This window comes from Variovorax sp. 3319, from assembly GCF_031456585.1.
Lineage (GTDB): Bacteria > Pseudomonadota > Gammaproteobacteria > Burkholderiales > Burkholderiaceae_C > Variovorax > Variovorax paradoxus_P.
Map to the genome: position 1 here is coordinate 113,858 of NZ_JAVDUZ010000013.1, position 100,202 is coordinate 214,059.

The window sequence follows — 100,202 nt, forward strand, 5'->3', positions numbered from 1 at the left end:
GGCTTCTACATCTCTTTTTCAGGCATCCTGACGTTCAAGAAAGCGCAAGACCTGCGCGACGTAGCGGCCTTTGTGCCGCTCGACCGGATGCTGATTGAAACCGACAGCCCGTATCTGGCACCCGTGCCGTACCGTGGCAAGACCAACAATCCGTCATACGTGCCGTATGTCGCAAAGCAGATCGCCGAACTGCGCAAGATGCCCGTCGAAGCAGTCGCTGAGGCCACCAGCGAGAACTTCGAAACGCTGTTCAAGGGAGTAAAAACCAAATGAAGAAATACATTAAAAAGTTCTTGTATCTTGCTGTCATTGCAGCAACTTTTTCTGCGCACGCGGGTTCGTTCGAAGACTTCTTCCGGGCCGTGCGCGGAGACAACGCCAGCGGTGTGCGCACCTTGCTGCAGCGCGGCTTCGACCCCAACACGCGCGATGAACACGGCCAGACCGGCCTGATCATCGCGTTGCGCGAACCGTCGCCCAAGGTGGTCCAGGTGCTGATCGAGTCGCCGCAAACCGATGTCGACATTGCCAATGCCAAGGACGAAACCCCGCTGATGCTGGCCGCCATCAAGGGCCAGCAAGACGTGGTTGCCCAATTGCTCAAGCGCGACGCCGCCGTCAACAAGACCGGCTGGACGCCGCTTCACTACGCCGCCAGCAGCGGCCAGTTGAGCATCATGAAAGTCCTGCTCGACAAATTTGCATTCATCGATGCGCAATCGCCCAACGGCACCACGCCGCTCATGATGGCGGCAATGTACGGCTCGACCGAAGCCGTGAAGCTGCTGCTGGCCGAGGGCGCCGACACGGCGATGAAGAACCAGCTCGGCATGACGGCGGTCGACTTCGCAACCAAGGCCAATCGGCCGGAAGCCGCGCAACTCATTGCTGCGGCTGCGGCCGGTGCAAAGGCGGCCCCCCAGGCGATTCCCAAAGACGGCAAGTGGTGAGTTCCGCAGCCCGGCTGTCTGCGGGCTGCGCACCTGGAACAACGCTGCTTTTCCTCGACGCACACGCCTGAAAAAGGCGCCCAGAAACACGTCCGGCAAAACACCAAAAGAGGCGTTCTCGCAGTCATGCGAGACTCTGCAGAGAAGGAGAAGCAGAGATGAATACGTTTCTATTCATGGTCTTTTTGTTGGCCATCGGGCTGCTGGTGTTCGTAGCGCTCGCAAGAAAAAAGGCTGCGCAAAGCAGCAGCGGCTTTGTAGACAAGCCCAAGGCACGACCGCCGCTTACGGCGCGCGAACAGGCCATGTACAACCGCCTGGTGCAAACGCTGCCAGACCTTGTGGTGCTGCCGCAGGTCAGCTTCGGCGCGTTGCTCACGGCCCGCACACGGGCTGCACGAAGCTCGTTCAGCCGAAAGATCGCAGACTTTGTCGTGTGCGACCGTTCATTCAAGGTGGTGGCCGTGGTTGCGCTTGGCGACAAGAACAGCAAGGGCAAGTCGCAGCGCGACCAGGACCGGGATGCGCTGCTCGTAGAGGCCGGGTACCGCGTGCTGCGATATCCGCGCGTGCCGGATGTGCACCGTGTAGAGGCCGATTTCGATCCGACGATGGCTTCTGTGAGTCCGATGGGGTCCTGAGCCGCTGGATTCGAGGGCTGGACCTGGATCGATCGGCCCTCGTATGAACAACACAATGTGCATTATGTTAAATCGCATAAGCCACGGTTATCCAGGCGGCCGAGCAGCCCGCCCCTAAATCCCGCGGGACAATCTTTTCCCGCAGTCGAGGCAATGGCCTCAATGCGCATGGGCTTGGGGCGCTGCAGCCGGCCGATCTGGAATAGTCATTGAAACGGTCTCGCTGGTCAGGATCTTGTGGGTCGGATCGGCGACCTCGATCAGCATCTTGTGCACGCCGGGTGCGAGCCCGACGACGATGATCGGGTCCGAGCTGGTGTGCGCCCAGGTGCCCGGCCGGTCATCGACCGTGATGTGAAGGTGGCCTACACGCGGCGACACGCTTCGAGCGCCCTCGCCGAAGACCGGGATCACGCGCACATTCTCGGTTCGGTACTGGATGATCACGACCCCGCGCGCCAGTGCCTCTGGCAACGGCGTGTACACGACCAGCTTGGGTTGCGATTCCGCCGCGATCGGCAAGATCGGCGCCGGCCGCCCGACCTCCACCGCGGCTTCGCCCGCCGCGTGGACGGAAGTCAAAACGAGCGAGGCAAGCGCGGCGGCGGCAACGAGGGACAGTTTTTTCATGAAGGTCGCTCGTGTTTGCCTATTTCGCCGGCACGAAGCCTGGCTTGTTTTTTTCAACGATGTAGGTGGCGAGCTCCGACGCGTTGCCGTCGCCTACGTTCCTGGCCGAGTGAATCGCGCCGTCCGGAATGAACAAGGCGTCGCCCTTCCTTAGCGTTACCGGTGGCTTGCCGTCGATCTGGTATTCGATCGTGCCTTCGAGGACATAGGCGACTTCCACGCCCGGATGCGAGTGCCTGGGCGCCAGCACCCCCGGCGCGAAGTCGACGCGTACCTGCGCGAACTCGCGTCCTGCGATGCCGAGATCGTGCTGCAGGATGTCGGTGCGTCCCAGTCCGGAGGGCTGGGCATAGGCCAGCGGTCCCATTCCGCCCAAAGTGGCGACGAGCAGCGCTGCGGCCATGAGTCGAGTTGTTTTCATCGGATGCTCAATGCTTGGTAGGAAGGCCGTGCATCAGGCGCCGCTGCGCACGGTGATGCGAGCGAAGCCGGTGGCTGAGCGGGATGGGACGCTGGTGGAAGCACCATCGCCATAGAGATTGCCAGCGTGGGCGGCAGCGACCGCCTCGGCGCGGATCGACGCGCGATCGGCCAGGCTTGCGACTGCAACTGGCACCCCGGCCGACGCGCCTTCGGCATATGGGTCGGCGCTCCGGGCGACGTCTGTTGCCTGCGCATGCACATCGGCACGACTCGCGGTGGAACTGAACTGCAGCACGCCCTGATATTCCTCGGCACTGGCGCCGGCGGAAACAAGCGAAGCGAGCGAGATGGCGGCGATGGCGGTCAGAAGCTTTCGGGTGTTCATCATGGATTCCTTCAACAACGGATTGAGCGGTACATCGGCTGAACCGGTATCACCCGGGTCTTGTCCGATGAATCGATTGAATCGATTGCTTGTATCTCCGATGTGTCGAGCCGCAGGAGTTTTGGACGCTCATGTATCGGAATCGCCATGCGACACATTGGCATACAAGAATCGTGAACTCGACCCGCCCAGCCCCTGAGCCAACGTCGGTCAACCCTGCGCGTCCCGCCGCAAACCCACAGGCATGACTCTCACTTGAGTTTGGTGCGTATCAAGCACCACTGTGCGTCCGTCTACGAGGCTACCGGCGCGCTCCCTCCCTACCTACGATCAACGGCAGACGGCCTTGTGCCGTGACCGCGCCCGACAACTCTTGGAAGTTGAACGGCAACCTGCTGCCAGCCCCCTGGCTGATTCGACCCGCGCAATCGGGTCGCCCCCTTTTGGAGATTCCGCCATGTTCCTCACAGATGAAATCGTGCAACCCACGAGCGAAAAGCCCAACGATCTGGTGCCCTCCCGCTACGCGCTACGCATCGGCGATATCGACGCAATGGTGGTCAGCGACGGCCCGATGCCGCTGCCAACGTCCACCATGGCCACCAACGCCGATCCGGCGGACCTGGCGAGTTGGCTGGACCAGATGTTCATGCCGCCCGACAAGTACGACTGGCCGCTGAACGTGATGGTGGCCCGCAGCGGCAACCAGACCATCCTCATCGACGCCGGCCTGGGTGGCCAGTTTCCGGGCTTCCCGCGCGCCGGGCAGTTCCCACAACGTCTGGCTGCTGCGGGTATCGAGCTCGAGTCCGTCACCGACGTGATCATTACCCACATGCACATGGACCACGTGGGCGGGCTTCTCGTTCCCGGGATCAAGGAACGCCTGCGTCCGGACGTGCGCATCCACGTGGCAAAGGCCGAAGTCGACTTCTGGACCTCGCCCGACTTCTCCCGGACAGTGATGCCGAAGCCGGTGCCGGACGTGCTCCGCTCCACCGCCAAGAGCTTCTACAACGAATACCGCGACCGGCTGCAGACTTTCGAGGAGCGACGCGAGGTAGCGCCGGGTGTGGTGGTCCGTCTCACCGGCGGCCACACACCTGGGCATAGCGTGGTCGACCTGGTGTCAGGCGGCGACCGCCTGATGTTCGCCGGCGACGCCATGTTCCCGGTCGCATTCGACCACCCCGACTGGCAAAACGGTTTCGAGCACGACCCGGAGAAAGCGACCGACGTGCGCATCGGACTCTTCCGCGAACTGGCGCAGACCCGCGGATTGCTGGTGGCTGCCCACCTGCCCTTCCCCTCCATCGGCCGTGTAGCCATCGACGGCGACATCTTTCGCTGGGTTCCGATCATCTGGGACTACTGAAACGAGCCGGCGGCGCACGAACTTTCTTTTCCCTCGCGGTCTTCGCGAACGGGTACCTCAGCCGCACTGGGGCCGGAGCACAACATGACCCACCGTCTCAACTACATCAAGCAATCGCCCGAACTCTTCAAGAAGCTGATCGAGTTCAGCACGCTCGTCGACAGCGGCACCATCGAGCAAACGATTCGGGACCTCGTCGCGATCCGTGCGTCGCAGCTCAATGGCTGCGCCTTCTGTCTCGACATGCACATCAAGGAGGCCAAGATCCATGGCGAGCGCGAGTTGCGCATTCACCATCTGGCTGCCTGGCGTGAATCGACACTGTTCGTGCCGCGCGAACGTGCCGCCCTGGCCTGGACCGAAGTGCTGACCAAGCTGCCCGAGCACGGCGTACCCGACGACATCTACGAGCGCGTGCGCACGCAGCTGACGGAAAAAGAGCTTTCGGACCTGACCTTCAGTGTCATGGCCATCAACGCGTGGAACCGCGTGAACGTCGCGTTCCAGACCGTGCCCGGATCGTCGGACAAGGCCTTCGGCCTGGACAAGGCGAACCTCTCCTGAGCCCCGAAGCAGCAAGCGCCACCGCCTCTGGCGGTGCCTGCGCCTGCTGTGTTCATCGGTTCGCTCAAAACTTCAGGAGTAGTTGATGGCAAAAAGAATCTTCTTTGCAGCACTGCTGGTCAGTCTCGCGGCCTCGGTCTCGATCTATGCGATCCAGCCGGCCGGTGCCGTCGCCATTCCCCAGGCAACGAGCGACGCCTCGGTTGCAGCCCCCTTCCCTTCGCTCGACCTCGCCTATCCGACGCCTCAAGAGCCGCTGGACCGCACGCCGATCACGCCGACCGAAACAGTAGGCGCCGCGAAGTACGAGCCCTTCTGATCGATGCGCTGAAACGCACGCGTTCTCTGCACAAACCTTTTCGCACGATTCCTGCCCCCTTCGAAGAAAGATCCCCATGTCCGTCAACGACCGAGAGCCGCCCGCGCGGCGCCTCTTCCTGCGCCAGATCGGTGGCGCGTCCGGTGCCGCAGCGCTCGCGGCGCCCGCACTGCTGGGTGGCCTGGCCAGCCCGCTTGCTTCGGCGCAGGACGCCGCATCCCGCGCCGCCGATAAGGCCCACTCTTCGGGTTACTTGTCGCTAGGCCCGCAAGAAGCCGCATGCGTCGAGGCTCTCGTCAACGTGATGTGCCCGGCCGATGCCATGACACCGAACGGTGTCGATTGCGGCTTGCACCTGTACCTCGATCGTCAGCTGGCCGGCGCCTGGGGGCGTGGCGACCAGCTCTATCGGCAGGGCCCCTGGCGCCCTGGCAAACCGCAACACGGCTACCAGTCGCCCCTCACGCCGGAGCAGCACTTCAAGGCCGGGCTCGCAGTGCTGCGCCGCGAGGCTCAACAGCGCACCGGCAAACCCATCGAGCAACTCGAGGCCGGTCCGCTCGACGCGCTGCTGCAGGAGGTCGCTGCCGGCCGGATCGACGACGAGCGCTATGCGCTCGGCGCGTGGTTCAACGATTTTTTCTATCCGCTGTTCGTGCAGGCCTGCTTTGCCGATCCGATGTACGGCGGCAATCGCGACAAGACCTTCTGGCGCGCCATAGGGTTCCCCGGCCTGCCCGCCTTTCACGGGCGCAACGTGGTTCAGTACCGCGGCCTGCCCTTCCCCGGCGCGGCCAAGCCGCAGTCGATCGAGGACTTCAGCTGAAAGCCCGACACCCATGACTCTCAAACTTCCCAAACGCTCTGTCGTCTTCGTTGGCGGCGGCCTTACCGCCGGCTTGGCTGCGCGACAGATGATGAGCTCCGGCATCGACGTGCTGGTGCTCGAACGCGGTGGCGATCTCGCCGGTAGCGCGGCCGCCACATTGCCCAACCAACGCGACGAATTGCGTTGGGGCGTGCGCAACAGCCTGGTGCAGAACTGGGCCAACGAAACGTACACGCTGCGCCATGCCGCCAACGAAAACGCGCTGCCCGTACGCCGGATGGAAGCCTTCCTTCCCGGCGAAGGCATGGGCGGCGCGGCCAATCACTGGAACGGCCAGACCTGGCGCTGGGCCGAGTACGACCCGGCTCTGCGCACACGCCTCGAGTCGCGCTACGGCAAGGCCGCCATCCCCCGCGAATTGACGGTGCAGGACTGGGGCATCAGCTACGCAGAAATGGAGCCGTACCACGACCTGTTCGAGCAGCTCTTCGGCATCGCGGGGCAGGCCGGCAATGTCGGCGGACAACTGATCGAAGGCGGCAATCCCTTCGAAGCGCCCCGAAAGCGCGGATTTCCACAGCCGCCGCTCGAAATTCTCGAATCGGGGCGGATCTTCAAGGCCGCCGCGCAAAGCCTCGGATACAAACCGTTCCCACTGCCCGCGGCCAACTCTCCGCGCGCCTACACCAACCCCGATGGTGCAAGCCTCGCGCCCTGCCAGTACTGTGGCCACTGCGAGCGCTTCATTTGCGAGGCCAATGCCAAGGCCAGTCCGGCGGTGCTGCTGTATCCCCAACTGCTGAAGCAGCGAAACTTCGAAATCCGTCTTCACTCGCAGGTGACCGGCCTCGTCTATGACAAGCGCGCGCGGCGCGTAACGGCTGTGCAGTTCATCGACCTGCAGACCGCGCAAACATACGAGCAACCGGCCGATGTCGTCGTGCTGTCCGGTTTCACCATGACCAACACCAAGCTGTTGCTCACGAGCGGCATCGGCCGCCCCTACGACCCGAAGACGGGCAAAGGCGTGGTCGGCAAGAACTTCTGCTACCAGGTGATGTCGTCGGTGCCGGTGTTTTTCAAAGACCGCTGGATCAACCCCTTCATGGCGTCCGGCGCCTCTCAGATGGTGGTGGACGAATTCAACGGCGACAACTTCGACCACGCAGGGCTAGGCTTTTTCGGCGGCGGCTACATCTACTCGAACGTGACGAACGGTCGCCCCATCAATGCCCGACTCCATCCGGCCGGAACGCCCCGCTGGGGATCCGCGTGGAAACAGGCCAACGCCGACTGGTATGCGCACGCCTTCAACGTCGCCGTGCATGGCAGCAACTATCCGCACAGCCAGAACTACCTCGACCTCGACCCGACGTACCGCGATGCCTACGGCTCGCCGCTGGTGCGCATGACGTTCAATTTTCATGAGAACGACCATCGGATGAGCGAGTACGTCACGAACAAGGCCGCCGGTATCGCGCGCGCCATGGGTGCCTCGACAGTCGGCGCACCGCAACCCCGGCGCGGCGACTTCGACGCGCGGCAGTACCAGACGACGCACACCACGGGCGGCACCGTCATGGGCGCCGACCCGTCGACGAGCGTGGTGTCGCCCCACCTGCAGCACTGGGATGCGCAGAACCTCTTCGTCGTCGGTGCATCCGTGTACGCGCACAACGCGGGCTACAACCCGACCGGTCCGCTCGCGGCATTGGCACTGCGCCTTGGCGACGACCTGGTGCGTTATGCCAAGCAACCGCGCATGCTTTGAGGAGCCTGACATGCGAACACTCCTTCTCTCCGCCTCCGCCGCGGCTTTCGTGAGCCTGGCACACGGCCAGGCGGCCGTGCAGCCACCCAAGACATGGACGACCTGCGCGGCATGCCACGCGGCGCAAGGCGCAGCCTCCATCGGGCCGCCGCTCGCCGGCGTCGTGGGCCGAAAGGCCGGCTCATCGCCGGGGTTTGGCTACAGCCGAGCCATGAAGAATGCACAGATCACCTGGGACGACAAATCCCTGGCCGCCTTCCTGAGCGATCCGCAGCAAGCCGTGCCGGGCAACAGGATGCCTTTTGCGGGCGTTACCGATCCCGGTGAAGTCGCGGAACTCGTCAAGTACCTGAAGACGTTGCGATAGCAAGCCACCTTCATTCACTGGTGGCTCCGGGCTGCATGCCCCTATGAGTTAGGGATTTCAGGGACTGGAGCCCGACGTTCGCGCGATGCCGCGCTACGATCTCGAACAAGAACTTGAGTCTCAGCGCATGGAAACCGCCCATCCGATCCACCTTCCCGGTCAACAGCCTTGCGTGGCCCGCACCCAGCTCGCGGCCACGTGAGACGGCCGGTAGACAGGCTCATCATGCAAGCGCAGTCCGAGGAATCACCTGCCCCAGCGTCGGCGGAAGTCCGGTGGTACTTCGGCGATTTCGTTGCCTGGGAGGCGCAGCGCCGGTTCGAGCGGTTCGGCGAAACCGTGCGGCTGGGGCCGCGCTCTTTCGATCTGCTGCTGCAACTGGTCAAGCGGGCCGGTGAATTCGTGAGCAAGAACGACCTGCTCGCAGCGGTTTGGGCTGGCGTCGTGGTTGAAGAGGCCAGCGTGCGCGTCCACATGTCGACGCTTCGCAAGGCACTGGGTGAGCCGGGCGAGAGCGACGAATGCAAGGAGTGGATCTCCAACGTTCCGTTGCGCGGCTACCGCTTCAACGGACGTGTCCGCCGCGAGTCGACCGGCATCCCTGCCAGGCCCTTGACACTGACACCGCTGCCGGACGCCGGCTTCACCCCGTTGCCTGTTCGGATGACAGAACTCGTCGGTCGCACCGCCGATGTAGCCAGCGTTCTCGAATCGCTCGAAAGCCACCGGCTGGTCACGATCGTAGGCACCGGTGGCATGGGCAAGACCCGTCTCGCGATCCACGCCGCCGAGAGCCATCATCAGGCGCACGGCACGGAAATCGCCTTTGTCGATCTGTCTTCGCTGATCTCCCAGGCTCACGTGCTCGGCACCCTGGCACGCGCCGTGGGGGTGCCGGCCGACATGCCCGACACGGTAGGGGCCATCACGCAACGCCTGATGGGGCGCGCCATGCTCTTGTTGATCGACAACTGCGAGCACGTGATCGATTCCCTGGCGCCACCGATCACCGGCTTGCTTTCAGTGCTGCCCGACCTGCGCATTCTGGCAACCAGCCGCGAGGCGCTGCGCGTGGCCGGCGAGTTTGTCTTCCGGTTGCCGGCGCTTGCCATCCCGCAGGCGGAGCAGCTCTCGCTCACGCAGGCGTTGCACTGGCCATCCGTGGAGTTGCTCGTCGAGCGGGCCAAGGCGGCAGGTGCGGGTGCGTTCGACGAATCGCATGGCGCCCTGCTGGCCCAGATCACCAGGCAGGTCGACGGCATCCCCTTGGCGATCGAACTGGTGGCCGCGCGCCTGGGCGTGCAGCCGGTCGTCGATCTGGCGCGCAGGCTGGACGACCACATGCGCCTCTACGCCTTCAGCCGCGCCGCGCTCGCACGGCACCGAACACTGGCCGCGGCGCTCGATTGGAGCATCGCGCTGCTGAGCGATACGGAGCTGCGGCTCTTTCGCTGGTTGTCGGTGTTTCGGGGGCGCTTCGATGTGGAATCCGCCTTGGGCGTGAGCGCGGGCAACATGGACAACGACGTAGCATTCGACGCGCTGATCTCGCTGGTCAACAAGTCGCTCGTCTTCTTCGACAGCAACGACGCTGTCGCGCCCTACCGGCTGCTGGACACAACGCGAAGCTATGCCGCTGCGCTTCTCGCACAAAGCGATGAACGCCTGGCATTGCTGCGGCGCCACGCAGTGCTCATGTGCGATCTCATGAAGGCAGCGGCAGCGGAACTCTCCGACCTGACCGAGCAGGCCTGGGCCGACCGTTACGCGCACCGCCTGGACGACGTGCGCTTTGCACTCGAAGTCTGCCTGACGCAACAGCCCGACGCGAAGATGGCCGCCTCGCTGCTGACGGCCTCGGCACCATTGTGGTTTCACCTGGCCCAGGTCGTCGAATACCGCGACCGGGTCTCCGCGGCGCTGGCGCTGGTCGACCGGCAACCCACGCGCGACACGGAAACGGCGACCTGGCTGAACACAGCGCTGGTCAGCGCCCTGCTCCACACCGGCAGGTCCACGCCCGAGTTGGGCGCCGCCGCGGACCAGGCCCTGGCAGGTGCGCTTGCCGTCAAGATTCCCGTGCTGGAACTGCAAGCCCGATGGGGGCGGTGCACGCACGACATGTTCCGGGGCGAGTATTCGGCGGCCTTGGATCAGGCGCAAACGCTGATGGCGGCCGCGCAATCCTGGTCCGACCCTGCCGCGCTCAATCTCGCTCACCGCGTGATGGCAATGGCCAATCACTTTTGCGGCCACTTCGATGTGGCGAGGGCGCACAGCGAAGCTTCAGTGCGCGTAGGCGGCGGCCTCGGCCATGCCCGGGCCAACATGGTGGGCGTCAACGCGATCGTCGCGGCCAAGGCCATGCTGAGCCGAACCCTCTGGGTGCAAGGTGAAACGGCCAGGGCACTGGAAGAGGCCAGCGATGCCGTGGGCCGAGCGCAAGCGGCCGGAAAATCGGTCTCGCTGTGCTCCGCGCTGTATGGCGCCTGCCCGGTCGCGCTGTGGGCCGGCGAGCTCGAGCTTGCCGCCCGATGGATCCACTTGATGACCGACGAAGCACAGCGCAAGGGACTCGTGGGCTGGCTCCGCTATGCGGAGTGGTTCTCCCAGGGCCTGCAATTGAGCATCGCGCCGGACCGGGACCGTTACGTCCGTGAAGTCGCGGGCCAGCTCTCGACCTATGACGCACCCCACAGGGAGATGCTCGCAACCTTTTGCACCGACTGGGTAGATGACGAGATGATCGAGCGGGTCTCGCGCGGAGACAGTCCGTGGGTCGCAGCCGAGGTCTGGCGCGCCGCCGGCTGGCGCGCAGAGCAAAACGCTGCAGCCGACGAGGCAGACGCCTTCTACCTCCGGGCAATCGAGATCGCCAGGCAGCAGGGGGCCGTTGCCTGGGAAAAGCGCGCAGTGCAGTCACTGGCACTGGGCCGCCACGCGGGCGCGCAGCCGGTTCATCGCTGAATCGCGTTGGCGCGCAATCCTTCCAGCGCACCCGCTGCACGCAGTTCCCAGGCAGTTGCGCCTTGCGAGCGCGCAAGGGCACGGGCCTGCATATAAAGCGTCTCGGCTTCCGCGTCGTCGCCCCGCAGCTCCTTGCGCCTCCCGGAAGCACGGCAAACCTCGGCGGCACTCCACTGCCCTTCGCCTCGCATCGCGCGGGCGAGCAGATCATCGTCCACCCACCGGTCGCAGAACGTGGCCATCATTTCCCTGCGTGGCTCATCCATGGCCAGGATCTTTGCCGAGAGGGCATCGATGTGCGCGCCGACGTCGTCCACCTCGCCTAGCTTCATGGCGTAGTCGTAGCAAACGGCCCATTCGTGCCAGTAGGCAAAGCCCTTGGACCGCGTCTGCTGCAGCATCGTGTCGACCCAGGCGCGGGCTGTCCTCCGTTCCCCGGCCCAGATGGCCATGGGACAGATCCAGAAAAGGGCAACGCAAAGGGACAACGCGTGCCCCAGCGCCTCGGCCTCCTCCATGCACTGGATGGCGGTGGCCATTGCAAGACGGCTCTCGCCCTGTATCCACAGCGTCCTGGCAAGAATGGCCATTGCGGTGGTTCGCGCGTCGGGCTGAAACGCGTTGGCATGATTGCGTCGCGTGGCCTCATCCACGTCCGCCGCCGCTTCGGCGTGCGCCCTGGCCTCGGTGAAAGCGCCGCAGAAGTGGCTGGCGAGCGCCAGCATCCGGTGCGACAGGTTGCGCGTTACGGCGCTGGTCGAGTGGCTCGCAAATTCGCTCAGGATCTCGGCATGCCGCAACGCCGACGTGTACGCGCCGCGCGTGATGTTCAGCGCGCAAAGGCCCCATCGAGCCTGGAATTCGAGCGTCTTCACCTTGAATTCCAGTGCGCAGGCCAATGCCCGCTCGCACGCCACTGTCATCTCCGGCACCGTGCCGCCCGTGTGCCACAACGCGTTGTAGAGAGCGATCTCCAGCCGTCCGGCCGTCAGGCGGTCGGGTACCTTCAGCGCGTCGATATGGTCCAGCGCCGCGCGAACGCGATCCCGGTATTCGCTGACTTCAGACAAGCGGAACCACAGCGGCGCCGATGCGACAGTGAGCGCGCCCGCGATGGTCATGTCCTCGTGGTGGTCGATACTGGCATCCAATGCCGCGCGAACGTCGTCCAGGTAGCCACGGTAGCGGTGCGTCCAGGCCTCGGCATCGAGCAAGGCCTGGTCCGCGGTGGCAATGCCCATGAGGTCCAGCATGAAAAGGGCATGGCTCTTCGAAACCGCGTCTCTCTCGCCTGCCTGCACGAGCAGGGCATGCGCATAGCTGCGGGTGGTATCGAGCAGGCGGTATGGCGATTCCGCGGCCCGAGCGGTGTCGTACACGACGAGCGACTTCCTGGCCAGATTGAGCAATGCGTCGGAGGCCACGTCCGGGTCCAGCGCGCTGGCTGCCACGCTGAGTGCCGCCTCGATGCCGAAGTAAGCGCGAAACACCGACAGCCTGCGAAACAGCAGCAACTCGGCGTCGTCCAGCAGCCCGATGCTCCAGTCCAGCGTCGCAGCCAGCGTGCGGTGTCTCGGCAACGCAACCCGCTCGGCGGTGGAATGGAGGCGCATGTGATCGTCCAGCCTGAAGGCCAGCTCGATCGCGGGTTGTGTCTCCAGGCGCGCCGCGACCAGCTCGATCGCAAGCGGGATCCCGTCCACCTGCTGGCAGATCCTGGTGAGTGGGCCGCTGCTCGCGTCGTCGAATGCGCTGGCGCCTGCGGCCTGGGCTCTCTCGACGAGCAGTTGCACCGCCGGCGAGCGCAACGCGTACGCCAGGGAGCCGGGCTGGGCCTGCTGAACCGCCAGGGGCGCCAGGCGAAAGACATGCTCGCCGCCCACGCGCAGCACCTCGCGGCTGGTTGCAAGGACCTGCAGGCTGGGCAACGCAGCAAGCAATCTGCCCAGGAGCGGCGAAAGCCTCTCGATCACATGCTCGCAGTTGTCGACGAGCAGCAGCATCGCCTGGCCCTCGAGGCGCTGGACGATGGCTTCTTCGAAGTCCGTTACGCCGCTTCGCACGCCGACGGCGCGCGCCATCGTCGTCAGCACGTGGTCTTGCGAGGTCAGGGGCGCGAGATCGATGAAGCAGACTTGTTGTGCGTGCGGCCGTGCGCAGTATCGCGCCGCGACGCAGATGGCCACGCTGGTCTTTCCCACGCCGCCAGGCCCCGCGACCGTGACCAGCCGGCTCTCCGCAAGCATGCCGAGCAGGCGCTCGACTTCCACCTCGCGCCCCACGAGACTGGAGAAGCGGGCGGGCAAGCCGGCGGGAGCATCCCGCCGCGACGCAGGCGCCGCTTGCGCCGCGACAGCGACTGACACGGATTCGCAGTGCACCCGCCCCAGAAAGCGATAGCCTCGCAGCGGTATGTTGGCGATCCATTCCAGGCATCCGTCCTGCGCTCGGGGCGGACCCAGGGCCTTGCGCAGAATCGACATATGGACCCGGACGCCCGCCTCCTCGACCGCCGTGTCCGGCCAGACCGCGGCGAGCAGTTCGTCCTTGCTGATCACTTCGCCAGCGCGGCCCACGAGCGCGACCAGCAGGCCGAGCGCACGCGAGCCGAGCCGTATCGGCTGCCCGTCGCGCTCCAGCCTGGGCCCGGCCTCCCACAGCGCGAACGCGCCGAAGCGCCACCGGCGAATCTCAGACACGGACGAGCCCTCGCTGCTTCGCCGTGACGGCTATTTGCGCCCTGGAGCCGACATGCAGCTTCTCGCATATGCTGGAGACGTGTGCCTTGACGGTGCTGGCGGAAATGTCCAGCTTGCGCGCGATTCCCTTGTTGCGATCGCCTTTCACCAGGAAGCGCAGCACGTCTTCCTCCCGGGGGGTAAAGCCTGCACGCTGCGTTCCGTGCCTGAAAAGCGCCTTGGCGCGCTTGCAGAGATAGAGAGAGCCTCCTTGCGCCACGTAGCGGATGGCGTCCATCAGTTCGGCCGGATTCGCGTCCTGGCACACATAGCCGCGCGCCCCACTGGAGATCGCCTGCATAAGTTCCCCCTCCTTGGCCCGCTTGGTTAGAACGATCACGCGCGGCACATGAAAGCCGCGTGCACCGCCCGGCTGGTCCAAAGCCGACGCCGAAGCGAGCAGGCTCAGCGCGCAGGCGTGGTCAGCCACCACCACATCCACGATGGCCTCATCGGGCCCGTCCTCAGGCTGCACGTGGAAGCCCGCTTCCCGGCCGATGAGCGAGACGAGACCGGCCATGGCGAGCCGATCGCCATGGCACACACGCACATGCAGATCGAGGGAACCGGTCATGGCGATGCTTCCTGAAGCAGGCCGCGGCGAAACGCTTCGCCGATCGCGGCAACCCGCGTCGGCTTCCGGAGCTTGCGCAGAATCGCTTTCACATGGGCCTTGACAGTGCCTTCGCCGATGTCGAGGCGCCGCCCGATGTCCTTGTTGGCCAAGCCCTCCGCCATGAGCTGGAGCACTTCGAATTCACGAGCGGTTGGCGCGGTAGACGAGAGGTTGTCCAGCAACTGGTCGGCCACCGGACAAGACAGGTACCTGCGGCCGTCTGCAACGCAACGCACCGCATCCGCAAGCTCCTCGGCCGAGCAATCGTGCAGAAGGTAGCCGCGCACGCCCGCGTCCACGGCACGCCGTATCTGCCACCCGGTGCTCCGGTCCGTGACCACGAGGAAATATCTCGATGCGCAGCCGCCCTGGCCGGGCGGGACATTCGTTGCCTTGTGAATGCCCGTTGCGTAGTCTGTGACGAGTACGTCGACGGTTTCGTCGCCGGCATCGATGTCTGCGTCGGTAAAACCGGATTGAACGACGAAGTCGGCGCGGGAGCGCAGCAGCGATGCGATGCCGGCGGCCACGTACGGGTCGCGGTGTGCGACCGCCACATGAATCTGCCTGGCCTGGGTCGGCGCGGTCATGGGCTCAAGTCCTTCTGGAAGTCATGGGTGAAAGTCTGCTCAATTGGCAAAACCGTTGCCAGTTAAGCTGTGTCAAGCCTTGTTAAGGGGCGGGGTGCGCCAGGTACTGCGCCATGGCTCCCTCGAGAGCGGGTGCCGCCGGCGTCATCGCGCCCCTGCCCCCCCCGACCGCGCCGCAGAGCACAACAATGGCGTTCCTGGGCACTGGCTGCTGAGACTCCGAAGCGGCAATCACTGCGCCGGCCCCCACTGAGGCCGTCACGGTCACGGCGCAGGCAACGTTCTTGATCCACTCCAGCCAGACGTGGCGTGGAGGCAGCGAGATCTTCATGGGGTGCGAGGCGTCGGACGCGAGAGGCGTCAAACTTCAGGGCTTTGCCGCCGCGACCGCGTCGGCGGCCTCCACGATCATCCGGGCCACCAATTTCGGCCGCGAGATCATGACCACGTGCGAGGCGCCCTTTACCGCGACCGTCTTCATCGACTTCGCACGCTCGGCCATGAATGCCAGCGCGGCAGGCGGGATGTTCTTGTCGCGGTCGCCGTAGATGAACCACGAAGGAACGTTCTTCCACGCGGCGGCAGGCGCCGGCTCGCCCAATGCGGCCTCAGTGATGGGGCGCTGCGACACGGCCATCAGGTGGGCAAGCGCCGGTGCAACATCTTCGGCAAATTGCTTGGCGAACTTGTCCTGCTGGATGTAAAGATCCTTGGCGCCGTCCGGAAGAAGCACCGGTGCGGCCAGCGTAGGGCCGAGCGTGCTGCCTGGAAACTTGCCCGACAGATCGGCCGCCGATTCGCCCACTTCAGGGGCGAACGCCGCAACGAAGACCAGCGCCTGGACGTTGGGCTTTCCAGCCGCCGCGGCGGAAATTACCGAGCCACCGTACGAATGCCCGACCAGCACGACCGGCCCCGGAATCGAATTCACGATGGCGGCCACATAGTCGGCGTCGGACTTCACGCCGCGCAGCGGATTGGCGGCCGCGACAACGGGAAAGCTGCGCGCACGAAGGTCGCGCGCCACGTCGTTCCAGCTGGCCGACTCGGCGAATGCGCCGTGAACGAGCACCACGGTAGGCTTTGCCGGCGGCTCACCCGAAGTGGCCGCGCTTGCAGGCGCCGAAAGGTGCAGCGCCACGATGCCGAGGGCGGTGAATGCGCGTACGCGACGATGGAGATTTTTCATGCTGATTTCCTTTGATGAATAAATGGTTTGACTTGAATATTTCGCATCCCATGCGGGATGCATCGCGCAAGGTTGCTCGCGCACCCCTGCGTCAACGTGCTGCCAAGCGGTGCTTTGCCTTCGGCGCAGATGTCCTGCAAGCGCGGCGTCGCACCGGTGGCCACAGCGGCAAAACGCAGCTCCGCGTTCGCGGCTTCACCGCCTGCAATCGCACCTGCCGCCGCAATCGCCAGCAGCGAGACGGTCATGTATCCCGCGCTCCACACGCGGTCCATCGCACCCCGCGGCGCGGCATCGGCGGCCGCTTGCAAGGCCTGCTCGCGTGCCTTGAGCGTGCGGCGTGGTGCGCCTGATTGCGCGGGGGAATGAATGCGCTGCGTCATGGTGAATCCTCCAGGGCGCCATGGCCCCGCCACAGGACGGCTGGGCTCCGGTTCGCGAACATCGCGGCACGGTTCAAATGCTAGGTTTCGCATCTCGGTTGCGGTAGCCATGCAGGAGGTACTGCCGTGTTGCCTGCCCGGCATCAATGCCGGCGCGCCCTCAGGCGCGTCGATGAAGAGGAAGCCACACGTTGAACTCGGCGCCGCGACCCGGTCCGGCGGAGGTCGCCTTTACGAAACCGCCGTGGGCAACCGCAAGACCGTGAACGAGCGCAAGGCCGATGCCCAGACCGCCGCGCGAACCGCCCTCCCCGGTGCCGGCCTGGCTGAACAACCCGAAAACATGCGGCAGAAATTCGTGCGCAATGCCGCAGCCGCTGTCCGCCACCGCAAGCCGGGCGAAGCCGTCCTCCGAGGAAAGGCGCACCTGAACCTCCGCGCCGGCGGGCGAGAACTTGATCGCGTTGTCCAGCAGGTTGCCGACGACCTGCTCAAGCCGCACCCGGTCGGCATGGCAGATCAACGGATCGGCCGCCTGCATCTGCGCACAGATGCGCCCCGAAGGCCAGCGCGCAGCGAACGCGGCGACAAGGCCTAGCGCGAGCGCGCCGAAGTCGATCTCTGCGCGGTGCAGCGCCAGCTTGCCGGTTCGTACGCGCGAGAAATCGAGCAGGTCGTCTATAAGCCGCTTCTGGCTCTCGATGGCGCGCTGCATCGCCTCGGCTATGCCTTGCAGTTGCAAGGGCGCTGCGGATGCGGGCAACCCCTGGAGCAGGCTGATGTTCATCTGAATGATGTTCAGCGGCTGCCTGAGTTCGTGCGAGATGACGGCCAGCGCCCGGTCTCGGGTCGCGCAGCGCAAGTTCGTTGCAGCGCGAAAGTCGCGCGGGGTCTGAAGGGCGGCTTGCGCGACCCCGGTGTGATAAAGCTCCACGAGGAATCTGTGCTTCTTGATGCGGCCACCCCGGATTCATCGCGACAGGGGGGCCGGTGATGAACGAAGTTGTTCTTTGGCTCTCGCGACGCAACCGATCGTAGGCAGCTGCATTCCCCGCCAGAAGTCCGCTGCGGCGGCGCACCGTGTTGCCGGCCAAACACCAATCGCCGAGGGCCGCCTGCGAAGCATCGTTCGCAATCTCCGGACTCTTCGTTCACACGAGCCGGGTTCCTGAATGGGCCCGCATCGCGTCCAATAGCCCGACATCGACAGCAGTGGCCGCCGCGCATGCAAGGCGCAGATCGCGATCCCTGTCACAAAACCCCAGCCCTGGCCGTCTTGCATCTCAAAGGGGCGAGTTCCCCCCGAACGGCGGGCATTTCTTTTTCCGCATCGTGCAACCCGATTGGTTGCGGCCTTCATTTTTTTACTGGACCGTCAAGTGGGTGACATGTACGACATCGCGGCTCGCTTTGCGCCACCGCATGCGCATGTCGGCGTCTCACAGGGATCGGGTGAGGTCCGCTGGCGATTCGGCGCATTCATCCTTTGGGAGGCCCAGCGCCGGCTCGAACGGCTCGGGCAGAGCGTGCGCCTGGGCTCCCGCTCGTTCGAGCTGCTGTTGCACCTGCTCAGGCGCGTGGGCGAAGTCGTCGGCAAGGACGAGCTGCTCGCCACGGTCTGGGCCGGCGTGGTGGTCGAGGAGTCCAGTGTCCGGGTCCACATCTCAGCGCTGCGCAAGGCCCTGGGCGAGCCGCAAGACGGGGACAACTGCAAGGAATGGATTTCGAACATCCCCCTGCGCGGCTACCGGTTCAATGGAACGGTTTTCCGCGAGCAGGTCGACATGCCGAGCGAAGACCGGCCTCTCGCGATGGCCCTGCCTGCGCCCTCTTTCGCCAGGCTGCCGGAGCGCCTGACCCGGCTCGTCGGCCGCGATGCCGATATGGAGCGCGTGATGGCGGCCCTCGCCACGCGCCGGCTGGTCACCATCGTCGGCACCGGCGGCATCGGGAAAACGCGTGCAGCCATCCGCGCGGCCGAATGCCATGCAGAACGCACGGCCATGCAGCTGGCCTTTGTCGACCTTTCGCCTCTGGTCTCGCAGGCCCATGTGGCGAGCACGGTCGCGCGGTCGCTCGGCGCACCGGCGGACACTGCCGACACGACGCGGGCCATCCTCCAGCGGCTGGCGGACCGCGATGTACTCCTGCTGATCGACAACTGCGAGCACATGCTGAACGCGCTGGCGCTGCTCGTCACCGATCTGCTCGCCGCCCTGCCCGGTTTGCGCATCCTGGCAACCAGCCGGGAGCCTATTCGAATCGAGGGCGAACACGTCGAGCGGTTGTCGCCGCTCCCGGTGCCCCGCGCGGATTGCGCCGACTTGGCCGAAGCCATGGCGTCGCCCGCGGTCGAACTCCTGGTCGAGCGTGCAAAGGCCGTGGGTGCTCGCGCGTTCGAAGACTCCGACGGCCCCTTGCTCGCAGCGATCACCCGGCAGGTGGACGGCATCCCGCTGGCCATCGAACTGGTGGCCGCACGCCTGGGTGTGCAGCCGATCGGTGATCTTGCGTTCCGGCTGAATGACCACATGCGGCTTTACTCCACAGGCAGCCGTGCCGTTCTGCCTCGGCACAGCACGCTCGCGGCAGCGCTGGACTGGAGCATCGCGCTGCTGGACGAGGCGGAACTGCGGCTCTTTCGCCGGCTCTCGGTCTTTCGCGGACGTTTCGATGTCGAGTCGGCGCTGAGCGTCACCCAGGCGGACATGGACCCCGAAGCGGCGTTCGACGCATTGATCTCGCTCGCGAACAAGTCGCTCGTGTCGTTCGACAACAGCGATGCCATCGCGCCCTACCGGCTGCTCGAAACGACGCGAAGCTACGCCGCCGCGCGCTTGGCACAAACCGATGAAGGCCCGGTGCTGCGGAAACGCCATGCGCATTTCATGCGCGAGGTGATGAGCACCGCGGCATCGGATTCAGGCGAACTCACCGTGCAGGCATGGAACGCGCGCTACGCGCACCGGTTGGACGACGTGCGCAGCGCGCTGGACGCCTGCCTGGCCCAGCAGGACGACTGGGAAACCGGCGCGGCGCTCACCATCGCCTCGGCGCCCTTGTGGTTTCACGTCTCGCAGGTCGAGGAGTACCGAGACCGGGTCATCGCCGTGCTCGCCTGTCTCGCGCAACCGCCGGGCACAGGTACAGATACAGAGACAGAGGCGTGGCTGCAAATCGCACTGGGCAACGCGCTGTGGCACACCCGGGGACCGGTACCCGAAATGGGCGCCGCCTACGACCGGGCGCTTGCTGTTGCCATTTCGGCCGGGTCGGTCGTGCTGGAGCTTCAGGCCCGCTGGGGCATATGCGTTCTGCATGCAATTCGCGGCGAATACGCGGCCGCGCTGCACCACTCGCAAGTGCTGTTCGAGTTTGCGCAATCGACGGCGGACCCCGCCGCGCTCAACCTGGCCTATCGAATGACCGCCCTGGCGAGCCACTTCTGCGGCGATTTTGCCGCGGCGAGTGCTGGCGCCCAAGCGGCAATACTTGTCGGCGGCAGCGTGCGCCAGACGCCCGTCAACTTGTTCCAGGTCGATGCCGGCGTCGCGTCGAACGCCTTGCTGGCCCGAACGCTGTGGCTCCAGGGCGACGCGGCGAAGGCGATGGCAACCGCCACCCGTGCGGTGGCTCTTGCCGAGGCAGGGGGCAATGCGTTGTCGCTGTGCTTCGCACTCTTCGGCGCATGCCCCGTCGCCCTATGGTCTGGCGAGCTCGAACTGGCACGCAAATGGGTTCGCATGCTGCTGGACGAGGCGCAGCGCCGAGGTCTGGTGTATTGGCATCAGTGGGCGCACTGCTACGCGCTCGGGATGCAGGCGCGCACCGCGGACGACCCGGAGCGCCATATCCGCGAGGTCGCAAAGCGGCTCGACGATTTCGACGCGCCACGCAAGGAAATGCTCGCGACCTTCTGCGCCGACTGGGTCGATGACGAGACGATCGCGCGGGCCGGCGCCGGACACGGCCAATGGAGCGCGGCGGAGACCTGGCGCGCTGCGGGCTGGCGTTGCGAGCAGCGCGGCCTCTACGATGAAGCCGAGGCGTTCTACAGGCGGGCCATCGGCACCGCCAGGCAGCAAGGCGCGCTGGGCTGGGAGTTTCGTGCGGCGGTCAGCACTGCCAGCCTGTGGGCCCGCCTGGGCAAGGCGAAGGACGCCGTCGAACTGCTGGACGATATCTGCGGCCGCGCGACCCCTCGCGGCGAGCATCCCGGCTTTGCGCAAGCCCGCGCGCTACGCAACGAACTCTCCCGGACCTGAAGGATTCGGCGCTGCATCACGCGCACCGTGCAGCGCCGGGGCGGGTCATAACAAACCTTGACAGGGCTTAACTGGCCTCGGCATGGCTTTGCGCGCAGAGTGGCCGCTTCGCTTTCATGGGGGATTTAGGACGCCTGATCCCTCGAACCGAGAAGCCGACTCATGACAACCTCCGCCCTTCCTTCGCCCTCTTCCACCCCCCTTGCGCCACGCGCGGACCCGCTGGCCTCCAGCTTTGCCACCAGTTATGCGGGGGTGGTCGCCTTCATTGCCGTCGTTGCGGAAGGCAGCTTCGCCCGGGCCGCCGATCGCCTGGGCATTGGCCGCTCCGCCGTGAGCCGCAGCGTCCAGAAGCTGGAAGACCAGCTGAACGTCCGGCTTTTCCTGCGCACTACGCGGAGCACCACGCTCACACGCGAAGGCGACCTCTTCTATGCCAACTGCCATACCGGGGTCGACCGGATCGTCCAGGCCGTGGAAGAAATGCGCGACCTGCGCCAGGGCCCACCGCGCGGGCATCTGCGCATCAGTGCGGCCGTCGGATTCGGCCGCCGGGTCGTCGCGCCCCTGCTCGGGGAATTTCGCGCCACTTACCCGGACGTCACCATCGACCTGCTGCTGAACGACAAGCCGACCGATTTCACCTCGGACCGTGTGGACATCGCGTTCCGCAATGGCCGCATGGAAGACGCGCAGATCATCGCCAAGCAGATCATCCCCATGCAGCTGCTGCTGTGCGCCTCCCCCGCCTACCAGGAAGCCCACGGGCTGCCCGCCACGGTGGAAGCGCTGGCCCGGCATGAGTGCATCAACTTCCGCTTTTCATCCGGCCGCATCTTCGAGTGGGAGTTCAAGGTCGCAGGTCAGCCACGCAAGCTCGTGCCACAGGCCAAGCTCACCTACAACGACGCGGACCTGGTACTGCAGGCCGTGCTCGACGGCCATGGCATCGCCCAGTTGCCGGGCTACATGGTCTGCGAGTCCCTGAGAACAGGTGCGCTGGTCCCATGCCTGACCCAGTACGCACCCGACGACAGCGGGCACTACATCTGCTACCTGAGCCGGCAGCACCTGCCATCGCGCATGCGGGTGTTCATCGACTTCATGACGCTGAAAATCCGGGCCGCCGACCTGGACTGCCTCTCCAATCTCGGCTCGAAGCTGCAGGCCGGCACCGGCATTGGTGCCGGCGCGACAACAGCGTGAGTCCTTGCGCGGGCCTACCCCCACGCCCTGGCCGAACCTAGCATCTCAACCGTTCCACGGCCTCTTTTGCAGCACTCGCGCGCCGTGGCCCGCCGCCTTAATTCAACCGCAAAAACCATGAACACCACACAGAACCCTTCGCGCCGACACCTGATTGCGACCGGCGCCGCCGTTGCCACCGGAATCCTCGCGTTCGGCATGCAAGAAGCTGCCGGCGCAGCAACCCGCAACCGTTCGACGGCATCGCGGAGCCCCTCCCTGACAAGCAGCACCGTCACCACCCCGGACGGCACGCAGATCTACTACAAGGACTGGGGCGACGGCCCCGTGGTCACCTTCTCCCACGGCTGGCCGCTCAACGCCGACGCATGGGACGGACAGATGCTCTTCCTGGCGCGCAACGGCTTTCGCGTCATTGCGCACGACCGGCGCGGACATGGCCGCTCGAGCCAGTCTTCGTCGGGCAACGACATGAACGGCTACGCCGATGACCTCGCGGTTCTCTTCGAGGCGCTCGACCTGAAGAAGGCCACGATGGTCGGCCACTCCACCGGCGGCGGCGAGGTGGCGCGCTACATCGGACGCCACGGCAGCAAGCGGGTGGCCAAGGCTGTGCTCATAGGCGCGGTGCCGCCGGTCATGCTGAAGTCCGCAGCAAATCCTGACGGCTTGCCGATCGAGGTATTCGACGGCCTTCGCGCCGGGGTTGCCGGCGACCGTTCGCAGTTCTACAAGGAGTTCGCCGTCCCGTTCTTCGGCGCCAACCGACCGGGCGCGAAAGTCTCGCAGGGCATCCTGGACCAGTTCTGGCTCTGGAGCATGCAATGCGGCCAGAAGAACTCCTACGAGTGCATCAAGGCCTTCTCGGAAACCGATTTCACCGAAGACCTGAAGAAAATCGATGTGCCCACGTTGATCATGCACGGCGAGGACGACCAGATCGTTCCCATCCACGATTCGGCGAAAAAATCCGTGCAGCTCGTCAAGGGCGCCAAGGCAATCTACTACCCCGGCGCACCGCACGGGCTCACCGCCACGATGCAAGACAAGATCAATGCGGACCTGCTCGCATTCCTGAAAAGCTGAACCGCCGACAGGACCGACCGACCGCGACCTTGCACCATGCTGAATCTATTGCTGCAAACCACAATCGAAGGAGACCCGGACGACTGGAACATTTCGCGCTTCAGTCAGCTCGGTTCGTTTCTCTCGCAGCTGCAGGACGACGAGGGTCGGCCTGCCTTCCGCGTCACGGCGCGCAACCGCGCGCCGCGCTCGAACCCCGACCCCGTGCTGTCGACGCTGGACGAATCGCACTTCGACCAGCTCTGGCTCTTTGCCGTGGACACCGGCGATGGCCTCACACCGGAGGATTGCGCCAGCATCAGCCGGTTCCGGCATCGCGGCGGCGGCCTCATGGTCACGCGCGACCACATGGACCTGGGCAGCTCGATCTGCAACCTGAGCGGCATCGGCGCCGCGCACAACTTCCACAGCCGCAACTGCGAGCCCGATGCAGGGCGCCAGTGCGTGGACAACCCGTTCTCGGGTCACATCTCGTGGCCCAACTACCACTCGGGCGCCAACGGCGACTACCAGCGCATCCGCTCGGTCGGCAGCATCCACCCGGTGATGCGCGACAGGCGCTCGGCAACCGGCGTCATCCAGTACCTGCCCGCGCATCCGCATGAAGGCACGGTCAGCGTACCCCCCGGAGATTCGAACTGCCGCGTCGTCATGGAAGGACAGAGCTCGATCTCCGGCAGGCGCTACAACATCGCGGTTGCGTTCGAGCGCTCCGAACAGGGCGGCAGGGCCATTGCGCAGTCGACCTTTCATCACTTCGCGGACTACAACTGGGATCCCTCGGCGGGCTGCCCCTCGTTCGTGACCGAGCCAGCCGGGGACGGAATCGTCCGATTTTCGGAGGCACTTCGCTCGACCAAACAGTATGTTCGCAACATTGCCTTCTGGCTCAACGCCTGAGCAGGCCCTCAAAGGAAAATCAATGCACGACCCACTGCAAATCACGACCTCCGACGGAACCTTTCCCGCATACGTGGCCCGTCCGCACAAGCTCCCCGCGCCGGCCGTCGTCGTCGTGCATGAAGTCTTCGGCGTCAACGCCGACATGCGCCAGTCGTGCGATGAACTCGCTGCGCAGGGCTACCTGGCCGTTTGTCCCGACCTGTTCTGGCGGATCGCCCCCGGCCTCGAACTCTCCGACCGGACCGAGGCGGAACGCGCGCGCGCTTTGACGCTGTACAACGCCTTCGACATCGATGCGGGTGTGAACGATATTGCCGCCGCCGTGCACGCCGCCCGCGGCATGCCGGGTGCCACGGGCAGGGTCGGCGTCGTCGGCTATTGCCTCGGTGGCCTGCTGGCCTTCCTCACCGCCGCTCGTACAGGCGCCGACGCGGTGGTTGCCTACTACCCAGGCAACGCGGACAAGTACGCCGAGGAAGCGAGCCGCATTGCAAGCCCGGTCATCGTTCATCTCGCGGAAAAAGACGAATACATCCCGCTCGAAGCGCAGCGGACAATTTCGTCCGCCCTGGCGAACCATCCGCAGGTGCAGGCCTACAGCTATCCCGGTTGCGGCCACGCCTTTGCACGCCACGGCGGCATGAGCTACGACGCCAAAGCAGCCGTGCTGGCCAACGGCAGGACCGACGACTTCCTGGCACGACATCTGCAAGGCGGTTAACAAGGCGGTTAAGGAACCGGCGAGCCGTCGACAGCAACTGCTTTCTACGGAGAAAATCGGCGGACGGTCCGGGACGGCATCGCTGCGTCTGCGAGTCTGCAGAGACGGAGCCGGCGTTCCGGTCCCGCGGGCATCACTTGATGGAGTCAACCATGCTGCGTCTCTATGACAGTCGTCTATCGGGCAACTCATGGAAGATCCGCATCCTCCTGAGCCAGTTGGGATTGGCCTACGAACGCATCACGCTGGACCTGCAGAAAGGCGAGACCCGCGAAGCTGCATTTCTCCAGATCAGCCGATTCGCGCGCGTGCCGGTTCTCGTGCTTGAAGACGGTCGCCCGATTGTCGAGTCTGGCGCAATCCTGCTGCACTTGACTCAGGGCACGCCCTACCTGCCCGACGACCCGTACCTCCGGGCCGAAGTCATGGGCTGGCTTTTCTTCGAGCAGGCCGATCTCCAGAAAGCCATCGCCATCCCGCGCGTGCTGCACCTGCGCGGCCTTGCACAGGCAAAGAAGCAAGACATCGAACGGCTCCATGCCGAGGGGTACCCGAGCCTCGACAAGCTGGAGCAATGGCTGCTCTCGCGCACATGGCTGGTAGGCGAGCACTACACCATCGCCGATCTCGCAGTCTCTGCCTATGTTGCGTTGGCCGCGCAAGGCGGCTACGACATGGCGCGCTTCGCCGGTATCCGCAATTGGCTGGCGCGCGTGCAAGGGCAGCGCGGCTGGGTGCGCCTGATTCCTGAAGACGGCCCCGCGGCCGAGGCCTGACCCGAACCTGCATCGAGCTTGGAGTGTGACGACCGTGGCAGCGGCCGTGGCGTGGCCGTGGCCGCGGCGCCCGCGCTCGTTATGCATCGATCGTTCGAAATTTCGGGATCGTGCGTACAAGCTCCGACTCCTTCTCAACCCCCGGTGGGCTCCCTACGATTTGCCTGCGTTCATCCTCAACCGGATCGGACGCAAACCCGCTCATTGATTGTTGGTTGGTGTGCCTGCCGTGCAGGCAGATGAGGAATGTGATGACCAGTCGTGCCTCCCTGATCGAAATGACCGCCGCCGCGCGCTCCTCCATTGCGGACCCTGCCCGCATCGCCATCGTGGGCGGACGGGAGGAACCCAGGTTCGAACTCTTCCATGCGGCGAGCTCGCTGTGCTCGCAAAAGGTGCGCACGGTGCTGCACGAGAAAGCGTTTTCGTATCGCTCCAACGAGATGCTGATCCTGAGCACCATGGGGAGCGAAGGGTTGATTCCGGCCGAACATTACAGCCCCGCGTACATCCGCCTGCGCCTGATCGCCGCGCGCGAGTTGAACCGGGAATTCGTCAGCGGCTACAGCGGACGGACCTCGGTCGAGACGGAAGGCTTCGACCCTTGCGTCGTGCCACTGCTGGTCGACCACGAAGTCGGCCGCGTGATTGCCGACTCCAAGCGCATCTGCCTCTACCTCGATGGCCTGTCGCGCGAGCCGGTCCAGCTTGTTCCCGATGCGCCCGATGCGCGCGCCGAGGTGATGCGCCAGGTCGACATCGTCGACAGGATCCCCAATGGCGCCCTGCTCTACGGCTTTCATCCGGATGCAGACCTGCGGCCCGAAGCGCTCAAGGCAGCGATGCAGACCGTCTATGACTACAAGGTCATGGCGCTCGAGCGCCTGGTGGCCGACAACGCGGGGGAGCCCGAGCTGGTGGCAGCCTGCCGCGCCAAGATCGTGAAGGAAAGCCGCGGCAAGAACGTGTGCCGCGATGCGGATTTCCAGCGTGCTGCGCGCCAGAAGACCGGGAAACTGCTGAACGAGCTGGAGCGCGACCTGGCCGCGGGTTCGTTCGCCTGCACGAACGGACACGCCTTCTCGCTCGCGGATGCGCTCTGGGGCGTGAACCTCGTGCGCCTGAACTATCTCGGGCTGGCGTCGATGTGGGACGCGCTGCCCCGCGTCTCACGCTATTTCGACGTGCTGGCGAGGCGTCCTTCCTTGTGCAAGGAAGCCATCCAGGCGTCGCTCGATTCGATGCCGCACTCCCGCTACATGGACGCCGTGGCGAACTGCCCTTGAACGCCGTGCACCATCCAGCCAACGCGGTTCCTCGCGCACCCGGTCTTCGCCTCGCGCGCGAAGCCCTTGCCGAGGGGCGCATCACGGCCTCCGGCCTGATCGGGCAGGCGCTCGACGCGGCAGAAGCCGGCAAGCGAGAGTTGCACGCGTTTTCCACCATCGATCGGAATGGTGCGCTCAGCGCCGCGGCGGAAAGCGAAAGGCGCTATGCGCAGGGCCGGCAACGCCCACTGGAGGGGCTGGCCATCGGCGTCAAGGACCTGATCGACACCCGAGGCATCGAGACCAGCTACGGTTCGGCCGCCTACCTGGGGCATCTTCCGGCCGTCGATGCCGACATCGTGAGTGCATTGATCGAGCAAGGCGCCATTCCTGTCGGCAAGACGGCCACGCACGAATTCGCGTGGGGCGTGACCACGGGCAGCGCCACCTTCGGCGACGCGCTGAACCCGCTGGACCGCACGCGCATTCCCGGCGGCTCCAGCGGCGGGGCCGCCGCGGCCATAGCCTGCGGCGCCGTGGCGGCCGGCCTCGGCACAGACACGGGCGGATCGGTGCGGATACCGGCCGCGCTGTGCGGAGTCGTCGGATTCAAGCCGACCTTCGGCGCATTGCCCACGCGCGGCATCTTTCCGCTGGCGCCGACGCTGGACCATCCCGGCTTTCTTGGCGCAACGGTGGATGACGTTGCGATGCTCGCGGGCGCCTTTCGCATCGAGGTGCCGCAAGGCAGTGCGCTTCCGCGCGCGCGCCTGGGCGTCATCCGCGAGATTGCGCCCGTACCGTTGGACGCGGACGTCGCAGCCGCGTTCGACGCCGCCGTCGCCGCACTCGCAGCAGCCTTTGCCTGCACGGCGCTCGATGAGCCAGGGCTGTTCAATGGCGTCTTCGAGGCCTTTGCGCACATCGTCCTCACCGAAGGCGGCGTCGAGCACTTCCGGCGCAACGACGCCGATCACATCGCGGCCCACTACGGCAAAGAGACCATCGAGAGGCTGGAGCGCGCCAAGACAATCACATTGGGCGACTATGCACGCGCACAGCAATCGCGGCGCGACTTCACTGCGCGGCTGCATCGCGCGATCTCGGCTGTCGACTATCTCGTGCTGCCGACCTGCCCCTGTACCGCGCCGCGGCTGGGCCAGCCATCGATCGACATCGGCCATTGGTCGGGCACGGTGCGCGAGGCGCTGATGACCTACACGGCGCCTTTCAACGTCGCGGGATTCCCCGCCATCTCGATTCCCCTCGCCGTCCGCGACGGCGGGTTGCCCGTCGGGTTGCAGATCGTGGCGAAGCCGGGCTGCGACGGCGCACTGCTGCAGGTCGCACAGCAGATTGAAAACCTGCTGCACGCCGTCGCATAGACATTCCCCACCACCAGGAGCACACCATGAGCGACACCCCAACCCTCGGCACCATCGAACGTCCTCCGAGCGGGCAGACACCCTACAGCGCGTGGATCCAGACCGACACGCTGCACTCGCTGCAGCGTACCGTCAGCGACCATCCGGGCGAGCACGCCTGGATCGTTCACGTGCAGGTCTCGGAGCTTTACTGGATGCTCATCATCAAGGAGATCCAGACAGCCCAGGCATTCCTGCGCGCCGACAACCTGCCGCAGGCCTGGCGAACGCTGCAGCGAGTCGTTGCGCACCATGCGCCACTGGATGCCATCTGGCGTTCGATCGACTGGATGACGCCGAACGACCTGCTCGCGATACTTTCGCGTGCCGTCGCCACGCACGGCAAGGACACGGCGCTACAGGGGTGGACCTATCGGCACATGGTCTACCTGCTCGGCATCAAGCAGGCCGAACACTTGCAGCACTTCGAGCCGCAGCCCCATCGCCGGGAACAGCTCGGCAACGCGCTTGCCGAACCCAGCCTCTATGACGACGTGCTTGCCTTTCTCCGGCGCAGGGGGATGAACGTGCCGGCGGAGTTGCTCGCGCGCGATCTGAGCGCTCCCTACAACCCCAGCAAGGAAGTCGAGCAGGTCTGGCGCCAGATCTACGCCGACCCCGACGCGAGCATCGAACTTCAGCAGCTCGGCGAGACCCTGGCGGACATTGCCCAGGGCTTCTGCAACTGGAAATTCCGGCACCTGATGGCTACGCGGCGGACCTTCGGCGCGCGGCCCGCTTACTTCGGCACCGAGGGCGTCGCCTGGCTCGCACCGACGATGGAAGAGATTCCGTTTCCCGAACTCTGGTCGGCGCGCACCTTCATCGGAAACCCGCCACCCGTGTGCCCGCACATGGGCAGGCAGGCGGCCTCGCGAGATCCAGCCAACTAGAAAACCAAGCATAGAGAGACAACCTTGTCAGCCAACCTACTGATGGAGATTCTGGAAATGAATGCAACACCGGCCATCGACGATCTCATCCGCGAGCGGCGCAGCAAGCGCGGCTTTCTGGAGCGGCCTGTTCCGCTCGACACGGTGAAAGACATCTTGTCGACCGCGAGCCATGCCCCCAGTTCGAGCAACACACAGCCTTGGCGCTGCTACGTCGTGACCGGCGAAGCGCGCGACCGCGTCACCAAGGCAGCAGTTGCGGAGTTCCGAGCCAACCACGCGACGTTGGCACCGGAATACCCGTTCTTTCCCCAGCCGCTGCATGACCCTTACGCGAGCCGCTTCAACACCTTTCGCGGCCAGCTCGGCGATGCCCAGGGCGTGCATCGCAGCGACAAGACCGGGCGCCTGCGCGACGTGGAGCGGCAGTTCCTGTTCTTCGATGCGCCGGTCGGAATCATCTTCACGATGGACCGCCGCCTCGAATGGGCCAGCTTTCTCTGCTATGGCTGCTTTCTCCAGAACATCATGCTGGCCGCCAAGGCCCGAGGCCTGGACACCTGCCCCCAGCAGATCTGGTCGCTGCAACACCATGTGCTGCGCGCTGAGCTGGGCATTCCGCAAGACGAGATGGTGATTGCCGGCATGTCGATGGGCTGGGCCAACAACGGCTTGCCCGAGAACTGCATGACCCTGCAGAAAACGCCGGTCGAGCAATTCGCCTCTTTCACCCACTAGTCACCACCCAACGCATTCACACAAGGGCACTCACATGTCGATCATTAAGGGCTTTCATCACCTGACTGCTTGCGTCAGCGGCGCACAGGAAGACGTGGATTTCTACGTCAAGCTGCTCGGACAGAGCCTGGTCAAGAAAACGGTGCTGCTGGACGGCGAGGAGCCGGTCTACCACCTCTACTACGGCAACGCACAAGGCGACGCCGGCACGCTGGTCACCTCGTTCCCCTTCAGGCAGAAGGGCGTCAAGGGACGCCGCGGCTCCGGCCAGATCAAGGTCATCAACTACTCGGTGCCGGCGGGTTCGCTGGATTTCTGGCGCGAACGCTTCAGCGCCCGCGGCGTGGCCTTCGACGATGCCATCGTCGAGCGCTTCGGAGAGCAGCGCCAGCGCTTCCAGCACCCTTGCGGCATCGAGTTCGACCTGGTGGCCTCGGCCAACGACACGCGTGCGCCTTGCACCGCGTACGACATTCCGGCGCAGTTCGCGATTCGCGGCGTTCACAGCATCACATTGTCTTTGCGCGAGGTCGACGAATCGATCATCTTCATGAAAGAGGCGCTGGACTTTCACTACGCCGGCCAAGCCGGCCCTCACCACCGCTTCGAGACCGCCGACGGCAAGCCCGGAACCATCGTCGAATTCGTCCACGAGCCGGACCGCCTGCAGGGATCGTCGATCTACGGCGAAGGCACGATCCACCACGTCGCCTTCGCAGTGGACAACGTCGAGCAGCAAATGCAGATCAAGGAGAAGCTGATGTCGATGGGCCATATCGACACCTCCGAATCGGTCAACCGCAACTACTTTCGCTCGATGTATTTCAAGATGCCGGGCGGCGTGATGTTCGAGGCTGCGACCACAGACATCGGCTTTGCCATCGACGAAAAGCCCGGCCACTTCGGCGCCGAGTTCCAGTTGCCGCCGTGGCTTCGTGATCGCAAGGACGAACTCCTTGCTCGGCTGGAACCTATTGCCGTCTGAGAGCGCGCAAGGCATCCACTTTTTTTTCCTTATTTCCCAACACAGGTAACCCATGTCCAAACCCAAGGTCCTCATTGCTTTTTATTCCCGCAACAGCTCCACCGAGCTCCTGGCCAAGGCCGTCGCGCAAGGCGCCATGGCCGAAGGCGCAGAAGTCCGGCTCCGCCGCGCGCGGGAATTCGTCGCACCCGAAGTCATGCGCCAGGTGCCCGAGTGGTCCGAGCGGGCCAGCGAAATGAACGCCAAGTACGAGGCCCCCACCGAGGCGGACGCCGAATGGGCAGACGCGATCGTCTTCGGCACGCCGACCCGCTTCGGTTCCGTTTCCGCCGAACTCAAGGCCTACATCGATTCGCTCGGCGGCCTCTGGTTCCAGGGCAAGCTGAACGGCAAGGCCGGCTCGGTTTTCGGCTCGACCTCTTCCAGGCATGGCGGCAACGAGGCGACGCTGCTGTCGCTCTACGGCCCAATGGCTCACCTGGGCCTGATCATCGTGCCGCTGGGCTATGCCGATCCGGCGATGTTCGCGGCAGGTACGCCCTATGGCGCGACCCACGTCTCCAACCGGGACTCGGTAATGCCCGGTGCTGAAGACCTCGCCGTCGCAACCTACCAGGGCCGTCGCGTCGCCTCGGTGGCTCGGTCGCTGCGGGCGGCGCAGCCGGTGGCGGAAGCCGCCTGAGACAGGGATAGCGGGCGGGCAATTGCAGCGCTATCCTCGGCGACAGCGCTGTCGCTGCCGCGCGGCCTCCCTGCTCTCTCTCTCTCACCAGGATTGCGATGCTGGACCTGAAGGATGTCTTCTATTTCGTCCAAGTCGTCGACCGCGGAGGCTTCACGGCCGCCGGGTCGGCCCTTCGCCTGCCGAAGTCGACGCTGAGCCACCGCGTCCAGGAGCTCGAGGGCTACCTGGGCGTGCGCCTCCTCAATCGAACGTCCCGCCAGTTCGGAATGACCGACATCGGCAAGGAGTTCTACCAGTACGCGGTCGCAATGCTGCACAGCTCCGATGTGGCCGAAGAAGCAGTGCGCCAGCGCCTGGCCGAACCCAGCGGGGTGATCCGGTTGACCACGGCGGTCGAGATCGCACAGTTCGCTCTTCGCGAAATTCTTCCCGTTTTCATGAACCGGTATCCGAAGGTGCGCATCGTGGAGATCGCGACCGACCGGTATGTGGACATCGTGGGCGAAGGCTTCGATCTTGCGATACGCGGGCACACGGCGTCGCTGCAGAACTCCACCCTGGTGCAGCGCGCCCTTGCCAACGTTCCCTGGTACCTGTTTGCCAGTCCCCGCTACCTCGCGCAAGTGGGGGTGCCTGAAAGCCCATCGGACCTCGCGCAGCACGCCACCGTCGCGATGGTGCGCAGCGGGCAGCAGCAGTGGCAGCTGAAGGGGCCGAACGACGAGGAATTCGTTGTGCCCATCGACCCGCGCTTTCAAAGCAACAACATGGTCGCACTGAAAGAGGCGGCCTGCGCCAGCCTGGGCATCGCTGCGCTCCCGGGCTACATCTGCAGGTCTGAGCTGAGGGACGGGTCCCTGCAGCAACTGCTGCCCGACTGGTCGGCGGCGGATGCCCGCATCTCGGCGCTGATCCCGTTTCGCACCGGACTCCTTCCCGCGGTGCGTTCGCTGGTCGACTTCCTCGCCGTGGAAATGCCGGTGGTCACCGCCTTCGACCATCCTCGCAGCTTCGAGTGAAGCGGCCGGGCGGCAAAGCCCTGTCGTCCACGAACATGAACGCTGCGTCTGGCAAAGAGCGGCTTGTGAGCTGCAGGTGAAGGACCTATCTTTTCGGCCCTGACTTCCACGAGGCCGATCGAGATGAATCATTTGAATTGCTTGCCGCAAGACGGTATTTTTTGGGGCCAGCACATCTTGCAAGCCGCCGTGGCACGGCTCGGCGAGCACGGTATCCATCGGCCGATGGTGTTCACCGTCGAACCGCTGACAAAGCTCTACGAAGATTGCGTGCGGCCCAACCTGAAGCAGGCGGTGGGCAGCTTCATGGAATTGCCGGCGCACGTGCCGGACGTGGCGGTGCAAGCCGGCCTCGACGCCTGTCTTGGCGCCGGTGCCGAATCGATTGTGGCGTTGGGCGGCGGCTCGGTGCTCGATGCGGCCAAGGCCGTGTCGCATCTGCATCATGAAAAAACCGGACGCTACCTGCCCATTGCGGCCCTGCCGACAACGCTGTCGGGCTCCGAGTTCTCTCACTACTTCGGCATCACCGAAACGGACGGTCCGGAAAAATTCAAGCGCAGCTACGCGGTGCGTGAAACAGTGCCAAAGGTCGTCGTGATCGACCCGGTGCTGGTATCCGACACGCCGCGCGCGCTGCTGCTGTCATCTGCCATCAAGGGCATGGACCACGCCGTGGAAGGCATGCGCAGGGTGACGAAGGAGCACCCCCACGCGATCATGGCGGCGAGCGGACTGGAGCGGTTCTTGAAAGTCCTGAAGAAGTGGCCGCAGGCCATGCCGACGCGTGAAGCGCTGGGCAAGGGGCTGGTGGCACCCGACGACCTGCTGGAGCTGCAGCTGGCGGCCTGGCAATGCTACTTCTCGCCGGCATCGGTCATCTACGGCCTGAGCCACCGCATCGGGCATATCCTGGGTGGCACGTTCGGCCTGCCGCACAGCGCGACCTCCTGCATCACGCTGGCACCCGTGATTCGAGCCTGCGCGGACTTCTACGGCGACAAGCTTGGAATCTTCATCGCGGGAAGCTCCGGCGCCTCGGGCGGAGGGGATGCCGCCGCACGGTTGGCCGACAGCATCTCGCAGGTGGTGAGCTCGCTCGGCCTGCCTGACCGCATCGGCGCCTTCGATCTCGACCGGGCCAAGCTTCCTGAGGTGGCCCGGCTGCTGAAGAAGAACTACCCCAATGAAGTAGCCGACCTGGGCAACAACGCAAGCGTCAAGCTCGACGCGCTGCTCGAGAGCCTCTGGTAGGCCTCGTCAACCGCCCGTCCGAGGACGCATTGGTGCCTCGCAGACAACGCCGTGGTCCCTCGCGAATACCTACCGCCGAGGGCCGCTCATTCCTAGGATCGGTGAAGTCCAACACACCCTTCAAGGAGTCCCCCATGCGTCTGCGCATCGTCATCACCGCCCTCGCCTGCTGCCTCGGTGCTTCACTCAACGCCGCGGCGGCGGATGTGAAGTCCATTTCCCGCCTTGCCGCAGGTCCCGGGAACATTCTGTTTATCGCCGACTGGAAAGCCGCCCGCGTCCACGCAATCTCGCTACCGGCGGCACAGCAGCAGCCGGCAGGCACGGCGTTCAACGTCCTCGACCTGGAAAGCCTGCTGTCCGCCCAAGTCGGCGGTGCCAAGGTCACTGTCGAGGACATGGTCGTGCGGCCTGGCACCGCACAGGTGTACGTGGCTGTGAGTTACGGCACCGCGAAGACGCCGGCGCTCATCATGGTCACCAGCGACAAGAAGGCGCGCCGTGTCGATCTGAAGGCGGCGGCCTCGACATCGGTCGCGCTGCGCGACGCGCCCACCTCGGACTACAGCTTCTGGAAGGAAACGCCCGAGCGCAGCTTCACCGTCACGGACATGAAGTGGCGAGAAGGCGAACTCTTCGTGGCCGGCCTCTCCAACCAAGACTTCGCCTCGACGCTGCGCCGGGTGAAGTACCCCTTCGACGCGAAGCAGTCGATCACCTCGGTGGAGATCTACCACGCGGGCCACAACCTGATCGAGACACGCGCCCCTGTGCGTGCGATGAGCTTCGCGAGTTGGGGCGGCAAGACCTACCTCGTGGCTGCCTACACCTGCACTCCCCTCGTGACGATTCCGCTGGACGACCTGAGGGACGGCGCCCATATTCGCGGCAAGACCGTCGCCGAGCTCGGCTACGGCAACACGCCGGCGGACATGATCTCCTACTCGCGCACGGCGCAGGGCAAGACCGAAGACTTCCTGCTGCTGGCCAATTTCGATCGCGTGTCCAACGTCATTCCCGTGTCGCAACTGGAGGCCGCGGGTGCCAGGCCCGGCATGGACAAGCAGGTGCCCTTCGGAGAGCTGGCGGGTGTCGAGGTCATGCAGGCGCCGCTGGCCGGCACGCTGCGGCTGGACAACCTGGATGAAAAATCGTTCGTGGTCGTGCGGCGCCGGCTTGAGAAGGACGCGCTGCAACTCGTGTCCATCGGCAAGGAACTGAGCTTCCGGCTGACCGACCACGTCTCGGAATACGCCTTCGCGGAGTACAGCTTCAAGGGCGACAACTTCCAGCTGCAGAACATCAAGCCCCGGCAGGACATGCTGCTGAAGGACGAGGGCTTTCCCGACCTGATCAAGGCATCGGAGTAAGCCGTGCGTCTTCGCCGACTGTGCGGCGCCGTGGCGCTTGCCGTGACGCTGGGTGCGTCGCATGCCGCACCACCCGCGCGATCACCCGAGGCTGCGCAAATGGTGCGCGTCCAGCCTTCCGCCGGCCAGGTGCCGGCCAACCTGCTGCGCCTGTCGATCGAGTTCGCAACGCGGATCGAAGGCCCGGTGCTGCCGAGCCTGGAGCTGGTGCGCCCGGACGGAAAGCCGCTGGCGCAACCGTTTCTCGAGCAGGAGCTCTGGTCGCCCAACGGCCGGATCCTGACCGTCCTGATGCATCCAGGCCGCGTCAAGACCGGCCTGAACGCCCGTGAGGTGCTGGGGCCGATTCTTGTCGACGGAGACGATGTGACCTTGACGCTTGACGGCCGTCCCATCCAGCACTGGCGCGTCGGGCCCGCGGACACGAGCGGTCCGGCGGTGTCCGGATGGCGCTTGTCGTCAGTGCACGCCGGCTCAAGGCAACCGCTCGTCGTGACGCTTGGCGAGCCCATCGATGGCCGGGAAGCCGACTACATCGCGATCGCCGACCCGCATGGCCGGCGCGTGAGTGGTGAAGCCCTGCTGAAAGACGGCGAGCGCACCTGGACGTTCACGCCGCACGCTCGATGGAACGCAGGCAAGTATCGGCTCATCGCGCGCGGCACCCTCGAGGATCCGGCTGGCAATCGCCTTGGCGGGCGCTTCGAAACACCGGCAGATGCGCCAGCGGCTGCGCCTGCCGATGCCGCGCTTGCATTCACCGTGGGCTCTACACAGCCATTGGCCCATGCGCATCGCCCTTGAACCCACCGCTCGCTGCATCCGTAAATCAATGTCCGATCAAATTTTTCGATTCAATCTCCGGCTACCGCAACTCCGTCGCAGGCGACATGGTGCGGCGATGGTTCTTCTCTGCATCAGCGCCTGCATTTCACAGGTGGCCCGCGCCGATGCGCCTTCGCACCACCCGTCTTCCCTCTTCGCCCAATCTGGCTCGGCGCAGGGTACCCGCACGCTCACGACGGGCCTGACCTGGGACCTGCCCTATCGATGGCAACTGGGCCCTGGCGAGCTGAGCAGCTATCTGGAGGCCTCCTACGCTTACTGGCAGATTCAGTCGGCAGACCGGGCGGGGCTTTCGCATCTGTCGCAACTCGCGTTGATCCCCGTGTTGCGTTATCGCCCCGCGGATGGCGCTTCGCCGTGGTTCTTCGAAGCCGGCCTGGGGGTGACCGCCACCTCGTCGGTCTACAAGACCCGGCAGAAGAGCTTCTCGACGAGCTTCAACTTCGGCACCCATCTGGCTGTGGGTCGGAGCTTCGGCGAGCAGCGCCGGCACGAGATCGCGCTGCGCCTCGAACACTTCTCGAACGCGGGCATCAAGCATCCGAACCCAGGCGAGAACTTCGTCCAGCTTCGATACGCCCGCAGGTTCTAGCGCCCGTGTGCGAGGTCGCGCCGCAGCTGGCCCATGGCCTTCCCGAGCATGGCGACGAATCCGCTTCATTTCCGACCCCCATGCATTCCTCACCACCGCCAGAATCTTCACCTCGCCCGGCGCTTCTCATCGCTGGCATCCTGCTCATCGCGGCCAGCCTCAGAGCACCTATCACGATGCTCGGCCCGCTGCTCGAGCCGGTGCGCGAGAGCTTCGCGCTCAGTGCCTCGCAGGCGGGCCTGCTGACAACGCTGCCACTTCTTGCGTTCGCCTTCGTGTCTCCGCTGGCGGCGCTCATTGCACGGCGATTCGGCCTGGAGCGCGTGCTCTTTGCATCGCTGGCTCTGCTCGTCGCCGGCATCGCCGTGCGCTCGGGTGGCACGGTCCTGGCGCTTTATGCGGGCACTTGCGTGATCGGCGGTGCGATCGCCATCGCCAACGTCCTGTTGCCGAGCTTGCTCAAAAGGGATTTCCCCCACCATGTGGCGAAGCTCACGGCCGGCTACGCACTCGCGATGATCTCGGCTGCGGGCATCGCGTCCGCCGTGGCCGTGCCGCTGGACCATGTCCTTGGCGCCGGATGGCCGGCTTCGCTGGGTGCGGTCGCCGTGCTGCCGCTTGTCGCCGCGTTGCTGTGGCTGCCGCAACTTCGGTTTCGAACCGTCTCGGCGCCGGGCCTCGTCACGGGTAGGCACGGACCTTCGGTGTGGAAGGCCCCGCTGGCCTGGCAAGTGGCCGGATACCTGGGCCTCACCTGCTTCATCTACTTTGCGGCGATTGCGTGGCTGCCTTCGATTCTCCAGGAGGCCGGCTTTTCGAGCGCACGTGCCGGGACGCTGCATGGCTGGATGCAACTGGCCGGGGCCGTGCCCGCGCTGCTGCTGATGCCGCTCCTGCACCGCATGCCCGATCAGCGCTGGATTGCCTTTGCCTCGCCCGCGCTGAGTGCGTGTGGCCTGGTCGGCCTGCTGGTCCTGCCCGCATGGACGCCGCTGTGGCTCTTCGCGTTCGGCATGGGGATGGGCTCGGCATTGATCCTGAGCCTGGCGTTCGTCGGGCTGCGCGCCGGCAATCCGCAGATCGCCGCGTCGCTGTCCGGCATGTCGCAATGCATCGGCTACCTGCTGGCAGCGGTCGGCCCCACGCTGGTGGGCTACCTCCACGAGGCCGCCGGCAACTGGACGATGCCGCTGACGGCCTGCCTGGCGCTCTGCCTGGCGATGTGCGCGCTTGGACTTTCGGTGGGACGCGCCATGCACATCGGCAAGTGAATGGCCCCAGCCGCCATCACGATTGGTGCGCCGGTGACAACACAGTGCACCCCGGCACGGGGCTACCGCCGTGGCGCACGCGTGCCTAGCATCGAATCGTTCGCAAACCTCTACTGCCCAACGCGAAGCTCGCTCTCGCACCAGAAGCGAACGGCTCGCCTCAACCCAACGGATACCTATGAAGCTTTATCACATGCCCGGCGCGTGCTCCCTCGCCGACCTGATCGTTCTCCAGTGGATCGGCGCAGACCACGAACCGGTGCGAATGAGCCTGGAAAGCATCAAGTCGCCCGACTACCTTGCCATCAACGCGGGCGGTACGGTGCCGCTGCTGGCTGACGGCGACCTGTCGCTTACCGAGAACGTCGCCATCCTCGGCTACCTGGCCGACCTGTACCCCGAGGCGCGCCTGCTGGGCGACGGATCGCCACGCGCCCGCGCCGAGGTCATGCGCTGGCTTGGCTTTCTCAACTCGGATGTGCACAAAGCGTTCAAACCGATCTTCACGCCGCAGCGCTTCCTGAAAGACGCGGCGATGGCCCCCGTCCTTGCGGACAACGCGCGCGGCCATGTGCGCGAGTACCTCGCGCGGCTGGACGATCAACTCGATGGACGGGACTGGCTGACCGGCGAGCGCTCCATCGCGGACCCGTACCTCTTCGTGCTCTCGCGCTGGTCGGCAGCCAAGAAGGTCGACATGCAAGGCCTGGACAACCTCGCCCGATTCGTTCGGATGATGGACGGCGACGCCGGCGTGCAAGCGGCGCTGCGTGCCGAGAGCGGCATGCCGCAGTAATGCCGGGGCACGCCATGAGACTGTCGTTGACATCCTCTCTCCAAGCCCTCGAGCCCGCCTGCGCCACGTCGAGTGCACTGGCTCGCTGGTACGCCGAGCAGCCTGCCGTTCGGCGGCTGTGGGCCATTCAAGCGACGGAGGGGCCCGCGTTGCGCGTCATCGTGATGCTTGAACCCTCGCTGGACGGCGATGAGATCAGTCCCGCCTGGATGGCGCACGGCAACCGATGGGCGCGCGACCTGCGCGAGCGGCTGGCCGGTGCCGTGCAACTTGAACGCATCGATGGCCCCCTGCCCGAGGAGTTCGAGATCGACGGCGAAGGCACCGTGCTCTCCGCGCTGTGCTGGCGCGACTCGACCGCGCCCCAAGCGTGAGCGCAGCAGCGATTCGCTTCCCTCAACTCCGTTGACCATCACATGAGCAAAGCTCCCGTTCAGGCGCCCGGCGCACTGAGCCCCGCTACGACCACTCGCCAGAGCAAGGTCGCTGGCGTCGAGACCGTCATCCTGCCGCCGACGCGCGACCTCGGAGACGGCTTCAAGGTTCGAAGGGCCTTGCCCTCTGCCCATCGGCAGATGGTCGGGCCGTTCATCTTCTTCGACCATATGGGGCCCGCGACCTTCACGGCGGGCCAGGCTTTCGACGTGAGGCCGCATCCGCACATCGGCCTGGCCACGGTCACCTACCTGATCGCTGGCGAGATCATGCATCGCGACGGCCTGGGCAACGTGCAGGCGATCCGTCCCGGCGAGGTCAACTGGATGACCGCGGGTTCGGGCATCGTGCACTCCGAGCGAACGCCCGAGGCCGAGCGCCGGGCAGGCGCGTCGCTGTTCGGCATCCAGGCCTGGGTGGCACTGCCGAAGGCGCATGAAGAGGCCGAACCGGGCTTCTTCCATCACGCCGCAGCAGCCATTCCCAAGACCGAATCGGACGGCGCTGCATTCACGCTGATTGCGGGGCGAAGCGACGGATTGGTCTCGCCAGTGCGCACGTACTCGGACATGGTCTACGCCGACATCATGCTCAAAAACGCCGCACGCTATCAGGTGAAGCCGGAGCACGTCGAACGTGCGGTCTACGTGGTGTCGGGGGCGTTCGAGGTCGTTGGACAGGCGGGCCGCTTCGAAGCAGGCGAACTCGTGGTCTTCAAGCCCGGGGCGGAACTCGTGCTGCGCGGGGCCGGAGCGACCCGCCTCATGCTGATCGGTGGCGAACCGCTTGCCGAGCCACGGCATATCTATTGGAACTTCGTCTCTTCTTCCGCAGAGCGCATTGCGCAGGCCAATGACGACTGGCGTGCGCAGCGTTTTGCGGGCGTTCCCGGCGACAGCGAGTTCATTCCCCTGCCTGCGGACGCGCCTTCCTCGCGCCCAGCTTCCGCATAAAGAAAAGTCCTGACCATGGCCCAAGGCACCGCCCGCATCGGACGCGACCACTATCACACGCACATTGACCTCGCCAGCGGCCACACGCTCGTCTCGGACGAGCCCTCCTTCCTCGGCGGCGAGGGCGCAGGGGCCACGCCCTACGAACTGGTGATTGCCGGCCTTGGGGCATGCACCGCCATCACGCTCCGCATGTATGCGGACCTCAAAAGCTGGCCTCTCGAATCTGTGCAGGTCGACCTTCATCTTGCGCGCGTAGACAACGCCATGGTTATCGAAAGGTCGCTGCGCATCTTCGGCCTGGACGACGCGCAGAAGGCGCGCCTGGCCGACGTCGCCGAGCGAACCCCGGTGACCCTGACGCTGAAGGCGGGCATCCCGATTCGTACGCGTCTGCTCTAGACACAGGAACACGCCCCGTGCCCACTCGCTCCTTCGAGTTTCTCAACCAGAACGGACTCCGCCTGTCAGGCAGTCTCGAAATGCCGGAAGGCATCCAGCGGGGTTGGGCGCTCTTTGCGCACTGCTTCACCTGCGGCAAGAACAACCTCGCGGCCGTGCACATCGCGCGGGAGTTGGCCAGCGCAGGCATCGGCGTGCTTCGATTCGACTTCACGGGGCTGGGCGACAGCGAGGGCAGCTTTGCCGACGCGAGCTTCTCGCTGAACGTGCAGGATCTGGTGTCTGCCGCCGGCGCCATGGAGACTGCCGGAATGCCGCCTCGCTTGCTCGTGGGTCACAGTCTCGGTGGCTCCGCCATGCTGGCTGCAGCGGGCCGAATTGCCAGCGCACATGCCGTTGCGACCATTGCCGCGCCCTTCGACGTGGCGCAGGTGCTGCGTCTGCTGGATCCCACGGGCCTTGCGCGGCTCGACACAGAGGGACAGGCGATGGTCCAGGTGGTCGGACGGCCAATGTTGGTCGGCAAGGCCTTCGTGGACGATTTGCGCAAACACGATTCGGGGGCGCGCATCGCAGCTCTGCGCCGGCCGCTGTTGCTGCTTCATGCACCGCAAGACCGCACAGTCGACATCGAGAACGCCACACGCATCTTTCTGGCAGCCAGGCATCCCAAGAGCTTTGTCTCGCTCGATGACGCGGACCACCTGCTGTCGAAGCGCGAAGACGCCGAACAGGTCGCACACCTCATCGCGACTTGGGCAGCCCGCTACATGCCCGAGCCACCCGCTGGGCACCCTGTCGCAGCCGATGCAGAAGCGGAAGAAACGGGCCTCGGAAAGTTCCAGCTCGCGCTGCGCTCGGGCGGCTCGCGCTGGCTCGCGGACGAACCCGCGACTGCGGGCGGACTCGGATCGGGCCCCACGCCCTACAACCTGTTGTCGTCCGCGCTCGCCGCCTGCACCACCATGACGCTGCGCCACTATGCCGACAGCAAGGGCTGGCCGGTCACACGCATCCGCACCGCGGTGAACCACCGGAAGGACAAGGCGGCGTCTCCACCCGATGTCTTCAGTCGACGGGTGTCGATAGACGGAGCCATTACGCAGGTGCAACGCGCACAGTTGCTGGAAATCGCGCAGCGATGCCCCGTTCACCGCACCCTCGAAGGGGGCGCGCGCTTCGATCCCGTGGAAGACGAACCACCGGCATGAGTCCGCAAGACGGCCCGCGTGAGTATGCGCTCCGCGATTGGTGCCTTGCAGACAACACCGTGATCCGTATCGCAGGCCTACCACGCCGCACCGCCCACTCCTACGATTCATCCATCGAACCAATGAAGGCAAAGACCATGATCAAGATTGCAGGAAATATCGGGCTGGTGCTGTTGTTCGCCGCAGGCGCAGCGATGACGCAGCACGCTGCCGCGCACGGCACCCCACAAGACGCCAAGGTAACGCCGCTGATGACCCAGGAGATGAAGGACATCCCCGGCAAGGAAGTGCTGATGATCACGGTGGACTATCCGCCGGGCGCAGTCGATCCCGTGCATCGCCACGACGCCCACAGCTACGTATACGTGGTCGAAGGCTCGATCGTGATGGGCGTGAAAGGCGGCAAGGAAGTAACGCTCAAAGCCGGCGACACCTTCTATGAAGGCCCCGATGACATTCACACCGTCGGGCGCAACGCGAGCAAGACCAAGCCCGCGAAGTTCGTGGTAACGCTGGTGAAGAACAAGGGTGCCGAGTTCTTCATTCCAGTGAAGTAACCCAACGGTTGCATTCCACCCGCCGCAACGAAGATGACGGGTGTCAGATCGCCGAGGCGGCTGTAATGAGGCGTGCACTTTCCACCCGTTCGTGCACGGGACAGACTCACGTCGGCGCGGTGTCCCCGCGTAAATCGGACCAGCAACACGGCGACGCGGCGGGTGGAAGGCATTCATTGCTTCCTGCAACAGGAAGCCGGCACAAGCACACAGGACCCCTGCCATGAAACTCTTCTACATGCCCGGTGCCAGCGCATTGGCCGACCACATCGTGCTCGAGTGGTCCGGCCAGCCGTACGAAGCGGTCCGCATGGACCGCCGCAGCATCAAGACGCCGGAGTACCTGGAACTCAATCCAACTGGCGTGGTGCCGCTGCTGGTGCACGGCGACTTCACGCTGACCGAGAACGTGGCCATCCTCGGCTACCTGGCAGATCTGCACCCGCACCTTCAGCTGGCGGGTGATGGCTCGCCGCGCTCGCGGGCAGAGGTGATGCGCTGGCTCGGCTTCCTGAACTCCGATGTGCACAAGGCGTTCAGGCCGATTTTCTTTCCCGAGCGCTATCTGCCTGACGGCGGCCTGGCGGTGCAGCTTGCTGCCATTGCACGCAGCCACGTGCGCGAGTACCTGGCGCGGCTGGATGCCCAGCTCGAAGGGCGCGAATGGCTCACGGGGCAGCGTTCCATCGCCGATGCCTACCTCTTCGTGATGCTGCGCTGGGCCATCGGAACGAAGGTCGGCCTGCACGGCTTCGAGCAACTCACGGCCTTCGTTCGCCGCATGCATGCCGACGACGGCGTGCATGCAGCGCTCGTGATGGAGGAAGGCCTGGCGCCGCGTACCGAACGTGCGCACAGCGTCTCCGATCAGTTGATGCGCCTGAACGAACGGATCCGCGACAACCTGGCCACCACGCTGAACGCCGAAGTGGTCGGGACGGTGGAGTACAGCGAAGGCGACGGCGCCGAGCTCGAAGTGCGCCGGGGCCTTGTGGAGATCGAGGTCTCCCGGATGGATACGGTCTTCAGCTGGCAAGACGAAAACTATCGCGCACAGGCGGCCATTCCGTTCCAGAACTTCTCGCGCTATGTCAGCAACGGCGCGATCCGGATCGATCTGTAGGCCGCGCTGCCCATGACCGCTGCCCGCGCCCAAGCCGCACCGCCCTCCCCCGGGCCTCGCGAGTCGATGGACTACGACGTCGTCATCGTGGGCGGCGGCCCCGCCGGAATGGCGGCGGCCATCCGGCTCAAGCAGATCGATGCGAACCTCTCGGTCGCGGTGCTCGAAAAAGGCAGCGAGCCCGGCGCGCATACGCTCTCAGGGGCCGTGATGGACCCTCGCGCCATCGACGAGCTGCTGCCCGACTGGCGCACGCTGGGTGCGCCCTTGAGCCAGCCCGTCACTCGAGATGAGTTCCTGTTTCTCGGCAAGCAGCGTGCGATGCGAACGCCGGGCTTTCTGGTACCGCAGTGCTTTCGCAACGAAGGCAACTACGTCGTGCGCCTCGGCCTGCTCGTCAAGTGGCTGGCCGCGCACGCAGAGGGTCTTGGCGCCGAGATCTTCGCGGGCTTTGCCGCAACCGAGATCCTCTACGGCCCGCAAGGGCACGTCTCGGGCGTGGCCACCGGCAGCATGGGGGTGGACCGCAACGGCGAGCCGACGGCTGCGTTCCAGCCCGCTGTCGAGCTTCGCGGCAAGTACACGGTCTTTGCCGAGGGCGCGCGCGGGCAGCTTGGGCGGCAACTGATCGCGAGGTTCGGGCTCGATGCAGGGCGGGATGCACCCAGCTATGCCATCGGCCTCAAGGAACTGTGGGAAGTCGATCCCTCGCGGGCCGAACCGGGCCTGGTCGTGCACACCGCGGGCTGGCCCATGGACCGCGACACGTTCGGCGGCGGCTTTCTTTACCACCTCGACGGCGATCAGGTGGCACTGGGCTTTGTCATAGGGCTCGACTACCGCAACCCCTGGCTGAGTCCGTTCGAAGAGTTCCAGCGCTGGAAAACGCATCCCGCGATTCGCAGGCATCTCGATGGCGGCAAGCGCATCGGCTACGGTGCACGGGCCATCAACAACGGCTTGCCGCAGAGCCTGCCGCGCACCGTGTTCCCGGGCGGGGCCCTCGTCGGTTGCGATGCGGGCTACCTGAACGCCGCGCGCATCAAGGGCAGCCATGCGGCCATCAAGACCGGCATGCTGGCCGCGGAAGCCGCCTGCGCGGCGCTGCACGCGGGGCGTTCGGGCGACGAACTCACAGACTATCCACGCGCCGTCGAGGCCAGCTGGCTGCACACGGAGCTGCACCAGTCCCGCAATTTCAAATTATGGTTCAAGAAGGGTTCGCTCGCCGGCACGCTGATGACCGGCGTCGAGCAGTGGCTGATGCCCAAGCTGGGCATCGCCGCGCCGCCCTGGACACTGCACAACGCCCGGCCGGACCATGCGAGCCTGCGGCCCGCCGACCAATGCGAGCCTATCGCCTATCCGAAGCCGGACGACGTGCACAGCTTCGACCGCCTGAGCTCGGTCTACCTGAGCAACACGCATCACGCGGAGGACCAGCCGGTGCACCTGACGTTGCGCGATGCGGCGGTGCCGGTCGAAGTCAACCTGCGCTTGTACGCCGGCCCCGAAAGCCGCTACTGCCCCGCCGGCGTCTACGAATTCCTCCGGAACGACAAGGACGAAGCCAGGCTGCACATCAATGCGCAGAACTGCATTCATTGCAAGACCTGCGACATCAAGGATCCGACCCAGAACATCGTGTGGATCGCGCCCGAAGGCGGCGACGGGCCCACGTATGAAGCCATGTAGATCGACCTGTTCGCCGCTGGCGAACGCCAAGGAGCCAATGCCATGAAGATTTCCGTCCCCTCTCTTTCACCGTCACCGTCCCACGCACAGGTGCGCGCATGACCGCCGGCTGCCCCCACCTGGGCCAGGTCCACCAGGTCACGCCGAACACCAATGGCTGCGAGGAATGCCTGCGCTCCGGCGGCCGCTGGGTTCACCTGCGCATGTGCCTCACCTGTGGGCACGTCGGATGTTGCGACTCGTCGCAGGGAAAGCATGCAACCAGCCACTTCCACGAGACCGGCCATCCGATCGTGCAGTCTGCGGAGCCGGGTGAATCCTGGCGATGGTGCTATGTCGACAAGACGCTCGTTTGAGACCCGGGTTCGACGCAGCAGCGCGCACCGGACGATCGCCCTCCTACTTTTCGAAGCCCTGCCATGAGCCCGCAACTTTCCCCTTTTGACCACAACGACGCCGCCGATGCGGTGTTCGACGCCACAGGCATCGCTGCCCGGGCCAAGCGCGTGGGCGACCTCGCGCCGGACGCGACATTGCCGGACGGTGCCGGCCAGCCGGTTCGTCTGTCGGACGTGTGGCGCAAGGGACCGCTCGTGCTGGTTTTCTACCGTGGTGGCTGGTGCGGCTATTGCAGCCTCCAGTTGCGAGCCTGGCACCAGCGTGCGGATGACCTGGCACAGCTCGGCGCCACGCTCCTTGCGATTTCGCCTCAGACGCCAGACCACTCGATGCGCACGGCCGAGGACAACCAGTTCACTTTCACCGTGCTCAGCGATTCCAACCTCGAAGCAGCCAACGGCTTTGAACTGGCCTTCACGCTTCCCCCCGAGCTCGTGAGCTTCTACGGTTCGGTAGGCACCGACATTCCGGTCCTGAATGGCAACGGCCTGTGGGTGTTGCCGGTTCCGGCCACCTATGTTGTCGACGAGGAAGGCCGCATCCGTTTCGCCCACATCGAGGAAGACATCCGAAAGCGCGCGGAGCCGGCCGATGTGCTGCGCGTGATCGAAGGCATGGTCCGTGGCCGTGCGCTTGCGGGGCACGGCGGCAGCTGACGCCTGCAGTGGCCCTGGCGTCCCGATTCGATTGGTGCGCGTTGGGCAACACCGTGAAGCCTTGTGCATGGCTACCGCCCTCGACTCCCCAAATCTACGCTACGTCCTGTCTACGCGATCTTCGCAAACGGACGACTCAGCCGATTCTGAGTCCAGGCATCCGCCACCCATTCCAGGAGTTAGTCATGACCCAGCGCGTCAACTATGTCGAGCAATCGCCCGAACTCTTCAAGAAGTTCGTCGAGTTCCTCAACGCCATCAAGGAAGGCGCGATCGAAGAGTCGATCCGTAACCTGGTTTCAATCCGCACGGCGCAGCTCAATGGCTGCACCTTCTGCCTGGACATGCACATCAAGCAGGCCAAGATCCAGGGTGAGCGCGAGCTGCGCCTGTACCACCTGGCTGCATGGCGGGAGTCGACGCTGTTCATCCCGCGCGAGCGCGCGGCGCTGGCCTGGACCGAAGTGCTGACCAAGCTGCCCGAGCAAGGCGTGCCCGACGACATCTACGAGCGCGTGCGCACGCAGCTGTCGGAAAAGGAAATCTCCGACCTCACCTTCCTCGTCATGTCGACCAACGCATGGAGCCGACTGAACATTGCGTTCAAGAGCGTGCCCGGCAGCTCCGACAAGGTCTTCGGGCTCGACAAGGCGAAGCTCGCCTGACCCACGCTGCACAAATCGCCCTCCGTCATCCACCCGGCCCCCTGCGGGCTACAAGGAAATCATCATGAAGATCGTTGTCATCGGCGGCTCGGGCCTCATCGGCTCGAAGGTCGTCAGCAAGCTGCGCGACGCCGGCCACGAGGTCGTTGCCGCATCGCCCGCCTCGGGCGTCAATACCATCACCGGCGAAGGCCTGGCCGAAGCCCTCCAGGGTACGCAGGTGGTGCTGGACGTGGCCAACTCGCCCTCGTTCGAGGACAAGGCCGTGCTCGAGTTCTTCGAGACCTCGGGACGCAACCTGCTGGCCGCGGAAGCTGCGGCCGGCGTGAAGCACCACGTGGCGCTGTCCGTGGTCGGCACCGACCGCCTTTCCGAAAGCGGCTACTTCCGCGGCAAGATCGCGCAGGAAAAGCTGATCCGCGAATCGAAGATTCCGTACACCATCGTTCACTCGACGCAGTTCTTCGAGTTCCTCGGCGGCATTGCGCAATCGGGCACCGACGGCGACACGGTGCACCTTTCGCCGGCGTTCGTGCAGCCGATCGCATCGGACGATGTCGCGGCCGCCGTGGCCGACTACACCGTAGGCAGCCCGGTGAACGGCGTGGTCGAAATTGCAGGGCCCGAGCGCGTTCGCCTCTCCGATCTCGTGCAGCGTTTTCTCGCCAAGACCAACGATCCGCGCAAGGTGGTGCAGGACGTGCACGCACGCTATTTCGGCGCGGAGCTGAAGGACGACACGCTGGTGCCGGGCGCCAACCCACGCATCGGTGCTCTCAACTTCGAGGCCTGGTTCGCACTGCCCAAACCGGCGCGCTGACACGAAGGCCGTCCTCGGCTGCATCCCGATGCGGCCGAGGGCCTTCCCGACCCAAGACATCTCTTTCGATCCTGGTGATTCCATGCCCGACACCTCCCCGCTTTCCACACTCGCCTCGTCGAACCTGGCCGACGTCAGCCGCGGGCGCTACGTCATCGATCCTGTGCATTCGCATGTGCTGTTCAGCGTGTCGCACTTCGGCATCTCGACCTATTACGGCGAGTTCACCATGCCCGGCGGCACCCTCGATATTCCACTGTCGGCAAGCGACAGCCCCACGCGACTCGCGGCGTCTGTACCGGTCGCCAACGTCAAGACGACGAGCCGGGTGCTGGACGACGAACTCAGGAGCGGCGGCTGGCTGGATGGCGAGCGGTTTCCGCTGATCGCCTTCGACTTCGCCGCGCCTCTTTCCCTTGCCGAGAATTCATTCCTGGTGACCGGCACCCTCGCCTTGCATGGCGTGACGCGCGATGTCACGTTCGAGGTGGATTTTGTCGGCGCCGGCATGAACCCTGCCAAGCAGGTCTACACGATCGGCTTCGACATCAAGGGCCGCATCCGCCGCAGCGAGTATGGAGTTACCGCCGCGCTCCCGATGATCGGCGACGAACTCAATCTCATCATCAGCGCCGCCTTCGAACTCGAAGCTTCAGCCGCCTGAGCGAACCGTTCCACCACTATTTGAACGGAAGCCTGGAATGCCCACGCAGAAAGATACCGTCACCGCCTCCGCGACCGGGGCCGAAACCGCGCAGCCAGTCCCGCTGCAACCGCCATCCGTCGCGCTGCTCGACAAGTACAAGGGGCAGGATTTCGAACCGATCTATTCGACGGTCGTCACGGTGAGCGGCGGCCAGGCAGAACACGGTCGAGCCTCGGGAGTGGCGCGCTCCGACGACGGCAACCTGAACGTGCAGCTGCGGCTTCCCGCTGCCATGGGCGGTGGCGGCGGCGGCACCAATCCGGAGCAACTGTTTGCAGCAGCCTATGCCGCGTGCTTCCATGGGGCGTTGAACCTGCTGGCGGCGAAAAAGAAGATTCCGGTTCACGACGCCGACGTTCAGATGTCCGTTGCTTTCGGGCGTGACCCCGTGGACGGGCTCTTCATGCTCACGGCCGATGTCCGGGTTCATTTGCCCGATGTCGAGAAAAGTGTGGCCGAAGAACTGGTGCGAAGCGCGGAAAGATTCTGCCCCTACGCCAAGATGGCACGCAACGGCATCACCAGTGTCGTGGCACTGGCGGGCTAGAAATCCACACATCGGCGCCGCATTCGTCGGCGCGCCTTTTCCTGCGTTGAGAGAGCCTTTCATGAGCGATTCATCCCACATCCCGCGCAAGACGCCGCTGACCACCTCCTTCGGCGCCCCTGTGGCCGACAACCAGAACAGCCTCACGGCCGGCCCGCGCGGCCCGCTCCTGATGCAGGACGTGTGGCTGATCGAGAAGCTCGCCAACCTGAACCGCGAGGTCATACCCGAGCGCCGCATGCATGCCAAGGGGTCCGGCGCTTTCGGCAGCTTCACGGTCACGCACGACATCACCCGCTTCACGCGCGCCAAGCTCTTTTCCGCCGTGGGCAAGAAGACCGAGATGTTCGCCCGCTTCACCACGGTGGCCGGCGAGCGCGGCGCGGCCGATGCAGAACGCGATATCCGCGGCTTCGCGCTCAAGTTCTACACGGAAGAAGGCAATTGGGACCTGGTGGGCAACAACACGCCGGTCTTCTTCGTGCGCGATCCACGCAAGTTCCCGGACCTCAACAAGGCGGTCAAGCGCGACCCCCGCACCAATCTGCGCAGCGCCACAAACAACTGGGACTTCTGGACGCTGCTGCCCGAAGCGCTGCACCAGGTCACCATTGTGATGAGCGACCGCGGCATTCCGGCCAGCTACCGCCACATGCACGGCTTCGGCTCGCACACCTACAGCTTCGTCAATGCGCAGGACGAGCGTTTCTGGGTCAAGTTCCACTTCAGGACGCAGCAGGGCATCAGCAACCTCACGGATGCCGAAGCCGCGGCCATTGTGGGCAGCGACCGCGAAAGCCACCAGCGCGACTTGTTCGAAGCGATCGAGCGCGGCGATTTCCCCAGATGGACGCTTTACGTGCAGGTGATGCCCGAGGCCGATGCAGAGAAGGTGCCTTACCACCCGTTCGACCTGACCAAGGTCTGGCCCAAGAAGGACTACCCGTTGATCGAAGTGGGCTTGATGGAGCTCAACCGCAACCCCGAGAACTTCTTTGCCGACGTGGAACAGAGTGCGTTCGCACCCAACAACCTGGTGCCTGGCATCGGCGTGTCGCCCGACAGGATGCTGCAGGCGCGCATGTTCGCGTATTCGGATGCGCAGCGCTACCGCCTGGGGGTGAACCACCACCAGATTCCGGTGAACGCCGCGCGCTGCCCGGTGCACAGCAACCACCGCGACGGCGCGATGCGCGTAGATGGCAACTACGGCAGCACGCCGCACTACGAGCCCAACAGCTTCGGCCAATGGCAGGAGCAGCCCGGCTACCGTGAGCCGCCGCTCAGGCTGCGCGGTGATGCGGACTTCTGGAACTTCCGCGAAGACGACGCGGACTACTACAAGCAGCCCGGCGACCTGTTCCGGCTGATGACGCCCGCGCAGCAGCAGGTGCTCTTCGACAACACCGCGCGTGCAATGGGCGATGCGCCGGAGTTCATCAAGCGCCGCCACATTGGCAACTGCGCCAAAGCCGACGCGGCGTACGGGGCTGGCGTGGCGAAGGCCCTGGGCCTTTAAGACGCGCCTGCCTCAGGACAGCCGTTCGAGTTCCGCCGCCAGGAACTCGATAAAAAGCCGCGCGCGCGCCGGCGCCTGGCGCCCGAAGGCATGCAGGGCCGAGACGGTCACGAGCGGCAACGGCTGCGAAGGCAGCACGGGCACCAGCCGGCCGGCTTCGATATCGTCTTGTACGAACAGGCGCAGGATCTGCACGATGCCCAGGTCAGCCAGCGCCGCGATGCGTAGCGCAACACTGTTGTCCGTATCGAATACGCCAGCGGGGTTCAACACAGCACCATCGGCAAAGCGGATGGGAAACGCCTTGCCACCGAGCATGTAGCGCACGTGCGCGTGGCCTTGCAGGGCATCGATCGAATCGGGCGTGCCGCGGCGCGCCAGATACCCGGGCGACGCCACCAGCACGAGCGGCAGGTCGGCCAGGCGCCGCGCGGTGAGGTCGGAGTCGGCCACCTCCCCCGCCCGAATGGCAATGTCGTAGCCCTCGCGGATCAGGTCGACGTGGCGGTCGGCAAGGCTCATCTCGAGCTTCAGCTCGGGATGTCGGGGTAGAAACTTGCCGACCACAGGCGACAGGAGGATGCGCCCCAGATCGCCTGGCGCCGTAATGCGCAGCACGCCCTGCGCAACGCCAGCAGGCTGCATCACGTCGCTGGCCTCGTCGAGTGCGCGCAGCAGCGGCGCTATGCGCTCGTAGTACGCGGCACCCTCCTGCGTGAGCGACAGCACCCGCGTGGAGCGCTGGAAGAGCCGCACACCAAAGCGTTGCTCCAGCCGCGCAACGCTCTTGGAGACCGCCGACGGTGATGTCCCCAGCGTTCGCGCGGCCGCACTGAACGAGCCGGCTTCCACGGCGTTGGCAAAGGCCACCAACCCGGGTGCGTGATCGAGAACATTCATTGAAGACTCCGCGGCACAAGTGTTTCCTTTTTTGCCCACTACCGAAGTGCACGTGGGCGATCTAGATTGAAGACTTCTCTCTCTCTCTCGTTTAAAAAAGGAAAAGCAACATGCAAAAACTCTCAGGCAAAGTGGCCGTGATCACCGGCGGCAACAGCGGCATTGGCCTGGCCTGCGCACAGGCTTTCGCCGCGGAAGGTGCCCGCGTCGTCATCGTGGGGCGCCGACAGGACGCCGTGGATACTGCGTTGGCAAGCATCGGCCCGGACGCAATGGGCTTCGTCGGCGACGTGGCCGACCTGGCAATGCACGACTGCCTGCTCGCTGCGGTGAAGGCGCGGTTCGGCGCCATCGACATTTATGTAGCGAATGCGGGAACGGCGATTCTCGAGCCGTCTTCTGCCGTCAGCGTGGACAACTACGACCTGCAGTTCGCCACCAACACGCGCGCGGTGTTCTTTGGCGTGACGAAGGCACTGGCGTTCATGCGCGATGGCGGCTCGATCATCCTCACGAGTTCGATCGCCGGCAGCAAAGTAATGGACAACCACGCGGTCTACGCCGGCAGCAAGGCCGCCATCGAGGCGTTCGCACGCAACTGGGCACTCGAGCTGAATGACCGCCGCATCCGGGTGAACGTGCTGAGCCCCGGCCCGGTCGACACGCCAATCCTCGCGAAGCTGGGCATCACGGAATCCGCACGGCCTGATTTCGACAGGAGCATGGCTGCAGCGATTCCGCTGGGCCGCCTGGGCCAGCCCGGCGACCTGGCGCAAGCGGCGCTGTTCCTGGCGAGCGACGACAGCGTGTTCGTCACAGGCGTCAACCTGAAGGTCGATGGTGGCATGTCGCTGACCTGAAAGGCGCGGCGCATCGACTTTTGTGTTCTCTGGTTGTCAGGCCTGAGCCACCGTGCGCGGAGGGAGAAACCCCTTCGCGTTGGCCAGATCTGGCCACGGAAGCACGGTTTCCCCGGAAACCAGCCACTTGCCGTCCGTTCGCCGAAGTCGCAGCTCGTAAAGCGCCGGGTCGGCGTTCTGGCTCATGCGCCGAAAGAGGATTGCGGTGGCTTCATCACCCTGCTCCTCGATGTGCAGGATGCGCTTTTCCGTCGACAGCGGCTTCTCGCCTGCATCACGGCGGCTTCTGAACTCGGCCATCATTTCCGCCTTTGAGAAGCGCGTAATCTCGCCCTGCGGCGTAAGTACCAGAAAGCCGAGGTCCTCGGTGTAAAGCGCCTCCATTTCATCCATCCGATAGTGGCTCCCGGTTTCGGCGAGCAGGTTGATGAAGGCGGTGATTTCAGAGATGCTGGACGTAGGCATGAAAAGCTCCTGGGCTGAGATGCGACAAAAGCTTCATCGTAGGTAGAGCGCCCCCACTTCGGTAGGTCCGCACGAGGACGCGCGCTGGTTCCGTTACAGCATCAATTGCCGTCTGATCAAGCGGTACCGTGGGCCTCTGGCCATGCCCGCCGGCGCCATCTCTTCAGCGGCATGTCCACCAGGTGCAAACAGATCGCTGCCATCGTGAACGAGAACGCAAAAGTCCCGCTCAGGGTGATCCACAGTGGCTGCGTGTCACGAAGCAGCAGCACCAATGGAAAATGCCAGAGATAGATGCCATAGGAGAGTCTGCCGATGTAGACCATGGGGGGCGACGCAAGGAATGTTGCTCTTCCGTGCTCCGCGGCATAGCAGATCAGCACGAATGCCGACAGCTCCGCCAGTGTGATGCTAAGCGTGACCGCCTCGGTCTGGTTGCTGGTCGGCAGAGACGGCAAGGCCATGAGGACCAGCAGCGCCATGCAAGCGGCCGCGAGCGCATGCTTGGACACCCTGACATGAACCAGCGCCGCAATCGCCCCCAGCAAAATACCGCTCATCCGCGTGTCGAACCTGAAATACGCCTGCGGCCACGTCCAGTGCATGGCCACGAAATACCGCCAGGTAGTCACCGCAAGAAATGCCGACACCAGCCAGCGGACTGGATGCCGCGTTCGCAGAAATAGCGGCAGCAAGATAGGCCACAGCAGGTAGAACTTTTCTTCCACGCCCAGTGACCATGTGTGGCCGATGGTGTACGCCAGCTTCCAGAAAGCCAGCGCATAGTCGTAAACGTAGAGGGCGGCGAGAACGGCGGACAGCCAGCGGTCGTCCGCCGGCCAGAGGATGGGAGCCAGCCCCACATAGACCGCGACCATGAGCAGCAGCGTCGGATACAACCGCAGAGCCCGCCGCGCGTAGAAGCGGCCGATCCCGATGCCGCCATGACGGTGCTCCGCCGCCAGCAGCGAAGTGATGAGATAGCCTGAAAGAACGAAGAAGACGTCCAGCCCGATGAAGCCGCCTTGCGCACCGGGGAGTTCGCAATGGAACAGGACAACGGCAAGGATGGACAGCGCACGAACACCGTCGAGCGCCGGGTTGTAGGGCATGGACATGCGTCCCGCTCAGCGGATGGCCAGCGGATCCGGCCGGCACGGCTGCAGGATCGTCTCGCCGCACGCCGGGTAGCTTGCCGGCCCCTCGACGTTCTTCAGCACGCCGAGCCGCACCACGGAGTCGTACCTGGCGTTGTGAAGCACATGGATGCGCTGCTTCTGCGTGAAGGTGTCGAACACCAGGCCGCCGGTTTGGGCGGGCGTATCGATCCAGATACGCAGTCGCGAACCGCGGCGAAAGTAGTGCCCCATCTTGTGGATCTCGACGCGGGCCAGGACCGGCCTGCCCGGCAGCAGCGGCATGGGCAACTCCGGCCGTTCGAGCCGGATGGGCAACAACGGTGTCGAGCGCACGGTGTCCAGGGCACGGTTCGACAAGCGCAGCCAGCCACGCTGAACGTAGGTCTCCTGCCCGTCCGGCCGGAGTTCGGTCACAGTGACTTGAAGGTCTGCGTCGCCGGCGCTGGCGGCAACCCAGAGATCGGCGCTGCCAGGGCCATAGACCATCATGTCTTCACCGAGCGGCGGCGATGTGTAGGCAACGCCCGTGGTCTTCCAATCGCCAGGCAACGGGCCCCAGAAGCTCTTTCCCGCAATGTCGTTGACAGCCACGCCGGCGCCGGGATAGTCGAACCCATCGGCGGCTCCGGAGCCCGGTGCATCGGCGAGCGCCTGGCCCTCGCCCAGGTGGAACGCCTTGACATCCAGGTCGTCGCTACGGATCGGCCCTCGCTGCACCACCCAACGGGGCCTGGGGGAAACGCGCCGCTCCAGCGTGTTGCCACTTGCGCTTGCTTCGGCGGCTTCCATCCATACGGTGGTGTGCGGAGTGTCACGCTCGAAGCCGTTGTTCTCGCCCTTGACGAAGCGGTCGAGAAAACGCACGGCCATCGCCTGGAATTCCGCGGCCAGGTACATATCGTGGCGGCCGTTGGTCTGCACCGACCACAGTTTGGCTGGGTCGAGGCTTGACTGGTAGTAGCCGCTGCGCGGTGTGATGGCCTGATCCTGGAACGCTTCGAGCGACAGCACCGGGACCTGCACGCGGTCCGCATGCGGCGCCAGGTCGAAGCTCTTCATGTGATCGTCCCGCAGGGGATGCGAAAGAAGCAGGTGCATCACGGAGTTCGTGTCTTCGGCCGCGAGGTTCTTCGGAATCTGCTCCAGGCAAGCAGAATCGCCCTCTTCCTTGGCAGTCTGGGCAACCACCTTGTCCCAGTAGGCACGCATCGAGCCGCGCAGGGGCGTGATGAAGCCAGGCGCCGGCACGCCACCCGGCATCAAGGCATCGCGGAAGTCCGTCAGCACCATGCCGGGCACGATGGCCCGAAGATGCGGCGGTCGGTGCTGCGCCGTCGCCAACTGGGATGAGCCACCGTATGACCAGTTGACCATGCCGACATTGGCGTCGGACCACGCTTGGGACGCGGCAAATTCGACGACTTCGGCGCCGTGCCTTCCAAGTTGCGGCCGCGTGAACTCGAGCGGGCCCGTTGAGCATCCGCTACCCGCGGCGTTGACGCCCATCACCGCATAGCCAGCCTCGACCAGCCGCTTGTCGAGCTCGATCGACATCGATGTCTTGTACTGGAGGTAGGGCGTTCCCCCAATCGAGCCGGCGTCGTAGCCGTTGATGCTCAAGACGACCGGAAACCTGCCCGATGCCTTCGGCAAGAGCACGCTGTAGCGCAGCCTGACGCCGTCGGATGTCGTGAAATAGCCGGTGAGGCGCTTGGCCCAAAACGGTGCGGCCGGTCCCTGCGCGGGGAAATCGAAAGGCCGCGACGCCGGAAGGCCCGTGTCGGGATCCAGCGGAACATCCTGCCCATGCGCCGCGAGCGACGCGGCGAACACCGTGATGAACGTGATGACGGCGGCGAAGAACTTCTTCATGGTTCTTGTATTCGGGTGCTTGCTGGATCGGCAACGGTATCACGCCATCGAACCGATTGATGTCTGTTGGTCAACACCGCGCAGCCTCGCGCGCGGCTAGTAGCCCGCCCCGCTCAAACCTACGATCGAAGCGGCTATCAAGTTCCTCACACAAACATAGAAAGATCAGATGACGGATCCAGCAGTCCCGAACCGAACGAACGATCGCACGGACTTCATGAGGCGCGGACTGCTGCGCGGCGCCGTGGCGGGTGCGGGCATCGCCGGACTGAACCTGGCGCTGGGTGGCGGGCTGGCAATTGCGAAGGGCATCGGATCACCCGCCCTCGCCCTGGCGCGCTTGAAGAATGTCGACGCCGGTGTCTTGAACATCGCCTACTACGAAGCAGGGCCGGCGGATGGCCCCGCAGTGGTGCTGCTGCACGGATTCCCCTACGACATCGAAGCGTACGCAGAAGTCGCTCCCATCCTGGCGGCCGCGGGTTGCCGGGTGATCGTCCCCTATTTGCGCGGCTTCGGCCCCACGCGGTTCCTGGATGCCGGCACGCTGCGTTCGGGCGAATTTGCGGCGTTCGGTGCGGATCTATTGGCGCTGCTCGACGCATTGGCCTTGCCGCGCGCTGTGCTGGCGGGATACGACTGGGGTGGCAAGGCGGCAAGTGCTGTCGCGGCCCTCTGGCCCGAGCGCTGTGCGGGATTGGTGTCGGGCAACGGCTATGCGTTCGCGGAACCGTTGGCGGCATTGATTCCAGCAAAGCCTGAAAGCGAAATTTCGCTCTGGTGGCAGTTTTACTTCCAGACCGAGAGAGGACGCGCCGGCTACGCAAAGTACCGCCGCGAGTTCAACCGCCTTTTCTGGAAGCAATGGTCACCGACCTGGCGCTTCGACGACGCGACCTTTGCCCGCACCGCCGCATCGTTCGACAACCCCGACCATGTCGACGTCTCGATACATTCGTTCCGCCATCGATTTGGTGCGGTCAAAGGAGACCCGGCCTATGCCGAGATCGATCGCAAGCTTGCGTTGCTGCCAGCGATACAAGTGCGGACGGTGACACTGGACGGCGGCGACGATGGCGCCCATGGCCCGACCGACGGTTCGAGCCAGGCGGCGAAGTTCACGGGGCCACGCACGCACCGTGTGATACCGGGGGCAGGACACAACCTGCCGCAAGAAGCGCCGCGCGCCTTTGCGGACGCGGTGCTCGAGCTCGTACGCGCGGACCGCCGCACACCTTGAGCTCGCGACACGACCGGTGGAGCACGCAAAGGCGCGGTCCATATCGCTTTGCCACGCTGCCTCACCTCGGAAGGCCAGCATCAGGGCCGCGCCATTGCCGGCAAGCCGTCGACAACTACCCAGCCGACGCGACCACAGCGCCGCAGATGCCGTGGCGCGCCATGGCATCGGCGACAAAGCCCGTTGCCTTCATCTCTTCGACGAAGTTCCTGAGGAAGGCCGCGGCTTCGCTGCCCCTGCTGCGCGGCAGTCCCATCGCTTGCTGGATCACCATGAACCGTCCCGGCAACAATCGCAGGCCCGGTAGCCTCTGCGCGTCGGCCTCCAATTGCTGGCGCACGCCCGCGGCCACATCGACCTTCTGTGCAATGAACTCGTCGACGACCGTCGGCGAGGTGTTCGCACGCACGATCACGGCCCGCTTCAGTTCACGAGTCAGGAACAGGTCGTAGGCACTCCCCTTGCCGACCATCACTCGCAGCCCCCCGGTATCGACTTCGTCGTTGGATTTCAGCGGTGATTCTTCTCGCACCAGGTAGCTTCCTTCGATCAGGATGTACGGCGCCGAGAACAGCAGGCCTTCGCCGCGCACCGGATCGATCGCGAAAAAGCCTACGTCAGCCTCATTCGCAGTGACGGCCGCGACGGACTGGCCGGCGGCGTCGAACACGATGGGCTGCAGGGCGACGTCGAGTCGCGTGGCAAGTTCGCTCGCCAGGTCGACCGAGACACCGGTCGCACGATTGTTTGCGGCGTCCCAGTTGGCGAGGATCGGGTTGCCGAGATTGATCGATGCGCGGAGCACGCCAGTGGGTGCAAGTGCCGAGCGGATGGCGTTGTCGACGGCCATGGTCATGCCTTCGCCGCGTGCTTTTCAAGCAGATCACGCACGGCGGGGTCCAGGGCCAGGCCGTCGCGGCGATGCCGTGCGAGGTTGTCCAGTTCGATCTCGCCGGGCACCAGCACCGGACGAGCCGCATCGGCGGGTGGACTGTCATGAAGAATCTCCGCGAAGTCATTCATCCTCGCTGCGAGCCACGTGTCGGAGCCGAGGCGCTGCGTGTCGACGAGAATGAAAAAGTGCCCGAGGTTTTGCGGCTCGTCGGGCGCATCGACCCACGATTTCACATGCGTGAGGTAGGCCGCGCCCGAGAGCAGCCCCGCAAACAGATCCACCAGCAAGGCCAGCCCGTAGCCCTTGTGCCCGCCGATGGGCAACAGAAAGCCGTCGAGCGCCGCAGCCGGATCGGTGGTGGTACGGCCGGCCTTGTCCGTGGCCCACGTGTCGGGGATGGCCTCGCCGCGCTTGAGGGCGTTGCGGATCTTCGCGCGCGCGGCCACGCTGATGGCCATGTCCAGCATGAACGGACGGCCGCCCGGGTTGGGCACCCCGAAGCCGATCGGGCTGTTGCCCAGGCGCGCATCGCTGCCGCCCCAGGGCGCAATCGTCGTGGTGGCGTTGCTGCCGATGATGCTGGCGAACCCCGCCTCTGCCGCAATGAGCGAGTACGGTGAAACCGGGCCGAAGTGGTTGCTGCCGCGCGCCAAAGCGATCGCGATGCCGGTCTCCTTCGCAATGGCGATCGCTGCCTGGAGCGCGCGCATGCCCACCAGCGGGCCCACGCCGTTGTCGCCGTCCACGCGCACCATGGCCGGTGCCACCTGCTCGACCGCGATCCGCGGCCTGGCCTTGATGCCGTTCACGGCCAGGCGCTCGCCATACGACTCGATGCGGCTCAGGCCATGGGTGGAGAGCCCGAAGAGATCGGCCGTGACGAGGATGCGGGCGACGTCATGCGCATCCTTCTCTTCAAGGCCCAGCCCGGTGAAGGCCCGGGTGCCCAACGCCATCAGTTCGGACTCACTGTGGATGGTTTTTTCTGCTGCGGTGGTGTTCATGCTTTGTCGCGTTGGATGAGTTCTGAAAGAAGAAAAAGAGAGACAGAAGGGCGTCACTCGGCCTTGAGCCCGGCCTTGCGCACTACCGTGCCCCGGCGTTCGCGTTCGGTCTTGATGAACTTGGCAAATTCCGGAGGTGCCATGGGCGAGGCGCTGCTGCCCTCTTCCTCGAGCCGTGCGCGAACCGCGGGAACGTTCAGCGCCTTGACGGCCGCGTCATGCAGGCGCGTGATGATTTCGGGCGGCGTCTTGGCCGGGGCGAGGATGCCGAACCATTGCGAGCTGTCGAAACCGGGATAGCCGAGCTCGGCCACGGTGGGCACGTTGGGCAATGCAGAGAGCCGCTGCGGGGAGCCGCTGGCGACGATCCTGATTTTTCCGGCCTTCGCCTGGGCCACGAAACCCGGCGGACCCGCGGAGGCCGCATCCGTGTTGCCGGCCAGCAGGTCGTTCAGCTGTGCACCGGTGCCCTTGTAGGGAACGTGCGTGACGTCGATGTCGGCCGCGACCTTCAGCATTTCGAAGGCCAGGTGCCCTGCGCTGCCATTGCCTGCGGAACCATAGTTCAGCTTGCCCGGCTGTGCCTTTGCCAGCGCCACGAACTCAGCGAGGTTCTGTGCCGGCACCTTCGCGCCGATCGCAAAGACCATCGGCACCTTGGCCAACAGAACCACCGGAGAAAAGTCCTCGTCGCGATAAGGCAGCTTTGCGAACATTGCCGGATTGACCGCCAGCGTTCCGACGTGGCCGAGCACCACGTTGTAGCCATCTGGCGCCGCACGTGCGACCTCCTGCATGGCGATGATTCCCGATGCGCCGGCCTTGTTGTCCACGACCACCGCCTGCCCGAGAGTCTTGCCCATCTCGTTGCCCAGCAGCCGCGCGATTACGTCGGAGCTCCCGCCGGGGCCGTAGGGCACCACGAGGCGAATGGGCTTGTCGGGCCACGCTGCATGCGCCAGCGGCATCGCCGATGCCATCACAGCGGCGGAAACGAGGCCAGCCATGCGGTGGATAGCGCCTCGAAGCCTGCGTTGATGATGGCGGCCGGCGCGGAGCGAAATGTTCATCCAGATGTCTCCTTCTTGTTCATGCAGCCTTCGGTGCTGCTGCAAATGGAGACTGAATGATCGTGAGGAGCGAAGCCGGTGTAAATTGCAAATATTCGCTCTACTCTTGCATCAAACGCATGAATTTCGATCTCGCGGATCTTCGGGCCTTCTTGTCGGTGGCCGACTTCGCCAGCTTTCGCGTGGCCTCCGACAACTTGCACCTGTCGCAGTCGGCGCTGTCCCGCCGCATCGACAAGCTCGAAGGAGCCCTGGGGGTAAAGCTCTTCAGCCGCACCACGCGCAAGGTCGAGCTCACGACCGTAGGCCGTGCCTTCGTGCCCAGGGCCCGCAACGTGATGCGCGAACTTGAAGACGCGCTGGTGGGCATCAAGGACACCACCGAGCGCATCTCGGGCCAGGTCACGATCGCCTGCGTACCGTCAGCCGTCGGCTACTTTTTGCCGGAAGCCATCAAGCGCTTTCACGCCGCTTACCCCAAGGTGCGCATCCGGCTGATCGACGAATCGTCCGCGGAAATCCTGGTGGCGGTGGCCCGGGGCGATGCCGACTTCGGCTTGACCTACATCGGGGCGCAGGAGTCCGACATCGACTTCCAGCCTCTGCTCGAAGAACGCTTTGTCGTCGCATGTCCTGTCGGGCACCCGCTCGCCAGGCACAAGCGCGTGACCTGGGCCGAGTTGTCGCGGCACGAGTACGTGACGATCGCGCAAGGCAGCGGCAACCGCTTTCTCATCGACCAGGCGCTCAGCCGCGTGGAGAACAAGCCGCAGTGGATGTGCGAGGTGCGCCACGTACCCGCGCTCGTGAGCCTGGTCGAGGCGGGGCTGGGCCTTGGCGTGGTGCCGCGTCTCGCGATGCCACCCAAGGGACATTCGGGCTTGATCAGCATTCCGCTCGAAGACCCCGTGGTCACCCGCGTGATCGGCCTGATCCAGCGGCGCGGCCGCGAGCTGATGCCGGCGGCACGGCTGTTCTACGACATGCTCTTGCACGCGCGCGAAGACAAACCGCCGCGCGCCCCGTCTTCACGCAAGAAGCTTGGGCGGCGGCTTGCCGCCAACTCGCCGGAGGCATGAGCTTTTTTGGGTGTTCCTCGGGCGCCCTTAAAATGGCGCCCGCTGTCTCTGCTTGATCAGGCAAACGCCACTTCGCGGCGCGCCTCGTTCAACCTGAATACACCCACCAGTTGGGACAGGCTGCCCGCCTGGTCTTGCAGCGAAGCAGCTGCGGCTGCGGCTTCTTCCACCAGTGCGGCGTTCTGCTGGGTGACCTGGTCCATCTGCGTGATGGCCTGGTTGATCTGCTCGATACCGGACGTTTGCTCCTGGCTGGCGGCGGCGATCTCGCCCATGATGTCGGTCACCCGGCGCACGCTCGCGACGATTTCATCCATCGTCTGGCCTGCTTCAGCCACCTTCTGGCTGCCAGCTTCGACCTTGCCGACGGAGTCGTCGATCAGGCCCTTGACTTCCTTGGCCGCTGCGGCCGAGCGCTGCGCAAGGTTGCGCACCTCTGCCGCTACCACCGCAAAGCCCCTGCCCTGCTCGCCGGCGCGTGCCGCTTCCACTGCGGCGTTCAGCGCCAGGATATTGGTCTGGAACGCGATGCCGTCGATCACCGCGATGATGTCCACGATCTTGCGCGAGGACGAGTTGATCGATCCCATGGTGTCGACCACCTCGCTCACCACGCTGCCGCCGCGCACGGCCACTTCGGACGCCGAGGCCGCGAGCTGGTTGGCCTGACGGGCGTTGTCGGCGTTTTGCTTCACGGTAGAAGTCAACTCTTCCATGGAGGCGGCGGTTTGCTGGAGTGAGCTTGCCTGCTGCTCGGTGCGCGACGACAAGTCCTGGTTGCCGGAGGCAATCTGGCCGGAAGCCGTGGCAATCGTATCGGTGCCCTGGCGCACCTCTCCGACCACCTTCGAAAGGTTGTCGTTCATCGACTTCAGGGCCGTCAGCAACTGGCCGACCTCGTCGCGCGTGCTGGCAACAATCTGCGTTGTCAGGTCACCCGCCGCCACGCGCTCTGCCAATCCGAGCGCATCGCGCATCGGCCGCACAATTCCCACGGTAAGCCGCCACGCGCACAACGCACCCGCCAGCAATGCAACGGCGGAAAGGCAGATCACGACCCAGCGGCCGCTCTGATGGATCTGCTGGATCTCGCGGGCTTTCGCGTCGATCTGCACCCGCTGGTTTTCTGCAATTTGCTGCACGGCCTTGCCGTAGACCTGGAGCGCGGCCTGGTATTCGGTATCGGCCAGCTTGCCGGCGCCTTCGCTGTCGCCGGCCGCCTTCAGCTTGTTGATCGTCGCCAGGTGGGCCAGCACCTTCTTGCGGGCCTCGACCACCTCTTCGAACGACTTCTTCTCTTCCGGCGTGGTAAGCAGCTTGCCCATCTCCTCCTGGACCGGGTTGATCGACGCCACCCCCTCTGTCAGGTTCTTCTTGAAATAGGCCTCGTTGGCACTGTCGGTGGCCTTGGCCATGCCAAAGGAGTGAACGATGCTCGGGCCGAGCAGATTGGCCCACCGGTTTGCAACGCGTTCCTTCACGAGTGCTTCGTCGACCATCACGCTGGCCGAATGAGCCACCGCATTCAGCCGGACCAGGGCGACGCCGGAAACCAGCATCATCAGCAACAAGATGGCAGCAAAGCCTCCGCTGAGGCGGAGGCCGATTTTCATATCTCGCAAGTGCATGGAACTCTTCTTTCAGAAGTGAGTGGCTTGTCCAGTCGGGTGTGGGGCCATGGGCGCTGGGGTCGCAGGGCTGCCACATCTGGTTATCGGCAACTAAGCCAAAAGTTGAAGGCCTCGGCGAAAAATGTCGACCTCGACGGGTGACCACCCGCGCCTCGGTTGGACCAGATGTAGGTCGAAGGCTCGTCCAGATTGCACCATTGGCTGACGCCCGTTCCGGCCTGCGAGGGCAAGCCTGTGGGCATCCATACAGGAGACATCGAGGAGACATCGACATGGGAGAGTCCCGCGCAGCACAGCAGCCCGGTGATCTGCCGGATCCCTGGGCTCAGGTCGCCGCAATCCTCGATGCGGTCGGGCAGGCGGTCATCGTCAAGGACGAGGCCTCGCGGTTTGTGCATCTCAACCGGCGGGCCTGCGATCTTCTCAACGTGTCGCTCGATCGCGCCCGCGGCAAGACAGACCGCGATTTCTTGCCGCGCGTGGAAGCCGATCGGATCAGGGCGGTCGACCTCCAGATTCTCGCGAGCGGCGAAAGCCGCAGCTTCGAAGAAGAAATCACCATGGAGGACGGCTCAACAAGGACCTTGGTCACGCTCAAGCAGGCGGTCGGTTCAACAGGTTCGGCCGGCAAGCTGCTTGTGGCCGTGATTTCCGACGTGACCGAACTGCGTACGGCCGAGCGGGTGCTGCTGGCCAGCGAAGCGCACTACCGCTCGTTCGTCGAACTGCACCCGCAGATCACCTGGACCGCCGACGCGACCGGCGCAATCACCGAGGTTGGGCCGGGCTGGCCGGCGCTCACCGGCAATTCGGTCGAAAAGACGCTGGGCTCGGGCTGGGAATGCGCCCTGCACCCCGACGACCTCGAGCAAGTCAAAACGCAGTGGATCGACTCGGTGGTCCGCGGCGTTCCCTTCGATGCCGAATACAGGGTGCTGAGCGCGGCAGACGGAAGATACCGATGGTTCAGGGCTCGGGCCGCCCCCCGCCGCGACGAAAACCATGCCATCGTGCGTTGGTACGGGTTGCTCGAGGATGTTCATCAGCGACGAATCGCAATCGAGGCGCTGCGCGAGAGCGAGTCTCAGTTCCGCCTCATCGCCGACAGCGTGCCCGTGATGATGTGGCTCACGGACCAGCACGGCGATGCGACCTACCACAGCCGGCTGTGGCTCGAGGTAACGGGCCAGACCGAAACCGAGTCGCTGGGCTCGGGCTGGGCCCGCGCCATTCATCCCGAAGACCGCGACCCGGTGCTGGAGCTGTTCAGGGCGGCAAACGCAGAGCGGGTTCCGGTTCAGCTTGAATACAGGCTGCGCCGGGCCGATGGCAGCTGGGCCTGGGTGATCGACACAGGCGCGCCCCGGCTCGCGCCGGATGGCGGGCTCCTCGGCTATGCCGGCTCGATTCTCGACGTGACCGAGCGGCGCGTGGCCGAATCTGCACTGCGCGAGAGCGAAGCCTCGATCCGGAGCATTTTCGACAGCAGTCCCGATTGCATCAGCATGCTCGACCTGTCGGGCAATACGCTGCTGATGAACAAGGCCGCGCGGCGGATGATCGGTGTCGATGTCTCGGAACTCGCAAACCGCGAGGCGCTCGAGGCAATCTTTCCAGAAGGCCGGCTTCGAAAACTGAGCGCCATGTTCGACGTGGTGCGTGCCGGCGGCACGTCGAGGCTCGAGGTCGATGCCATCGACGCCCAAGGCGTGCACCGGTGGCTCGACGTCATCGGTGCACCCGTGCTGGACGCAACGGGCGTGCCGATCCGGATGGTAAGCATGTGGCGCGACATTACCGAGGCCAAGGCGGCGCGCAACGATGCCGTGGTGGCGCAGCAGCAGGCAGAACGAGCGGCGACGCGGCTATCTGCGGTTCTCGAGAACACCATGGACTGCGTGCTGGTTGTCGACCATGCATGGCGCATCACGTACATGAACGAGAACGCCCGCAGGTTTTTGAAGCTCGGCGAAGAGGCCATGAACGCCAGGCTGTGGGATCTTTTCCCCGCCCAGGTCGAAAGCCTGTTTGGCGACTACTTCCGGCAGGCGATTGCGGGCAACAAGGCCGTGTCGTTCGAGGAATTCGTGCCGGCGACTCATGTGTGGCTCGAGGTGCATGCCTCGCCCACGGAGGACGGCCTGTCGATCTTCTTTCGCGATACCACTGCGCGCCGCACGGCGGAGCAGGAGCGCTTCCAGGCCCAGAGCCAGGTCTCCCACATGGCCCGGCACGACGTTCTCACCGGCCTGCCCAACCGCCTGGCCTTCCACGAGGTGCTGCAAAAGCACCTGAACGATCCGCGCCGGAATGGGACTTTGGTGGGCGTGCTGACGCTGGACCTCGACGGCTTCAAGGCCGTCAACGACGCCTACGGTCATCCGGTGGGCGACATCCTGCTGCAGAAGGTCGCGCAGCGCCTGCGGCTCGGGCTTGCCGGTGAAGAGCACACGCTTGCGCGGCTCGGCGCGGACGAGTTCGCGATCGGCTGCGCCGGGCTGCCGCATTCTGACGCGGCAATGGAGATCGCCCGCCGCCTGGTGGCCCTGCTGCTCGCGCCCTTCGACCTGGAGGGAAACAAGGTGAGCATTGGCGCCAGCGTCGGCGTTGCCATGGCGCCGGACGACGGGGGCACTGTCGACGAGATCAAGCGCGCGTCCGCAGTGGCGCTCCACCGCGCAAAAGCCGCCGGCGGAAGAAGCCTCCAGAGGTACGCCAAGAGCATGGACGCCCACCTGCAGACGCGCCAGGCGTTGAAGCTCTCGATGCGCGAGGCACTCGCCCACGGACAGTTCGAGGTTCATTTCCAGGCCCTCGTGAATCTCGCCTCCAATCGCTGCACCACCTTCGAGGCGCTGGTGCGTTGGCGCCACCCGGAGCGGGGAATGATCTCGCCAGCCGACTTCATTCCAATCGCCGAGGAGACCGGGCTGATCGTGGAACTTGGCGAATGGGTCCTTGGCGAGGCCTGTCGCGAGGCCGCCACCTGGCCCGACGGAATCGGTGTGGCGGTGAATCTTTCACCAGTCCAGTTTGGCGCCGACAACCTCGTCGAGGTCATCAAGAACGCGCTCGATGTTTCGGCGCTCTCCCCTTCGCGCCTGCAGCTCGAAATCACCGAATCGGTCTTGCTTGGCAACGACGACAGGAATCTCCGCACCCTGCAACAGATCCGGCAACTGGGTGTGAAGATCGCAATGGACGACTTCGGGACCGGGTACTCGTCGCTGGGTTATCTGCGCAGCTTTCCGTTCGACAAGATCAAGGTGGACCGCAGCTTCATCGCCGACCTGCCCGACAGCAAGTCGCTCGCAATCATCCGGGCTGTGGCCGGCATTGGCACGAGCCTTGGCATTGCCACCACTGTGGAGGGCGTCGAAACCGAGGCGCAACTGCAGATCATCCGCCAGGAAGGCTTCGACGAGGCCCAGGGTTATCTGTTCGCGCGGCCGGTGCCCGCCTCGCAGGTGCCCGGTCTCATTGCCTCGCGCATGAACTGACGCCGCGTCCGCCGGCCGAAGGACGTACCGGCGCCGCATGCCCCCTCTGGAAACTACGGATTTGAAAAAGCGAGTAACTAATAGTACGATTAATGGGAAATTTTCACATTTAGATTTGTCGATGAATGATCTGACCCATTCCCAGTGCGCTTCCGACCTGGGTGAAAAGGTCGCTGCCCTCAATGCAGTCGTCACGCGCCTCTCCGAAAACGCCGAGTGGCTTCGCGAAGAAACGAAGCGGCTTGGAACCGAGCCCGCGCGAATCCGCCCAGGCACTCAACTCCCGCTCTGGCTTTTGCTGCAAATGCAGCACGAAGAGTTTCCGGTTCGCGTCCCCGCGCCTGGCGCTAAAGCTGGAGGACTGCGGGTCATTTGACCGCGCCGTCCGCCGTCCGGCCCGCCATCAAAGAGCGCGGCCCTGCCTGAAACGTCGATTCGGTAGCCTGTTTTGCAAATTGCCGTCCTAGATTCATCCCTTCGATCCAGAGAGCTCGCGAGGCGGGCAATCTGCAGGCTGGGCCATGTGCCTGTGGTTTTCAGCCACGTGAACGAGCTTCGGGAGCGCGCTGGCGACGCGGCAAACTTCGGCTTGCTGCTGCTTGCCTGTCCGCACGATCCCGCGGCCTTCCAGCCGCTCATCGGCCAGGTCCGCGGCATCCTGGGGCAGCAGGTGCCGCTGGTCCTCGGCGCCTGCAAGCGCCAGTTCCGGACGATCTCGGCTTTATACGGCGACGACTTTTCAGTCGTGGCGCACGCGCCATCGTCATTCGAAGGCACCTACCGCTTGCTGGAAGCCGCGCTGGTGCGCCGGCAAATGCCCATTCCCCCGCGGGTGATCGAATGGGGGGGCTATCGTTTCATGCTGGACCAGGACGAGGCGGAGTTTGCCGGCACGCCCATCAAGCTGAGGCCCCGCGAGTTCGACCTGGCGGTCGCCTTCTTTCGCAACGTCGACCAACTCCTGACGCGGGAATGGCTCTTTGCGAATGTGTGGGGCGGAAAGGTCGAGAACAGCGTTCTCTCACGCACGCTGGACGTCTGCGTATCGACCTTGCGCAGAAAGCTCGGGTTGCGCTTCCGGCTCCAGGCCATCTGGGGCCAGGGCTACCGACTGAGCGCCATGCCCTCGTACCTGGATGACCAGGGCCCGCCCGGTTTTTTCGACCGTGCAGGCAGCGAGAGCGGCAATGATCGTCGCAACAGCATGCATGAAGCTGCGCAAGGTGTGTGGGCCTCGTAAATAGCGAATCCGGCTGACACGGGCCGCAGAGCCGCAATGATCCACTCGCTAGACCGTCCATCAAGGGCCCGCCAACGTATTCTTCATTCCACCAGAGACCATCCGTGAGTCCAGAAGCCGCACCGCCTTTCCGATCAGACGCAAGGGCGGGCGCTATCGCGGACCTGGACTCGCAGATCGCCTTTCTGGACAGCCTTGCGAGGACGACGCAGCCACTGAGCGACCCTGCGGAAGTCATGCAGATCACGGCGCGGTTGCTGGGAACGCACATGGGGGTCAACCGGTGCGCTTATGCCGAAGTCGATCCCGACGAGGACCACTTCACTCTCACCGGGGATTTCAGCCGCGGCGTCGATTCCATCGTCGGGCGCTACACGTTCTCCCAGTTCGGGCTGGATTGCCTTCAGCTCATGCGGGCCAACCTCCCCTACGTGGTCCACGACATCGACACGGACCCGCGAGCGGCAGGCATGGATCTGAGTGCCTACCGCCTCACCGCCATCCAGGCCGTGATCTGCGTTCCACTGCACAAGGACGGCCGCTTCGTGGCAGCCATGGCGGTGCACCAGCGCACGCCAAGACAATGGAGCAAGCAAGAGATCGAACTGGTCCAGCTGGTTTGCAGCCGATGCTGGGAAAGCCTGCAGCGCACCCGTGCCCAGCACGCGATGCAGCTGACCAACGAGCGCTTGAACATTGCGCTGGCCGCCGCGGAGATGGGCGACTGGAGTTGGAGCGCCGCCACGGATGTGGTTTCGTTGTCGCCGCGCGCGGCAGCACTTTTCGGTGTTCCGGTGGCCCCCATCACCTGGCATGAACTGGCTCGACTCATTCATGAGGATGACAGGGAACGCACGCTAGACGCGGTCCGGGCAAGCGTTCGCACCGGCATGACCTACCGCGAAGAGTATCGGCTGGCCGGCAGCCATCCGCCGCGGTGGCTCTCGGTTTGGGGAACGCCGCAAACCGACGATGCCGGCGCTGTCGCAAGCATCTTCGGTGTGCTGCAAGAGTCGACGGTCAGAAAGCAGATGGAACAGGATCTGCGCGAGGCCGACCAGAAAAAGGACGAGTTTCTGGCGGTGCTCGCGCATGAACTGCGCAACCCGCTAGCCCCCATAGGCCTTGCCGCGCAAATGCTCAAGCAGTCGCCCGACCCGGCTACGCAGAACACTGCGGAAATGATTCGCACGCAAGTCTTCCAGATCTCCAGGCTGTTGGACGACCTGCTCGACACCAGCCGCATCAAGACCGGCCGCATGACGGTCAAGAAGGAGCTTGTCCATGCGCGCACTGCAATAGAGCTGGCGTTGCAAAACACCGGCTCCGAGATACGCAGACGAAATCACACGGTGACGTTGAAGGTCGAAGACAACCTGGCACTCCAGGCCGACCCGGTTCGCCTTGCACAGATCATCACCAACCTTCTGACGAACGCCGCCAAATACACCCAGGCGGGTGGCCGCATCGAGGTTTGTGCGTCTAGCGCGGGCGAGTTCTGCGAGTTTGTGGTCGGCGACAACGGCATGGGGTTGACGCCGCAGTCGCTCGAACGCATCTTCGAGATGTTCTCGCAGGAGGGCGCCGTGCTGCATCGCCCCGAGGGCGGTCTTGGCATTGGTCTCGCCCTGTCACGCGCCATATGCGCCGCACACGGCGGCACCATCGTTGCCGAAAGCGCAGGCCTCGGAAAAGGCAGCCGCTTCGTCGTACGGCTTCCCGTCGGCAGCGTTCCGCCGAATCCGGAACTGGAGAAGCCGCTTCCGGTGCTCACGACAAGCGGGCGTCGCGCCGCGAGCATCGTGATTGCCGACGACAACCTGAGCGCCGTAACCCTCCTGGCGGAATTGCTCCGCATGGAAGGCCATCAGGTGCATGTTGCAACGGACGGCGCCCAGGCACTGGACATCGCAGAGGCGGTGCGGCCCTCCGTGCTGATTCTGGACATCGGCATGCCCAAGCTCACGGGCTATGAGGTTGCCGAGGCAGTGCGGCGCACCCCCTGGGGCCGGCAAGCCTTTCTGCTCGCCGCCACGGGTTGGGGCCAGGAATCGGACAAGGCACGTGCACGCGCCGCGGGTTTCGACGCGCACCTGATCAAGCCTTTCGACCCCTTGGAGCTTCTGGGCGTGCTCGAACAAAGAGTGGACGCGGCGTAGGCATTGGTGCACGTCCACCGGACCGGAAAGTCGCCCGCAACAGGACGGCGGGCCGCTCCCTAACCGGGCGAGCCTTGGTTCAACGACCTCAGCTCGACCCCCATGTCGCGCCAGTGCTCCGGATGGCAGGTAAACAGCAGCACCTGGTGCCGCTGGGCCGCATCGAACAGCGCCCGCTTCATCTGCGCCAGCCGGGGCGCATCGCTGTGCACCAGCGCATCGTCGAGGATCAGCAACGTCGGGCGGCCCGCTTCCTGCAGCAGGTCGGCATAGGCGAAGCGGCTGATGAGCCGCAGTTGCTCTCGCGCCCCGAAGCTCAGCTCTTGCAGCGGGCCACTCTCGACGGCGCCACTGGTGCCAAGGCGCGTGAGCGTGGCGGGCGCGAGCCCGGCGTCCATGTGCAGGGTCGCTCCCGGCATCAGCAACGGCAGGTAGTGCTGCATGCGCGCCTGCAACGGCGCTTGCAGCCGCGTCAGCGTGGCCTGGCGTTTCTCTTCGAGCTTGCGGCAAAGCAGCGCGAGTGCGTCGGCACGGCGTTGCAGCTCGGCCTGACGGCGCTGCGCCTGCGCCAGCTGGCCCGCCATTGCTTCGCGCTGTTCTTCCAGGCCCTGTGCCCCGGCCAGCTGCAGCGTGTTCTCAAGAACCAGCAACTGATCGCGTCGCAGCTGATGGCTGCGCGTGAGCTGCTCGATGCTGCGCTGCAGCCTGTCGATGTCCTGCAGCACGATGTCCGGCCGCGCGGCCTGCACGTCGGCACTCGTCTGCTCAATGCGGGCGGTCAGTGCCTCGGCCTCGGCGCCCACTGCCAGCCATTGCTTGCTGGCCTGCGCATGGCGCTGCTGCCGGCCTGGGTCCGCTAGCGCAGCCTGCGCAGAGGCGAGTTCGCGCTGTGCTGAAGCACTCGCTTCCTGTGCCGCCGATTGGCGGCGCTGTGCTTCGGCAAGCTTCTTCTGCGCGGCCTGCTCGGCCACTGCCACGGCCTGCTGCGCAGCTTCGGCTTCCTCGATCGACAGGGCGGGTTCTGCCGCTTGCGAGGGGAGGCGTTCGAGCGCCGCCTGCGCGGTGGCAACGCGCGACTGGGCCTGCACGAGTTCGGCGCGAAGCGTGTCGAGCCCGCGCGGGGCGACGATGCCGAGCGCCTGCTGCGCGAGCTTGATCTGCGCATCGAGATCGGCCGAAATGCCAAGCCGCGACCTGGCCTCCGCGATGTCGGCAACGCCATGGGCCCGCAGCGCCGCGCGCAGCGCATCGCGGGCGTCGCCGTGCGCGCGCGCAAGTGCCACCAGGTCGTCGCCGCCCGGCGTGATGACCAACCGCCCGCCTCCGGGCAGGTGCAGCGTGGCGGGTGCGTCGATGAGCCGTTCGCCCTGCCCGCGCAAATCGTGGGTTTCGCTGCGGGCTTGCAGTTCGAGCGCTTGGCCTTCAGGCAGCACAAACTGCAGCCGGGTGGCCACGGCCTGGCGGCGCAGATCGGCGTCGCGCTCGGCACGCTCGAGCTTGTGCAACTGCTCGACGTCTGCCGCGCGAATCTTCGGCGCCGCGGCGGCCGTCGCTTGCAATGCCGCCAGGCGTGCCTGGGCTTCATCCGCACGGGCGATGCTTTCGGTGCTTCGGGCTGCATCGGCTTGCGCCTGTTGCAGCAACTGCTGGAGATTGCGGCGCTGGGCTTCCTGGCTTGCAACGCGCCAGGCGTCGCGCGCGCTGTCGACACGGCGCTGTGCTTCTGCCGCGAACTGGCGCGCATGGTCCACCGCGGTGTTGCTGTCTTGCAGCTGCCCGGCCGTTTGCTCGCAGGCATGCCCGCGTGCCTGAACCTCGGCCTGCTGCTGCGCCAACCCGGCCAGTTCCTTCGCGAGCAGGTCGCGGGTTTCGTGCAGCTGCTGCAGGCGCGCACGGTCGCTGCGCAATTGCTCCTGGCTCGCCTGCAGTGCGTCGTTGCGGCGCTGCGTGGCGAGCAATTCTTCGCGCAGCACCTCCCAGGGGCGGGCGATTTCGTCGGCCCGGTGCTGCAGGCGCATGTCCGCGAGCTGGTCGACCTGCTGGCGGTAGGTGGCGACCTGCGCGTCGATTGCTCCAAGCGCGGCTTCCAGTTCGGCCACTTGCGCGATGGCTTCGGCGTAGGCGGCGCGCGGCTTGCCGGTCGAGGTCAGAATTTCGTCGCGCTGGGCCCGCAGGCTGTCGAGTATTGCGTCGCCGCCGCTCGCGGCCAACGCCGCAGCCGAATCGCCTGCAGGGTCGCGAAGCGCGTCGTGCAGATGATCGCGCGCATGGCTCACGTCCAGCTCTTGCCCGCGCCCCTGCTCTACCCACAGCAGGCCCGGAATGCCCCAGTTCTCCGGTTTGCTTGCGCCCTTTCCGGCGAACGAAAACCCGAACAGCTGCGCCAGGTGGTCTTCGGCGTCGGTGCCGTCGAAGGAGCGCGTGCCGACGGCCAGGGTGCAACGCTTCTTGCCGAGAAAGCTCTTCACCAGCCGATGGCTCTGGCCGTCGATCAGAAAGTCGAGTTCGACCAGCGGCGCAGCGCCACTGCCCTCGCCCCAAGGCCGCAGGTCTTCCACGGCCGTGGAACGGTGGCGCTCGAAAAAGGCTGCGCGAATGGCGCGCACCAGCGTGCTCTTGCCCGCCTCGTTGGGCGCGGCCACGATGTTGAGCCCGGGCTCGAAGCCGCCGAGCTCCAGCGGTGAGCGAAAGCGCCGCATCTGCTCGACGCGCAAGCGTGTGATCTGCAGCTTCATGGCCGGGCGCCCTCCTCTTTCGGCGCCACAGCCGGTGCACGCTGCGCAAGCTCGGCTGCAAGCAGGGCCATTGCGTCCTGCGCCACACGCGCCTCGTTCGAGTCGCTGCTGGCCTGCGCGTCGCGCAGTTCCTGCACCACCTCGCCCAGGTAGCCGTCGGCCTGCAGCCCGGCGATGTCTTCGTCCGTAGGCACCAGCCGCAGCGCCGCGAGATCGGCCTGCAGATGGCGCGCCCGCGCCTCCGCACGGCCGATAGCCTCTTGCAAGCGCTGCAGGCCCGCAACGTCGACCTTGCCATGCACGCGCAGTTCCGCCACGTCGTGCGCGTCAAGCGGCTCCAGTTGCGCGATCAGGGCATCGGCATCGCTGCCCACCTGCAGCGTTGCGGCAATGGACCGCCACCGGAAGCGGCCGACCGCCAGCTGCGTGACCTGCGGCTCTGCGCCCGGTGTGGCAATGTCGACCAGGAGTGCCTGACCCGACCCGTTGTCCTTGAAACGATCCGGCTCCGGCGTGCCCGCGTACCACGTGCGTGCGTCGATGCGCTTGCAGCCGTGCCAGTCGCCAAGCGCCAGGTAGTCGAGCCGCGCACTCGCTGCCCGATCGGGCGCAATCGGGTTGGCCGAGTCGATGTCTTCGGCCAGCACGCCCTGCACGCTGCCGTGCGCCAGACCGATGCGCAACATGCCTGAGGGCGTTTCGGCCGCGTCGAACCACGCCGTGAGATCGGTGTAGGTGTGGCGCTGGGCAAGCGGCGCGGGCAGCACCGCAAAGCCCTGCTCCTCGAACACCCGCACCTCGGGAACCAGCAACGCATGGACGTTGGGTGGCACCACGCCCAGGCGCTGCGCGCGCGTCCAAACGCTTTCCGCCAGGGCGGCGTCGTGGTTGCCCGGGATCATGAGCCAGGGGCCCACATAGCCCGACAGCGCATTGAACAGGCGGCGCAGCGTGCGCTCCGACACGGTCTGCATGTCGAAGACATCGCCGGCGACGAGCACGGCATCCACACCATGTTCGGTGGCCAGCGCCGCAAGCCGCTCGACCGCGGTGATGCGGGCTTCCGCCAGGATTGGCGCATGCTCGGCATCGAAGGTAGCGAACTGGCGGCCGATCTGCCAGTCGGCCGTGTGAAGAAAGCGTGTCATGGGAGCGTATGCGTGGATCGGGTCGCGGAAAGGAGTGATTACAGCAGGCCCGCGAGACCGCCCTGAGGGCTTCAGGTGTGGATAAGTGCTCGATGTTCTCCTTTTCAGGCGGGGTGTGTGGATTTGCCGCCGTGCTGTTGGTTCCTGCCGCGGCGTCCAGCCGGCAGGTCACCTGCCTGCGTGGGCGAAAGATAGGACACCGGATCGACGGGGACTTACGCTGCCCCGCCCTGCGCGGCAGGTTTCAAATCATGCTTCCCCAGTGAATAGCACAGAGCGTAGATGTCGTGTGTCATGGCCGCAAGGGCGCCTGCAGCCTGGAGACGCTGCGGCGATAGCTCGTTGGCCAGCGCGTGCTGCAGGGCCGCCGTCTCATAGGAAGACAGCAAGACAATCCAGTCGGCGGCGGCATCCCCGCCGCGGATTTTTTGCTCTTGCGTCATGGCTGCCTCGGGCGTTCGGGTTTGCAGGAGGTGCGCCCCGACGATGCCTCTGCTTTCTGCCTGGCGCGCCAGCAGCTTTTCCAGCCAGGCAAGCAAGGGCCCTTCCTGCCCGTTGGCAGGTGAAAGCCGAATCGTCAGCACAGCGTGGCCGAGTCCGGCGCCGAAACTGCTGAGCAGCTTGCACTGGCTGCGAACCATGTGCAGGTGGTGCGGCATCATCTTTGCCGACCAGCTCGACGGGTTGTTCAGGCTCTGCAGATATCCCGGAGAGGTCAGGGTTTCATACGATGCCAGCTCATACATCACAAAAAACCCGGTTCCGCCGTCAATGTTCGACCAGCGTGAGCCGCGCAAAAAACCTCCGATGCCCATGCGTTCCGGAAAGTGCTCGCGGGAGTGCCACTCCTGGAACTCCTCGCGTTGCGCCGGCAGGATGTCCCACCACATGGCGACTGCAGCATTGCCTAAAAGTGCCATGTCGAACCTCAGTAGAACCAGCTTGCCGGAACTGTCACCAGCTTGGGGAAAACCACCATCAGGAACATCACCGCAAACTCCGCGATCATGAATGGAACGACTCCCCTGGTGACATCGTCCATGCTGATCTTGCCGACACCCGCCACCACATTGAGCACCGTGCCCACCGGCGGCGTCACCAGCCCGATCGAGTTGTTGATGATGAACAGCACCCCGAAGTAGACCGGGTCGATGCCTGCGGCCTTCACGACGGGCATCAACACAGGCGTCAGGATCAGGATGGTGGGCGTCATGTCCATCGCCGTGCCGACGGCCATGACCAGCACCATGATGGCGGCCATCAGCAAGATCGGGCTGTCCATGAAAGGCTTGAGCAGGTCCACCACCATTCGCGGCAGGTTGGCGACGGTGATCAGCCAGGCGCTGACCATGGCCGCGGCAATCAGGAACATCACGACGGCGCTGGTCTTGGCCGAGGCGGCGAACACCTGGTACAGCTGCGGGAGCTTGAGTTCGCGGTAGACCACGGTCGAAACGAACAGGGCGTAGACGGCAGCCACCACGGCCGCCTCGGTGGGCGTGAACACGCCCATGCGCAGGCCGACGAGGATGATGACCGGCAGGACCAGCGCCCAGGTGGCGTCGCGGAACGCCTTCATGATCTCTGTAGCCGACTTGCGCGGCGGCGGCACGATGTCCTCGCGCCGCACCAGCCAGGCCCAGGTGACCCAGAGCGCGCCGCCAATCAGCAGGCCCGGCACAATGGCCGCAAGGAAGAGCTTGGAGATAGACACGTTGGCCGCCACACCGAAGATCACCAGCCCGATGCTGGGCGGAATCACCGGGCCGATCACGCCCACGGATGCGATCAGGCCGCCAGCGCGCACCTTGTTGTGCCCTGCCTTGACCATCATCGGAAGCAGCAGCGCCGTGAGCGCGGCCGCGTCCGCCACGGCCGAGCCCGAGAGTGCCGACAGCAGGCAACCCGCCATGATGGTCACGTAGCCAAGGCCGCCTTTGATGTGGCCGACCAGCGCCAGCGCCAGGTCGACGATGCGCCGCGACAGGCCGCCGACGTTCATGATCTCGCCGGCCAGCATGAAAAAAGGTACGGCCAGCAACGGGAAGCTGTCGGCGCCGCCGACCAGGTTCTGCGCCAGGATCTGCGCGTCGAACAGTTGCAGGTGCCACATCAGCGCAACACCGCTGGCCAGCAACGCAAACGCGATAGGAATGCCCAAGGCCATGGCGGCAAGCAGCGAGCCGATAAAAATGAAGATGGTCATGGCCGCGCTCCCACGGTTTGGTCCGGCTGGCGCGCATCGTCCAGCACCTGCTTGAGCTGCACGGCCTCTTCCGACTCCTGCACCATGACCAGTTCATCGTCTGACAGCTGGCCGGTGATGACCTTCCATAAATCCAGCAGCAGCAGGCCGCACGCAAGCACGCCGAACACGAGACTCGAGAGGTAGACGATCGACATGGACCAGCCGGTTGTCGGCGCTGTGACGTCCAGGTTGATCTTGACCTGCTCCCAGCTGCCCATGGCCAGCAGCACCACGATGAAGATCATCAGCGCGTGGCCGACGATGAGGCAGATCTTCTTGCCGATGACCGGCAGCCGCCCCACCACCATGTCGATGCCGAGGTGACCGTGCTCACGCAGTGCGACCAGCGCTCCGAGAAAGGTGCCCCAGATGAACAGCCAGCGTGACAGCTCTTCCGACACCGTGATGCCCGAGTTGAAGCCGTAGCGCAACACGACGTTGCCGAACACCAGCACGACCATGACGGCCAGGCCGAGAGCAATGAGGAACTCGATGCCTTTGCAGGCCTTGTCGACGAACTTGCCCATGTCAGCTTTTCGTGACAGGAGGCTGCGCTTCCCGCGCAATGTCGGTCACGACCCGAAGGCCCTGCAGGTACGAGCGCGGGCCGAAACCCTGGATCGTGCCCTTCACCGCAGGCGAGATGATCGAATGGTGGCGCCAGGGCTCGCGTGTCGCGAGGTTCGACATGTGCACCTCGACGACCGGGAACGGCATGGCCTTGATGGCGTCATGCAGCGGCACGCCATGCTGGGTCAACCCGGCGGGGTTGACCAGCGCGCCCTGCGCCGTGTCGATGTGCTGGTGCAGGAAATCGATCAGCGCGCCTTCGTGGTTCGACTGGATGGTAGCTAGCGCCACGCCCAATTCCCCGGCCAGTTTTGCCAGCATGTCGTCGATCTGGGCGAGCGTCGTGGTGCCGTAGATGTGTGGTTCGCGGCGGCCGAACAAGTTCAGGTTCGGCCCGTGGAGGACAAGTATTTTCATGGGATTCAGAACTTCGACACCCGTTCCAGTTCGGACTTGAAGAGGGTCACGATGGCCGGGTCGTAGGCTGCGGAGAACTTGTCGTAGACGGGCTGCACTTCGGCACGCATCTTGGCCAGCTCGGCGGGCGGAACGTCGTTGTAGAGCATGCCCTTGGCCGTGAGTTCGCCCAGTGCCTTGGCCGAGGCCTCGCGACTGACCACGCGTTGCCAGTTTTGGGCTTCGATAGCTGCGTCCTGCAGGATCTTGTGCTCCGTCGCCGAGAGCTTGTCCCAGAAGCGCTTGCTGATCTGGATCGGATTGGTGGCGTAAACGTGGTTGGTGCCGCTCACATACTTCTGCACTTCATAGAACTTGCTCGAGGCAATCACCGCGAAGGGGTTTTCCTCGCCATCCACAGCCTTGCTTTCAAGCGCGCCGTACAGCTCGGCAAAGGGCATCGGCACCGGATTGGCCTTGAAGGTCTTGAAGGTTTCCAGGAACACCGGGTTCGGAATCACGCGCAGCTTCAGCCCTTCCAGGTCGGCGCCTTTCATGATGGGGCGCTTGCTGTTGGTCACGTTGCGAAAGCCCAGGTCGAAGAAGCCCAGCACGATCACGCCCTTGTCAGGCAGTCGGGCGGCAAGCATCTTGCCCAGGGGGCCGTCGACCAGCGCGTCGGCCTGTTTGGCATTCGCGAAGAGAAACGGAAAGTCGAGCAGCCCGAATTCCTTGACGATGCCGTTCAGCGACGTGGTCGAGGCGACCAGCATTTCCTGCACGCCGCCTTGCAGTGCGGATTGCTGCTGCAACTCGTTGCCAAGCTGGGAGGCCGCGAATTCCTGCACCTTGATCTTGCCGCCGCTCTTGGCGGCGACGATCTCGGCGAACTTGCGCACACCCAAGCTGGTCGGGTGGTCGGGGTTGTTCAGATGGCCGAACTTGATGGTGCGTTCCTGGATGTCCTGGGCCATGGCCGCGGTCGAGAGGCCCAACAAGGCGGCTGCGGCCAGGGCGAGCGTGCGGCGGGTAAAGCGGATGGAGGGCATCGAGGTCATGGAAGGTCCTTTTGTCTCGGATTTGAATATTGGAAGGTGAGCGAACGGGTAGCGCCACTGCACGCGCACCATGGAGGCAGGCTGGATCATCAATCAAATTGGAAAGTCTTTCCAATATGGAAAACCATTATCATTTTCTGCCTGACCTGGCCGCACAGCGTGGCCAAATGGCTCCCTGCCCTTGCCTTGAAAAACGTCATTTCTCCATGAGCATCCTTCTCGAACGAAGCTTCAAAACGCTGGAGCAGCTGGCCGCGCACCCCGAGGGGCAAACCGTCTCCATGATCGCCGCCACCCTCGACATGCCGCTCAGCGCCACCCACCGGCTGCTGGCCGATCTGTGCCGCTGCGGCTATGTGCGGCAGGTGCGTGAGCAGGGCGAATACGTTTTGACCATCAAGCTCGTATCGCTGGGCCTGGGCTTTTTAAGCGCCTCGGGGGTGGTCGATGTGGCCCAGCCGCTGCTCGACAGCCTGGCCGAAGAAGCGGGCGAGCTGGTGCGCCTGGCCGTGGTCGACGGTGACGATCTCACCTTTGTCGCCAAGGCTCAGGGCGCACGCCGGGGTCTGCGTTATGACCCCGACATGGGCTTGTCGGTGCGACTCTCGTGCAGCTCCGCCGGCCACGCATGGCTGTCGACCATGAGCGACGAAGAAGCCATGCGCCTCGTTGCCAGGCAGGGCTTCGGTTTGCCAAAAGACTTCGGCCCCAAGGCTCCCACCACCGTCAAGGCGCTGCTGGCCTATGTGCAGGCAGCACGCAAGCGGGGCTTCAGCATGATCAGTGAAGTGTTTGCACCGCAGATGACGGCAATGGCCGCACCGGTGATGTCACCCACGGGGGCGATAGGCGTGGTCACCATCGCCGGCCCGCTGGTGCGCCTGACCGAGGCACGCATGGAGGAGTTGTCGGAAGCCTTGCTCGACACTGCCGAAAGAATTCGCGCGGCGAGCGGTGCGTCGGCCATGTTCAAGAAGCGGGCGTGAAAAGCTCTACGCCCTACGGGGCGCGAGCTTCATTCCTCCGCCAGCACCCCGTGCACAACACCCGTGCCGACGTTCTTCCTTTGAGTCTTGATAAAAAAGGCGGCAACCTGCCAAACAGTAAACACCGCAATCATTGCCATGAGCGTGCCGCTGATCGGCCGGTTGACGAAGACGTTGAAGCTTCCGCGGCTCAGGAGCATCGCCCTGCGGAAGTTTTCTTCCAGCATCGGGCCCAGGATGAAGCCGAGCATGAGTGGCGCGGCATCCAGTTCGAGCCGCATGAACATGTACCCCATGAAGCCGAAGGCTGAGGTGATGAAGACGTCTTCGAGGTTGTTGTTGACGCTGTAGGTGCCAATGCAGCAGAAGAACAGGATTGACGGAAACAGCACGCTGTAGGGAATCTTGAACACCGAAAGCCAGTAGCGCACCAGCGGCACGTTCAGCACCAGCAAGAACACGTTGCCGATCCACATGCTGGCCACCAGACCCCAGAACAGTTCGGGGTGCGCGCCGATCATGTTGGGCCCCGGTTGGATGCCCTTGATGATGAAGGCCGCAAGCATCAGCGCCATGACCGCATTCTCGGGAATGCCGATGCTCATCAGCGGAATGAAGCTGGTGCGCGCTGCCGCTTCGTCTGCCGCGGCCTGGCCGGCCACGCCCTCGATGCAGCCGGAGCCGATCTCGTGCTTGTACTTGCTCACCTTCTTGTCGAGCGCATAGGCCGCAAACTGCGCGATGGTCGGGCCGCCGCCGGGCAAGATGCCCAGCAACGAGCCAACCACGCTGCCGCGCAGCGCACTGGGAATGATCCGCTTGAACTCCGCCCAGGTGGGAATCAGGTTGATCTTGCCGTTGAAGGGTGACCGCTCTTCGCGCGAGTCGAGGTTCTTGGTGATCTCGGCAATGCCGAAGCAGCCCAGCGCAATGCTCACAATGCCGACGCCGTCCGTCAAGAATGGCATGTCGAGCGTGAAGCGCGCCATGCCGCTGTTCACGTCGGTGCCAATCGTTCCCAGCAGTACGCCAATCATGCACATGGCAAGGCCGTTCAACAGGCTGCCGGTGGTAACGAAGCTCACGCAAACAAAGCCGACCAGCATCATCGCAACATAGTCCGCAGGGCCGAACAGAAAGGCGACCTCGCCGAGCATGGGCGCGAAGAACGACAGCACCAGGATGGCCACGGTGCCGCCTATGAAGCTGGAGAAACCGGCCGTGAACAGCGCCAGCCCGGTCTGCCCTTTCAGCGTCATCGCATACCCGTCGATACACGCCACGATGCTGCTCGCGTGCGGGATCTTCATGGTGATGGCGCTCACGCTGTCGCCGTATTGCGCACCGTAGTAAATGCCTGCCAGCATGATGAGCGCGCCGGTCGTGGGAATGGAATATGTGAGCGGCAGCAGCAGGCTGATGGTTGCCAGCGGGCCCAGGCCCGGCAGGAGGCCGACCAGCGTTCCCACCGTGCAGCCAATAGCGCAGAACAGCAGGTTCTGCCACGTGAGGGCGTGCGAAAAGCCGAACGCCAGGTTGTGCAAGACTTCCATGATGGTGGTGCCTCAAAAAAGCGGCAGGTTCAAGCCGAGAAGCTTCTGGAGCGCGAAAGCCATGGCAATCAGGCCGGCAGAAATCTTGACGTTGCGCAGCCAAGAGTTCGAGCTGCCGGCAAAGGCCGAGCAGAACACCATGAAGACAATACCCACGGCCATGTCCAGGTACATCGAGATCAATGCAAAGCCGCAAAGGCTGCCCAGGATGAGCGCGATGTTCTTGAAATGAAGGTCCAGCCGCACCGGCTCGACGAAAAACGACCGGACCACCGTCGAAAGGCCGATCAGCAGCAGCAGGCTGCTCACCATCACGGGGAACAGGCCGGGCCCGGCGCGGCTCAGGTCTCCGATGGGATAGCGAAGCGCGGTGAGCCCAAACGCCAGCGCAATTGCCATGAGGAAGAGTCCCCTGGCAAGATTTCTGTTTCTCATACGTTCTCGATGTAGAGGGTTTGTCGAACGCAGCCGGCGCAGGTGAATACGGCCCGGCTTGTCTCCGTCCGGACTGGACTCCGGACGTTCGAATCCTCTTGCGTCGAACTGATCGCAATCTGACGCCGATGCGAGGGGAACTACGTATCTGGACGCTGGCGCGCTCCCAACGCGCGTGGAGCATTCAGCGTCGTTTGACCCCGAAGGCTGGCTGAGGTATCAACAGAGCCTGGAGACACCATGAACCACTCAGCTTTTCGCGCACTCGTTCGTACCGGCACTGCATTGCTTGCCGTAGCCTTGTCGGCATGCGGCACGGTTTCTCCGAACGCCGGGCAGCCTGCAGCGGCCTGCGCGGATCTTGCGGGCCGGGTGATCGAGCCGGACGCAATCGGATTACCCAGCGGCAGGGCCTCGATTACGTCGGCGGTTCTCACGGAGGCTTCTGCTGCAACGGTCAATGCCGGCGCGTTCATGCCGGCGCTGCCCCAGTTCTGCAAGGTAAGCGGCACCATCGCATCGCGCGACCCAGCAGCGCAAGCCATCCACTTTCAGCTGAACCTCCCGACCACCTGGAATGGCAAGGCACTGCAGTACGGCGGCGGCGGCTTCAACGGTGTGCTGATCACCGGTCTGGCGCCCCTGCGCGACGCGGCGCCGGACGATTCCCTGCCAATCGCACGAGGCTACGCGACCTTCGGACAAGACTCCGGCCACCAGGCGTCCGCCTTTCCGCCAGGAGAGCCCGGTGCCTTCGCGCTGAACGACGAGATGCTCGAGAACTTTGCTTTCGCCTCCTACAAGAAAGTGAAAGACGTGGCCGTGAACGTCATGCGCGCGTACTACGCCAGGACGCCCCAGCGCATGTATTACTTCGGCGGCTCCGAGGGTGGACGTGAAGGGCTGGCGATGGCGCAGCGGTTTCCGGCGGACTACGACGGCATCGTCAGCATTGTTCCCGTCATCAACTGGACCGGCCTGTTCCATGCCTTCGTGCGCAACCAGGTGCCGCAACACACGGATTGGCTGCAGCCGGAAAAAACGGCGCTCATCGCCAAGGCCACCTCCAATGCATGCGATGCGCTGGACGGACTGGCGGATGGCGTGGTGAACAACTACATGGCGTGCCAGGCTCGCGTGGACCTGCAGCCCCTGCGCTGCCCGGACGGCGGCGATGCTGGCGTGCATTGCCTCTCCGATGCCGAGCTTCGCCTGATGCAGGCCATCCACTCGCCTTACGTGTTTCCTTTTCCCATAGCCAATGGCCTCACGGCGTATCCCCCATGGCTGTACGGCCACGAAGACAGCCTCGACGGGCCCTCCGCCCTCAACTTGGTGCGCTGGGTTACCGGTACGGCGGCGCCCGCGTCGCCGCCCGATGCCGCGCGCAATTCCACCCAGTGGATCTATGGAAGCAACTGGATCCGCCATGCAATCGCACGGGACAGGAACTACGACGTGCGCAGCTATCGCCCAGAAGATTTTCGCGACCGGGTGCAAAAGACCTCGGCGCTGATCGACTCCACCAACCCGGACCTGTCGGCATTCTTTGCGCGCGGCGGCAAGCTCATCCTGCGCGAAAACGCCGCCGATCGCGCGCAGAGCGCACTCATGGGCCTTCAGTATCACGAAGCGCTCGTGGCGCGGTTGGGTGCTGCGGCAGCCGAAAAGTCTGTACGGCTCTACGTTTCGCCCGGCTCAACGCATTCCGGCAACTCGCGCGCAGTTGCCGGTGGGTCTGCAGTGCCGACGATGGTGGACTTGCTCGACCCGTTGGACCGATGGGTAAGCGCCGGCGATGCACCTGCGAATGCCCTGGTGCAGGTTGTGAAGGCCCCGCTTCCGCCGTTCGGGCTGCAAGCCTCGCGTCCCATGTGCCGCCATCCCAGCTACCCACACTACGTCGGCGGTGACCGCAGGCAGGCGTCGAGCTATCAGTGCCGGGCTTCTTGAAGCAGGTTTATCGAGGAGACGCCGGCTGCGTTGCGCCGGCGCGCACCGGAAGCTTCCAGTCGGGTCTCACGAAGTGGCAGGTGTACCCATTGGGAATGCGCTCCAGGTAGTCCTGGTGCTCCGGCTCCGCTTCCCAGAAAGGCCCCGCCGCGGCAACCTCGGTAACCACCTTGCCGGGCCAGATGCCCGATGCATTCACATCGGCAATCGTGTCTTCGGCGATGCGCTTTTGCTCTCCGCTTGTGAAGAAAATGGCCGACCGGTAGCTGAGGCCCATGTCGTTGCCCTGGCGGTTGAGCGTGGTCGGGTCGTGAATCTGGAAGAAGAACTCGAGCAGCTTGCGATAGCTGATCTTCTCTGGATCGAAAACGATCTCGATGGCCTCCGCATGCGTGCCGTGGTTGCGGTAGGTGGCATTGGGAACGTCGCCGCCCGTGTAGCCCACGCGCGTTGAAACAACGCCTTCGTATCGGCGAATCAGGTCCTGCATGCCCCAGAAGCAGCCGCCTGCGAGGATTGCGCGTTCGTTGTTCACTTGATGTCCTCCACCTGGTTCAGGTAGTCGCCATAGCCCTCTGCGGCCATGTCATTGCGATGAATGAAGCGCAGCGATGCCGAGTTGATGCAATAGCGCAGCCCGCCGCGGTCCCTGGGGCCGTCCGGAAAAACATGGCCCAGGTGGCTGTCGCCGTGCGCCGAGCGAACCTCGATGCGCACCATTCCGTGCGTGGTGTCGCGCAGCTCGTTGACGTGCGCGGGCTCGATGGGCTTGGTGAAGCTGGGCCATCCGCAGCCGGAGTCGTACTTGTCGGACGATGCGAACAAGGGTTCGCCCGAAACGATGTCGACGTAGATTCCGGGCTCCTTGTTTTCTAGGTATTCGCCTGTTCCGGGGCGTTCGGTTGCACTTTCCTGCGTCACGCGGAACTGTTCCGGTGACAGTGCGGCAACGGCTTCGGGCGTCTTGCGGTAGTCGGGCATTCGGTTTCTCCAAAGAAGGCCACTATAGGTGGGCGGGATAGGTGGGCGCGAGTCAATGATCTTGGGATCTTCTCGCAATTGACAAGCCCTGCAAGCGAGTGTGTCCTTCGGCGGATCGACCGGATGCTTTGCCCAGGAATGCCCAGCCGGGCGAGATCACGCTGGGTTGATCGATATCAAGTGCCGCCACGAGCCGACCGGAATACTGGCCACCTGACCACTGCCAGCGAGGACACCATGTACCAGCGAATTCTTGTTCCTGTCGATGGAAGCTCTACATCCAGCCATGGCTTGGGCGAAGCGATTCGCCTTGCCAGGCTCACGCAAGGGCGGCTGCGGCTCATCCACGTGATCGACGAGCTCTCGTTCGCCCTGGCAATGGACGCCTACTCGGGGCAAAGGGGCGACTGGCTGCACGAGCTGCGCGCCGCGGGCACCCGGCTGCTCGAAGAAGGCGTGGCCAGGGCTGCCAGCGAAGGCGTAGAGGCCGACTCCGTGCTGCGCGACACCTTCCGCAGCGCCGTGCCCGACCGCGTCACGCAAGAGGCCGCATCCTGGCCGGCGGACCTGATCGTGCTGGGAACGCACGGACGCCGGGGCCTGGGGCGCATGGTGATGGGCAGCAGCGCCGAACTCATCTTGCGGCACGCCAGCGTTCCGGTGCTGCTGGTTCGCGCGCCCGAAGCGCATGCCAGGGCCGAGGCCGCACGGTTCGAAATGCCCAGCGGCTTCGTCGCAAGCCAGTAGAGCCCACGGCCGATCGACCATCGCTCCTGATCGAAACGGACCTTGCGCAACATCGAACCCGATGCAGCTCATGCAGCATCGGCGCAATCTGGTGCGGCGCAGGAGAAGCGCGTAGCATGCGACCGGTTTTGCGGTCTCGCTATCTGCAGCTTCTTCCATCGTTTTCATGGAGTGATTCGTGGCACAGGAAAAAATCGATCCGGGATTGAATAGTTCGGTACTACGCCGAAAGCTTCTTGGGGGTGTGGGAGCCGCAGTCGGCGCCTCGTTCGTCTTTCCGCAATGGACCTATGCGCAATCCGCGTCGGGCAAGCCTGCTGCGCCGCCGAGCACCATCACCCAGCCGCCGCGCGACTTTGGACCTGGCGCGGCCCCGACCACGTACTTCACCGATCCCGATGTGCTCACGGTCGATCCCGCTTTCGACGGCCTGCGGCAGCCCAACGCACCCATCCAGCGGCTGTGGACCGGCGCACTGTGGTCCGAAGGGCCGGCGTGGAATTCGGTCGGCCGTTTTCTGGTGTGGAGCGACATTCCGAACAACCGGCAACTGCGCTGGAGCGAAGACGACGGCCACGTGAGCGTGTTTCGCTCACCCTCCAACAACAGCAACGGCAACTCCTTCGACTACCAGGGGAGGCAGCTGTCCTGCGAACACCTGACGCGGCGCGTGGTGCGCTACGAGCTCGACGGATCGGTGAGCGTGCTCGCCTCCAGCTTCAACGGCAAGCAGCTCAATTCGCCCAACGACATCGTCCCGCATCCCGATGGCAGCTACTGGTTTACCGACCCGCCCTACGGCGCCCAGCTCTACGAAGGCGCAGTCGATGCGCCGGGCGGGCCCGCCAACAAGGCCGGCCGGCTGAATCCGCGGCTCGGGCAGCCGCCCGAAATCGGCTCTTACAAGCGCGAGCTACCCACCGCTGTGTATCGCCTGGACAAGAGCGGCACGCTCACCCAGGTGGCCGGCGAAGATGTTGTGCCCGACCCGAACGGCCTGTGCTTTTCGCCCGACTTCAAGAAGCTCTACATCGTCAGCACCGGGCAGGGGCCCGGCGACACCATTGCAGGCGGCAAAGGCGACATGTATGTGTTCGACGTCGGACCGGACAACAAGCTCAGCAACGGCAAGCTCTTCAGCAACTTCATGGTCGACGGCGTGAAATGCGCGCCAGACGGCGTGCGCGCCGATGTCGATGGCAACCTGTGGTGCTCCAGCAATGCGGGCCGCAGCGTAGGCTACAGCGGCGTTACTGTCTGGACGCCGCAAGGCCGGCTCATCGGGCGTATCCGGCTGCCGGAGGTCTGCGGCAACATCTGCTTCGGCGGCCCCAAGCGCAACCGCCTGTTCATGGCGGCCAGCCAGTCGCTGTATGCGGTCTACACCGCTACGCAGGGCGCGGCACCGGGTTAGCACCGGCGAGAAACTGCGGGCACCAGCTGCCCCCCTGCTCCCCTGCTCCGCCGTGGATCACGGCTCAGGCCGCATCCACAGCCAGATGGCGACCGCCGCCATGAAAAGCGGCGCGCCGATCTTCGCGGCAATGGGGGCGTTGGTGACGAGCAGCACGGCCGAGCTGAAGATCATCATCCAGCTTGCGGCCCACTTTGCGCGGCGCGGCACGAAGCCGCCCTGCCGCCATTGCCGGATGTGCTTGCCGTAGCGCGGGTGGCCGACAAGCCACTGCTCCAGGGCAGGCCAGCCGTGCCCGCCTGCCCACGCGGCAGCCAGCAGAAAAGGCACCGTGGGCAACACGGGCAGAAAGACACCGATCAGACCCAGGGCGACCAGCACCAATGCCAGCGCACGCCAGAGCACTTTTGCGACAGACGCGCCGACTCGCCTCAACGGGCGCTCTCCGTGAAATGCCGTGCGGGTAATGAAGGTTGCAGCATCGGCCGATGGTAGGCCAATGCAGATCGCGACAGCCTGATTGACTGCCTGCCAATCTTGCCTACAGCTCCAGTACCAACCGCCCCTCGCAAGCACGCGAACAGCAAGCCATCATCCTTGTGTTGGCCTCTCGCTCCGAACGGGTCAGCACCATGTCGCGATGGTCCACCTTGCCGGCCAGCACCCGCACTTCGCACGAGCCGCAAAGGCCCTCCTCGCAGTCGCTCTGCACATCGACGTTTGCCGCGCGCAAGGCCGACAGCAATGTCTGGTCGGGCGGCACTGTGACGACCAGGCCTGAATCCTTCAGCTCGACTTCGAACGCATGCTCTTTCGAAGGGTCGAGCGTGGCGAGCGTCGATTCGAAATGCTCGACGCGCAAGGTGCCCTCGGGCCATGCGGTGCAGCAGTCTTCGAGCGCCTCGAGCATCCGCAGCGGACCGCAGGCGTAGACCTGGGCTCCCTCCACCGGTTTGGCAAGCAGCGACTGCAAATCGCAGCGCAGGCCTTCGTCGCGCGCATAGATGCGTAGCCGCTCACCATGCAGCGCCGCGAGTTCGTCGAGAAAGGCCATGTGCTTCCGGCTGCGGCCGCTGTAATGCAGCTCGTAGTCGATGCCGAGTGCCTTGGCGCGGCGCGCCATTGCGCTCACGGGCGTAATGCCGATGCCGCCCGCAATGAAGATCGCCTTCTTCAGCGACTCGTCGAGGCGAAAGTGATTGCGCGGCCCGCGAATGCGCAGCCGGTCGCCGGCTTTCACCTGCGTGTGCACCCAGGCCGAGCCGCCGCGCCCCCCGGGCTCGTGCAGCACCGCAATCTCCAACGCGCCGGCATCGTCCGGGTCGCCGCAAAGGGAGTACTGGCGCGACAACTCGGGCGAACCGCATTCCACGTCGATGTGCGAACCCGGGGTCCAGCGCGGCAGCGGCTTGCCGTCGGGCGATACCAGGCGCAGCTTCAGCACGCCATCGGCAACGCACTCAACGCGCTCCACCACCACGGGCCGCGACACGGCGTGCCGCGACGTTTCGCCCACGCGCACCGGCAACTGCGCCTCGCGCAACGCCGGGTTTTGGCGTTCGGGATTGGCCGCAGGGTCCCACTCGACCCACAGGTGCTCGGGTCCGCGGAACGAAGTGTTCGGCACATAGGTGAAGCGCTGCTGCGCGAGCCGCATGTGCGGCAGGCGCCGTGTGAACTCGGAGAGGAAGACCTGCATTTCCATGCGCGCAAGGTTCTTGCCCATGCACTGGTGCGAACCGTAGCCGAAGGTCAGGTGGTCGCTCGCGTTGTCGCGGCGGATGTCGAACAGGTCGGCATCGGCAAAATGCGCCTCGTCATGGTTGGCCGACGATGTGACGATCAGGAGCCGCGCCCCCGCGGGCAGGTCCACGCCGCCTACCTGCGTATCCCTGGTAACGAGGCGCCGCCACGCGGCCACCGATCCGTTGTGCCGCAGGCACTCTTCCACCGCGTTGGGAATGAGGCTCGGGTCTTCGCACAGCTCTTGCCACACATTGGGATGCTGCAACAGCAGCTTCATCGCGTTGGCGGTGGCATTGGCGGTGGTCTCGTGCGCGGCCACAATGCCGGCCATCATCATCGAGTGCAGGTACGAATCGGTCACCACCTCGGGGTACTGCTTCTGCTTGCGAATGCCGTACTGCATCCAGCCGGGCGCGTCGGGGTCTTGCCGCATCTTCTCGAGCACCTTGCCGGCGTACTGCCAGAAATTGCCCACTGCATGCGCCACGGCCACCTGCTCCTCGGGCTTAGGGCGGCCCCAGGTGTTGACGGTGTGCGCAATCGAGTACTTGCGCAGCGTGTCCATGTCTTCTTCGGGTACGCCCAGGAAGTGCAGCGCCACGGTCAGCGGAATCTCCCACAGCATCTGGTCCACCAGATCGGCCTTGCCGTCGTCGATGAAGCGGTCGACATAGGTGCGGGCCAGTTCGCGCACCATCGGCTCGTGGTGCTTGAGCGCCTCGGGCGTGAACGGGTCCATCAACACGCGCCGGCGCGGCATGTGGGCGGGCTCGTCCTCGTTCACCAGCGTGCGGTTCAGCGCGAAGCCATAGGAGGCGAGCACCGCGTTGGCCTCGTCGCTCGTCGGCGTGATTTTTTCCAGCGCGTTCGAGGGGCTGAAGGTGATGTTGTCGCGAAACACCGCCTTGATGTCGTCATAGCGCGTGATCACCCAGTAGCCGAGCTTGGGGCTGTAGAAGATCGGCTCTTTCTCGCGCGCCCAGCGCACGTATTCGGGCGGGTCTTGCTGGTAGCCGTCTTCGAAGGGATCGAACTCGGCGGCGCGCGCGCTCACCGGGCAACCGGTAGGCGTGCGCTCGGACGACAGCGGCCCGTGCGCGACCGGGCAGCCTGGCGAGCGCGGGAGATTGGCGGTATCGGACATGGGGGGTTCCCGGCTCGCGTCAGTCGAGCGTGATCTTCAGGTCGCGAATGAGCTTGTGCCAGCGCACCGTCTCGCTCTTGAGCAGCGCGGCATATTGGGCGGGCGTGTTTGCCACCGGCTCGACACCAAAGTCGACCATGCGCTTGCGCACCGACGGCTCGTTGATGGCGGCCACCAGTTCGCGATTGAGCGTGTTCACAACGTCTGGCGGTGTGGCCGAAGGCACGACCACGCCGACCAGCGCCGCGGCTTCGACATTCTTGTAGCCAAGCTCGGCGAAGGTGGGCACATCGGGCAGTTGCGGCAGGCGCGTGGGGTTGGCCACCGCCAGCGCGCGGACCTTGCCGCCCTTGATAAAGCCGGCACCGGCCGCCAGGTCGACCATCATGGCCGGCAATTGCCCGCCCACCACGTCGGCCAGCGCCGGCGCGGCACCGCGGTATGGCACATGAACCATGAACAGGCCGGCCTCCACCTTGAGCAGTTCCATCGCCAGGTGATGCGGGCTGCCTGCGCCTGCCGAGGCGTAGCTCACGTCGCCCGGCTTGGCCTTGGCCCTGGCGATGAAGTCCTTGGCCGACGCAATGCCCGAGTTGGCGCCGACCACCAGGATCATCGGGAACTTGCCCATCAGCGTGACGGGCGTCAGGTCTTTGGTGGGGCTGTACGAAAGCGATTTGTAGAGCGCCGGATTGAACACCAGCGTGCCGTTGTCGGCCGACAGCACGGTGTAGCCGTCGGCCGGCGCGCGTGCCGTTTCGGCTGCGGCCAGTGCGGTGTTGCCGCCGGGCTTGTTGTCTACCAGCACCGGCTGGCCCACTTGGGTGGACAGTGTTTGCGCCACCGTGCGCGCCAGGAAATCGGAGCCGCCACCTGCCGCGTAGGGAACGAGCCAGCGGATCGGTTTGGCCGGGAAGGTCTGGGCACCGGCCCCCGCAGCCGCCGCAAGCAGGGAAAGGACGGCAAGGCAGCGGGCAAGACGGTTTTTCATGAAAGTCTCCAATTAGCGTAGTTTCGTATTGCGTAAATATCATACGCATTGCGTAATGACGATTCTTGAGGGCTAACCCTGAATACGGCCGTTCCCCTTGCCGCCCTGCACCTGCAACTAACATCAAGCGCACATGACCAAAGCCCCGGCGCCCTCCACCCTTTCTCCCGCAACCCGCGAGCGCCGCCAGCGCGTGCAATCGGCCGAAACGGGCATGGCGGTGCTCAAGGGGCTGGCGCACCTGGGCGGCCGCAGCAGCCTCACCGCGCTTTCGGCCCATGTCGCGGAAAGCCCGGCGAAGGTGCACCGCTACCTTGCCAGCCTGATGGAAGAAGGCCTGGTGCTGCAGGACGCCGTCTCGCAGCACTACTACCTTGGCACCGAAGCCATCCAGATCGGCCTGGCGGCCATGCGCCAGGCCGACCCGATTCGCGCGGCCGAGCCATGCCTGGTCCGCCTGCGCGAGTCGCTGGAGGTCACTTGCTTTGTCGCCGTCATGGGCAACAAAGGGCCGACCATCGTGCGCTTCGAGGAGCCGGGCCTGCCCGTTACGGTGAACGTGCGTGCCGGCTCGGTAATGTCGATCCTCTGGTCGGCCACGGGCCGCGCGTTCCTGGGCCTGCTCGACGAGTCGCGGGTGCTTGCGCTCGCCGAGCAGGAGCTTGCCGATTCGCCTGAAGACATGCGCGCCACGCTCGATGCGGCCGACCCTATCGGGCAACTGCGCCGGGACGTGCAGAAGGCGCATTGCGCGAGCGTCAAAGACACCTACCTGCGCGGCATCAGCGCCGTGGCAGCGCCGGTCTACGACTATGCGGGCCGCGTGTGCGCGGTGCTCACGGCATTGGGAGCGACAGGTGGCTTCGACCCCGCCATCAATGGCCCCATAGCCACCGCAGTAAGGCGCGAGGCACGCGCGGTCAGCGAGTTGCTGGGCTATCGCAACCACGCATAGCGGCAAGCACGGTTGGCGGCCACCCCGGCCAGTGGCCTGCTAGTCCTCTTCGTGCACGCGGTACTGCCCCATCAGCGTTTGCTGAACCCCGGGGGGCACGGCTTCGTAGTGCGACAACGCGATGGTGTAGCGCCCCTGGCCACTGGTCATTGCGTTGAGGCGCGACTGGTAGTTGGCCAGTTCGGCCATGGGCACCTGGCCGCCGATGCTCACAGTGCCCGCCCCCAGGTCTGACGTACCGGTGACGACGCCGCGCCGCGAAGACAGATCGCTCGTGACGTCGCCGACGGAATGTTCGGGTACGTCGATACCGACCTCGACAATCGGTTCGAGCACGACCGGGCGTGCCTCGCGGATGGCCGCCATGAAGGCCTTGCGGCCGGCGGTTGCAAAGGCGATGTCCTTGCTGTCGACGCTGTGGTGCTTGCCGTCGTACACCACCACGCGCACGTCGACCACGGGGTAGCCGGCAATTGCACCGCTGGCCAGCACCTCGCGCACGCCCTTTTCCACCGCGGGAATGAACTGGCCCGGAATCGCGCCGCCCCTGACTTCATCGGCGAACTGAAAGCCGGCGCCGCGCGCCAATGGTTCGATGCGCAGGAAGACTTCGCCGAACTGCCCGGCGCCGCCGGTCTGTTTCTTGTGGCGGTGGTGGCCTTCGGCCGGCGCTGCAATGGTCTCGCGATAAGCGATGCGAGGCGGCCGCGTCAGCACCTCGAAGCGGTACACCTCGCGAAGGCGCTCGAGCACGATGCGAAGGTGAAGCTCGCCAAGCCCATAGAGCACCGTCTCGTTGGTGGCCGCCACATGCTCGATGCGCAGGCACGGGTCTTCGGCCGCGAGCTTGCCCAGGATTTCCCAGGCGCGCTGTTCGTCGCCATGGCGCTTGGGCTCCACGGCCAGGCCGTACACCGGCACCGGGAAAGGGAGCGGTGCCAGATGCACGTGGCTGTCTTCGGCGGCGTCGTGCAGCACGGCATCGAAATGAATCTCCTCCACCTTTGCCACCGCCACGATGTCGCCCGGCACCGCATGCGAAACCTCCACATGGTCTTTGCCCTGCAGCATGAACAGGTGGCCCACCTTGAAGGGCTTGCGGCCGTCGCCGATGTAGAGCTGGCTGTCTCGCGTGAGCGTGCCCTGGTGCACGCGAAAGATGCCCATCTTGCCCACATAGGGGTCGACCGATACCTTGAACACGTGCGCGAGCACGTGCAGCGACGGGTCGGGCTTGACCTCCAACGGCTTGGCCTCTGCGCCCTCGCCCAGCAAGAACTCCGGCGGATTGCCTTCGGTGGGGTCGGGCAGCAGCTTGACGATGATGTCGAGCAGTTCGGCCACACCGGCGCCGCTGCGCGACGAGACAAAGCACACCGGAATCAGGTGGCCTTCGCGCAGCGCCTGCTCCAGCGGCGCATGAAGCTCGGACGGGTCCACGTCGCCCTCTTCGAGGTAGCGGTCGACAAAGGCGGCGTCCACCTCTACCACCTGCTCCACCAGCGCGCGATGCGCCGCTTCGACAGGCCCGAAGTCGGACCGCCCGAAGCGGTTGAAGAAACAGTCGACCACCTGCCTGTTGACTCCGTCCGGCAGGTTCAGCGGCAGGCATTCGCGGCCGAAGGTCGCCTGGATATCGGCCAGCAGCCCAGCGAGCGAGATGCCCTGCGCATCGATCCGGTTGACGATGATCATGCGGGCAAGGTGGCGCGAGGCTGCGTACTCCATCATGCGCACCGCCATCGGTTCGATGCCGGTTGCTGCATTGATGACCACGGCCGCCGTTTCCACCGCCTCCAGCGCGGGCAGGCTCTGGCCGAGAAAGTCGGGCCCGCCGGGCGTGTCGATCAAGTGGATGCGCGTGCCGGCATGCGTGAGGTGCATCACCGATGCGTTGAGCGAATGCTGCATGCGGCGCTCGAGCGGATCGTGGTCGCTCACGGTGCTGCCGCGCTCGATGCTGCCGCACGCCCCAATGGCGCCCGCCTTGTGCAGCAAGGCCTCGGCAAGGGAGCTTTTGCCGGCGGCGGCAGGCCCCACGAGCGCCAGCGTTCGCACTGCTTCCATCTCGGCCGCGAGGCCGTTCGATCGGCTTGGCATGGCATGCACTCCTTGGCGTCCCGAAGGCCTGCCCGGCGGCCTGCACAGGCTCGGGCATCGCGTGTAGACGCTGAGAGTCAGCCTACGGGATTGGCACTGCCGGCGCAACGGCGCCAACCCCGGCCGGCTTTCGCCGGTAGGCAGCGGGAAGGAAACGTGTGCCGCGCCCCACGACTCATACGTTGTCCTACAACTATGTAACTACTGCCAATACTTTGAAGCGAATTCTCCGCAATTCCTGATTGACTCGGCGCCATAGCCGCCGAAATAATCCGGCCGCCGCGTCGTATGACAACTGATGTTGTATGACATCTGACGACGCTGCCCGACTCACCCCGGACATTCAACCAATAAAGGGAAATGCCATGAAACGCCGACAGTTTGCAATTTCGGTCCTGTCTCCCGTCGCTCTCGCAGCCTGTGGCGGCGGCGGCAATGACGGACCGAGCTTTCCGTTTCCTGTTCCGCCACCACCACCGCCCCCTGCGCCCCCGCCCGCCCCTACTCCCCAGGCCACAGCCGCGGCAGGGCTCAAGCGCGCGGCAAGCTACATGGACGAAGTGGTCTCGTACAAGGGCGGCTATGTCTGGTCGTACTCCCCCGACCTCATGCAGACCTTCGGAGAAATGGAAGCCAAGCGCACCATGCTTTGGCTGCAGCCACCGGGCACTTCTTCCATCGGCCATATCTACCTGGATGCGTATCACGCGACCGGCGACGAGCGCTTCTACCAGGCTGCAGACCGCACCGCCAAGGCAGTTGCCGCGGCCCAGCACAGTTCGGGCGGCTGGAACTACATCTACGACTTCGCCGGCGAGGCATCGCTGCAGCACTGGTACGAAACCGTTGGCATGAACGGCTGGCGCCTGGAAGAGTTTCAGCACTACTACGGCAATGCCACCTTCGACGACGCCACCACCGCTGTCGCCTCGCAGCTGATGCTGCGCATGTACCTGGAAAAGAAAGACCCGTTCTACCAGGCCGCAACCGAGAAGGCCATCAAGTTCATCACCGATGCGCAGTTCGGTCCGCAGTTCGGCATTGCCGATGGCGGCTGGCCGCAGCGCTTTCCGCACAACCCGAACGCGATCACGTCGATGCCCTTGCCCAACCCGCAGCAGTTGCCCGCGGGCGCGCGTGCGGGCATGGAAGACAGCGACTACACGCTGCATGTGACCTTCAACGACGACGTCATGGGCGAGAACATCAAGTTTCTGACCATGTGCGTGATGACGCTGGGCCGCACCGACCTGGTGGCCAACATCGTTCGGGCAATGGACTGCATGCAGCGCATGCAGTGGACCTCGGCGGTGCTGCCGCTGCAGTCGGGCTGGAGCCTCCAGCACCTTTCGCGCGAGACCAATGGCCGCCCGGCGGGCGCTCCGGCGGGCGCCCGTTCATACGAGCCGCGCTCGCTGGCCACGCACACCACGCAGACCAACATCCAGCAGTTGTTCGGCTACTTCACGCTCACCGGCGACAAGAAGTACCTGTCGCAACTGCAAAAGGCAATCGACTGGCTGAAGTCGCCGTCCATCCAGCTGCCGGCCGATGTCGCGACCATCAACCCGCTGCTCGCCGGGCGCAACGTGGCCACGTTCATCGAACTCGACACGAACGAGCCGCTGTTCATTCACCGCTATGGCTCCAACATCCACAACGGCGCGTACTTTTTCGACAAGGACATCACCAACACGATCAGCCACTATTCGTCGGGCCGATCGGTGACCCCCGCCGCGCTGCAAAAGCGCCTGGACGAACTCAATGCCATGACGCAGGAACAGATCGACGCCATGGTCGCCAAGTCGCCGCTGCGCGCCACCACGCCCCGCGCGCTGCCAAAGTACTTTGCCGCTGTGCGCGAGGTGGACTTTCCGGACTTGTTCGAAGGCGCGGTGCTGAAGACACCGGTGGTGCCCGAATCGGAAGTGCAAACGATTCTGGCCGCGCTGGTGGACGGCAACTACTGGACCGCGCCCGTGCCCGAGATCGTGAACCCTTATCGCGGCAACGGCCCGACAACGCCTTACACCGGCACGGCGTATCGCAGCCGCCATGTGGGCGACATCTACGACACCTCGCCCTATCCGGCGGATGCGCCGCCGGAGATCGAACCGTATGTGAAGCGCGAAAAACCGCAGTTCATCGTCACATCGAACTTCATCGCGCGCATGGGACGGCTGATCTCGTTCATTTCGCCGGTGGCCTGAAGCCGCAGGCAAGCAGGCAATTAACTGGTGGGCTGCCCGGCGCTCACCAGCTGCCAGAGCGCCTCGGCCACGGGGGCCATGCTTGCAGCCTGGCGGTACAGCCGGATTTCCACCGGCACCCGCCAGGCGCCCTTGCCTGCATCCACCAGCGCACCGCCCTGCAGATCGTCGGCAACCAAGCTCAGCGGGAGCCATGCGAGGCCCCGCCCCTCGAGCGCCATGGTTCTGAGCAGTGCGGCGTGGTGCGCCGTAAAAACCACCGAGAGCGATGATGCGAAGTCTTTGCCGAACTCGCTGTCCTGTAGTGCCCGCATGATTCGCCCCAGGCCCGAGGCTTCGCTGTAAGCCAGCACCGAAGGCGCCCGGGCAGTGCCAAGCGAGTGCAGCGGCAGGCCCTGGGCATCCGGTGCGGACACGGGGACCAGCACGTCTTCGCTCAGCCGCAGAACAGGATACTGCCCTTCGTCCAGCCGGCCCGGTGCACCGTCATGCCCGTGGCACAGCACAAATTGAACGCGGCGCTGCTGCATCAGGTCTTCGCAGGCCTGCGAGCTGTCTGAAATCGTCTGGATCGGACCCAGGCTCAGCCGGCTTTCCACACTGCCCAACCAGCGCGGAAAAAAGGTCAGCGACAGCACGTGCGTGGCTGCAAATCTCAGGCTTGCCGCGGCCATGTCGTGTGCCGCACGCGCCTTGATGCGGGCGGCCTCCAGGCCGGCCAGCAGTTCCTTCAGGAGCGGCTCAAAACGCTTGCCGGCGGCAGTCAGCGCCGCGGGATGCGCGCTGCGGTCGAACAGGTCGACACCCACCCATTCTTCCAGCGCGCGAATGTGCCGGCTGAAAGCGGGTTGTGCAATGGAGCGCACCTGCGCCGCGCGCGAGAAATTGCCGGTCTCGGCCAGGGCAATGAAGTCTTCCAGCCATTCGAGGTCGAGGGGGCGGTTGCCGGGGCCCATGTGCAGCGCAATCGGTTGAATAGTTGTATGCGATTCGAGTATTGGACGGCGCGTGCCCCGCCGGCAAAAGATGCACCCATTCCTGCACCTTGAACCACAACGGAGACACAGCATGCCTGCCATCGCGAATTATCGCGGGATCATTCCCGCCATTTCCTGCCCCTTTACTGCCGACCACCGCATCGATGAACCGGCGCTGCGCAAGCTGGCCTCGTGGCTGGCGGGGCACGACGGCGTGGTGGCAGTCATGACCAACGGCCACACCGGCGAGGTGTTTTCGCTGACGCCGGCCGAGCGCGCCGAGGTGACCCGCATCGTGGCTGACGAGCTGCGCGGCCGCACCCCGGTCATCTCGTCCATCGTGTGCGAGGGCCTGGCCGAAGCCGCGGAGCATGCACGCGCAGCCCAGGCCGCCGGCGCCGTGGCGCTGGACGTGATGCCGCCCCACCACTGGCTGCGCTTCGGCTTTACGCCAGGCCATGCGCTGCAATACTTCGAGGCTATTCACCGCGCCGCGCCAGAACTGGACCTGGTCTGCCACGTGTACCCGGCCTGGACGCGCGCCTCTTACTCGTCGCAGCTGCTGGCCGAACTGGCGCGCCTGCCCTACCTGCAGGCCTTCAAGGTGGGCCAGCGCGACATGAACAAATACGCCCGCGACATCCAGGCGATCCGTGAGGCCGATGCGTCGAAGGCCATCCTCACCTGCCACGACGAATACCTGCTGGCGTCGATGGTGCAAGGCGTGGACGGCGCGCTGGTCGGCTTTGCCACGTTCATTCCGCAGCTGATCATCGACCTGTGGAACGCAGTGAAGGCCGGCGACCTGAAGAAGGCCATGGCCGTGCAAGCCCTCATCACGCCGCTCAAAGACGCCGTGTATGGCGGCGGCGAGCCGACCGGCGAAGCGCATGCGCGCATGAAGGGCGGCATGTTCCTGGCCGGCGTGCTAGACAACGCCACCGTGCGCCCGCCCACAGAGGCGCCGAACGAACGCGAGATGCAGGCGCTGCGCGCCGCAGTGCAGCAAGCCGGTTTGTCGAAGCGCTGACCTGATCCGACCAAGCGAGGGGCCCGGCGCTGCCGGTGCCCTCCCCCATAAAACCAGAAGGAGACAAGAGACATGCAACGCAACTATTTCCTGCGCGCCACGCTCGCGGTACTCGCGCTTGGCGCGGCTTCTTGCGGCTTTGCACAGACGCAAGCCTGGCCTGCACGGCCGGTGCGCGTGGTCATTCCGTTTCCGCCCGGCGGCACGCTCGACACCGTGGGGCGCCTGCTCGCGCAAAAGCTTGGCGACCAGACCGGCCAACCCTTCATCGTGGAGAACCGGCCCGGCGGCAACGGCGTGATCGGCGCCGACGTGGTGTCGAAGGCGCCGGCCGACGGCTACACGTTGCTGTTCAACGCATCGACTTTCACCACGGCCCCGATGACGATGAAGTCCGTGCCCTATGAGGTTGTGCGCGACTTCACGCCGGTGGCGCTGGTTGCCAAGGCGCCGCTGTCGGTGGCCATCAACAAGAACCTGCCGGTTACCGACATCAAGTCGCTCATCTCGTATGCCAAGGCGAACCCGGGCAAGATGACATTTGCGGTCGGCTCCATCGGCTCGGCCGGCCACCTGTCGACCGAGCTGCTCAAGCGCGCAGGCGGGCTCGACTATCTCATCGTGCCGTACAAGGGCACGGCACCCGCCTTCCAGGACCTGATCGGCGGGCAGATCGACGGCTTCATCGACCCGATTCTTGGCTCCCTGCAGTACCACAAGAGCGGCATGCTGCGCGTGGTGGCCGTTACCTCGGCCAACCGCGCCACCAGCCTGCCGAACGTGCCCACGGTGGGCGAAAGCATTCCGGGCTACGAGTTCTACAGCTGGTACGGCCTGTGGGGCCCGGCCAAGCTGCCCGCGGCCATTACGCAGCGGCTCAATGCCGAAGTGAACAAGGCGCTTGGCACCGACATGCGCGAAACGCTGAACGCGCAGGGGCTGCTGCTCACGCCCGGCAGCGTCGAAGACTTCGTCAAGTTCCAGCATGCCGACATGGAGCGCTCGAAGAAGATCATCACCGAGGGCAACATCCGTGTCGAATAAGGCGGCACCGCATGCGGTGGTCACCGGCAGCAGCAGCGGCATTGGCCGCGCTATTGCCTCGCACCTGCTCGAGCAGGGCTGGCGTGTGAGCGGCATCGACCTTGCGGCGGCCACCCTGCCGCATTCGGCTTTCGCGCATACGGCGGTGGATCTGTCGAATGCCGAAGCAATCGCACACGCGACGGCAGCCCTGCAAGATGCCGATGCGCTGGTGCATGCGGCTGGCGTGCTGCGAGTCGGCCCGCTAGGCCAGCTCGACCATGCGGGCGGCGAACTGATGTGGCGCCTGCATGTCGATGCGGCCGCGCGCCTTGCAGATGCGCTTGTGCCCGCAATGGCCGAGCGCGGCAGCGGCCGCGTGGTGTTCGTTGGCAGCCGTGTGGCGCAAGGCATGCCCGGCCGCGGGCAATACGCCGCCACCAAGGCGGCACTTGTCGCGCTTGCGCGCAGCTGGGCCGCAGAGGTGGCCGCAAGCGGCGTCACCATCAACGTGGTGTCGCCGGGCGCAACACAGACCGCGATGCTGCAAGACCCGGCGCGCGTTGGCAGCGCACCGCGCCTGCCCCCCATCGGAAGGTTGATACAGCCCGAAGAAATTGCCGCGCTCGTTGCCTTTCTTCTCTCGGCGCCGGCCGCCGCCATTACGGGGCAGGACATTGCCATTTGCGGTGGTGCGTCGCTGCACCGCTGAAGATCTATCGGACAACACGAGCCTTGGCTGGCTCAAGCGCAACAACTTCTACCTGCATCGTGCCAATGCGCTGAAGACCGAGCGACAAGGCCGCTGCATACGACAGGTCGATGATGCGATTACGGATGAATGGCCCGCGATCATTGATTCGAACCACGACCGATTTCTGGCCGCCGCTCGATGTCGAAATGCGGGCATAGCTTCCCAGTGGAAGCGTGCGATGTGCGGCCGTCAATTCATTCATGTTGAACACCTCCCCGTTCGCCGTTCGACGGCCATGGAAAGCTCTGCCGTACCATGAGGCGATGCCACGCTGAGCAGTTCCCGATTTCACTGCGCGTTGAACGTCGGCCCGAGGCGGCACCGCCTCTTCAGGTAGAGGGGCAATGTATGGCTCGGTGTCTTGTGATGAAGACACGATGACATTTGCCACGACACCCCGGCTATTTTGACCGGCTAACGCCGCATGGGCTTGGTCACTTGCCCCCTCAGGATGCAACTGGGCACATGCGCCCAAGACCCCGCACAGCCCGGCGACCGATAGAAATAGAAGAGGCTTTCTCCTTGATACCGAGCCTTCTTTTCTTTGCACAAGATCAGGCGCAATCAACGGTGCTCACCTAGCGCTGCGTCTGCGTCGACGAGGTGGCGACGTCAATTGGCTCCGACGAGGGTGCTGTGGAAGGAAGCGCAGAGATCAGGATCAATGCAATTCCGAAGACAGTAACGGTGATGGCGGTTTTCAAAATTCTTCTCTATCTATTAGAACGGCCGTAGTAGCCGGGGCCGAGATAATATGCGCCGCCATCCCTGCCGGGTCTGCGCTTCGTGTGCGAAATTCCCGGATCGGGATAACGCGCTGATTGCTTTGCACAGCTGCCACTAAAGATCGTGAATAAATTCACCCGGCCTGCTGCGGTTCAGCCGGATTGATGTTCAATCCATTAACGATTATTCAAAAGCACATCGTCTGCAGGGTGCCGGAATAGCGCCCGTGCATATGCGCGATATGGCACATCGCGCCCGGCTTGCGGATCAACCTAGGGATGGGCGATCTGCCGCTAGAAGCCCGCATTCAGATTGAACCCAAACGTGGTCCTGGCCGTGCGATACCCCTCCGGCTTGCTGATCGGCGCGCCCATGAACAGGTCGTAGCTCAGCTTGCTCCACTGCCCCCGCACGCCGACGACCGCACCCGCCAGGCTCCGGCCCAGCCCATCCACCGCCGAGCGCCCGCCCACATGCCCGTAGTCGGCGCCGACGTACAGCTCCGCCCCGCTCTGTCCTGAACCTGTGGGAATGGCCCAGCCGATATCGTTGCGAATCAGCCAGCCCCGCTCCCCCATCAGGCTCGTCTCGCCGTCGAAGCCGCGCACCGTGTAGCGCCCGCCAATCGAAAACTGGTCCTGCGGCATCAGCGGCGTGCGGTTCCACTGCGCGCGCACCAGCCCCGAATAGCGCAGCTTCTGCGCACCCAGCTTGAACGGCGCATTCAGGCTCACCTCGACCGTGT

95 protein-coding genes (1 of these 95 cut by a window edge) are annotated in these 100,202 nt (G+C 64.9%); 59 read left to right on the plus strand and 36 right to left on the minus strand.

Annotated features, from left to right (window positions below):
• From J2X67_RS23970 to J2X67_RS23980, 3 genes are all read left to right on the plus strand, one after another.
• On the plus strand, nucleotides 1-273 hold the 3' portion of the coding sequence (locus J2X67_RS23970; RefSeq protein ID WP_309957186.1) for a TatD family hydrolase. The gene continues 537 nt to the left of window position 1, outside the view; the window shows 273 of its 810 coding nt (coding positions 538-810); its start codon lies off the left edge, out of view; the stop codon is at nucleotides 271-273.
• Complete coding sequence (locus tag J2X67_RS23975; RefSeq protein ID WP_309957188.1) at nucleotides 270-950, plus strand: ankyrin repeat domain-containing protein; 681 nt, start codon at nucleotides 270-272, stop codon at nucleotides 948-950. The genes J2X67_RS23970 and J2X67_RS23975 overlap by 4 nt, the downstream gene beginning before the upstream one ends.
• 158 nt (nucleotides 951-1,108) lie before the next feature.
• Nucleotides 1,109-1,591, plus strand: coding sequence for a DUF2726 domain-containing protein (locus J2X67_RS23980; protein WP_281150812.1), 483 nt, complete (start codon nucleotides 1,109-1,111; stop codon nucleotides 1,589-1,591).
• Between the two features lie 159 nt (nucleotides 1,592-1,750).
• Here J2X67_RS23980 and J2X67_RS23985 read toward each other — a convergent pair whose 3' ends face one another.
• Genes J2X67_RS23985 through J2X67_RS23995 form a run of 3 tightly spaced genes read right to left on the minus strand, consistent with a single transcriptional unit; the run spans nucleotide 1,751 to nucleotide 3,032 of the window.
• Nucleotides 1,751-2,221: a DUF6130 family protein gene (locus tag J2X67_RS23985; protein WP_309957191.1), complete on the minus strand. Its 471-nt coding sequence runs from the start codon at nucleotides 2,219-2,221 to the stop codon at nucleotides 1,751-1,753.
• A 19-nt stretch (nucleotides 2,222-2,240) separates the two neighbouring features.
• A complete protein-coding gene (locus J2X67_RS23990; protein WP_309957193.1) occupies nucleotides 2,241-2,624 on the minus strand; it encodes a cupin domain-containing protein in 384 nt (127 codons plus the stop codon).
• 51 nt (nucleotides 2,625-2,675) lie between these two features.
• Nucleotides 2,676-3,032 carry a helicase SNF2 gene (locus tag J2X67_RS23995; protein ID WP_309957195.1) on the minus strand — a complete coding sequence of 119 codons (357 nt, stop codon included), beginning with the start codon at nucleotides 3,030-3,032 and terminating at the stop codon, nucleotides 2,676-2,678.
• Nucleotides 3,033-3,486: 454 nt separating this feature from the next.
• Here J2X67_RS23995 and J2X67_RS24000 point away from each other — a divergent pair, with 454 nt between their 5' ends.
• The 7 genes from J2X67_RS24000 to J2X67_RS24030 all read left to right on the plus strand — a co-directional run bounded on the left by J2X67_RS24000 (nucleotide 3,487) and on the right by J2X67_RS24030 (nucleotide 11,221).
• Nucleotides 3,487-4,404 carry an MBL fold metallo-hydrolase gene (locus J2X67_RS24000; RefSeq protein ID WP_309957197.1) on the plus strand — a complete coding sequence of 306 codons (918 nt, stop codon included), beginning with the start codon at nucleotides 3,487-3,489 and terminating at the stop codon, nucleotides 4,402-4,404.
• An 84-nt stretch (nucleotides 4,405-4,488) separates the two neighbouring features.
• Complete coding sequence (locus tag J2X67_RS24005; protein ID WP_309957199.1) at nucleotides 4,489-4,968, plus strand: carboxymuconolactone decarboxylase family protein; 480 nt, start codon at nucleotides 4,489-4,491, stop codon at nucleotides 4,966-4,968.
• A gap of 85 nt (nucleotides 4,969-5,053) precedes the next feature.
• The gene (locus J2X67_RS24010) at nucleotides 5,054-5,287 is read left to right on the plus strand and encodes a hypothetical protein (protein WP_309957201.1); all 234 of its coding nucleotides are present in this window, start codon (nucleotides 5,054-5,056) and stop codon (nucleotides 5,285-5,287) included.
• A 76-nt stretch (nucleotides 5,288-5,363) separates the two neighbouring features.
• On the plus strand, nucleotides 5,364-6,113 hold the full coding sequence (locus J2X67_RS24015; RefSeq protein ID WP_309957203.1) for a gluconate 2-dehydrogenase subunit 3 family protein: 750 nt from the start codon (nucleotides 5,364-5,366) through the stop codon (nucleotides 6,111-6,113).
• A 13-nt stretch (nucleotides 6,114-6,126) separates the two neighbouring features.
• Nucleotides 6,127-7,887 carry a GMC family oxidoreductase gene (locus tag J2X67_RS24020; RefSeq protein ID WP_309957204.1) on the plus strand — a complete coding sequence of 587 codons (1,761 nt, stop codon included), beginning with the start codon at nucleotides 6,127-6,129 and terminating at the stop codon, nucleotides 7,885-7,887.
• A gap of 10 nt (nucleotides 7,888-7,897) precedes the next feature.
• The gene (locus J2X67_RS24025) at nucleotides 7,898-8,254 is read left to right on the plus strand and encodes a c-type cytochrome (RefSeq protein ID WP_309957205.1); all 357 of its coding nucleotides are present in this window, start codon (nucleotides 7,898-7,900) and stop codon (nucleotides 8,252-8,254) included.
• A 225-nt stretch (nucleotides 8,255-8,479) separates the two neighbouring features.
• Nucleotides 8,480-11,221, plus strand: coding sequence for a winged helix-turn-helix domain-containing protein (locus tag J2X67_RS24030; RefSeq protein ID WP_309957207.1), 2,742 nt, complete (start codon nucleotides 8,480-8,482; stop codon nucleotides 11,219-11,221).
• Here the strand turns inward: J2X67_RS24030 and J2X67_RS24035 are convergent.
• The 7 genes from J2X67_RS24035 to J2X67_RS24065 all read right to left on the minus strand — a co-directional run bounded on the left by J2X67_RS24035 (nucleotide 11,212) and on the right by J2X67_RS24065 (nucleotide 17,671).
• Nucleotides 11,212-13,920 carry a winged helix-turn-helix domain-containing protein gene (locus J2X67_RS24035; protein ID WP_309957210.1) on the minus strand — a complete coding sequence of 903 codons (2,709 nt, stop codon included), beginning with the start codon at nucleotides 13,918-13,920 and terminating at the stop codon, nucleotides 11,212-11,214. The two genes, J2X67_RS24030 and J2X67_RS24035, sit on opposite strands and share 10 nt — an antisense overlap.
• Nucleotides 13,913-14,533 (minus strand): DNA-binding response regulator, encoded by a 621-nt coding sequence (locus J2X67_RS24040; RefSeq protein WP_309957212.1) that lies wholly within the window; start codon nucleotides 14,531-14,533, stop codon nucleotides 13,913-13,915. Before J2X67_RS24040 ends, J2X67_RS24035 begins: the two co-directional genes overlap by 8 nt.
• Nucleotides 14,530-15,165: a response regulator transcription factor gene (locus J2X67_RS24045; protein WP_309957213.1), complete on the minus strand. Its 636-nt coding sequence runs from the start codon at nucleotides 15,163-15,165 to the stop codon at nucleotides 14,530-14,532. The genes J2X67_RS24040 and J2X67_RS24045 overlap by 4 nt, the downstream gene beginning before the upstream one ends.
• A gap of 82 nt (nucleotides 15,166-15,247) precedes the next feature.
• Nucleotides 15,248-15,496 (minus strand): hypothetical protein, encoded by a 249-nt coding sequence (locus tag J2X67_RS24050; RefSeq protein ID WP_309957215.1) that lies wholly within the window; start codon nucleotides 15,494-15,496, stop codon nucleotides 15,248-15,250.
• A gap of 36 nt (nucleotides 15,497-15,532) precedes the next feature.
• Nucleotides 15,533-16,354, minus strand: a complete 822-nt coding sequence (locus J2X67_RS24055; protein ID WP_309957216.1) for an alpha/beta hydrolase — start codon at nucleotides 16,352-16,354, stop codon at nucleotides 15,533-15,535.
• On the minus strand, nucleotides 16,351-16,737 hold the full coding sequence (locus tag J2X67_RS24060; RefSeq protein ID WP_309957218.1) for a hypothetical protein: 387 nt from the start codon (nucleotides 16,735-16,737) through the stop codon (nucleotides 16,351-16,353). The genes J2X67_RS24055 and J2X67_RS24060 overlap by 4 nt, the downstream gene beginning before the upstream one ends.
• Nucleotides 16,738-16,897: 160 nt before the next feature.
• Complete coding sequence (locus tag J2X67_RS24065) at nucleotides 16,898-17,671, minus strand: HAMP domain-containing sensor histidine kinase (RefSeq protein WP_309957219.1); 774 nt, start codon at nucleotides 17,669-17,671, stop codon at nucleotides 16,898-16,900.
• A 454-nt stretch (nucleotides 17,672-18,125) separates the two neighbouring features.
• On the opposite strand from J2X67_RS24065, the gene J2X67_RS24070 reads away from it, so the two are divergent.
• The 33 genes from J2X67_RS24070 to J2X67_RS24230 all read left to right on the plus strand — a co-directional run bounded on the left by J2X67_RS24070 (nucleotide 18,126) and on the right by J2X67_RS24230 (nucleotide 50,523).
• Nucleotides 18,126-21,002, plus strand: a complete 2,877-nt coding sequence (locus tag J2X67_RS24070) for a winged helix-turn-helix domain-containing protein (RefSeq protein ID WP_309957221.1) — start codon at nucleotides 18,126-18,128, stop codon at nucleotides 21,000-21,002.
• Between the two features lie 162 nt (nucleotides 21,003-21,164).
• Nucleotides 21,165-22,208 (plus strand): LysR family transcriptional regulator, encoded by a 1,044-nt coding sequence (locus J2X67_RS24075; protein WP_309957223.1) that lies wholly within the window; start codon nucleotides 21,165-21,167, stop codon nucleotides 22,206-22,208.
• Nucleotides 22,209-22,325: 117 nt separating this feature from the next.
• Nucleotides 22,326-23,294, plus strand: a complete 969-nt coding sequence (locus J2X67_RS24080) for an alpha/beta hydrolase (RefSeq protein ID WP_309957225.1) — start codon at nucleotides 22,326-22,328, stop codon at nucleotides 23,292-23,294.
• Between the two features lie 36 nt (nucleotides 23,295-23,330).
• Nucleotides 23,331-24,194 carry a hypothetical protein gene (locus J2X67_RS24085; protein ID WP_309957227.1) on the plus strand — a complete coding sequence of 288 codons (864 nt, stop codon included), beginning with the start codon at nucleotides 23,331-23,333 and terminating at the stop codon, nucleotides 24,192-24,194.
• A 22-nt stretch (nucleotides 24,195-24,216) separates the two neighbouring features.
• A complete protein-coding gene (locus J2X67_RS24090) occupies nucleotides 24,217-24,918 on the plus strand; it encodes a dienelactone hydrolase family protein (protein WP_309957229.1) in 702 nt (233 codons plus the stop codon).
• A 152-nt stretch (nucleotides 24,919-25,070) separates the two neighbouring features.
• Nucleotides 25,071-25,694, plus strand: coding sequence for a glutathione S-transferase family protein (locus tag J2X67_RS24095; RefSeq protein WP_309957231.1), 624 nt, complete (start codon nucleotides 25,071-25,073; stop codon nucleotides 25,692-25,694).
• A 251-nt stretch (nucleotides 25,695-25,945) separates the two neighbouring features.
• Nucleotides 25,946-26,980: a glutathione S-transferase family protein gene (locus tag J2X67_RS24100; RefSeq protein ID WP_309957233.1), complete on the plus strand. Its 1,035-nt coding sequence runs from the start codon at nucleotides 25,946-25,948 to the stop codon at nucleotides 26,978-26,980.
• 5 nt (nucleotides 26,981-26,985) lie between these two features.
• The gene (locus tag J2X67_RS24105; RefSeq protein WP_309957235.1) at nucleotides 26,986-28,347 is read left to right on the plus strand and encodes an amidase; all 1,362 of its coding nucleotides are present in this window, start codon (nucleotides 26,986-26,988) and stop codon (nucleotides 28,345-28,347) included.
• 26 nt (nucleotides 28,348-28,373) lie between these two features.
• On the plus strand, nucleotides 28,374-29,279 hold the full coding sequence (locus tag J2X67_RS24110; protein ID WP_309957237.1) for a tryptophan 2,3-dioxygenase family protein: 906 nt from the start codon (nucleotides 28,374-28,376) through the stop codon (nucleotides 29,277-29,279).
• Nucleotides 29,280-29,336: 57 nt separating this feature from the next.
• Entirely contained in the window at nucleotides 29,337-30,017 is a 681-nt protein-coding gene (locus J2X67_RS24115) for a nitroreductase (RefSeq protein ID WP_309957373.1), read from the plus strand.
• Nucleotides 30,018-30,051: 34 nt separating this feature from the next.
• Nucleotides 30,052-31,002, plus strand: coding sequence for a ring-cleaving dioxygenase (locus J2X67_RS24120; RefSeq protein WP_309957238.1), 951 nt, complete (start codon nucleotides 30,052-30,054; stop codon nucleotides 31,000-31,002).
• A 52-nt stretch (nucleotides 31,003-31,054) separates the two neighbouring features.
• Nucleotides 31,055-31,684 (plus strand): NAD(P)H:quinone oxidoreductase, encoded by a 630-nt coding sequence (gene wrbA, locus J2X67_RS24125; RefSeq protein WP_309957240.1) that lies wholly within the window; start codon nucleotides 31,055-31,057, stop codon nucleotides 31,682-31,684.
• Nucleotides 31,685-31,782: 98 nt separating this feature from the next.
• Entirely contained in the window at nucleotides 31,783-32,706 is a 924-nt protein-coding gene (locus tag J2X67_RS24130) for a LysR substrate-binding domain-containing protein (RefSeq protein WP_309957242.1), read from the plus strand.
• 123 nt (nucleotides 32,707-32,829) lie between these two features.
• Nucleotides 32,830-33,960, plus strand: a complete 1,131-nt coding sequence (locus J2X67_RS24135) for an iron-containing alcohol dehydrogenase (protein ID WP_309957244.1) — start codon at nucleotides 32,830-32,832, stop codon at nucleotides 33,958-33,960.
• A gap of 134 nt (nucleotides 33,961-34,094) precedes the next feature.
• Complete coding sequence (locus J2X67_RS24140) at nucleotides 34,095-35,330, plus strand: hypothetical protein (protein ID WP_309957246.1); 1,236 nt, start codon at nucleotides 34,095-34,097, stop codon at nucleotides 35,328-35,330.
• A gap of 3 nt (nucleotides 35,331-35,333) precedes the next feature.
• A complete protein-coding gene (locus tag J2X67_RS24145; protein ID WP_309957248.1) occupies nucleotides 35,334-36,134 on the plus strand; it encodes a hypothetical protein in 801 nt (266 codons plus the stop codon).
• Nucleotides 36,118-36,768, plus strand: a complete 651-nt coding sequence (locus J2X67_RS24150) for an acyloxyacyl hydrolase (protein WP_309957250.1) — start codon at nucleotides 36,118-36,120, stop codon at nucleotides 36,766-36,768. Before J2X67_RS24145 ends, J2X67_RS24150 begins: the two co-directional genes overlap by 17 nt.
• 80 nt (nucleotides 36,769-36,848) lie before the next feature.
• Nucleotides 36,849-38,039, plus strand: coding sequence for an MFS transporter (locus tag J2X67_RS24155; protein WP_309957251.1), 1,191 nt, complete (start codon nucleotides 36,849-36,851; stop codon nucleotides 38,037-38,039).
• A gap of 178 nt (nucleotides 38,040-38,217) precedes the next feature.
• A complete protein-coding gene (locus tag J2X67_RS24160) occupies nucleotides 38,218-38,835 on the plus strand; it encodes a glutathione S-transferase N-terminal domain-containing protein (RefSeq protein WP_309957253.1) in 618 nt (205 codons plus the stop codon).
• Nucleotides 38,836-38,861: 26 nt separating this feature from the next.
• Nucleotides 38,862-39,209 (plus strand): hypothetical protein, encoded by a 348-nt coding sequence (locus tag J2X67_RS24165; protein ID WP_309957254.1) that lies wholly within the window; start codon nucleotides 38,862-38,864, stop codon nucleotides 39,207-39,209.
• Between the two features lie 42 nt (nucleotides 39,210-39,251).
• Nucleotides 39,252-40,223 carry a pirin family protein gene (locus tag J2X67_RS24170; protein WP_309957256.1) on the plus strand — a complete coding sequence of 324 codons (972 nt, stop codon included), beginning with the start codon at nucleotides 39,252-39,254 and terminating at the stop codon, nucleotides 40,221-40,223.
• Between the two features lie 15 nt (nucleotides 40,224-40,238).
• A complete protein-coding gene (locus tag J2X67_RS24175; protein WP_309957258.1) occupies nucleotides 40,239-40,625 on the plus strand; it encodes an OsmC family protein in 387 nt (128 codons plus the stop codon).
• Nucleotides 40,626-40,642: 17 nt separating this feature from the next.
• Nucleotides 40,643-41,836 carry an alpha/beta fold hydrolase gene (locus J2X67_RS24180; protein ID WP_309957260.1) on the plus strand — a complete coding sequence of 398 codons (1,194 nt, stop codon included), beginning with the start codon at nucleotides 40,643-40,645 and terminating at the stop codon, nucleotides 41,834-41,836.
• A 137-nt stretch (nucleotides 41,837-41,973) separates the two neighbouring features.
• On the plus strand, nucleotides 41,974-42,393 hold the full coding sequence (locus J2X67_RS24185) for a cupin domain-containing protein (protein ID WP_309957262.1): 420 nt from the start codon (nucleotides 41,974-41,976) through the stop codon (nucleotides 42,391-42,393).
• A 223-nt stretch (nucleotides 42,394-42,616) separates the two neighbouring features.
• Complete coding sequence (locus tag J2X67_RS24190; protein ID WP_309957264.1) at nucleotides 42,617-43,516, plus strand: glutathione S-transferase N-terminal domain-containing protein; 900 nt, start codon at nucleotides 42,617-42,619, stop codon at nucleotides 43,514-43,516.
• Nucleotides 43,517-43,528: 12 nt separating this feature from the next.
• Nucleotides 43,529-45,211: an electron transfer flavoprotein-ubiquinone oxidoreductase gene (locus J2X67_RS24195; RefSeq protein WP_309957266.1), complete on the plus strand. Its 1,683-nt coding sequence runs from the start codon at nucleotides 43,529-43,531 to the stop codon at nucleotides 45,209-45,211.
• A 98-nt stretch (nucleotides 45,212-45,309) separates the two neighbouring features.
• Nucleotides 45,310-45,567 carry a UBP-type zinc finger domain-containing protein gene (locus J2X67_RS24200; protein WP_309957268.1) on the plus strand — a complete coding sequence of 86 codons (258 nt, stop codon included), beginning with the start codon at nucleotides 45,310-45,312 and terminating at the stop codon, nucleotides 45,565-45,567.
• A gap of 63 nt (nucleotides 45,568-45,630) precedes the next feature.
• Nucleotides 45,631-46,266 (plus strand): peroxiredoxin-like family protein, encoded by a 636-nt coding sequence (locus J2X67_RS24205; RefSeq protein WP_309957270.1) that lies wholly within the window; start codon nucleotides 45,631-45,633, stop codon nucleotides 46,264-46,266.
• Nucleotides 46,267-46,451: 185 nt separating this feature from the next.
• Nucleotides 46,452-46,931, plus strand: coding sequence for a carboxymuconolactone decarboxylase family protein (locus J2X67_RS24210; protein WP_309957272.1), 480 nt, complete (start codon nucleotides 46,452-46,454; stop codon nucleotides 46,929-46,931).
• Nucleotides 46,932-46,995: 64 nt separating this feature from the next.
• The gene (locus J2X67_RS24215) at nucleotides 46,996-47,751 is read left to right on the plus strand and encodes an SDR family oxidoreductase (protein WP_309957274.1); all 756 of its coding nucleotides are present in this window, start codon (nucleotides 46,996-46,998) and stop codon (nucleotides 47,749-47,751) included.
• Between the two features lie 82 nt (nucleotides 47,752-47,833).
• Nucleotides 47,834-48,415 carry a YceI family protein gene (locus tag J2X67_RS24220; protein ID WP_309957276.1) on the plus strand — a complete coding sequence of 194 codons (582 nt, stop codon included), beginning with the start codon at nucleotides 47,834-47,836 and terminating at the stop codon, nucleotides 48,413-48,415.
• A 37-nt stretch (nucleotides 48,416-48,452) separates the two neighbouring features.
• Nucleotides 48,453-49,004: an Ohr family peroxiredoxin gene (locus tag J2X67_RS24225; protein ID WP_309957278.1), complete on the plus strand. Its 552-nt coding sequence runs from the start codon at nucleotides 48,453-48,455 to the stop codon at nucleotides 49,002-49,004.
• A 61-nt stretch (nucleotides 49,005-49,065) separates the two neighbouring features.
• Nucleotides 49,066-50,523 (plus strand): catalase, encoded by a 1,458-nt coding sequence (locus J2X67_RS24230; RefSeq protein WP_309957280.1) that lies wholly within the window; start codon nucleotides 49,066-49,068, stop codon nucleotides 50,521-50,523.
• 12 nt (nucleotides 50,524-50,535) lie between these two features.
• Here the strand turns inward: J2X67_RS24230 and J2X67_RS24235 are convergent, their stop codons facing one another.
• Nucleotides 50,536-51,423 (minus strand): LysR family transcriptional regulator, encoded by an 888-nt coding sequence (locus J2X67_RS24235; protein ID WP_309957282.1) that lies wholly within the window; start codon nucleotides 51,421-51,423, stop codon nucleotides 50,536-50,538.
• Between the two features lie 110 nt (nucleotides 51,424-51,533).
• Here J2X67_RS24235 and J2X67_RS24240 point away from each other — a divergent pair, with 110 nt between their 5' ends.
• Complete coding sequence (locus J2X67_RS24240) at nucleotides 51,534-52,283, plus strand: glucose 1-dehydrogenase (RefSeq protein WP_309957284.1); 750 nt, start codon at nucleotides 51,534-51,536, stop codon at nucleotides 52,281-52,283.
• A gap of 36 nt (nucleotides 52,284-52,319) precedes the next feature.
• Here the strand turns inward: J2X67_RS24240 and J2X67_RS24245 are convergent, their stop codons facing one another.
• From J2X67_RS24245 to J2X67_RS24255, 3 genes are all read right to left on the minus strand, one after another.
• The gene (locus J2X67_RS24245; RefSeq protein ID WP_309957286.1) at nucleotides 52,320-52,748 is read right to left on the minus strand and encodes a hypothetical protein; all 429 of its coding nucleotides are present in this window, start codon (nucleotides 52,746-52,748) and stop codon (nucleotides 52,320-52,322) included.
• A 116-nt stretch (nucleotides 52,749-52,864) separates the two neighbouring features.
• Complete coding sequence (locus J2X67_RS24250; protein WP_309957288.1) at nucleotides 52,865-53,866, minus strand: acyltransferase; 1,002 nt, start codon at nucleotides 53,864-53,866, stop codon at nucleotides 52,865-52,867.
• A 9-nt stretch (nucleotides 53,867-53,875) separates the two neighbouring features.
• Entirely contained in the window at nucleotides 53,876-55,759 is a 1,884-nt protein-coding gene (locus J2X67_RS24255; protein ID WP_309957290.1) for a CocE/NonD family hydrolase, read from the minus strand.
• A gap of 217 nt (nucleotides 55,760-55,976) precedes the next feature.
• Between J2X67_RS24255 and J2X67_RS24260 the strand changes: the two genes are divergently transcribed.
• Nucleotides 55,977-56,999, plus strand: coding sequence for an alpha/beta fold hydrolase (locus J2X67_RS24260; protein ID WP_409050544.1), 1,023 nt, complete (start codon nucleotides 55,977-55,979; stop codon nucleotides 56,997-56,999).
• Nucleotides 57,000-57,114: 115 nt separating this feature from the next.
• On the opposite strand, the gene J2X67_RS24265 is transcribed toward J2X67_RS24260, so the two are convergent.
• The 3 genes from J2X67_RS24265 to J2X67_RS24275 are packed head-to-tail and all read right to left on the minus strand — an operon-like array spanning nucleotide 57,115 to nucleotide 59,968.
• Entirely contained in the window at nucleotides 57,115-57,849 is a 735-nt protein-coding gene (locus tag J2X67_RS24265; protein ID WP_309957293.1) for an ABC transporter substrate-binding protein, read from the minus strand.
• A gap of 2 nt (nucleotides 57,850-57,851) precedes the next feature.
• A complete protein-coding gene (locus J2X67_RS24270) occupies nucleotides 57,852-58,898 on the minus strand; it encodes an Ldh family oxidoreductase (protein ID WP_309957295.1) in 1,047 nt (348 codons plus the stop codon).
• A 53-nt stretch (nucleotides 58,899-58,951) separates the two neighbouring features.
• A complete protein-coding gene (locus tag J2X67_RS24275; RefSeq protein ID WP_409050545.1) occupies nucleotides 58,952-59,968 on the minus strand; it encodes a Bug family tripartite tricarboxylate transporter substrate binding protein in 1,017 nt (338 codons plus the stop codon).
• A 119-nt stretch (nucleotides 59,969-60,087) separates the two neighbouring features.
• Between J2X67_RS24275 and J2X67_RS24280 the strand changes: the two genes are divergently transcribed.
• A complete protein-coding gene (locus J2X67_RS24280; protein WP_309957297.1) occupies nucleotides 60,088-61,047 on the plus strand; it encodes a LysR substrate-binding domain-containing protein in 960 nt (319 codons plus the stop codon).
• A 56-nt stretch (nucleotides 61,048-61,103) separates the two neighbouring features.
• Here the strand turns inward: J2X67_RS24280 and J2X67_RS24285 are convergent, their stop codons facing one another.
• A complete protein-coding gene (locus tag J2X67_RS24285) occupies nucleotides 61,104-62,660 on the minus strand; it encodes a methyl-accepting chemotaxis protein (RefSeq protein WP_309957298.1) in 1,557 nt (518 codons plus the stop codon).
• 290 nt (nucleotides 62,661-62,950) lie between these two features.
• Here J2X67_RS24285 and J2X67_RS24290 point away from each other — a divergent pair, with 290 nt between their 5' ends.
• From J2X67_RS24290 to J2X67_RS24305, 4 genes are all read left to right on the plus strand, one after another.
• Entirely contained in the window at nucleotides 62,951-66,178 is a 3,228-nt protein-coding gene (locus J2X67_RS24290) for a PAS domain S-box protein (RefSeq protein WP_309957300.1), read from the plus strand.
• 121 nt (nucleotides 66,179-66,299) lie between these two features.
• Nucleotides 66,300-66,554: a hypothetical protein gene (locus J2X67_RS24295; RefSeq protein WP_309957302.1), complete on the plus strand. Its 255-nt coding sequence runs from the start codon at nucleotides 66,300-66,302 to the stop codon at nucleotides 66,552-66,554.
• A gap of 147 nt (nucleotides 66,555-66,701) precedes the next feature.
• Nucleotides 66,702-67,418: a helix-turn-helix domain-containing protein gene (locus tag J2X67_RS24300; RefSeq protein WP_309957304.1), complete on the plus strand. Its 717-nt coding sequence runs from the start codon at nucleotides 66,702-66,704 to the stop codon at nucleotides 67,416-67,418.
• Nucleotides 67,419-67,522: 104 nt separating this feature from the next.
• Complete coding sequence (locus J2X67_RS24305) at nucleotides 67,523-69,577, plus strand: ATP-binding protein (RefSeq protein ID WP_309957306.1); 2,055 nt, start codon at nucleotides 67,523-67,525, stop codon at nucleotides 69,575-69,577.
• 59 nt (nucleotides 69,578-69,636) lie between these two features.
• Here J2X67_RS24305 and J2X67_RS24310 read toward each other — a convergent pair whose 3' ends face one another.
• The 7 genes from J2X67_RS24310 to J2X67_RS24340 form a co-directional block, all read right to left on the minus strand.
• Entirely contained in the window at nucleotides 69,637-72,312 is a 2,676-nt protein-coding gene (locus tag J2X67_RS24310; RefSeq protein ID WP_309957308.1) for an AAA family ATPase, read from the minus strand.
• Nucleotides 72,309-73,460, minus strand: coding sequence for a DNA repair exonuclease (locus tag J2X67_RS24315; RefSeq protein ID WP_309957309.1), 1,152 nt, complete (start codon nucleotides 73,458-73,460; stop codon nucleotides 72,309-72,311). Before J2X67_RS24315 ends, J2X67_RS24310 begins: the two co-directional genes overlap by 4 nt.
• A gap of 215 nt (nucleotides 73,461-73,675) precedes the next feature.
• Complete coding sequence (locus J2X67_RS24320) at nucleotides 73,676-74,380, minus strand: hypothetical protein (protein WP_309957311.1); 705 nt, start codon at nucleotides 74,378-74,380, stop codon at nucleotides 73,676-73,678.
• An 8-nt stretch (nucleotides 74,381-74,388) separates the two neighbouring features.
• Entirely contained in the window at nucleotides 74,389-75,666 is a 1,278-nt protein-coding gene (locus J2X67_RS24325; RefSeq protein ID WP_309957314.1) for a TRAP transporter large permease subunit, read from the minus strand.
• Entirely contained in the window at nucleotides 75,663-76,235 is a 573-nt protein-coding gene (locus tag J2X67_RS24330) for a TRAP transporter small permease (RefSeq protein ID WP_309957316.1), read from the minus strand. The genes J2X67_RS24325 and J2X67_RS24330 overlap by 4 nt, the downstream gene beginning before the upstream one ends.
• 1 nt (nucleotide 76,236) lies before the next feature.
• On the minus strand, nucleotides 76,237-76,695 hold the full coding sequence (locus tag J2X67_RS24335; protein WP_309957318.1) for a type II 3-dehydroquinate dehydratase: 459 nt from the start codon (nucleotides 76,693-76,695) through the stop codon (nucleotides 76,237-76,239).
• Nucleotides 76,696-76,700: 5 nt separating this feature from the next.
• On the minus strand, nucleotides 76,701-77,732 hold the full coding sequence (locus J2X67_RS24340) for a TRAP transporter substrate-binding protein (protein ID WP_309957320.1): 1,032 nt from the start codon (nucleotides 77,730-77,732) through the stop codon (nucleotides 76,701-76,703).
• A gap of 206 nt (nucleotides 77,733-77,938) precedes the next feature.
• On the opposite strand from J2X67_RS24340, the gene J2X67_RS24345 reads away from it, so the two are divergent.
• Nucleotides 77,939-78,718, plus strand: a complete 780-nt coding sequence (locus tag J2X67_RS24345) for an IclR family transcriptional regulator (protein WP_309957377.1) — start codon at nucleotides 77,939-77,941, stop codon at nucleotides 78,716-78,718.
• Nucleotides 78,719-78,747: 29 nt separating this feature from the next.
• Here the strand turns inward: J2X67_RS24345 and J2X67_RS24350 are convergent, their stop codons facing one another.
• Together J2X67_RS24350 and J2X67_RS24355 are read right to left on the minus strand one after the other, a co-directional pair.
• On the minus strand, nucleotides 78,748-80,271 hold the full coding sequence (locus J2X67_RS24350; protein ID WP_309957322.1) for a tripartite tricarboxylate transporter permease: 1,524 nt from the start codon (nucleotides 80,269-80,271) through the stop codon (nucleotides 78,748-78,750).
• A gap of 12 nt (nucleotides 80,272-80,283) precedes the next feature.
• Nucleotides 80,284-80,706: a tripartite tricarboxylate transporter TctB family protein gene (locus tag J2X67_RS24355; RefSeq protein WP_309957324.1), complete on the minus strand. Its 423-nt coding sequence runs from the start codon at nucleotides 80,704-80,706 to the stop codon at nucleotides 80,284-80,286.
• Between the two features lie 240 nt (nucleotides 80,707-80,946).
• Here J2X67_RS24355 and J2X67_RS24360 point away from each other — a divergent pair, with 240 nt between their 5' ends.
• Nucleotides 80,947-82,659, plus strand: a complete 1,713-nt coding sequence (locus tag J2X67_RS24360) for a tannase/feruloyl esterase family alpha/beta hydrolase (protein ID WP_309957326.1) — start codon at nucleotides 80,947-80,949, stop codon at nucleotides 82,657-82,659.
• Nucleotides 82,660-82,666: 7 nt separating this feature from the next.
• On the opposite strand, the gene msrA is transcribed toward J2X67_RS24360, so the two are convergent.
• Nucleotides 82,667-83,194, minus strand: a complete 528-nt coding sequence (msrA, locus tag J2X67_RS24365) for a peptide-methionine (S)-S-oxide reductase MsrA (RefSeq protein WP_309957328.1) — start codon at nucleotides 83,192-83,194, stop codon at nucleotides 82,667-82,669.
• Nucleotides 83,191-83,640: a peptide-methionine (R)-S-oxide reductase MsrB gene (msrB, locus tag J2X67_RS24370; protein ID WP_309957330.1), complete on the minus strand. Its 450-nt coding sequence runs from the start codon at nucleotides 83,638-83,640 to the stop codon at nucleotides 83,191-83,193. The genes msrA and msrB overlap by 4 nt, the downstream gene beginning before the upstream one ends.
• A gap of 237 nt (nucleotides 83,641-83,877) precedes the next feature.
• Here msrB and J2X67_RS24375 point away from each other — a divergent pair, with 237 nt between their 5' ends.
• Both J2X67_RS24375 and J2X67_RS24380 read left to right on the plus strand, forming a co-directional pair.
• Nucleotides 83,878-84,387, plus strand: coding sequence for a universal stress protein (locus J2X67_RS24375; protein ID WP_309957332.1), 510 nt, complete (start codon nucleotides 83,878-83,880; stop codon nucleotides 84,385-84,387).
• A gap of 244 nt (nucleotides 84,388-84,631) precedes the next feature.
• Nucleotides 84,632-85,801 (plus strand): SMP-30/gluconolactonase/LRE family protein, encoded by a 1,170-nt coding sequence (locus J2X67_RS24380; RefSeq protein ID WP_309957334.1) that lies wholly within the window; start codon nucleotides 84,632-84,634, stop codon nucleotides 85,799-85,801.
• A gap of 57 nt (nucleotides 85,802-85,858) precedes the next feature.
• On the opposite strand, the gene J2X67_RS24385 is transcribed toward J2X67_RS24380, so the two are convergent.
• The 3 genes from J2X67_RS24385 to J2X67_RS24395 all read right to left on the minus strand — a co-directional run bounded on the left by J2X67_RS24385 (nucleotide 85,859) and on the right by J2X67_RS24395 (nucleotide 89,682).
• Nucleotides 85,859-86,236 (minus strand): YbaN family protein, encoded by a 378-nt coding sequence (locus J2X67_RS24385; protein WP_309957336.1) that lies wholly within the window; start codon nucleotides 86,234-86,236, stop codon nucleotides 85,859-85,861.
• A 106-nt stretch (nucleotides 86,237-86,342) separates the two neighbouring features.
• Nucleotides 86,343-88,691 carry a cytochrome P450/oxidoreductase gene (locus J2X67_RS24390; protein ID WP_309957338.1) on the minus strand — a complete coding sequence of 783 codons (2,349 nt, stop codon included), beginning with the start codon at nucleotides 88,689-88,691 and terminating at the stop codon, nucleotides 86,343-86,345.
• A gap of 19 nt (nucleotides 88,692-88,710) precedes the next feature.
• On the minus strand, nucleotides 88,711-89,682 hold the full coding sequence (locus J2X67_RS24395; protein WP_309957341.1) for a tripartite tricarboxylate transporter substrate binding protein: 972 nt from the start codon (nucleotides 89,680-89,682) through the stop codon (nucleotides 88,711-88,713).
• Between the two features lie 133 nt (nucleotides 89,683-89,815).
• Between J2X67_RS24395 and J2X67_RS24400 the strand changes: the two genes are divergently transcribed.
• Nucleotides 89,816-90,637, plus strand: coding sequence for an IclR family transcriptional regulator (locus J2X67_RS24400; RefSeq protein WP_309957343.1), 822 nt, complete (start codon nucleotides 89,816-89,818; stop codon nucleotides 90,635-90,637).
• 39 nt (nucleotides 90,638-90,676) lie between these two features.
• Here the strand turns inward: J2X67_RS24400 and fusA are convergent, their stop codons facing one another.
• Nucleotides 90,677-92,737 carry an elongation factor G gene (fusA, locus tag J2X67_RS24405; protein WP_309957345.1) on the minus strand — a complete coding sequence of 687 codons (2,061 nt, stop codon included), beginning with the start codon at nucleotides 92,735-92,737 and terminating at the stop codon, nucleotides 90,677-90,679.
• Nucleotides 92,738-93,102: 365 nt separating this feature from the next.
• On the opposite strand from fusA, the gene J2X67_RS24410 reads away from it, so the two are divergent.
• Nucleotides 93,103-94,947: a pectate lyase gene (locus J2X67_RS24410; protein ID WP_309957347.1), complete on the plus strand. Its 1,845-nt coding sequence runs from the start codon at nucleotides 93,103-93,105 to the stop codon at nucleotides 94,945-94,947.
• Between the two features lie 20 nt (nucleotides 94,948-94,967).
• On the opposite strand, the gene J2X67_RS24415 is transcribed toward J2X67_RS24410, so the two are convergent.
• Nucleotides 94,968-95,903 (minus strand): LysR family transcriptional regulator, encoded by a 936-nt coding sequence (locus J2X67_RS24415; protein ID WP_309957349.1) that lies wholly within the window; start codon nucleotides 95,901-95,903, stop codon nucleotides 94,968-94,970.
• A gap of 112 nt (nucleotides 95,904-96,015) precedes the next feature.
• On the opposite strand from J2X67_RS24415, the gene J2X67_RS24420 reads away from it, so the two are divergent.
• The 3 genes from J2X67_RS24420 (at nucleotide 96,016) to J2X67_RS24430 (ending at nucleotide 98,689) form a co-directional block, all read left to right on the plus strand.
• Nucleotides 96,016-96,954 carry a dihydrodipicolinate synthase family protein gene (locus tag J2X67_RS24420; protein WP_309957351.1) on the plus strand — a complete coding sequence of 313 codons (939 nt, stop codon included), beginning with the start codon at nucleotides 96,016-96,018 and terminating at the stop codon, nucleotides 96,952-96,954.
• Between the two features lie 72 nt (nucleotides 96,955-97,026).
• Entirely contained in the window at nucleotides 97,027-97,998 is a 972-nt protein-coding gene (locus tag J2X67_RS24425) for a tripartite tricarboxylate transporter substrate binding protein (protein ID WP_309957354.1), read from the plus strand.
• The gene (locus J2X67_RS24430) at nucleotides 97,988-98,689 is read left to right on the plus strand and encodes an SDR family oxidoreductase (RefSeq protein ID WP_309957356.1); all 702 of its coding nucleotides are present in this window, start codon (nucleotides 97,988-97,990) and stop codon (nucleotides 98,687-98,689) included. The genes J2X67_RS24425 and J2X67_RS24430 overlap by 11 nt, the downstream gene beginning before the upstream one ends.
• A gap of 4 nt (nucleotides 98,690-98,693) precedes the next feature.
• Here the strand turns inward: J2X67_RS24430 and J2X67_RS24435 are convergent, their stop codons facing one another.
• Together J2X67_RS24435 and J2X67_RS24440 are read right to left on the minus strand one after the other, a co-directional pair.
• Nucleotides 98,694-99,299: a septal ring lytic transglycosylase RlpA family protein gene (locus tag J2X67_RS24435; protein ID WP_309957358.1), complete on the minus strand. Its 606-nt coding sequence runs from the start codon at nucleotides 99,297-99,299 to the stop codon at nucleotides 98,694-98,696.
• Between the two features lie 451 nt (nucleotides 99,300-99,750).
• Nucleotides 99,751-100,202 (minus strand): ShlB/FhaC/HecB family hemolysin secretion/activation protein (locus J2X67_RS24440; protein ID WP_309957360.1); only part of this gene is annotated, 452 nt, incomplete at its 5' end.

What these genes read in the sequence shown, in the direction of transcription:
- J2X67_RS23975 (WP_309957188.1), top strand. Translation starts at nt 270, where the DNA reads ATGAAGAAATACATTAAAAAGTTCTTGTATCTTGCTGTCATTGCAGCA.
- J2X67_RS23980 (WP_281150812.1), top strand. Translation starts at nt 1,109, where the DNA reads ATGAATACGTTTCTATTCATGGTCTTTTTGTTGGCCATCGGGCTGCTG.
- J2X67_RS23985 (WP_309957191.1), bottom strand. Translation starts at nt 2,221, where the DNA reads ATGAAAAAACTGTCCCTCGTTGCCGCCGCCGCGCTTGCCTCGCTCGTT.
- J2X67_RS23990 (WP_309957193.1), bottom strand. Translation starts at nt 2,624, where the DNA reads ATGGCCGCAGCGCTGCTCGTCGCCACTTTGGGCGGAATGGGACCGCTG.
- J2X67_RS23995 (WP_309957195.1), bottom strand. Translation starts at nt 3,032, where the DNA reads ATGATGAACACCCGAAAGCTTCTGACCGCCATCGCCGCCATCTCGCTC.
- J2X67_RS24000 (WP_309957197.1), top strand. Translation starts at nt 3,487, where the DNA reads ATGTTCCTCACAGATGAAATCGTGCAACCCACGAGCGAAAAGCCCAAC.
- J2X67_RS24005 (WP_309957199.1), top strand. Translation starts at nt 4,489, where the DNA reads ATGACCCACCGTCTCAACTACATCAAGCAATCGCCCGAACTCTTCAAG.
- J2X67_RS24010 (WP_309957201.1), top strand. Translation starts at nt 5,054, where the DNA reads ATGGCAAAAAGAATCTTCTTTGCAGCACTGCTGGTCAGTCTCGCGGCC.
- J2X67_RS24015 (WP_309957203.1), top strand. Translation starts at nt 5,364, where the DNA reads ATGTCCGTCAACGACCGAGAGCCGCCCGCGCGGCGCCTCTTCCTGCGC.
- J2X67_RS24020 (WP_309957204.1), top strand. Translation starts at nt 6,127, where the DNA reads ATGACTCTCAAACTTCCCAAACGCTCTGTCGTCTTCGTTGGCGGCGGC.
- J2X67_RS24025 (WP_309957205.1), top strand. Translation starts at nt 7,898, where the DNA reads ATGCGAACACTCCTTCTCTCCGCCTCCGCCGCGGCTTTCGTGAGCCTG.
- J2X67_RS24030 (WP_309957207.1), top strand. Translation starts at nt 8,480, where the DNA reads ATGCAAGCGCAGTCCGAGGAATCACCTGCCCCAGCGTCGGCGGAAGTC.
- J2X67_RS24040 (WP_309957212.1), bottom strand. Translation starts at nt 14,533, where the DNA reads ATGACCGGTTCCCTCGATCTGCATGTGCGTGTGTGCCATGGCGATCGG.
- J2X67_RS24045 (WP_309957213.1), bottom strand. Translation starts at nt 15,165, where the DNA reads ATGACCGCGCCGACCCAGGCCAGGCAGATTCATGTGGCGGTCGCACAC.
- J2X67_RS24050 (WP_309957215.1), bottom strand. Translation starts at nt 15,496, where the DNA reads ATGAAGATCTCGCTGCCTCCACGCCACGTCTGGCTGGAGTGGATCAAG.
- J2X67_RS24055 (WP_309957216.1), bottom strand. Translation starts at nt 16,354, where the DNA reads ATGAAAAATCTCCATCGTCGCGTACGCGCATTCACCGCCCTCGGCATC.
- J2X67_RS24060 (WP_309957218.1), bottom strand. Translation starts at nt 16,737, where the DNA reads ATGACGCAGCGCATTCATTCCCCCGCGCAATCAGGCGCACCACGCCGC.
- J2X67_RS24070 (WP_309957221.1), top strand. Translation starts at nt 18,126, where the DNA reads ATGTACGACATCGCGGCTCGCTTTGCGCCACCGCATGCGCATGTCGGC.
- J2X67_RS24075 (WP_309957223.1), top strand. Translation starts at nt 21,165, where the DNA reads ATGACAACCTCCGCCCTTCCTTCGCCCTCTTCCACCCCCCTTGCGCCA.
- J2X67_RS24080 (WP_309957225.1), top strand. Translation starts at nt 22,326, where the DNA reads ATGAACACCACACAGAACCCTTCGCGCCGACACCTGATTGCGACCGGC.
- J2X67_RS24085 (WP_309957227.1), top strand. Translation starts at nt 23,331, where the DNA reads ATGCTGAATCTATTGCTGCAAACCACAATCGAAGGAGACCCGGACGAC.
- J2X67_RS24090 (WP_309957229.1), top strand. Translation starts at nt 24,217, where the DNA reads ATGCACGACCCACTGCAAATCACGACCTCCGACGGAACCTTTCCCGCA.
- J2X67_RS24095 (WP_309957231.1), top strand. Translation starts at nt 25,071, where the DNA reads ATGCTGCGTCTCTATGACAGTCGTCTATCGGGCAACTCATGGAAGATC.
- J2X67_RS24100 (WP_309957233.1), top strand. Translation starts at nt 25,946, where the DNA reads ATGACCAGTCGTGCCTCCCTGATCGAAATGACCGCCGCCGCGCGCTCC.
- J2X67_RS24110 (WP_309957237.1), top strand. Translation starts at nt 28,374, where the DNA reads ATGAGCGACACCCCAACCCTCGGCACCATCGAACGTCCTCCGAGCGGG.
- J2X67_RS24115 (WP_309957373.1), top strand. Translation starts at nt 29,337, where the DNA reads ATGAATGCAACACCGGCCATCGACGATCTCATCCGCGAGCGGCGCAGC.
- J2X67_RS24120 (WP_309957238.1), top strand. Translation starts at nt 30,052, where the DNA reads ATGTCGATCATTAAGGGCTTTCATCACCTGACTGCTTGCGTCAGCGGC.
- wrbA (WP_309957240.1), top strand. Translation starts at nt 31,055, where the DNA reads ATGTCCAAACCCAAGGTCCTCATTGCTTTTTATTCCCGCAACAGCTCC.
- J2X67_RS24130 (WP_309957242.1), top strand. Translation starts at nt 31,783, where the DNA reads ATGCTGGACCTGAAGGATGTCTTCTATTTCGTCCAAGTCGTCGACCGC.
- J2X67_RS24135 (WP_309957244.1), top strand. Translation starts at nt 32,830, where the DNA reads ATGAATCATTTGAATTGCTTGCCGCAAGACGGTATTTTTTGGGGCCAG.
- J2X67_RS24140 (WP_309957246.1), top strand. Translation starts at nt 34,095, where the DNA reads ATGCGTCTGCGCATCGTCATCACCGCCCTCGCCTGCTGCCTCGGTGCT.
- J2X67_RS24150 (WP_309957250.1), top strand. Translation starts at nt 36,118, where the DNA reads ATGCGCATCGCCCTTGAACCCACCGCTCGCTGCATCCGTAAATCAATG.
- J2X67_RS24155 (WP_309957251.1), top strand. Translation starts at nt 36,849, where the DNA reads ATGCATTCCTCACCACCGCCAGAATCTTCACCTCGCCCGGCGCTTCTC.
- J2X67_RS24160 (WP_309957253.1), top strand. Translation starts at nt 38,218, where the DNA reads ATGAAGCTTTATCACATGCCCGGCGCGTGCTCCCTCGCCGACCTGATC.
- J2X67_RS24170 (WP_309957256.1), top strand. Translation starts at nt 39,252, where the DNA reads ATGAGCAAAGCTCCCGTTCAGGCGCCCGGCGCACTGAGCCCCGCTACG.
- J2X67_RS24175 (WP_309957258.1), top strand. Translation starts at nt 40,239, where the DNA reads ATGGCCCAAGGCACCGCCCGCATCGGACGCGACCACTATCACACGCAC.
- J2X67_RS24185 (WP_309957262.1), top strand. Translation starts at nt 41,974, where the DNA reads ATGATCAAGATTGCAGGAAATATCGGGCTGGTGCTGTTGTTCGCCGCA.
- J2X67_RS24190 (WP_309957264.1), top strand. Translation starts at nt 42,617, where the DNA reads ATGAAACTCTTCTACATGCCCGGTGCCAGCGCATTGGCCGACCACATC.
- J2X67_RS24195 (WP_309957266.1), top strand. Translation starts at nt 43,529, where the DNA reads ATGACCGCTGCCCGCGCCCAAGCCGCACCGCCCTCCCCCGGGCCTCGC.
- J2X67_RS24200 (WP_309957268.1), top strand. Translation starts at nt 45,310, where the DNA reads ATGACCGCCGGCTGCCCCCACCTGGGCCAGGTCCACCAGGTCACGCCG.
- J2X67_RS24205 (WP_309957270.1), top strand. Translation starts at nt 45,631, where the DNA reads ATGAGCCCGCAACTTTCCCCTTTTGACCACAACGACGCCGCCGATGCG.
- J2X67_RS24210 (WP_309957272.1), top strand. Translation starts at nt 46,452, where the DNA reads ATGACCCAGCGCGTCAACTATGTCGAGCAATCGCCCGAACTCTTCAAG.
- J2X67_RS24215 (WP_309957274.1), top strand. Translation starts at nt 46,996, where the DNA reads ATGAAGATCGTTGTCATCGGCGGCTCGGGCCTCATCGGCTCGAAGGTC.
- J2X67_RS24220 (WP_309957276.1), top strand. Translation starts at nt 47,834, where the DNA reads ATGCCCGACACCTCCCCGCTTTCCACACTCGCCTCGTCGAACCTGGCC.
- J2X67_RS24225 (WP_309957278.1), top strand. Translation starts at nt 48,453, where the DNA reads ATGCCCACGCAGAAAGATACCGTCACCGCCTCCGCGACCGGGGCCGAA.
- J2X67_RS24230 (WP_309957280.1), top strand. Translation starts at nt 49,066, where the DNA reads ATGAGCGATTCATCCCACATCCCGCGCAAGACGCCGCTGACCACCTCC.
- J2X67_RS24235 (WP_309957282.1), bottom strand. Translation starts at nt 51,423, where the DNA reads ATGAATGTTCTCGATCACGCACCCGGGTTGGTGGCCTTTGCCAACGCC.
- J2X67_RS24240 (WP_309957284.1), top strand. Translation starts at nt 51,534, where the DNA reads ATGCAAAAACTCTCAGGCAAAGTGGCCGTGATCACCGGCGGCAACAGC.
- J2X67_RS24245 (WP_309957286.1), bottom strand. Translation starts at nt 52,748, where the DNA reads ATGCCTACGTCCAGCATCTCTGAAATCACCGCCTTCATCAACCTGCTC.
- J2X67_RS24250 (WP_309957288.1), bottom strand. Translation starts at nt 53,866, where the DNA reads ATGTCCATGCCCTACAACCCGGCGCTCGACGGTGTTCGTGCGCTGTCC.
- J2X67_RS24255 (WP_309957290.1), bottom strand. Translation starts at nt 55,759, where the DNA reads ATGAAGAAGTTCTTCGCCGCCGTCATCACGTTCATCACGGTGTTCGCC.
- J2X67_RS24260 (WP_409050544.1), top strand. Translation starts at nt 55,977, where the DNA reads ATGAGGCGCGGACTGCTGCGCGGCGCCGTGGCGGGTGCGGGCATCGCC.
- J2X67_RS24265 (WP_309957293.1), bottom strand. Translation starts at nt 57,849, where the DNA reads ATGGCCGTCGACAACGCCATCCGCTCGGCACTTGCACCCACTGGCGTG.
- J2X67_RS24270 (WP_309957295.1), bottom strand. Translation starts at nt 58,898, where the DNA reads ATGAACACCACCGCAGCAGAAAAAACCATCCACAGTGAGTCCGAACTG.
- J2X67_RS24275 (WP_409050545.1), bottom strand. Translation starts at nt 59,968, where the DNA reads ATGAACATTTCGCTCCGCGCCGGCCGCCATCATCAACGCAGGCTTCGA.
- J2X67_RS24280 (WP_309957297.1), top strand. Translation starts at nt 60,088, where the DNA reads ATGAATTTCGATCTCGCGGATCTTCGGGCCTTCTTGTCGGTGGCCGAC.
- J2X67_RS24285 (WP_309957298.1), bottom strand. Translation starts at nt 62,660, where the DNA reads ATGAAAATCGGCCTCCGCCTCAGCGGAGGCTTTGCTGCCATCTTGTTG.
- J2X67_RS24290 (WP_309957300.1), top strand. Translation starts at nt 62,951, where the DNA reads ATGGGAGAGTCCCGCGCAGCACAGCAGCCCGGTGATCTGCCGGATCCC.
- J2X67_RS24295 (WP_309957302.1), top strand. Translation starts at nt 66,300, where the DNA reads ATGAATGATCTGACCCATTCCCAGTGCGCTTCCGACCTGGGTGAAAAG.
- J2X67_RS24310 (WP_309957308.1), bottom strand. Translation starts at nt 72,312, where the DNA reads ATGAAGCTGCAGATCACACGCTTGCGCGTCGAGCAGATGCGGCGCTTT.
- J2X67_RS24315 (WP_309957309.1), bottom strand. Translation starts at nt 73,460, where the DNA reads ATGACACGCTTTCTTCACACGGCCGACTGGCAGATCGGCCGCCAGTTC.
- J2X67_RS24320 (WP_309957311.1), bottom strand. Translation starts at nt 74,380, where the DNA reads ATGGCACTTTTAGGCAATGCTGCAGTCGCCATGTGGTGGGACATCCTG.
- J2X67_RS24325 (WP_309957314.1), bottom strand. Translation starts at nt 75,666, where the DNA reads ATGACCATCTTCATTTTTATCGGCTCGCTGCTTGCCGCCATGGCCTTG.
- J2X67_RS24330 (WP_309957316.1), bottom strand. Translation starts at nt 76,235, where the DNA reads ATGGGCAAGTTCGTCGACAAGGCCTGCAAAGGCATCGAGTTCCTCATT.
- J2X67_RS24335 (WP_309957318.1), bottom strand. Translation starts at nt 76,695, where the DNA reads ATGAAAATACTTGTCCTCCACGGGCCGAACCTGAACTTGTTCGGCCGC.
- J2X67_RS24340 (WP_309957320.1), bottom strand. Translation starts at nt 77,732, where the DNA reads ATGACCTCGATGCCCTCCATCCGCTTTACCCGCCGCACGCTCGCCCTG.
- J2X67_RS24345 (WP_309957377.1), top strand. Translation starts at nt 77,939, where the DNA reads ATGAGCATCCTTCTCGAACGAAGCTTCAAAACGCTGGAGCAGCTGGCC.
- J2X67_RS24350 (WP_309957322.1), bottom strand. Translation starts at nt 80,271, where the DNA reads ATGGAAGTCTTGCACAACCTGGCGTTCGGCTTTTCGCACGCCCTCACG.
- J2X67_RS24355 (WP_309957324.1), bottom strand. Translation starts at nt 80,706, where the DNA reads ATGAGAAACAGAAATCTTGCCAGGGGACTCTTCCTCATGGCAATTGCG.
- J2X67_RS24360 (WP_309957326.1), top strand. Translation starts at nt 80,947, where the DNA reads ATGAACCACTCAGCTTTTCGCGCACTCGTTCGTACCGGCACTGCATTG.
- msrB (WP_309957330.1), bottom strand. Translation starts at nt 83,640, where the DNA reads ATGCCCGACTACCGCAAGACGCCCGAAGCCGTTGCCGCACTGTCACCG.
- J2X67_RS24375 (WP_309957332.1), top strand. Translation starts at nt 83,878, where the DNA reads ATGTACCAGCGAATTCTTGTTCCTGTCGATGGAAGCTCTACATCCAGC.
- J2X67_RS24390 (WP_309957338.1), bottom strand. Translation starts at nt 88,691, where the DNA reads ATGTCCGATACCGCCAATCTCCCGCGCTCGCCAGGCTGCCCGGTCGCG.
- J2X67_RS24395 (WP_309957341.1), bottom strand. Translation starts at nt 89,682, where the DNA reads ATGAAAAACCGTCTTGCCCGCTGCCTTGCCGTCCTTTCCCTGCTTGCG.
- J2X67_RS24400 (WP_309957343.1), top strand. Translation starts at nt 89,816, where the DNA reads ATGACCAAAGCCCCGGCGCCCTCCACCCTTTCTCCCGCAACCCGCGAG.
- fusA (WP_309957345.1), bottom strand. Translation starts at nt 92,737, where the DNA reads ATGCCAAGCCGATCGAACGGCCTCGCGGCCGAGATGGAAGCAGTGCGA.
- J2X67_RS24410 (WP_309957347.1), top strand. Translation starts at nt 93,103, where the DNA reads ATGAAACGCCGACAGTTTGCAATTTCGGTCCTGTCTCCCGTCGCTCTC.
- J2X67_RS24415 (WP_309957349.1), bottom strand. Translation starts at nt 95,903, where the DNA reads ATGGGCCCCGGCAACCGCCCCCTCGACCTCGAATGGCTGGAAGACTTC.
- J2X67_RS24420 (WP_309957351.1), top strand. Translation starts at nt 96,016, where the DNA reads ATGCCTGCCATCGCGAATTATCGCGGGATCATTCCCGCCATTTCCTGC.
- J2X67_RS24425 (WP_309957354.1), top strand. Translation starts at nt 97,027, where the DNA reads ATGCAACGCAACTATTTCCTGCGCGCCACGCTCGCGGTACTCGCGCTT.